Origin of the sequence: Ureibacillus endophyticus, from assembly GCF_024159215.1 — a bacterium.
GTDB lineage: Bacteria > Bacillota > Bacilli > Bacillales_A > Planococcaceae > Ureibacillus > Ureibacillus endophyticus.
Genome location: NZ_JAMYWW010000001.1, coordinates 1,530,760 through 1,646,102 on the forward strand (window position 1 = coordinate 1,530,760; position 115,343 = coordinate 1,646,102).

Annotated in this window: 101 protein-coding genes, 3 pseudogenes and 2 riboswitches (2 of these 106 only partly in view); of the genes and pseudogenes, 69 read left to right on the plus strand and 35 right to left on the minus strand. The window is 34.3% G+C overall.

The window, feature by feature from the left end:
- Both NKR20_RS07470 and NKR20_RS07475 read right to left on the minus strand, forming a co-directional pair.
- Positions 1–414: the 5' portion of an ABC transporter ATP-binding protein gene (locus NKR20_RS07470; protein ID WP_253424934.1), read on the minus strand. 261 nt of this gene lie to the left of the window's left edge; the window shows 414 of its 675 coding nt (coding positions 1–414); its start codon is at positions 412–414; its stop codon lies beyond the left edge, outside the window.
- Positions 415–1,536, minus strand: coding sequence for an ABC transporter permease (locus NKR20_RS07475; protein WP_253424937.1), 1,122 nt, complete (start codon positions 1,534–1,536; stop codon positions 415–417).
- Positions 1,537–1,739: 203 nt separating this feature from the next.
- Here NKR20_RS07475 and NKR20_RS07480 point away from each other — a divergent pair, with 203 nt between their 5' ends.
- Together NKR20_RS07480 and NKR20_RS07485 are read left to right on the plus strand one after the other, a co-directional pair.
- A complete protein-coding gene (locus tag NKR20_RS07480) occupies positions 1,740–2,408 on the plus strand; it encodes a response regulator transcription factor (RefSeq protein ID WP_253428086.1) in 669 nt (222 codons plus the stop codon).
- The gene (locus NKR20_RS07485) at positions 2,405–3,769 is read left to right on the plus strand and encodes a sensor histidine kinase (protein ID WP_253424940.1); all 1,365 of its coding nucleotides are present in this window, start codon (positions 2,405–2,407) and stop codon (positions 3,767–3,769) included. Before NKR20_RS07480 ends, NKR20_RS07485 begins: the two co-directional genes overlap by 4 nt.
- Positions 3,770–4,026: 257 nt before the next feature.
- Here NKR20_RS07485 and NKR20_RS07490 read toward each other — a convergent pair.
- Positions 4,027–5,384, minus strand: a protein-coding gene (locus NKR20_RS07490) for an IS3 family transposase (protein ID WP_253424943.1) whose coding sequence is annotated in 2 segments (ribosomal slippage) — positions 4,027–4,931 and positions 4,931–5,384 — 1,359 coding nt in all. Because the reading frame shifts where the segments join, the coding sequence is not laid out codon by codon here.
- A 73-nt stretch (positions 5,385–5,457) separates the two neighbouring features.
- Positions 5,458–6,099, minus strand: coding sequence for a PAQR family membrane homeostasis protein TrhA (trhA, locus tag NKR20_RS07495; RefSeq protein ID WP_253424946.1), 642 nt, complete (start codon positions 6,097–6,099; stop codon positions 5,458–5,460).
- Positions 6,100–6,260: 161 nt separating this feature from the next.
- On the opposite strand from trhA, the gene NKR20_RS07500 reads away from it, so the two are divergent.
- From NKR20_RS07500 to NKR20_RS07515, 4 genes are all read left to right on the plus strand, one after another.
- Complete coding sequence (locus NKR20_RS07500) at positions 6,261–7,103, plus strand: DegV family protein (protein WP_253424949.1); 843 nt, start codon at positions 6,261–6,263, stop codon at positions 7,101–7,103.
- Positions 7,104–8,378: 1,275 nt separating this feature from the next.
- Positions 8,379–10,838, plus strand: coding sequence for an AAA family ATPase (locus tag NKR20_RS07505; protein WP_121215391.1), 2,460 nt, complete (start codon positions 8,379–8,381; stop codon positions 10,836–10,838).
- The gene (locus tag NKR20_RS07510) at positions 10,813–11,868 is read left to right on the plus strand and encodes a 5-methylcytosine restriction system specificity protein McrC (RefSeq protein ID WP_121215390.1); all 1,056 of its coding nucleotides are present in this window, start codon (positions 10,813–10,815) and stop codon (positions 11,866–11,868) included. Before NKR20_RS07505 ends, NKR20_RS07510 begins: the two co-directional genes overlap by 26 nt.
- 245 nt (positions 11,869–12,113) lie before the next feature.
- Positions 12,114–12,929 carry a type II CAAX endopeptidase family protein gene (locus NKR20_RS07515; RefSeq protein WP_253424951.1) on the plus strand — a complete coding sequence of 272 codons (816 nt, stop codon included), beginning with the start codon at positions 12,114–12,116 and terminating at the stop codon, positions 12,927–12,929.
- Positions 12,930–12,969: 40 nt separating this feature from the next.
- Here NKR20_RS07515 and NKR20_RS07520 read toward each other — a convergent pair whose 3' ends face one another.
- The 3 genes from NKR20_RS07520 to NKR20_RS07530 form a co-directional block, all read right to left on the minus strand.
- A complete protein-coding gene (locus NKR20_RS07520; protein ID WP_253424954.1) occupies positions 12,970–13,515 on the minus strand; it encodes a glutathione peroxidase in 546 nt (181 codons plus the stop codon).
- Positions 13,516–13,657: 142 nt separating this feature from the next.
- Entirely contained in the window at positions 13,658–14,149 is a 492-nt protein-coding gene (locus NKR20_RS07525) for a ferritin (RefSeq protein WP_253428088.1), read from the minus strand.
- A gap of 135 nt (positions 14,150–14,284) precedes the next feature.
- Entirely contained in the window at positions 14,285–14,692 is a 408-nt protein-coding gene (locus NKR20_RS07530; RefSeq protein ID WP_253424957.1) for a hypothetical protein, read from the minus strand.
- Positions 14,693–15,153: 461 nt separating this feature from the next.
- On the opposite strand from NKR20_RS07530, the gene NKR20_RS07535 reads away from it, so the two are divergent.
- From NKR20_RS07535 to NKR20_RS07545, 3 genes are all read left to right on the plus strand, one after another.
- On the plus strand, positions 15,154–17,214 hold the full coding sequence (locus NKR20_RS07535; protein WP_253424960.1) for a methyl-accepting chemotaxis protein: 2,061 nt from the start codon (positions 15,154–15,156) through the stop codon (positions 17,212–17,214).
- 85 nt (positions 17,215–17,299) lie between these two features.
- Positions 17,300–18,286, plus strand: coding sequence for an alpha/beta hydrolase (locus NKR20_RS07540; protein WP_253424963.1), 987 nt, complete (start codon positions 17,300–17,302; stop codon positions 18,284–18,286).
- A 110-nt stretch (positions 18,287–18,396) separates the two neighbouring features.
- Complete coding sequence (locus NKR20_RS07545; RefSeq protein ID WP_253424966.1) at positions 18,397–19,245, plus strand: MBL fold metallo-hydrolase; 849 nt, start codon at positions 18,397–18,399, stop codon at positions 19,243–19,245.
- Positions 19,246–19,339: 94 nt separating this feature from the next.
- Here the strand turns inward: NKR20_RS07545 and NKR20_RS07550 are convergent.
- A pseudogene (locus NKR20_RS07550) lies at positions 19,340–20,218 on the minus strand (aminotransferase-like domain-containing protein); the annotation flags it as partial.
- A gap of 3 nt (positions 20,219–20,221) precedes the next feature.
- Here NKR20_RS07550 and NKR20_RS07555 point away from each other — a divergent pair.
- From NKR20_RS07555 to NKR20_RS07570, 4 genes are all read left to right on the plus strand, one after another.
- Entirely contained in the window at positions 20,222–20,815 is a 594-nt protein-coding gene (locus tag NKR20_RS07555) for a LysE/ArgO family amino acid transporter (RefSeq protein ID WP_253424969.1), read from the plus strand.
- A 410-nt stretch (positions 20,816–21,225) separates the two neighbouring features.
- A complete protein-coding gene (locus NKR20_RS07560; protein WP_253428089.1) occupies positions 21,226–22,365 on the plus strand; it encodes an IS110 family RNA-guided transposase in 1,140 nt (379 codons plus the stop codon).
- Between the two features lie 300 nt (positions 22,366–22,665).
- Positions 22,666–25,002: an RNA polymerase recycling motor HelD gene (helD, locus tag NKR20_RS07565; RefSeq protein WP_253424971.1), complete on the plus strand. Its 2,337-nt coding sequence runs from the start codon at positions 22,666–22,668 to the stop codon at positions 25,000–25,002.
- Positions 25,003–25,332: 330 nt separating this feature from the next.
- Positions 25,333–26,160 carry a GNAT family N-acetyltransferase gene (locus NKR20_RS07570; RefSeq protein ID WP_253424974.1) on the plus strand — a complete coding sequence of 276 codons (828 nt, stop codon included), beginning with the start codon at positions 25,333–25,335 and terminating at the stop codon, positions 26,158–26,160.
- 45 nt (positions 26,161–26,205) lie between these two features.
- On the opposite strand, the gene NKR20_RS07575 is transcribed toward NKR20_RS07570, so the two are convergent.
- Positions 26,206–27,150 (minus strand): magnesium transporter CorA family protein, encoded by a 945-nt coding sequence (locus tag NKR20_RS07575; protein WP_253424977.1) that lies wholly within the window; start codon positions 27,148–27,150, stop codon positions 26,206–26,208.
- Between the two features lie 297 nt (positions 27,151–27,447).
- A riboswitch (M-box (ykoK) riboswitch) is annotated at positions 27,448–27,614 on the minus strand.
- 188 nt (positions 27,615–27,802) lie between these two features.
- Here NKR20_RS07575 and NKR20_RS07580 point away from each other — a divergent pair.
- The 4 genes and pseudogenes from NKR20_RS07580 (at position 27,803) to NKR20_RS07595 (ending at position 31,197) form a co-directional block, all read left to right on the plus strand.
- Entirely contained in the window at positions 27,803–28,246 is a 444-nt protein-coding gene (locus tag NKR20_RS07580; protein ID WP_253424980.1) for a GNAT family N-acetyltransferase, read from the plus strand.
- Positions 28,247–28,322: 76 nt separating this feature from the next.
- A complete protein-coding gene (locus NKR20_RS07585; protein WP_253424984.1) occupies positions 28,323–28,790 on the plus strand; it encodes a GNAT family N-acetyltransferase in 468 nt (155 codons plus the stop codon).
- A gap of 875 nt (positions 28,791–29,665) precedes the next feature.
- Positions 29,666–30,528 (plus strand): annotated as a pseudogene (locus NKR20_RS07590) (AraC family transcriptional regulator).
- Between the two features lie 171 nt (positions 30,529–30,699).
- Entirely contained in the window at positions 30,700–31,197 is a 498-nt protein-coding gene (locus NKR20_RS07595; RefSeq protein ID WP_253424987.1) for a hypothetical protein, read from the plus strand.
- A gap of 134 nt (positions 31,198–31,331) precedes the next feature.
- Here NKR20_RS07595 and NKR20_RS07600 read toward each other — a convergent pair whose 3' ends face one another.
- Complete coding sequence (locus tag NKR20_RS07600; protein WP_253424990.1) at positions 31,332–31,844, minus strand: PCYCGC domain-containing protein; 513 nt, start codon at positions 31,842–31,844, stop codon at positions 31,332–31,334.
- A 220-nt stretch (positions 31,845–32,064) separates the two neighbouring features.
- Between NKR20_RS07600 and NKR20_RS07605 the strand changes: the two genes are divergently transcribed.
- Positions 32,065–32,511 carry a YkyB family protein gene (locus NKR20_RS07605; RefSeq protein ID WP_253424993.1) on the plus strand — a complete coding sequence of 149 codons (447 nt, stop codon included), beginning with the start codon at positions 32,065–32,067 and terminating at the stop codon, positions 32,509–32,511.
- A gap of 130 nt (positions 32,512–32,641) precedes the next feature.
- Here NKR20_RS07605 and NKR20_RS07610 read toward each other — a convergent pair whose 3' ends face one another.
- The 7 genes from NKR20_RS07610 to NKR20_RS07640 form a co-directional block, all read right to left on the minus strand.
- Complete coding sequence (locus tag NKR20_RS07610) at positions 32,642–33,811, minus strand: PAS domain S-box protein (protein ID WP_253424996.1); 1,170 nt, start codon at positions 33,809–33,811, stop codon at positions 32,642–32,644.
- A gap of 21 nt (positions 33,812–33,832) precedes the next feature.
- Complete coding sequence (locus NKR20_RS07615; protein ID WP_253424999.1) at positions 33,833–34,015, minus strand: hypothetical protein; 183 nt, start codon at positions 34,013–34,015, stop codon at positions 33,833–33,835.
- 115 nt (positions 34,016–34,130) lie between these two features.
- Positions 34,131–34,994 carry an IS3 family transposase gene (locus NKR20_RS07620; protein WP_121216063.1) on the minus strand — a complete coding sequence of 288 codons (864 nt, stop codon included), beginning with the start codon at positions 34,992–34,994 and terminating at the stop codon, positions 34,131–34,133.
- Positions 34,995–35,002: 8 nt separating this feature from the next.
- Positions 35,003–35,323, minus strand: a complete 321-nt coding sequence (locus tag NKR20_RS07625) for a helix-turn-helix domain-containing protein (RefSeq protein ID WP_121216062.1) — start codon at positions 35,321–35,323, stop codon at positions 35,003–35,005.
- Between the two features lie 416 nt (positions 35,324–35,739).
- Entirely contained in the window at positions 35,740–36,942 is a 1,203-nt protein-coding gene (locus NKR20_RS07630) for an MFS transporter (protein WP_253425002.1), read from the minus strand.
- Between the two features lie 432 nt (positions 36,943–37,374).
- The gene (locus tag NKR20_RS07635; protein WP_253428046.1) at positions 37,375–38,802 is read right to left on the minus strand and encodes a DDE-type integrase/transposase/recombinase; all 1,428 of its coding nucleotides are present in this window, start codon (positions 38,800–38,802) and stop codon (positions 37,375–37,377) included.
- The gene (locus NKR20_RS07640; RefSeq protein ID WP_253425005.1) at positions 38,771–39,778 is read right to left on the minus strand and encodes a DEAD/DEAH box helicase; all 1,008 of its coding nucleotides are present in this window, start codon (positions 39,776–39,778) and stop codon (positions 38,771–38,773) included. Before NKR20_RS07640 ends, NKR20_RS07635 begins: the two co-directional genes overlap by 32 nt.
- A gap of 335 nt (positions 39,779–40,113) precedes the next feature.
- On the opposite strand from NKR20_RS07640, the gene NKR20_RS07645 reads away from it, so the two are divergent.
- From NKR20_RS07645 to NKR20_RS07665, 5 genes and pseudogenes are all read left to right on the plus strand, one after another.
- Entirely contained in the window at positions 40,114–40,611 is a 498-nt protein-coding gene (locus tag NKR20_RS07645) for a hypothetical protein (RefSeq protein WP_121215968.1), read from the plus strand.
- A 102-nt stretch (positions 40,612–40,713) separates the two neighbouring features.
- On the plus strand, positions 40,714–41,274 hold the full coding sequence (locus NKR20_RS07650; protein ID WP_253425008.1) for a transposase: 561 nt from the start codon (positions 40,714–40,716) through the stop codon (positions 41,272–41,274).
- Positions 41,235–42,101 (plus strand): annotated as a pseudogene (locus tag NKR20_RS07655) (IS3 family transposase); the annotation flags it as partial. The gene NKR20_RS07650 and the pseudogene NKR20_RS07655, both read left to right, overlap by 40 nt.
- A 142-nt stretch (positions 42,102–42,243) precedes the next feature.
- Positions 42,244–42,768: an amino acid oxidase gene (locus NKR20_RS07660; protein WP_121215971.1), complete on the plus strand. Its 525-nt coding sequence runs from the start codon at positions 42,244–42,246 to the stop codon at positions 42,766–42,768.
- A 675-nt stretch (positions 42,769–43,443) separates the two neighbouring features.
- On the plus strand, positions 43,444–44,379 hold the full coding sequence (locus NKR20_RS07665) for a DUF2268 domain-containing putative Zn-dependent protease (protein WP_341943457.1): 936 nt from the start codon (positions 43,444–43,446) through the stop codon (positions 44,377–44,379).
- A 666-nt stretch (positions 44,380–45,045) separates the two neighbouring features.
- Here the strand turns inward: NKR20_RS07665 and NKR20_RS07670 are convergent.
- Positions 45,046–46,473 carry a DDE-type integrase/transposase/recombinase gene (locus NKR20_RS07670; RefSeq protein WP_253428046.1) on the minus strand — a complete coding sequence of 476 codons (1,428 nt, stop codon included), beginning with the start codon at positions 46,471–46,473 and terminating at the stop codon, positions 45,046–45,048.
- Positions 46,474–46,894: 421 nt separating this feature from the next.
- Positions 46,895–48,322: a DDE-type integrase/transposase/recombinase gene (locus tag NKR20_RS07675; protein WP_253428046.1), complete on the minus strand. Its 1,428-nt coding sequence runs from the start codon at positions 48,320–48,322 to the stop codon at positions 46,895–46,897.
- Positions 48,323–48,488: 166 nt separating this feature from the next.
- Here NKR20_RS07675 and NKR20_RS07680 point away from each other — a divergent pair, with 166 nt between their 5' ends.
- Positions 48,489–49,055 carry a hypothetical protein gene (locus NKR20_RS07680; RefSeq protein WP_253425014.1) on the plus strand — a complete coding sequence of 189 codons (567 nt, stop codon included), beginning with the start codon at positions 48,489–48,491 and terminating at the stop codon, positions 49,053–49,055.
- Positions 49,056–49,277: 222 nt separating this feature from the next.
- Positions 49,278–50,525: a hypothetical protein gene (locus NKR20_RS07685; RefSeq protein WP_253425017.1), complete on the plus strand. Its 1,248-nt coding sequence runs from the start codon at positions 49,278–49,280 to the stop codon at positions 50,523–50,525.
- Between the two features lie 43 nt (positions 50,526–50,568).
- Here NKR20_RS07685 and NKR20_RS07690 read toward each other — a convergent pair whose 3' ends face one another.
- On the minus strand, positions 50,569–50,979 hold the full coding sequence (locus NKR20_RS07690) for a PH domain-containing protein (RefSeq protein WP_253425020.1): 411 nt from the start codon (positions 50,977–50,979) through the stop codon (positions 50,569–50,571).
- 76 nt (positions 50,980–51,055) lie between these two features.
- On the opposite strand from NKR20_RS07690, the gene NKR20_RS07695 reads away from it, so the two are divergent.
- Positions 51,056–51,538 carry a hypothetical protein gene (locus tag NKR20_RS07695; RefSeq protein ID WP_253425023.1) on the plus strand — a complete coding sequence of 161 codons (483 nt, stop codon included), beginning with the start codon at positions 51,056–51,058 and terminating at the stop codon, positions 51,536–51,538.
- Between the two features lie 107 nt (positions 51,539–51,645).
- Here NKR20_RS07695 and NKR20_RS07700 read toward each other — a convergent pair whose 3' ends face one another.
- The gene (locus NKR20_RS07700; protein ID WP_253425027.1) at positions 51,646–52,092 is read right to left on the minus strand and encodes a staygreen family protein; all 447 of its coding nucleotides are present in this window, start codon (positions 52,090–52,092) and stop codon (positions 51,646–51,648) included.
- 171 nt (positions 52,093–52,263) lie between these two features.
- Complete coding sequence (locus NKR20_RS07705) at positions 52,264–54,273, minus strand: methyl-accepting chemotaxis protein (protein ID WP_170148393.1); 2,010 nt, start codon at positions 54,271–54,273, stop codon at positions 52,264–52,266.
- A 168-nt stretch (positions 54,274–54,441) separates the two neighbouring features.
- On the opposite strand from NKR20_RS07705, the gene NKR20_RS07710 reads away from it, so the two are divergent.
- The 8 genes from NKR20_RS07710 to istB all read left to right on the plus strand — a co-directional run bounded on the left by NKR20_RS07710 (position 54,442) and on the right by istB (position 61,547).
- Positions 54,442–54,636: a hypothetical protein gene (locus tag NKR20_RS07710; protein WP_121213866.1), complete on the plus strand. Its 195-nt coding sequence runs from the start codon at positions 54,442–54,444 to the stop codon at positions 54,634–54,636.
- Positions 54,637–54,649: 13 nt separating this feature from the next.
- Positions 54,650–55,039: an SLAP domain-containing protein gene (locus tag NKR20_RS07715; RefSeq protein WP_253425031.1), complete on the plus strand. Its 390-nt coding sequence runs from the start codon at positions 54,650–54,652 to the stop codon at positions 55,037–55,039.
- A gap of 94 nt (positions 55,040–55,133) precedes the next feature.
- The gene (locus NKR20_RS07720) at positions 55,134–55,871 is read left to right on the plus strand and encodes a DUF3885 domain-containing protein (RefSeq protein ID WP_253425034.1); all 738 of its coding nucleotides are present in this window, start codon (positions 55,134–55,136) and stop codon (positions 55,869–55,871) included.
- Between the two features lie 704 nt (positions 55,872–56,575).
- The gene (locus NKR20_RS07725; protein WP_253425037.1) at positions 56,576–56,713 is read left to right on the plus strand and encodes a hypothetical protein; all 138 of its coding nucleotides are present in this window, start codon (positions 56,576–56,578) and stop codon (positions 56,711–56,713) included.
- A 26-nt stretch (positions 56,714–56,739) separates the two neighbouring features.
- The gene (locus tag NKR20_RS07730) at positions 56,740–58,059 is read left to right on the plus strand and encodes a hypothetical protein (RefSeq protein ID WP_253425040.1); all 1,320 of its coding nucleotides are present in this window, start codon (positions 56,740–56,742) and stop codon (positions 58,057–58,059) included.
- Positions 58,060–58,486: 427 nt separating this feature from the next.
- Positions 58,487–59,152, plus strand: coding sequence for a BglII/BstYI family type II restriction endonuclease (locus NKR20_RS07735; RefSeq protein ID WP_253425044.1), 666 nt, complete (start codon positions 58,487–58,489; stop codon positions 59,150–59,152).
- A gap of 246 nt (positions 59,153–59,398) precedes the next feature.
- Positions 59,399–60,829: an IS21 family transposase gene (gene istA / locus NKR20_RS07740; protein WP_121216048.1), complete on the plus strand. Its 1,431-nt coding sequence runs from the start codon at positions 59,399–59,401 to the stop codon at positions 60,827–60,829.
- Positions 60,822–61,547 (plus strand): IS21-like element helper ATPase IstB, encoded by a 726-nt coding sequence (istB, locus tag NKR20_RS07745; RefSeq protein ID WP_036180664.1) that lies wholly within the window; start codon positions 60,822–60,824, stop codon positions 61,545–61,547. The genes istA and istB overlap by 8 nt, the downstream gene beginning before the upstream one ends.
- A gap of 289 nt (positions 61,548–61,836) precedes the next feature.
- On the opposite strand, the gene NKR20_RS07750 is transcribed toward istB, so the two are convergent.
- Entirely contained in the window at positions 61,837–63,228 is a 1,392-nt protein-coding gene (locus NKR20_RS07750; protein WP_253425047.1) for a Sau3AI family type II restriction endonuclease, read from the minus strand.
- A gap of 167 nt (positions 63,229–63,395) precedes the next feature.
- Between NKR20_RS07750 and dcm the strand changes: the two genes are divergently transcribed.
- Positions 63,396–64,691: a DNA (cytosine-5-)-methyltransferase gene (gene dcm, locus NKR20_RS07755; protein WP_253425050.1), complete on the plus strand. Its 1,296-nt coding sequence runs from the start codon at positions 63,396–63,398 to the stop codon at positions 64,689–64,691.
- A 328-nt stretch (positions 64,692–65,019) separates the two neighbouring features.
- Here dcm and NKR20_RS07760 read toward each other — a convergent pair whose 3' ends face one another.
- The gene (locus NKR20_RS07760; RefSeq protein WP_253423370.1) at positions 65,020–66,345 is read right to left on the minus strand and encodes an IS3 family transposase; all 1,326 of its coding nucleotides are present in this window, start codon (positions 66,343–66,345) and stop codon (positions 65,020–65,022) included.
- A gap of 60 nt (positions 66,346–66,405) precedes the next feature.
- On the opposite strand from NKR20_RS07760, the gene NKR20_RS07765 reads away from it, so the two are divergent.
- The 4 genes from NKR20_RS07765 (at position 66,406) to NKR20_RS07775 (ending at position 68,280) form a co-directional block, all read left to right on the plus strand.
- Positions 66,406–67,380, plus strand: coding sequence for a glycerophosphodiester phosphodiesterase family protein (locus NKR20_RS07765; RefSeq protein ID WP_253428090.1), 975 nt, complete (start codon positions 66,406–66,408; stop codon positions 67,378–67,380).
- Positions 67,381–67,457: 77 nt separating this feature from the next.
- Positions 67,458–67,583: a hypothetical protein gene (locus NKR20_RS19420; RefSeq protein ID WP_301285905.1), complete on the plus strand. Its 126-nt coding sequence runs from the start codon at positions 67,458–67,460 to the stop codon at positions 67,581–67,583.
- An 8-nt stretch (positions 67,584–67,591) separates the two neighbouring features.
- Entirely contained in the window at positions 67,592–67,843 is a 252-nt protein-coding gene (locus NKR20_RS07770; RefSeq protein ID WP_253425053.1) for a DUF1871 family protein, read from the plus strand.
- 212 nt (positions 67,844–68,055) lie between these two features.
- Complete coding sequence (locus NKR20_RS07775; RefSeq protein ID WP_253425056.1) at positions 68,056–68,280, plus strand: hypothetical protein; 225 nt, start codon at positions 68,056–68,058, stop codon at positions 68,278–68,280.
- A 29-nt stretch (positions 68,281–68,309) separates the two neighbouring features.
- Here NKR20_RS07775 and NKR20_RS07780 read toward each other — a convergent pair whose 3' ends face one another.
- The gene (locus NKR20_RS07780) at positions 68,310–69,089 is read right to left on the minus strand and encodes a PhzF family phenazine biosynthesis protein (protein WP_253425059.1); all 780 of its coding nucleotides are present in this window, start codon (positions 69,087–69,089) and stop codon (positions 68,310–68,312) included.
- Between the two features lie 89 nt (positions 69,090–69,178).
- Between NKR20_RS07780 and NKR20_RS07785 the strand changes: the two genes are divergently transcribed.
- Positions 69,179–69,724, plus strand: a complete 546-nt coding sequence (locus NKR20_RS07785; protein ID WP_253425062.1) for a hypothetical protein — start codon at positions 69,179–69,181, stop codon at positions 69,722–69,724.
- Positions 69,725–69,972: 248 nt separating this feature from the next.
- Here NKR20_RS07785 and NKR20_RS07790 read toward each other — a convergent pair whose 3' ends face one another.
- Complete coding sequence (locus tag NKR20_RS07790) at positions 69,973–71,253, minus strand: MFS transporter (RefSeq protein WP_121213853.1); 1,281 nt, start codon at positions 71,251–71,253, stop codon at positions 69,973–69,975.
- 149 nt (positions 71,254–71,402) lie between these two features.
- On the opposite strand from NKR20_RS07790, the gene NKR20_RS07795 reads away from it, so the two are divergent.
- Entirely contained in the window at positions 71,403–72,692 is a 1,290-nt protein-coding gene (locus NKR20_RS07795) for an arsenic transporter (protein WP_121213852.1), read from the plus strand.
- Between the two features lie 39 nt (positions 72,693–72,731).
- Here NKR20_RS07795 and NKR20_RS07800 read toward each other — a convergent pair whose 3' ends face one another.
- On the minus strand, positions 72,732–73,352 hold the full coding sequence (locus NKR20_RS07800) for a LysE family translocator (RefSeq protein WP_253425064.1): 621 nt from the start codon (positions 73,350–73,352) through the stop codon (positions 72,732–72,734).
- A 122-nt stretch (positions 73,353–73,474) separates the two neighbouring features.
- On the opposite strand from NKR20_RS07800, the gene NKR20_RS07805 reads away from it, so the two are divergent.
- A complete protein-coding gene (locus tag NKR20_RS07805; protein WP_253425068.1) occupies positions 73,475–73,987 on the plus strand; it encodes a DUF6141 family protein in 513 nt (170 codons plus the stop codon).
- Between the two features lie 87 nt (positions 73,988–74,074).
- Positions 74,075–76,225 carry an ATP-dependent helicase gene (locus NKR20_RS07810; RefSeq protein WP_253425071.1) on the plus strand — a complete coding sequence of 717 codons (2,151 nt, stop codon included), beginning with the start codon at positions 74,075–74,077 and terminating at the stop codon, positions 76,223–76,225.
- An 819-nt stretch (positions 76,226–77,044) separates the two neighbouring features.
- On the opposite strand, the gene NKR20_RS07815 is transcribed toward NKR20_RS07810, so the two are convergent.
- The gene (locus NKR20_RS07815) at positions 77,045–77,668 is read right to left on the minus strand and encodes a CPBP family intramembrane glutamic endopeptidase (protein WP_253425074.1); all 624 of its coding nucleotides are present in this window, start codon (positions 77,666–77,668) and stop codon (positions 77,045–77,047) included.
- 177 nt (positions 77,669–77,845) lie between these two features.
- Here NKR20_RS07815 and NKR20_RS07820 point away from each other — a divergent pair, with 177 nt between their 5' ends.
- The 4 genes from NKR20_RS07820 to msrB are packed head-to-tail and all read left to right on the plus strand — an operon-like array spanning position 77,846 to position 80,388.
- The gene (locus NKR20_RS07820; protein ID WP_253425077.1) at positions 77,846–78,796 is read left to right on the plus strand and encodes a GDSL-type esterase/lipase family protein; all 951 of its coding nucleotides are present in this window, start codon (positions 77,846–77,848) and stop codon (positions 78,794–78,796) included.
- Between the two features lie 48 nt (positions 78,797–78,844).
- Positions 78,845–79,423, plus strand: coding sequence for a YpmS family protein (locus tag NKR20_RS07825; RefSeq protein ID WP_253425080.1), 579 nt, complete (start codon positions 78,845–78,847; stop codon positions 79,421–79,423).
- A 10-nt stretch (positions 79,424–79,433) separates the two neighbouring features.
- The gene (msrA, locus tag NKR20_RS07830; protein ID WP_253425083.1) at positions 79,434–79,967 is read left to right on the plus strand and encodes a peptide-methionine (S)-S-oxide reductase MsrA; all 534 of its coding nucleotides are present in this window, start codon (positions 79,434–79,436) and stop codon (positions 79,965–79,967) included.
- Positions 79,960–80,388, plus strand: coding sequence for a peptide-methionine (R)-S-oxide reductase MsrB (gene msrB / locus NKR20_RS07835; protein WP_121213845.1), 429 nt, complete (start codon positions 79,960–79,962; stop codon positions 80,386–80,388). The genes msrA and msrB overlap by 8 nt, the downstream gene beginning before the upstream one ends.
- A 41-nt stretch (positions 80,389–80,429) precedes the next feature.
- Here the strand turns inward: msrB and NKR20_RS07840 are convergent, their stop codons facing one another.
- Genes NKR20_RS07840 through NKR20_RS07850 form a run of 3 tightly spaced genes read right to left on the minus strand, consistent with a single transcriptional unit; the run spans position 80,430 to position 84,309 of the window.
- The gene (locus NKR20_RS07840) at positions 80,430–81,587 is read right to left on the minus strand and encodes a Ger(x)C family spore germination protein (RefSeq protein ID WP_253425086.1); all 1,158 of its coding nucleotides are present in this window, start codon (positions 81,585–81,587) and stop codon (positions 80,430–80,432) included.
- The gene (locus tag NKR20_RS07845) at positions 81,565–83,052 is read right to left on the minus strand and encodes a spore germination protein (RefSeq protein WP_253425090.1); all 1,488 of its coding nucleotides are present in this window, start codon (positions 83,050–83,052) and stop codon (positions 81,565–81,567) included. The genes NKR20_RS07840 and NKR20_RS07845 overlap by 23 nt, the downstream gene beginning before the upstream one ends.
- Positions 83,053–83,055: 3 nt before the next feature.
- Complete coding sequence (locus NKR20_RS07850) at positions 83,056–84,309, minus strand: GerAB/ArcD/ProY family transporter (protein WP_253425093.1); 1,254 nt, start codon at positions 84,307–84,309, stop codon at positions 83,056–83,058.
- A gap of 301 nt (positions 84,310–84,610) precedes the next feature.
- On the opposite strand from NKR20_RS07850, the gene NKR20_RS07855 reads away from it, so the two are divergent.
- Complete coding sequence (locus NKR20_RS07855) at positions 84,611–84,766, plus strand: hypothetical protein (protein WP_253425096.1); 156 nt, start codon at positions 84,611–84,613, stop codon at positions 84,764–84,766.
- Between the two features lie 926 nt (positions 84,767–85,692).
- Here NKR20_RS07855 and NKR20_RS07860 read toward each other — a convergent pair.
- Positions 85,693–87,486 (minus strand): methyl-accepting chemotaxis protein, encoded by a 1,794-nt coding sequence (locus NKR20_RS07860; protein ID WP_253425099.1) that lies wholly within the window; start codon positions 87,484–87,486, stop codon positions 85,693–85,695.
- Positions 87,487–87,614: 128 nt separating this feature from the next.
- Here NKR20_RS07860 and NKR20_RS07865 point away from each other — a divergent pair, with 128 nt between their 5' ends.
- From NKR20_RS07865 to NKR20_RS07905, 9 genes are all read left to right on the plus strand, one after another.
- Entirely contained in the window at positions 87,615–87,830 is a 216-nt protein-coding gene (locus tag NKR20_RS07865; protein WP_253425102.1) for a YozE family protein, read from the plus strand.
- A 123-nt stretch (positions 87,831–87,953) separates the two neighbouring features.
- Positions 87,954–88,658, plus strand: coding sequence for a purine-nucleoside phosphorylase (gene deoD, locus NKR20_RS07870; protein WP_253425105.1), 705 nt, complete (start codon positions 87,954–87,956; stop codon positions 88,656–88,658).
- Positions 88,659–88,781: 123 nt separating this feature from the next.
- Positions 88,782–90,278: a lmo1851 family serine protease gene (locus tag NKR20_RS07875; protein ID WP_253425108.1), complete on the plus strand. Its 1,497-nt coding sequence runs from the start codon at positions 88,782–88,784 to the stop codon at positions 90,276–90,278.
- A gap of 75 nt (positions 90,279–90,353) precedes the next feature.
- Positions 90,354–91,250 carry a CobW family GTP-binding protein gene (locus NKR20_RS07880; protein ID WP_253425111.1) on the plus strand — a complete coding sequence of 299 codons (897 nt, stop codon included), beginning with the start codon at positions 90,354–90,356 and terminating at the stop codon, positions 91,248–91,250.
- A gap of 233 nt (positions 91,251–91,483) precedes the next feature.
- A complete protein-coding gene (locus NKR20_RS07885) occupies positions 91,484–92,317 on the plus strand; it encodes a CAP domain-containing protein (protein WP_253425113.1) in 834 nt (277 codons plus the stop codon).
- A gap of 378 nt (positions 92,318–92,695) precedes the next feature.
- Entirely contained in the window at positions 92,696–94,123 is a 1,428-nt protein-coding gene (locus NKR20_RS07890) for a spore germination protein (protein WP_253425115.1), read from the plus strand.
- Positions 94,120–95,160, plus strand: a complete 1,041-nt coding sequence (locus NKR20_RS07895; RefSeq protein WP_253425118.1) for a GerAB/ArcD/ProY family transporter — start codon at positions 94,120–94,122, stop codon at positions 95,158–95,160. Before NKR20_RS07890 ends, NKR20_RS07895 begins: the two co-directional genes overlap by 4 nt.
- Before the next feature lie 8 nt (positions 95,161–95,168).
- Positions 95,169–96,203: a Ger(x)C family spore germination protein gene (locus NKR20_RS07900; RefSeq protein ID WP_253425121.1), complete on the plus strand. Its 1,035-nt coding sequence runs from the start codon at positions 95,169–95,171 to the stop codon at positions 96,201–96,203.
- Between the two features lie 161 nt (positions 96,204–96,364).
- Entirely contained in the window at positions 96,365–97,441 is a 1,077-nt protein-coding gene (locus NKR20_RS07905) for an undecaprenyldiphospho-muramoylpentapeptide beta-N-acetylglucosaminyltransferase (RefSeq protein ID WP_253425124.1), read from the plus strand.
- A 519-nt stretch (positions 97,442–97,960) separates the two neighbouring features.
- On the opposite strand, the gene NKR20_RS07910 is transcribed toward NKR20_RS07905, so the two are convergent.
- Positions 97,961–98,509, minus strand: a complete 549-nt coding sequence (locus tag NKR20_RS07910; protein ID WP_121213832.1) for a GNAT family N-acetyltransferase — start codon at positions 98,507–98,509, stop codon at positions 97,961–97,963.
- Between the two features lie 346 nt (positions 98,510–98,855).
- On the opposite strand from NKR20_RS07910, the gene dapF reads away from it, so the two are divergent.
- From dapF to NKR20_RS07970, 12 genes are all read left to right on the plus strand, one after another.
- Positions 98,856–99,821 (plus strand): diaminopimelate epimerase, encoded by a 966-nt coding sequence (gene dapF, locus NKR20_RS07915; protein ID WP_253425127.1) that lies wholly within the window; start codon positions 98,856–98,858, stop codon positions 99,819–99,821.
- 21 nt (positions 99,822–99,842) lie between these two features.
- Positions 99,843–101,882, plus strand: a complete 2,040-nt coding sequence (locus NKR20_RS07920) for a PAS domain S-box protein (RefSeq protein ID WP_253425130.1) — start codon at positions 99,843–99,845, stop codon at positions 101,880–101,882.
- Positions 101,883–101,958: 76 nt separating this feature from the next.
- Entirely contained in the window at positions 101,959–102,639 is a 681-nt protein-coding gene (locus NKR20_RS07925) for a response regulator transcription factor (RefSeq protein ID WP_253425133.1), read from the plus strand.
- The gene (locus tag NKR20_RS07930) at positions 102,636–104,027 is read left to right on the plus strand and encodes a sensor histidine kinase (protein ID WP_253425136.1); all 1,392 of its coding nucleotides are present in this window, start codon (positions 102,636–102,638) and stop codon (positions 104,025–104,027) included. Before NKR20_RS07925 ends, NKR20_RS07930 begins: the two co-directional genes overlap by 4 nt.
- A 229-nt stretch (positions 104,028–104,256) precedes the next feature.
- The gene (locus tag NKR20_RS07935) at positions 104,257–107,067 is read left to right on the plus strand and encodes a 2-oxoglutarate dehydrogenase E1 component (RefSeq protein ID WP_121213827.1); all 2,811 of its coding nucleotides are present in this window, start codon (positions 104,257–104,259) and stop codon (positions 107,065–107,067) included.
- A gap of 99 nt (positions 107,068–107,166) precedes the next feature.
- Positions 107,167–108,426, plus strand: a complete 1,260-nt coding sequence (odhB, locus tag NKR20_RS07940; RefSeq protein ID WP_253425140.1) for a 2-oxoglutarate dehydrogenase complex dihydrolipoyllysine-residue succinyltransferase — start codon at positions 107,167–107,169, stop codon at positions 108,424–108,426.
- Positions 108,427–108,634: 208 nt separating this feature from the next.
- A riboswitch (Lysine riboswitch) is annotated at positions 108,635–108,819 on the plus strand.
- Positions 108,820–108,927: 108 nt separating this feature from the next.
- Positions 108,928–109,785: a transporter substrate-binding domain-containing protein gene (locus NKR20_RS07945; protein ID WP_253425143.1), complete on the plus strand. Its 858-nt coding sequence runs from the start codon at positions 108,928–108,930 to the stop codon at positions 109,783–109,785.
- A gap of 184 nt (positions 109,786–109,969) precedes the next feature.
- Complete coding sequence (locus NKR20_RS07950) at positions 109,970–110,701, plus strand: amino acid ABC transporter permease (RefSeq protein WP_121213824.1); 732 nt, start codon at positions 109,970–109,972, stop codon at positions 110,699–110,701.
- 20 nt (positions 110,702–110,721) lie between these two features.
- Positions 110,722–111,456 (plus strand): amino acid ABC transporter ATP-binding protein, encoded by a 735-nt coding sequence (locus NKR20_RS07955; protein WP_121213823.1) that lies wholly within the window; start codon positions 110,722–110,724, stop codon positions 111,454–111,456.
- Positions 111,457–111,598: 142 nt separating this feature from the next.
- Positions 111,599–112,090 (plus strand): RNA polymerase sigma factor, encoded by a 492-nt coding sequence (locus NKR20_RS07960; RefSeq protein ID WP_170148391.1) that lies wholly within the window; start codon positions 111,599–111,601, stop codon positions 112,088–112,090.
- Positions 112,083–113,003, plus strand: coding sequence for a hypothetical protein (locus NKR20_RS07965; RefSeq protein WP_253425146.1), 921 nt, complete (start codon positions 112,083–112,085; stop codon positions 113,001–113,003). The genes NKR20_RS07960 and NKR20_RS07965 overlap by 8 nt, the downstream gene beginning before the upstream one ends.
- 234 nt (positions 113,004–113,237) lie before the next feature.
- Entirely contained in the window at positions 113,238–113,435 is a 198-nt protein-coding gene (locus NKR20_RS07970) for a DUF6501 family protein (protein WP_121213820.1), read from the plus strand.
- A gap of 524 nt (positions 113,436–113,959) precedes the next feature.
- Here NKR20_RS07970 and NKR20_RS07975 read toward each other — a convergent pair.
- Complete coding sequence (locus NKR20_RS07975; RefSeq protein ID WP_253425148.1) at positions 113,960–115,054, minus strand: toxic anion resistance protein; 1,095 nt, start codon at positions 115,052–115,054, stop codon at positions 113,960–113,962.
- Positions 115,051–115,343, minus strand: partial view of a 5-bromo-4-chloroindolyl phosphate hydrolysis family protein gene (locus NKR20_RS07980; protein WP_121213818.1) — the 3' end only. It continues 361 nt past the right edge of the window; 293 of the gene's 654 nt are visible here — the last part of the coding sequence; its start codon lies off the right edge, out of view — the gene reads right to left on this strand; it ends in the stop codon at positions 115,051–115,053. Before NKR20_RS07980 ends, NKR20_RS07975 begins: the two co-directional genes overlap by 4 nt.

A 115,343-nucleotide genomic window follows, 5' to 3' on the forward strand; every position in this document is an offset into this window, starting at 1 on the left:
CTTGTTTAATTTTTCACCTAGACCTAAGCTCGTTAATAACGATTTTGCAAATTCTTTATCTTTCTCAGTTACTTTTGATTTCATTTTACGAACAAGTAATAACTGATCTAATACTGTTAAATAAGGAATTAAATTTGACGTTTGTAAAATGAACCCAACGTCTGTTAAACGAAAACTTGAAAGATCTTTTTCTTTCATTTTCCCGATATCCGTACCATTGACTAATACTTCACCTGAAGTTGGTTGAAGTAACGCTCCAGCAATGGAAAGTAATGTACTTTTCCCAGAACCAGATGGACCGATAATGGCGATAAAATCACCAGCATTTACAGTAAGGGATACATTTTTTAATGCATTTACTGTTGAATCGCCTTCTTTAAATGATTTGTTTACATTTTTAAGTACTAAGCTCATTTATTCCACTCTCCCAATTGCTGTTAAAGGATCAATTTTCGATACTCGACGTGCTGAGATGACAGAACCTAAAACAGATACAATTAATAAGACAACGGCATATAAAATCACCATTTTAAAGTCTAAACTAAATGGCATGCCTTCCGGGAATACTAGCGCTGTTAAATACGTTAATATGATCCCTGCAATAATGCTAACAAGTGATAACACAAATACTTGTGATATGATTGAGTTTTTAATAAAGCGGTCAGAAGCACCAATTGCTTTCATTACACCGAATTGCTGTGTTTTTTGTAAAATGAAAACGTAGAAGAACACGGCAATAATTACAGCTGAAATCGCGAATAAGAAGGCAAGCATCATATAAATTGTTCCACTTTCTTCTTTATAACCAGGCATTCCCATAATTGCTTCTGATTTCGTGAATGTTTCAATTAAATCATAGTTATCTTGAATTTTTTCGCCATCAATATTTTCACCTTGTAATGCAATCATGGAAACTGGATCTACTAAACCATTATCCGCACCAGGCGCTGCAAATGCATAAGATTGCCACGTTTCAACATGTCCAAAAATTGTAGGTAAATGGTTAAATGTCTCGCCTTTTGTATAACCGATTACTTTAAGTTCTAAATTTGAACTTGTCACAATAATCGTATCACCAATCTCATAACCTTTTTCATGTAGCGTTTCATCGATTAAAACACCAAATTGATCATTTGGATCTAATTGTTTACCTTCAACAACTGTAGGTTCGATAAATTTACCAGGTTCAATTCCGATAAATGTTACATCATTTTTTTCTTGTTCATCTGCTGATTTTTCATTACGTACAATAATTGTGGATTGTCCGAATTTTGCAGCTTCATCAACACCGTATTTTCCTTCAACATCGTCTGCAATGCTTCCACTTACTTTAGTTTTCATCATGGCAGCTGCAGAGCCTTCTTCATAAATAAATAAATCCCCATCAATATTTTTCATTGTTGCGGCAGCTAATGAGGATAACCCATTACCAAGACCAGATAAAATAAAAACAAGCCATGCAATTAACATAATAATTGCACCAATCATTGCAAAGCGTGTTTTCGAATGCTTCATTTCTTTAATTGCTAAAAACAATGTCTTTTCCTCCTGTGACATAGAAATTTGAAACTATTTGTCGAATTGAAGTATAGGTTATGAATATAAACTTTATATAAACTTTTGAAATTTAATTTAGGTTGACAGATAGAATGAAGCAATTTAAAGTCTAATTTTGAATATGTAAAAATAGATTTGGAACTGTTTGACGCAACGTATTTTATAGAAAGGCTGTGACGAATATGCGTATTTTAGTTGCAGATGATGATCCATTTATTCATAAACTCATTGGTATTCACCTTAAAAAAGAAGACTTTGAACCTGTATTTGCAAGCAACGGTCTTGAAGCACTTGAGGTCGTAACTGAGCACGAATTAGACTTAGCCATAGTAGATGTCATGATGCCGAAGATGGACGGGATTGCATTAACGGAACGATTAGCAACGGAAGGTATTCCAGTATTGATGCTAACGGCAAAAATGTCCCTAGAAGATAAAGAAAAGGGTTTCTTAGCTGGAGCAGATGATTATATGGTAAAACCCTTTGAGCCGAAAGAGTTGCTGTTTCGTGTACGAGCCATTTTACGACGCTCTGAGAAGCTTGAACGAAATCATATTCGACTTGGCAATATGCTAATTAATCGCCAAACCTTTGAGGTAAGAGTAGGGGAACAAGTATTGCTATTACCTTTGAAGGAATTTGAGCTATTAAGCATTATGTGTAGCAAACCCGATATGGTCTTTTCCCGTGATCAATTAATGGAACAAGTATGGGGCTATGATTACGATGGAGATGATTTTACACTGACAACTCATATAAAACGGTTACGCTCCCGTTTAGAGGAAGTTCATGCTAATGTAAAAATTCTAACGGTGCGGGGAATTGGCTATAAGGTTGAGGAAATCCAATGAAAACATTATATAAACAATATATTGTTGTGACATTATTAGTCATCATTGCGAGTCTTGTGATATCAATGCTTTTACTTGGACAACTTTATAATAATAAAATTAGGGTTGATACAGATAAGGAACATTTAGAAATTGCACAAGAAGTAGTTGACATAGTAAAAACAATGCCTGTTGAAAGCTTGGATAACTATTTTCAATCGGTTGCGAAATTAGGTTATCAGCTTGTAATCGTTGACGAAAGCAAAAAGGTAACAAGTTATGGTGCTAAATTTGCTGATATGACAATAAATGAAGAGATGACGTCTCTTATCGGTTCAAATGATATTTATCACGGCATCCGTAATTATAAGCAAAATTTTTCCATTTTTAATCATTACGCAAATGATGTACAAAATACAATCGGTGTCCCATTTCAAGTTGAAAATAAAAATTACGCCATGTTTATTCGCATGGACAATGCATCGATGTTTACGGAAATGCATTATTTGATTGTTGGATTCTTAATAATTTGTGCCATTATTATTTTTATCGCAATGGTTTTATTGGCGCGCCAACTCGTTCAGCCATTAAAGAAATTACAACAAGCAACGGAACAAATTGCCCAGGAAAACTATGATATACAATTAGACATTTATCGGGAGGATGAACTGGGTCAGCTCGCTTTTCAATTTCAAAAAATGGCCCAGCGTTTGAAGGAAAATGACCAGTTAAAAAAGGATTTTATCAATAATGTATCCCATGATTTTCAATCGCCGCTACTGAATATCCAAGGCTATGCAAGTGTATTAAAAGATGCGGAAAATACAGAAGAAGAGCGTATACAATATTTGGAAATCATTGAGCAAGAAACGAAACGGTTGTCAGCACTGACAAAGCAGTTACTGTTACTCAGCTCACTGGATCAAAAGAATTTACCGATTGAGAAAAAGAGATATTACCTCGATCAGCAGCTGAAGGAACTGTTATTTACGAAGCGATGGATACTCGATGATCAGCAAATGGAACTGATTTATGAACTTGAGCCCATTGAAATTTATGCAGACCAACATTTGATGGAGCAAGTTTGGGATAACCTGTTGTCTAATGCCATTCGCTATAGTGAGCCAAAAGGGAAAATTGTAGTGACGTGTTATCGGGATAATAATACAGTGGTTGTTTCGATTCAGGATGAAGGCATTGGAATTTCAAAAGATGATCTTGAAAGAGTCAAGGAACGATTCTACCGAGTGGATGCATCCCGCACGAATCAAAGTAGTGGATTAGGCCTTGCTATTGTAACGGAAATCGTTGCGCGGCATAACGGAGAATTTTTGATTGAAAGTGAATTAGGAAAAGGGACAACCGTGACAGTGAGGTTGTAGGAATTGGGGTAGGGAGGTGAGAATTCATTTTCCCTACTTTTTCTTTGATTTCTATTAAGTGTTTGGAAATTTCTATAATTCGTTTGAGATTTTCTATTATCCGATTCAATTCTTCTATTAATTAGGTGATATTTTCTATTATTCAAATTGATTTTTCTATAAACTTTTCGATGGAGAAGTTAATCGAAACATCAAAAAAGCAGGCACACGTCCAAGGAAATGAAGTGACCCCTAAAAGTTAGACACGGTTATTTCATTTAGGCAGCGGTTTGGGCATGAGTTCGATATTGAATCGGACTCATGCCTTTCAATTTTGCCTTAATACGTTTCGTGTTGTAATACGTTATATAGTTTTCAAGTTCCACTTTAAACTGCTCGACACTTTCAAATTCTTTTAAGTAAAGAAATTCAGATTTCATGATTCCGAAGAAATTTTCCATCACCGAGTTGTCATAACAGTTTCCTTTACGTGACATACTTTGCACAATCCCTCTCGATTCTAGGGTGTGGCGATATTGTTTCATTTGATAATGCCAGCCTTGATCCGAATGCATGAGTAGCTGATGTTCTGCAGGCAGTCTTTCTAAAGCCTTTTCTAACATTTCGGCAACCAATGAATACGTAGGTCTAGAGCCAATCGTATAGGTAATAATCTCTCCGTTAAACAAGTCTAAAACAGGTGATAAATATAGCTTCTCGCCAAACAACTTAAACTCCGTAATATCCGTTACCCACTTCTCGTTCGGTACTTCTGCTGTAAAATTGCGGTCTAAACTATTAGGTGCGATTTTGCCAACCGCCCCTTTATAAGACTTATATTTTTTCATTCGCACGACGCATTTTAAACCAAGTTCTTTCATAATACGTTGAACCTTTTTATGATTCACTTTCTGACTACGATTCGCCAACTCATCTCGAATGCGACGATACCCATAACGGCCCTCGTGTTCGTTATAGATTGCTTGAATTTCAGCTTTCAACTCGGCATCTGGATCTGCTCGATTCATCTTCTTTACTAAATCATAGTACGTGCTACGTGGAATTTGTGCGAATGCCACAAGCGCCTTCACCGAGTATTTATGCCTTAATTCATAGATGACCTTTACTTTGTCTTCTTTGGTGATTTTTCCTTGGCTTGAACTAAGGCGTTCAACTTTTTTAAATACTCGTTTTCCATATGTAGACGATTGATTTCTGCTTGAAGTGCTTCAGGTGAACCTTCTACTGGTGTTTGTTTTGGTTGTTTACTTGTTTCATTTTTCATGGATGGACGCCCCTTTGATTTTGGCTCAAGGGCATCTAAGCCACCGTACTCCATTTGTCTTTGCCAATTATACACCATCGTATAACTAGGAATTTTAAAAAGAGCTGCTGTATCCATTAGTGATGCACCAGATTGAACCATGTAATTAAGTACATCTAGTTTAAATGGTACGGGATAATTTGTATAGAAATTCTTAAACGCTTCTTCACCATGCAATTCATATAACTTCAACCAAAATTGAAATTGTGCTCTTGTAACACCCATCTGTGACGCATATTCTTTTTGTGAAATCATATGTGGATTAAACCCCTGAACTATAGCTAACTTGATATCACTAGTAAATTTAGTCATAAAAAAACTACACCTCCAATTGTTAGATTGTGTCTAACAATTGGGGTGCAGTTCAGAATGTCCTGCTTTTACTTTATAAATATATCGCCACACAAGCTACCATACATGCACAGCCTGCGATGACAAATAGATGCCAAATTGCATGGTTATACGGTAGTTTTCTCCATGCGTAGAAGATGGCGCCGAACGTAAATAATAATCCTCCAGCAAGTAACACCGTAAACCCATCAAATTGTAAAAATTCATATAACGGCTTAATGGCAAAAATAATTAACCATCCCATGGCAATGTATAAAATTAATGAGAAAGTTTCAAAACGGTCGATAAAGAAACATTTAAATAAAATTCCACATAGGGCAATGCCCCAAATAATACAAAGTAATACGATACCTAACACGCCATCAATGGCAATCATTAAAAATGGGGTATAGGTTCCAGCAATTAATACGTAAATCGATGAGTGATCCAATATAGCGAAAAAGCGTTTATATTTTTCTGGCATACTATGCAATAAAGTTGACATTAAAAACAGTAGTACAAGGGATGCTCCAAAAATTGAATATGATACGATTTCAGTTGCATTTCCTGAGTGCACACCAATAAGTATAAGGATGATGCACGTAGGGATACTTAATAATAATCCGATGCCATGAGTGATGGCATTCCAAAGTTCTTCTTTCCAATTTTTATAGTCAAATGCTTGTTCATTTTTCATCGCTCTCACTCCTAATGCATTCATTATATCGGAAAAATAATATGGAAAACACTATCATTTGTCACATTTTAACCGTTTTATTTGTAAGATTACATTTGTCATGTTTACACCGAGTAAACGGTTACATATAATTATCTTAAGATATTAAAGGATGTGTCAACTTGGGACGAATTCATATTGTTACAGATTCAACTTGTGATTTATCAACAGAAGAAATAATGGAATATGACATAAAAGTCGTACCATTAACGATTCAAATTGATGATAAAACATATGTAGACGGGCAAGATTTACAACCCGATTCATTTTTACAGTTAATGAAAAATTCAAAAGAATTACCAAAAAGTTCTCAACCTGCACCAGGAAAGTTCAAAGAATTATTTGATGAGCTAGGAAAAAATGGCGATCAAATCATCTCTATTCATATGACAGGCTCCATGAGTGGTACTTACGATTCTGCTAGACAAGCTGCGGAAATGACGGACTCAGATGTAACCGTAATAGATTCAAGATATATTGCCATTGCATTAGCTTTCCAACTACGTGAAGCCATTAAACTTCGTGATCAAGGGGCAACTGTGGAGCAAATTGTTGCAAGATTAAATGAAGTGAGAAAAAATACACGTTTATTTGTAGTGGTGGATACACTCGAAAACCTCATTAAAGGTGGTCGTATTGGGAAAGGCAAAGGGATGATTGGTTCATTGTTAAATATCAAACCAATCGCAACGTTAGACGACGGTTCTTATACGCCAGTTTCAAAAGCTCGAAGCCATAAACAGGTCGTCAAATATTTATTTGAACAATTTTTAGAAGATACAAAAGGGAAAACCGTAAAAGCAGTCGGCATCTCCCACGCGGACGGACTCGCAACGATGGGCAACCTGCTAAAGGAATTAATCGAATCAACAGGCTTCAATGGTGTCGAAATCAAATTCACTTCTCCAATTATCAGCACCCACACAGGTCCAGGGGCAATTGGATTTATGTATTTTGCGGAGTAAATAATAAATATTAAAGAAAAGTGTCAATGCCTTCCTCCAACTTAGTCGGTTCGCACACAACATAATTCACCCGTCGAACAACTAAGTTGGTTCATAGGCGCGATAGTTGCGCGGAAAAATAACTGAATAATTTCTAAGCTCTAAGCGCTAAACCCTTGATACTACTCAGGGTTTGGCGCTTTTTTCTATCCTCTTACGAACGTACTTTGTTGTAGACGATTTTTGAAGGTATGAGAAATATGTGGTAATATTTAGAGAAAAAAGAGCGGTTTGGCGGGCGAACTTAGTTGTACACGGAGTAAGGTTAAGATTTTAGAGCAAAGTTGCTTAAGCTTACTCTGGAAAGGGTTTAGAGGGGTTTTGGTGGGGTGATGGGTGACGGGTGGACTTAGTTGTGGTTACACAGTCAATTCTGTATAGGGATTGGCGCTTTTTTGTTATTAATGTAGGTAGTAAAAATTATCACTGAATTTTCAACATTATAGTTGTGTAGTATTGTGAATTAAAATTTGACAAAGGTTGCTCAAATTATATTCCTCTCTAGCTCTACCATATTTAGCAAATGGCTGCCCTTAAATAAAATCGAGAAAATTACCAATCATTCTTCCTGTGCCTCTTAATAACCATAAAATTAATCTAAATGGCCACAAAATTATTTCTGGGATGATAAAAAGTACATCTAGAACTAGATCAAAAAATGTATAATTGCCATTACTATATTTGTATTTTCTCTTTCGATTCCGCCATTTCTTCATACGGCTCAACCCTTTCTCAAAATAACTATAGACGATTTTAATTTACTTAATTTTACGATTAGGAATTTGTTTGGTTTCATTTTTTGGAAGAAAAATTGAAGAAGTTGTAAAAAATTTTTTACTATAAAAACTTGTCAAGGAACAAACATGCCTAGAAAGAGTGAAAGTATTAAAGAAAATGGTTAGGAATGAACTATTACCTTTGCAACCTGGACACATAGAATGGATATAAGAATGAATAGGCTAATTGTAGAGAAAATTGCAGAAAAATTTTTTTATTAAATCAAGTAATCGAGTAATTCATGCATGTAAAAATGAATTTAAACTATTAAAACCATGAGATGTATTTCTCGTGGTTTTTAAATTGACAACAGAATTATCAGTATTTGCTTGATATCTTATTCCACTAAAGGGCACTTCCAGGAGATGATTGTGCATTGTATGAATTTTCAATTAAACATTCTATAATTAAATATGATGATATTAGAAGTAATATAGCAGTTTACAAGGAGGTCCAACAATGGCAAATTGGATATTTCAAGGTAACCCTAAGCAATTTGATGTAGATACATATTTAAAAGAAAATAAAGTAGTCACTTGGGGTATTCGTCAAAAGCAATTTAAGGATGAAATGCAGCGAGGAGATCGTGTATTCATTTGGCGTTCCGATGGGGGCGAGCGTAATACAGGTGGAGTGGTAGCTAGTGGAAAGATTACTTCTGCGCCTTTTATTGATGAGGATGATGGCTTTAGTATCGAAGTGGAAATAACTGATTTTCGCCTAACACCCGACTCTGGAATGCTTCTTCGACACGAATTGAAAGAAATCCCAGATACGATGAACCTTCAAATCTTTAAAATAAGTCAATTGACCAATTATCGATTAACGGACGAAGAATTTAATCGACTTTATAAATATTGGCAAAATCCACAAATGGTTAAAGAAATATTAGAGCTTCCGACAATCGAAAAATATCTGTATGCCTTTAGAGAAGTTGCAGATGAATGGTTTAAGGAAAATACTAAATACATTGAAGTTGGCTATCATTTTTTTGACCGGTTTAAACAACGTGACCATCTACAACAAATGGAATGGGAAGATGTTCAAGAAATCGGTAACCATATTAATGCCTTTCGTATGGCTCTATCAAAGAAACGGGCACTTGGTAAAATGAATGCGCCAATCGAAAAATATCGAAAAAGCTTTGAGTATTTGTTTTATGGACAAGAACCAATTGAAAACCGAATTGATAATTTTATTTCAAATGAGGAATATAAATTATTTGGCTTTGGCATGAGTGTTGTGAGTGAAATCGTTGGAAATGTATTTGCTGATGACTATTGTTTTTACAATCAACGTGATAAAGTAGCTGTCGAAAATATACTTCAATTAACCCCTGATTATTCTAGAGGAGATTCAGAGGGAAGAAAGTTTATTAAATTTCAAAATTGCCTAAAAGAAAATCAAATCATTGAAAAATACTTAGAAATCATTGGAAAACGAACAAATTTACCAATCTATTATGAAGTGGACCAATTCTTCAGTTTCTTATTTGAAAACTATGGTAAAAAAGGGAAAGACATTACCGATGTCCAAGATGATTTGCCACAATACTGGCTTCTTGCAGCAGGAGAGAACGCTGTAATGTGGGATGATTTCTACCAAAATGGTCTTATCGCCATTGGATGGGAAGAAATCGGTGATCTAAAAAAATACAATAGTAAACGCGAAATTGCAGATGTATTAAAAGAAGTATTTCAACTAGAAAATAATCCAACAAATGATGCACTAGCGAATTATCAATTTGCCTATGAAATGAAGATTGGGGACTATGTGTTTATTAAAAGAGGGACAAAACAGATCATTGGTTTTGGAAAAATTGTTTCTGACTATCAACATGACCCTACCCGGGAAACATATCACTCAGTACGTAAAGTAGATTGGATATCGACAGGGGAATGGAATGTTGATAAAGAACCAATTCATATGAAAACATTAACGAATATTACTCGCTATGAAGACTATGTGGAACGACTACTTGATAAGGTTGGAAAAGGCAATTCTAGTACAACTCCACCAGAAGGAAACAAAAAAAATGAAGAACTTGCTCCGTATACAGTTGAGCAAATCAATTCAGAAGTTTTCATGACAAATGAGCAAATCGAGGAAATTCTTGAAACCTTGGATTATAAGAAGAACATAATTTTACAAGGACCCCCTGGCGTAGGGAAAACTTTTGTAGCAAAACGTCTTGCATATCTGCATATGGGTGTTAAAGATGATAGTAAAATTGAATTTTTACAGTTCCATCAATCATATTCCTATGAAGATTTTATCCGTGGGTATAAACCGAATTTAGAAGGAAACTTCATTTTGAAAGACGGTTTATTTTATACGTTTTGCAAAAAAGCCGTTGATGATCCAGAAAACAATTACTACATGATTATCGATGAAATTAATCGAGGAAATTTATCAAAAATCTTTGGTGAGTTAATGATGTTAATAGAAGCAGATAAACGGGGGAAAAAATTTGCAGTTAAATTAGCCTATAGTTTAGGGGAGGAAACGTTCTATATTCCATCTAACCTTTATTTAATTGGTACAATGAATACTGCTGACCGTTCCTTAGCTCTTGTAGATTACGCATTACGTAGACGTTTTTCGTTTATTAATGTCGAACCAGCATTTCATACAGATGGGTTTAAAGATTATTTGATTTCAAAAGGCATCAGTCAAGGATTTATTGAGAAACTAATCCACTCAATTGATGAGGTAAATCAGGAAATTGTGAGTGATAAAATTAATCTCGGAAAAGGGTATGAAATTGGCCACAGTTATTTCTGTCCAACCGTTGAAAATGTGGATGATGAACAAAAATGGTATGAACGAATTATTCGTTTAGAGATTGCGCCATTATTAAAGGAATATTGGTTTGATCGGGAGGATAAAGTCAATGACATCCTTAACCGACTCCAATAAAATCCCGATAAAAAATCTCTATTTTATGCTTTGTTATGCTTGGCAACATTTAGATGAACGAGAGTTTGTTTCGATTTCTCGTGAAGATGAAAAAGATATAAAGCATCTGCTTACCAGAATACTCCTTGTCAAATTGCGTTCACTTATCAAACGTGGATTTTATAAGGAGTATCAACTGGCCAGGGAAGAGACATCCACTTTAAGAGGTCGAATTTTATTTAAAGAGTCGATACAAAACTTCTCGTATAAACGTGCAAAAATGCATGTGGAATTCGAAGAGATGAGCTATGACATTCTTCATAATCAGATTATTAAAGCCACTCTTTATCAACTGTTACAGACATCGATTTTTAATAAGCAGTTAAAAGAGGAGATTCATCAGTTGTATCCATATTTTGCTCAAATAAACTTAATCAAATTGGATAGTCGTTTATTTCAAACGATTCGGTTACATCGAAGCAATCAGCATTATCGTTTTGTATTAGACATTTGTCAATTTCTTTATGAATCCTTGTTATTAAATGAAGAAAATTCAGATTCAAAATTTGCAGATTTTGAACGCAATCCAAAAGCCATGGCATGTTTATTTGAAGACTTTGTTCGTAATTTTTATATTAAAGAAACACCGCATTTTAAAGTGGGAAGAGAAAATATATATTGGGATGCGATTGGGGAGAATACGACATATTTGCCAATTATGCAAACCGATATTTCTTTGGAAGACAGGGACCGAAAGATTATTATGGATACGAAATATTACCAAAACGCCTTAACCGAAAATCGTGGTTCCGAAAAATTAATTAGTGGCAATCTTTATCAATTGTTTGCCTATCTTAACAATCATAAAAATACGAGCAAAAAGCTGTCAGGGATTTTACTCTATCCAAAAACGGGTAAGGAACTGAATCTTTCGTACGAAATAAAAGGATTTCCAATAAAAGTTTTTACAGTGGATTTAAATCGTAGTTGGAATATCATTCATAGTAGGTTGTTGGAAATTGTTAATAGCACACCCGAAAAGTTGGTCTAAAACTTTTCGGGTGTTTTTTATATTGGGGAAAATACCGAACTCATTATTTTCTAAAAGAATGAACGGTAGGGTGAACCATAAAGTGAGGAAGCTATTTTACAAAATGACCTTCTACCAAAAATGTGACTTTATGGCACTGTGGACTATGACTTTTAAAGACTAAACTAAAAATGCTCTTGAATCACTACATCTTATTTATTAATACAATAAATTTTTTAAATAGAAAAGAAGAATAGGAGAGTATTATGTTTACGAATTTATCTGATTTACAGAAGTCTGGATTTTTCATAGCGTTAGTTCTCATGATTGCGTCTTTGTTTGGTGTGTTAAAAATTACCCCAGAAGTCTACATGTTTGCACCTATGATTGCCTTAGTGAGTATGTTTTTTGTCATCACTCGTGATGGCTATCGAAAGAAAGAGTGGAGTACGTTGGGTCTGCACCGAACAGGTAAAGGGCTATGGTTATTTTGTATATTAGTCCCATTTATTTGTTTGGGCTGTGCATATTTCATTACATGGTTAACACATTATGCTTCGCCATTTGTTCCAGAAGAAGCAGGATCAATTTGGACCGTTGTAATGAAAGTTATTATTCTTTTTATTTTCCATACGGTAACAAGTTCTCTTGGTGAGGAGCTAGGATGGAGAGGCTATCTTCTACCAAAGTTAATAACGCTCGGGTGGAAAAAAGCTGTACTATTGACGGGCTTTATTCATGCGATTTTCCATATTCCACTAATGTTGGCAGGATTATATCATTCAGAGGGGAATCCAATGATTATTTATCCATTAATGATTATTCAAACAATCATTGGGGGCGTTCTTTTTGGTTATGTTAGATTGAAAACAAACAGTGTTTGGCCAGCTGCAATTCTGCATAGTGCACACAATGTAACCTGGGCATTATGTCGTGAATTTACTCAAGTTCAATCTGATTTAGCTTACTATATCGGCGGAGAAAATGGTCTAATTATGATTGTTTTATATGGAACTATAGCATGTTGGATATTACAGATGGCAAATATTAATCAACTTCCAAAAAAACAATTAAATATGTAATAAAAAAAGAAACCAATTGTGCAAATTGGTTTCTTTTAGTTTATAGCAAACCTTGAATGGCTTGTTCAATATCAAGAATCGAATCATCCGGCTCAAAACGAGCAACAACTTTCCCCTTACGATCTACTAAGAATTTTGTAAAGTTCCAACGAATATTATTGCCAATTAAATAATCTGGATAATGATCCTCAATCGTACTATATAACAGCTTTGATTGCATTGTATCTCTTTTGAATTCTGCTGGTTCAACTTCATGTTTTAAATAGTTAAATAGGGGATGGGTGCTTTCACCATTCACATGAATTTTATCAAAAATCGGATACGTTACACCAAATTGACCTTTACATTGAGCCACTGTTTGTAAGCCATCTTCCGGATTTTGATTGCCAAACTGATCACATGGGAAAGAAAGTACGACAAATCCATCTTTATTGTATTTTTCATATAACTTTTGTAAATCTTCATATTGATATGTAAATTGACATTGACTTGCTGTATTGCAAATGAGCATAACTTGATCCTTGTAAGTTTGCATCGAGAGAATCTCTCCGTTAGGCTTTGTTACTAAATAGTTATATATACTCATATTCATAACCTCCATTTGATAGTTTAGTATATAAGAATAATTCCCTATAATCCAGAAGTTTGCTTATGAGTAAAATACTACAAACTAAAAATATAAAAAGGCAACCCCTTACAAAATGTAAGAGGTCACCTAATTATAAGGATTATTCCGTTTCTTCTTTACCAATTTTCATATCATAAACGAAAAGTGCGCCTTCATCATCTTTAATACGTCTTAATTTTTGAACAACTGATTCAAATAAAGACTCTTCTTCCACTTGCTCTGTTAAGAACCATTTTAAGAATGTAGTTGTTGTATATTCTTTTTCACTGTCAGCAATTTCAGAAAGATTATAAAATCTGCTTGTTACGACTTTTTCATGCTCTAATGCTTGTTCGCAAGCGTCTAGTACAGATTCATACACGTTATTTGGATTTTCAAAGCCTGTAAAAATCGCTTGTTCTCCACGATCTTGTAGATATTGATAAATCTTCATTCCGTGTTCTCTTTCTTCATCTGCATGGCCAAAGAAAAATTTAGCGAACCCATCATAGTCTTGGCTTTCACAATAAGATGCCATTGCAAGGTAAACATGTGAAGAGTAAAATTCAAAATTCATTTGTTCATTTAAAGCTTCTACTAATGTAGGGGACATACTAGTGCTAGCAATTTTTTCTAATTTTGACATATAAAAAACGCCCTTTCTAATAGAAATTTAATAATGAAACGAATGTAGCTAATGCTATAAGGTTCAAACTATTAATAATGGGGTAGCAATTTTGAAAAAGACTTATGATTCAATAAGTACTTTTCCACTTAATCGCTCATATAGAAAGGCTAATTCATTTCTTAGTGCAGAAAATTTTAAAAATTCTTCTTTATTTCTGCTAACTAAAGATTGATCTAAATAATATGATATACTAGAAATTTTTAACATACAATCAATTTCATCCATAATTTGTTCATTATTGAGTGTTTCTTCCAATTCCTCGACAAACACAAATTCTTCTATATTATTGTTTGTTTGGATTAAAATAAACCAACCAACATTGACGATATATTTTTTTCTGTTTGTTATAGTTAAGAGTTCCCCTTGCTTTAAAAATAATGAGTGACATACAAGGTTTTCTTTTTTATACCCATGACTTAAACATTGAAATTGAATTCCTTTTTGATCCGCAACAATTAAATTACCCATTATTTATAACCTCCATACAGCCTTTTACCATTCAGTCATTATTAAATACTATTCTCAACAAATATCGAAATCTAGTTAACAACGATAATGATAATCTTTATCATTGATAAAATCAAGTGGATTTTTTACTAGATTCTGAATTTTCGTATTAGAAATGTATTTTATAGGAGAGATTCGTTTGAATGGGGTATAAAAGGGGAGGTTTTTTTGTTCGTAAGGTTATTTTACGAAAAGTTTTATATTAAATAATATTTATTCTTTTTAAAATTACATATTGAATAATAAATCATTTCACAAAATATCAAGAATTTCTAAATAGTTAGGTAAAAGATTATGAAAAAATTCAATTATTTTGAAAAATAATAAAACTATCGTGCCGATAATTAACTTATAATGGAAAAGAATCATATTTATGGTTCTCACTATTATAAATAGCCGAATGTTAGAAAGGGAAGAACTAAGTGAAAAGTATTAAAACTAAAATCATGTTTGCAATCATCTTATGTTCCGTCATAGCAGTATTATTTGTAAGTACAGTTAGTATTTATGTTAGTAATAGTATTATAAGAAAATATTCTACAAATGATGCCCAGTTACTTGCAGAAAGTAATGCCAATACATTAAATATTACGATTGGAAAAATTGAAACCTCAGTTAACGATCTTTCCATAACAGTGTTATCAATGTTAGACGATGTAGAAAAATTAAAATCAGACCCTCAATACGTACAACAATTTCAGGAGAAAGTAAGACCAATTGCAGAAGAATTTGCAACAAATACAAATGGAGCAATGGCATTTTATTTACGATTTAATCCCGAGTTTTCAGAACCGACATCGGGGTTATTTCATGCAGATAGTGATGGCGATGGGAATATCGAGCAACTAATTCCTACTGATTTTAGTCAATACGACCCGTCTGATGTAGGTAATGTCGGATGGTATTATATCCCAATTAATACTGGTAAACCAATGTGGTTAGATCCTTATCACAATGAGAATATCGGTGTGGACATGATTAGCTATGTAGTTCCACTATTTAAAGATGGTGAAACAATCGGTGTTGTTGGGATGGATATTAATTTTGCTGTTTTTACAGAGATTATTAACAATATTAAGCCGTATAAAAATAGTTATGGGGCATTACTAAACTCTAGCCAACAATTTTTAATTCACCCTGAATTGACAATCAATGATAATTTAGTTGACATGAATAAAGACTTTTCAGAGGATCTAGCGGCAAACGATTCTGGAGTGAAAGATATTGCGCTAAACAATGAAGATAGTATTATTTCGTACTCAAAACTGTCTAATGGACAGACCTTATTGATCTCATCAACTAAAAACGATATTTTTCATGACGTACACCAATTAACGAATAATATTATCATTTTACTAATAGTAATCATCATTGTCTCAATTATCGTAGCCTTACTATTAGGTAATAGATTCACAAAACCTCTCAAAGCACTAATCGAGGATATGAGAAAAGTAAAGGAAGGTGACTTTACGATTCAGGTTGCTATCAAGAGTAAAGATGAAATTGGTGAAATCGGGAAGAATTTTAATAGTATGGTTGAAGAATTAGGAAACCTTACAAAAAATATTAGTATCGTTTCTGAGCGAGTAAACGCATCGTCCCTTGCTTTAACAACTGCATCCCACGATATGACAGCAGCATCAGAAGAAGTCACTGCTTCAGTGGAGGAGATTGCAGCTGGTAATAAAATGCAGTCTATTTCGATTGAAAATTGTTCTGAAATTTCATCTGATTTTTCCATAAAATGTAGCGAGCTCCAGTTAAATACGAATGAGGTTCTCTCTAGTATGAAAGAAATGAATTTAAATATTAAAGATGGGCTAGTATTAAATGCAGGATTAAATGAAATCAACGCAGAGAATAAAAAAGCGACAGAAATGATTGAAAAAGTGACATTAGATTTAAATAGTAATATAAAAAATATTAGTATGATTATAGAAAAGATAAGTGAAATTAGTGAGCAAACAAATCTTTTGGCCTTAAATGCTTCGATTGAATCTGCTAGAGCAGGTGAAGCGGGTAAAGGTTTCGCGGTTGTAGCAGAGGAAATACGAAAGCTAGCAGAACAATCAAAAAGATCAACGGAAGATATTCGCAATATCATTTCAGCGGTACAGGAAGATTCTAAGAATACGGTTGATGCGATGCAGAATGTGAAAGAAAGAGCAACGGAACAATCAGAGGCTGTTCAAAAAGTAAATCATTCCTTTGATCTTATCTCAAACTCCATTCAAAATATCAATGAAAAGCTCACAATGAATGGTAGCTATATTACGAAATTAGCAGACAATGCAGAACAACTGGCGAAAGAAATAGTAGGAATCTCCTCCATCTCGGAAGAAAGTGCAGCATCTTCTGAACAGGTTGCTGCCACAATGCAATCACAAGCAAGAGATTTTGAAAAAGTGGTACTTGCAGTGGATGACTTAAAAGAATTAGTTGTATCATTAAATAATTTAATTAAGAAATTTAAGGTTGAGTAAATATTAGTCTTGTAAGTAAGGCGTTTTTGTGGGAAATTATGATTATTATTGAAATGAATTCAAGAAGAGATGAGTGCATTCGAAAATGATGATTATACTTGGAACCTTTTTAGCGTTATGTTTACTTATTGTACTATTATTCATAATTTCTCCAAAGCCAACTGCAATACTCGTTCGTCGATTATTTGAAGGTGGAGTGGCAGTAAAGCCTCCTAACTACGATGAAATTGAAAAAATGGTTTATATAGAAAAGGATATTTCCTACAAATCACAATATAAAGAAGGCCATTTAGATATTATTAAACCCATGGAATTTGAAGGATATTTGCCGGTGATATTTTGGGTACACGGAGGAGCGTTTTTAGGTGGTGACAAGTCCGATATTACGGAATATGCAGTTCAAATTGCTAGTAAAGGATATATCGTAGTTAATATTAATTATGAATTAGCACCGAGTTCCAAATACCCAAATCCCTTATATCAAGTAAAAGAAGCTTATCAATTTATAGAACAAAATGCTGAAGATTATGGCATTGATATGAATCGTTTATACTTTGCTGGGGATTCAGCAGGTGCACAGATTATTAGTCAATTTGTTAATATTCAAGTAGATGAAGGTTATGCCAATTTGTTAGGAATAGAAGGCGTTGTTTCACCTGGTAAAATTAAAGGGGTACTGTTATTTTGCGGACCATATGATGTTTCAAGGCTTTCCAATAATAGTGATAGCTTCTTAATTAATTTCATATTTAAGCGGGTTGGCTGGGCTTATATAGGTGATAGAAAATGGACAAATACAGAAAAAGTAAAACAAGCTTCGATTCTTCAACATGTTTCTAGCAATTTTCCTCCTACGTTCATAACAGATGGAAATGTAGGATCATTTGAAGATCAAGGTAAAGATCTGGCAAATAAATTGAAATACAATGGTGTAGAAGTTTCACAAATCTTTTATTCAACAGAAGAAGCTAAATTAGGACATGAGTATCAATTTATGATGAACACAACACAAGCGGAAAATACATTTAATAAGTTGATAGAGTTTTTAAATCAAACGAGTAATAAACAATAAACCGCAAAACGAAGGCTGTGCAGAGAAAAAAGATTTTCTGCATAGCCTTATTTTCATGTAAAGAAATCAGATTTGAATTACAATAAAAAGATAGAAAAGGGGCGATGTGAATGCACTCGATACATAAAATAGGAAAAAGTTTTTGGTACATGACGCCAATCTCATTAACGGATAGACCAGTTTTAGCAATGGTGGTAGGGGAAAACAAGACCCTTATGATTGATGCAGGGAATTCGGAAGATCACGCAAACTATTTTCTAAATGAAATGAAAAAAAGAGAAATCTCTAATCCTGAGATCGTTATACTAACCCATTGGCATTGGGATCATATTTTCGGTCTTTCTGCTTTAACGAATGCAGTTTCCATTGCTTCTAGTGAAACAAAAAGTGAAATGGAGAAGCTACTGCCATTTTCATGGACAGATGAGGCGATTGATGAACGGGTTAAAGAAGGGATAGAAATTGAATTTTGCGCAAAAGCCATTAAGGAAGAATTCAAAAAACACCGAGATATTAAGATTACTTTGCCTGATATGACAATTGAAAAGAGGGCAGAAATTGATCTTGGTGGTGTGTCATGTATTGTGCAACATGTTGGTGGGGACCATGCTGCAGATTCTGTCATTGTCTATATTAAAGAAGAAAAAATCCTCTTCCTTGCTGATTGTATTTATGCCAAAATGTATGCCCCAAAAGTACATTATACAGTTCAGGAAACACTACGATTATTAGATGTATTAGAATCTTTTGCGGCAGAAACCTACATCCTATCTCATCAAGGACCTATCTCAAAAGAGGAATATGATAAAGAAGTGGCGATGCTAAGAACTATTGCAAAATTAACGGATCTTTGTGAAGGGAATGAGCAGAAAATCACGAAGGAATATGAACACCAAGTAAATAGGGAACTTACCGAAGATGAAATTGAGACCATCACTTATTTTGTGAATGGGTATTAAAGTAGGCGTCTGAAAAGATTTCTAAGAGAAATTTACCAACTAGGAGAGTGTGTCCAAGGAGTTTTGACTTTTTGGACACCCCCCATAAAAAAGCTCAATCAAAAGCAGATTTTTTAATAAGTTGTGATAAATGAATTAAACCTTTTTCTAGTTGTTCGATTGAAGCATAAGAATAAGATAAACGAAGATGTTGATTATCGTTTTTATCATAGACACTTCCTGGATTTATTAAAATACCTTCTCGAAGGGCTAAGTCAAAAAGTTTTCGAGTGGAAATTTCTGATTGTAATTTAAGCCAAATATAAAATCCGCCTTTTGGAACACTCCAAGTGGCTATGTCAGAGAAAAATTTCTCTAAAATTTTTATAGTGAAGTCTCTTCTAACTTGTAATTCATCTTTTATATTCTTCAAGAAATCTTCATACCAACCACTAGAAATCCATTTTTCTACAGCATATTGCGATAACGAGCTTGAACCATAATCAGTTTGCATTTTTATATCTGCCAGCCGTTCAATGACGGGCTCTGGTCCAACAATCCATCCAATTCGTAAGCCAGGGCTTAATGATTTAGACACACTTCCTATATACAGGACATTTCCCTGTGTGTCATTGCATTTCAAAGGTTTTGGTGGAGGACCTTCACACCATAAGTCACCATAAACATCATCCTCAATAATAGGAATGGATTCTTTTTGACAAATTTTAAGTAACTCAGTTCTTCTTCTATTAGACATTAAAGATCCAGTTGGATTATGAAAATTAGGTATCGTATAGAGTAAAGCTGCATCATGTTGTCGTTTCAAACGTTCAATCGAATCATATCGCATACCTTCTTCATCTAAAGGAATACCTAATAAATGCATACCAGCCGATTGAAATACGTGTACTGAATTTAAGTATGAGGGTGTTTCATGAAGGATAGTTGAATTCCTTCTTAAAAGCCCAATTGAGATTAACTGCAACGCCTGTAGTCATTGGCCTTTGGTTTAATTTTGCCTTTAGGCGTTCAAAATGTGTTTGTATTTAACCAAGGAGCGACACATAAAAAATTTACAAATGCATTACCAGCTGTAGTAACAGCTGGAATTTGCGATACGTTATTAATTTACATGGCAGTTGCAGGGGTATCGGTAATTGTTTTTAGTTTTGAATGGTTAAAAATTTTATTGTTCGGAGTAGGGCTCTTTTTCCTCGCTTATATGGGTTGGATTATATGGAAAGATCGTCCTGAAGTAAATGGTAATACAGAGGGAAATCGATTTTCAACACGACGTCAAATAACATTTGCAGCATCAGTATCATTACTTAATCCACATGCGATTTTAGATACAATTGGTGTCATCGGGACAAGTTCATTGACTTATTCAGGGTATGACAAATGGGTATTTATGATTGGTTGTATAGTAGTTTCATGGATTTGGTTCATTTCTTTAGCAGTTGTCGGAAGAAAGATTGGTCAATTTAACGGAACGGGTAATTTCTTAAAACGTATTAATCAAATCTCAGCCATTATTATTTGGATTATGGCAATTTATATGGGGTATCAGGTGTACTTATTATTAATCTAATAAGACTTCTATAGAAATTTAGAGAAGATTAACATAAGTAAAGCGAAATTGTTTGTGAGATATAGAAGAACTGAATTGAATGGAGGAACTGAAAAAGAACCACCTAATTCGGAAAAATAACGAATTAGGTGGTTCTTCAAAATTTCTCTCAACATAAAAAACCTTCATGAGTTTTTTACACCCAACCCAAGCATGAAAATAAGTACCTTCGGTTCATAATGGTAATGACACAAACAGATGTAAGACGTGGTCTTTTTTGGTGGCTTTGACCCTGTATAAAAAACTGTTTGAGTGAATTTGGTGTTCAACCCTTTGTTAGCTCCACTTGATAGTAGGATGACTACGTACAGAAAAATGCTTATCTTCAAATTCACTCACTGTTTGTGATCATTTTAATTTGGAGTGATTTAATGGAAGTATTTATTGAGAAGTGTGCAGGTTTAGATGTACATTCTGAAACGATTGTAGCTTGTGTTATTAAAGGAACTCGTGAGGACGAATTGTATACGGAGACTGAAACATTTCCAACACTCACAAAAGATTTGTTTCGATTATTAAAATGGTTAGAGACTCATGAGGTTACACACATTGCAATGGAAAGTACGGGCGTGTATTGGAAACCTGTTTTTAATATCTTAGAAGATTTCTTTGACATTACATTAGCGAATGCTCAACGAATTAAAAATGTACCTGGAAGAAAAACAGATGTTTCAGATGCAGAATGGATTGCGAAGTTGCTACGACATGGTTTAATTGAGAAAAGCTTTGTACCACCTGTAAACATTCGTGAACTTAGGGATTTAACAAGACTTCGTAAGAAGTGGATTGGTCATTTAACTTCCGAAAAAAATCGAATTCAAAAGGTATTAGAAAGTTCAAATGTAAAACTAAGTACTGTTATTTCTGATGTATTTGGCGTTTCGGGACGGAGACTATTGAATCGATTAATCGAACAAGGTTATGTTGATGAAGATGATGTAGAAAAAGACATTCATGGGAAGTTGGCTCCGAAAAAGCAAAGGATTACCGATTCATTATTTGGCACAATTAATGAGCATCAAATCTTTCTCATTCGTCAATCCTGGCAACACATTCAATATTTAGAAACCTTGATTTCAGAAATCGATGAACGTGTAGATCAATTACTACAAAATTATCAAGAAGAACTACAATTGTTAATCACAATACCGGGAATAAGTAAAGATACTGCCGCAGTAATTATTGCAGAAATCGGAGTAGACATGGGACAGTTCCCGACATCTCAACATCTTGCATCATGGGCAGGCGTTTCACCGGGTAATCACGAAAGTGCTGGTAAAAGAAAGAGTACACGTACTGTGAAAGGAAATCCTCATATTAAATCAGCTATGTGTGAAGCAGCGTGGGCTGTTTCAAGAAGTCGAAACCGATGGCTAGCAAACAAATATTGGTCACTCGCTGCACGAAGAGGAAAGAAAAAAGCACTCGTTGCGATCTCACATCGAATGCTTCGGGTTATATACTCCATGTTGTTAAACAAGGAGGCTTATAAAGAACCCCAAATAATATAGGTTAACCAAAACCAAAAAGTTTTATACAAAGTTACCCCACAACAGGTAGCTCTGCTTTCTTATTGGCTTTTTTCGGTCAATTTAAGAATAAACATATCTGATCAATAATATTCAAAGACCGAAGGGATTATTTATTTTCACAGAAAAACACCTGCCAAAATACATTGTAAAATAGGCAGATTTGTGGTAAATTTATATAGATATACACAAAAGAAAATGCAGTGTGTATTATCCCTATTTTAATTATATCTAATATTTCCTCATTAGTCAACTCAAAAATATCTTCAAGGAGTGAATTTTATGAACCCACATTCCCAACAAGAACAAGAACGTTTAAATAATGTCATGAACGTCATTAATGACCAAATTCAACAACTAGAATCGGACACGTTAAAGCTCCGAAATGAAGTAATCAATACCCGCAAACATTTTTGGGATGAAGTCAAAGTGAATATGGATACCTTTGATGATTACCTAGAAACGATTATTAATTTAAGACAAGAAGCTCAAGCCTTATCCGTTGGGGAAAGTACGCATAATCATGCAGCAAAACGACTAGCTACTTTACAACGTATGAAATCAGTACCTTATTTCGGGCGCATTGATTTTCTTGAAGATGGACTTACAGAACAGGAACAAATCTATATTGGTATCTCGTCTTTAATGGATTCAAGTGGAGAAGACTTTCTAATCTATGACTGGAGGGCACCGGTTTCAAGCGTCTATTATGATTACGAGCCCGGCCCAGCACAATATATAACACCCGGGGGCAAGGTAAACGGGGAACTTAAGAAAAAGTGGCAATATGTAATTCGTAATGGGAAACTCGAATCCCTGTTTGACACGAGTCTCACAATTGGGGATGAGATTTTGCAGAAGGTGCTAGGTAAAGGCGCGGATAAGTATATGCAAAGTATTGTAGCGACTATCCAAAAAGACCAAAATCGAATTATTCGCCATGATCAGGGACGCATGCTAATTGTACATGGTGCAGCAGGCAGTGGTAAAACATCTGCAGCACTTCAGAGAATTGCGTTTTTATTGTACAAATATCGTGATTTTATAAAAGCAGATCAAATTATATTATTTTCTCCCAATAATATGTTTAATAGCTATGTTTCAAATGTTCTTCCAGAGCTCGGAGAAGAAAATATGCAGCAGGATACATTCCAGGAATATTTGGATCATCGTTTAAGTAAGGAGTTCCAGCTAGAAACTCCATTTGATCAATTGGAATATGTGTTAACAGCAGCAGATAGTCCTTCATATCGTGCAAGAATTAAAGGGATTCAATTTAAAGCATCCTATCAGTTTTTTGAAGCGATTAAATTATACAGGGAAACATTAGAAAAATCAGGATTGTTATTTAAAGATATCAAGTTCAGAGGAAAAACCATCATTTCGGCACAACAATTATCGGAGAAATTTTATGGTGAACATCTTTCTTTGAGTTTCCCAAGCAGACTAGAAAAGCTACAAATTTGGCTAATGAACAAAATAAAAGAAGCAGAAAAAATAGAACGTTCTGAGCCTTGGGTAGAGGAAGAAATCGAGTTACTTAGCAATGATGCCTATCATAAAATTCATAAATATTTAGCGAAAAAACATGGCTTTGAACGAGAGGAACAAGCCGATTATGAGATGGAACCTAATGAACTGAAACAAGTTATTATTCGCCTTAAAATGAAAGCTGTAAGACAACAAATCAAAGAGCTAGAGTTTATTGATTTAGAAGGCGTTTATAAACAACTGTTTACTGATCCATTAATTTTAAAAGTTGCAGTACCTGATGAGTGGAAAGAGATTTGCCAAGAGACAGTTCAAATGCTCGATGAAGGGAAGTTGCATTATGAAGACGCAACACCATTCCTATTCTTGCAGGAATTGATTCAAGGCTTTCAGACAAATCGTTCCATCAAGCATATTCTCATTGATGAAGCACAAGACTATTCACCATTTCAATTTGAGTTTCTCAAGCGTTTATTCCCATCTGCCAAAATGACCGTGCTAGGAGATTTTAATCAAGCCATTTTTGCCCATGCGCGGGAAGTTGCCGATTTCCAAATGCTTACCAATCTTTATGGAGAGGAACAAACAGAAGTTATCAACATGACCCGTAGTTATCGTTCAACAAAGCCAATTATCGAATTTACACGGAGTCTTATTGCAAATGGAGAAAACATTATCCCCTTTGACCGTGATGGTGATCTGCCTGTGTTGGCACAAGTGGGTAATAAATCAGAATTACACATGAGCATTATGTTTAAAGTATTAAAATTACAAAGTAAAGGTTATGAAAATATCGCAATTATTTGTAAATCAGCAGAGGAAAGTAAGCAAGCATTTGAAGAGTTATCTAAAATTGAAGGCATTAAACTAATAAAAACTGGAACAGCTGAATTCGAACAAGGGGTTGTCGTCATCCCATCCTACTTAGCGAAGGGGATTGAATTTGAAGCAGTCATTATCTACGATGCATCCGAACAAGTATATGGAGATGAAAGTTTACGACGAATTTTTTACACGGCTTGCACAAGGGCGATGCATGAACTACATTTGTATAGTGTAGGAAAACCAAGTCATTTTATTGAAAAGGCGTTGGAGAATAATCTTCTTACTCTCGAGCCGAATTCTTAATTTCTACTGTAGTAATCAAAACATCATGTTTTGATGAGTTATTTTGTTTACATTTAGTCTTGTATAATGATTTTATATAATTTTTGGTTTTCTCGTTGCTTTGGGTATGAACAGTTTTAATTCTCTACCAATCACCAAAACAAATAATGAATGTAATTGCAATTGGCATGATCCTGTACTTTCTTACATCTCAAACTAATTTATTTTTTTGGAATGTTGTAAGTACCATTTAAAATTCAAGAGGAAATATTTTCCCATACTTATAAAGGATTTAAAGATATTGTTGTGGAATTTATTGGTGACAGATTATGAAAAAATGAGGGGTACTTAATGAAAATAAAAACGGTTGATAGTTGTTCACTTGTAGATGTTATGACGGTTTGGAATGAAGGATTTTCGGATTATTTTGTACCAGTAAATATGGATATTGATAGTTTCTTAAACCGTATGGAGAAAGAGGATATTGATGCTTCCTCATCTTTTGTTGTGGAAGAAGACGGAGAACTACAAGGAATTTTGCTCAATGCTTTTTATGAAAATAATGGGGAAATGCTTGCATGGAACGGGGGAACAGCCGTACATCCAACTGCCAGAAGAAAAGGTATTGGACGATTGCTTCTACAAAGAACGATAGAAGAATATCAAGCGCGCGGTGTGAAACGTGCTAGCCTTGAAGCAATTAAAGAAAACACAGGTGCAATACGATTATATGAGGAATTTGGCTACAAAATAATAGACGAACTGATTTCCTTCAAAGGGCATGTGGATAAGAAGGGAACGATTGATGTGGAGTTTATTCAACCAGAGTCTCTTTCTAACTTAGTTATCTATGATGGATATGTTCCGTGGCAATGTCGTATAGAAAGTAATATTTCTGCACAGGCAGCTATATTTTATGATCAATCCCAAAATCCAATCGGGTATACACTTTTTAAGCAAATCGGGGATGAGGCGAAAAAAATAAATATTTTCCAACTAGAAATTACCGATTCAGTAACGCAAGACGAATTTCTCGCAATGCTTTCTAGCATTACTGATGGGGGAAGTTTTAATACAGTCAATATGCCAAGTAGTTCGAACGCAGCGAAATATTTACTTGAACTAAAAACAGATGAAGTGATTCGTCAAGTTTGGATGGTAAAAAATATGGTGGAATAACAAAAAGAGACTGTCGATTAGCATAAACTAATCAACAGTCTCTTTTTAATCATTAAACGTACCACGTCTTCCTAAAACAAAACTAATCCATAAAATTGAGAGCAGTGCGATGATGATGATATAGAGATAAGATTTTGGATCTGTATCAGAAATAGGCAGTATGACATTCATGCCGAAAAAACTAAACACTAGTGTTGGTAATGTTAGAAATACTGTAATTAACGTAAGAGTCTTCATCGTTTTATTTAATCGATTGGATATTAAGGATGAATAGGATCCAGTAATACTATTTAAAATTCTAGTATATAACTCAGATGTCCCAATGGCTTGATTATTCTCAATACGTACGTCTTCAAGTAACGATTTATCTTCCTCGTATAATTTAATGGAACTTGTACGGAATAAGCGATTAATGACTTCCGCATTGGCAGTTAAGGAAGTTAAAAAGTATACTAAACTTTTTTCAATTTCCATTAGGTCATATAACTGCTTGTTCGTTAAGGAATTTCGTAAATTACTTTCAATTTTAAGACGTTGTTTATTCAGTAATTTTAATTTTGCAATGAATTGACTTGAAATATAGAATAGTATTTCTAATGCCATTCTTGTCTTCATGGACGTATTAATATTTCTTTTGATTAACTGTTCCTCAAAGTGAAGGGACTGACTACCGATTGTTACGATATAATCTTTACCGATTACAATACCAACTGGAATTGTAATATAGGATTCAAATTGTTTATTATTTACATCAATGATTGGAAAGTCATTAATAATTAGCGTACAATCTGTTTCCGCATCATATTCAACACGTGCATTTTCTTCTAAATCTAATGGGTCTTCTAAAAATTCAATCGGAATATTGTAGTGTGATGAGATTTCATTTAATGTTTCTCTAGAAGGTGCCGTAATACTTAACCAGCAACCTTTCTCCATTGTATCAATTTCTATTGTTTTTCCATTTACATCCGTTTTATAAATTTTCAACATAGTTTCACAACCTTTCTATTTATGACGATTGCTTCTATATTGAATAATTTCTCGAAAACGGAGAGCATATCTAAATCGAAAATACTATGTTCAAAATCAGTATTTTTAATTATTGGTCCACTAAAATAGGGGAACCTATGGAGAAAGAATTAGTTTCTCTCCGAATCGAACATTTATGCAATATAGAATTTTTATTCCTTTCGCTACAACTGTCCAAAATAGAATGTTCCCCCTTTCAAAATGAAAAACCCTCTAGAAAAATTACTAGAGGGTTCAATACGCATAATAAAAAGCATATAGTCTCCCCCATGTCGAGCTTTGGCACTATACAACGTAAAGGTTAAACCTTAGCTACCTTATGAAAAGCCTTAAGCCGGCAATTCCTGTTCTACCCATTGGCATCTTTCGATGTTTCCGGGCAGTAGCCTATGTTTGTATAGGAGCCTCACCTAACGAGGACTTATTGTCATCTATCATATCGTACACTTGTACATGATGTTCGTCAATAACATATGTATTCTACAAACAATTTAGAATGTTATTAGAAATGTTAAACTGGATTATTTAAGTAATATAGGTGGGAAATTGATAGGAATAGATTATGAAAAATTAAAGTATGATTCTATAATTTATGAAAGTAAGGAGTGGTTAGATGTCAGAAAAATTCAAACCATTTACAGAAGATTATTTAGATCAATGCATCGAACTTTACATGAAGGTATTCAACAGTGGGCCATGGAATGAAACTTGGTCCTACGATACGGCAAAGGAAAGATTGGTAGATTTATTAAATACACCTAAATTTCTTGGATTTTTATTATTTGATCAGGATAATTTAATAGGTTTTATAGCAGGAAATAGTAAAAGAACCTATTCGGGAGGCACTTTTTATATAGCCGAACTTTGTGTCAATAATAAAACGCAAGGAAAAGGATATGGCTCCAAGTTACTTCGTTATTTGGAAGAGGAATTAGTCAAAAGTAAGATTCAAAGCGTTTATTTATTAACAGCACCTGGTGGGCAAGCTGAAGCGTTTTATCGCAAAAATAAATATAGTATTAACGACAATAGAGTAGTAATAAAAAAGAATATATGATTTCCTATTTCTGTTGAATGTATTATAATTCGTTAATGGTTATATTTATACATTCAACTGGATAGGAAGTGCTTTTTTGAAGATACAAACGGATATTAAAGCCTCGGATGCAATTACTGTCATACACCAAGCATTTAAACGTTATGAAACAGATCCACAACCATCGAGTGCATTAAATGAAACTGAGCAAACCATTCAAAATGAAATGAATCGTGGGACAAAATTATTTGGCGTTTATGATAATGAGGTACTAATTGCAGTTGTAAAATGTGTGTTAAAAGAAGAATATATTTATTTCTCAAGATTATCAGTTTTGCCTGAAAATCAAGGGAAAGGAGTAGCTACTAAATTAATAAACTTTGTTGAAGACTACTCCTTGGAAAATAATCGATTTGTTTCTACATGCAAAGTTCGAAAAAGTGAAGAAGGAAATATAGCACTTTATTCAAAATTAGGGTATGAAATCGTTAATGAAGAAATCATTGTAAATGCAAATGGTGATGAAATTCCTACCTTAAATATGAGTAAAAATCTAAAATCATAAAACTAAGAGTAGTAGCTACATGCTGCTACTTTTTTTGTTCCGAAAACAATATGCCCATTTTTTATACACGATTTTGTACCTTCAAATTAATTAAAGTAAAATAGAGAGTAAAAAAATAATTCGGCGTAATGGCGTTAGTAATGCCATTGAGGGATCACCATTGAATAGCGTTCAGTTAGGATTATTCGAAAGAGCTCGTCACAATATTTAATAGATCCACTAAAAAGTAAAAGACACCAAAGGGAGAACTATGTTTAACTATGAGGTAGTTTGTTGTAGTTGCAGACATAAATTCAATTGGATGAAGGGATCCTTAAATATAAATTCTATAAGGAAAGAACGAATAAGATTTTTCGTTGCGAAGAGTGTGAAAGTAAACTACGCATGGATGCAATAAAAAATTTCTTTTATAAATATTGAGAATTACTGAAAAAATAACCCTATAAGATAGATCTCTTCAGAGTCTATTTTATAGGGTTTTCATATGACTTTTATTTCTTTCTAAACAGTGTATCTGCAAGAGGAATTCCAAACACAACAACCAGAACCGTTAACACGATTAGCGCTTCTAAAATAATAACCGCAGTTTGATCGAACATATTATCGCTCCTTTTTCTGTCGCTTTATTCTTTAGTTTACTTCAGTATGAGTGTAAGTATTCGGAGGTTTGATTAATCACTTCTGATTTGTCTACCCAGTATAGACTAGGAGTAGTCTATAACTCAGTTGGAATTAGGGGTATAATAGAAGTAGAGATACAAATCCTCATTCTCCTCTGATATCCCCAACAACCTAGTCCGATATTTCCCGTATAGATATAATCAAGTACATAAAAAAATTTATTGATATGATTCATTTGTGAGGAGGGAAATGAATTGATACAACAATTTAATCACTTGATGGACTACATTGAATCCCATTTGACTGAGGACATTTCTGGAGAAGAAATTTCGAAAATCGTGGGGCTTTCCGATTACCATTTTAGACGAATGTTTTCTTATTTGGCTGGTATGCCGTTGAATGAGTATATCAAAAACAGAAGACTATCTAGTGCCAATGAGGAATTAATTAATGGTGCAAAATGACCGATGTTGCTTATAAATATCGATATCAATCAGTAGAAGGGTTTTCAAGAGCCTTCCGTGATTGGAGCGGTTATTTACCATCAGAAGTTGTGAAGAACAAAATTCAAAAATCATTTCCCAAATTCTCATTTTTTATAGATATCAGAGGAGGGAAATCCATGGAATTTAAAATTGAGAGGAAAGAAAAATTTAATATAGTCGGTGTATCGAAAAGAGTACCTATTCAATTTGAAGGTGTGAATAATGCCATTGTAGAATTGGCTCAATCAATTACAGAGCAACAAAGAAAGGAAATGCATGAATTGGCTGATTTATACCCGCATCATGTGTTGAATGTTTCTTATAACTTTGACGAAGGGTATTTAGAAGAAAAAGGGAGCTTAACGCATATGATAGGGTTTGCTACGACAGAGGAAAATCCCTATGAAGATTTAGAGCAAATTACAGTCGATGAAAGCCTATGGGCAATCTTCCCAAATGAAGGTCCATTTCCAAAAACCCTGCAAGATACAATGGCAAGAATCTATTCTGAATGGCTGCCATCTTCAGATTATGAATTAGTCAACTTACCTGGAATTTCGTTTTCAAAGCACAATGGACAATTTGAAAATGTTTATAGTGAAGTGTGGGTTGCGGTGAAGAAAAAAGATTAATAACTTTAGTATATATATTGACGTTTTTTGCAGAATTAGTCCTTTCACTAATTCTGCTTTTATTTTTTATATATTTGGTATCATAAGCTATAAGTTTCAAAATGCTTTGGAAATTTTGCTAAAATTAAACAAAAGAATTCAATTTTGAAGAACGTAAATACGTGGGGGAAAATGAGAAAAATATTATTGTTGTTATTCAGTATATTGATTTTTGCTTTGAGTGCTTGTCAAGAGAGTGACGAAGCAGAAGTAAAAAAAGAAGTGTCTGAAACAGAAGTGAAGGATTTTATTATGGAATATAAAATGATTACTCATAATGTTCCTGTTCCAGAAGAGGCATACGAAGTAAATGTGCTAGAAAAAGTAAAACCATATCTGAATGATGATTGGTATGAACGGAATGAAAAAGATAAACGAGTAATGTTCCCACGAACTTATGTAAGTGTTAGTGGCTTAGGAATGACCCTGAATGATGTTACAATTGATCGTCTAGAAGACAATCCTGATGGAGAAGGATATGCTGTTGCATATACATTGAATTTAACGATAGGTAAAGAAGTAGTAGAGAAAAAAGGGGACATGAAAATCATAGAGGATGAGCCAAATGGTTTCGTCATCACCTATGATTGGGAAAAAGAAATTATCCGAAACGGTGTTCGATTCAAATAAAGCATGAACAGGCTGGGACAAAAGTGATATTCGAAAAAATTAGGTAAATTATAAACTTTGAATATCAACAAAAACACCATTTTCGCTCGAGAAAATGGTGTTGTAATATTTTTGTCCTTGCTACTGTCATATGATTAAGCTGGCATTTCAGTTGGAGTAGGTGTAGCATAACCATCTTCATATTTTGTATCAATGATGTTGCGAATTTCTTTTAATGATTTGCCTTCTTGGTAAAGTTGAATGGATTCAACGGCAATTTCTAAACATACTAGACAACGTGTACCGTGATCATCCCAAACGATTGACCCATCTTCACGTGTTTCGGCAATAAAGCAGTTTAAGTTACTACGATGACCTGCTGATTCGCCACACCCACAATAGCAAGGCATCCATTCTAAAATTTCCGTTGCTTTTCCTGCTGCTGCGTACACTAAACGAATGTCTTCGTGTTGGGAATCTAAAAACTTTGGTAATTCAGAAGCAGAAGAAGTTAATTCTTGAAGATCCCCTGACAAATGATTGTGTGAAGTGTGTTCCTCGGATGCATGACTCTCTTCATGCTTTTCTGCATCATGGCTCTCTTCTTTCGAACTACAAGCAGATAGTATAAGAAATACTGTAGCTAAGGGGACGAATAGTTTTTTCATGTTGAAGCCTCCAGAAATTATTATCTTAAGCGAACATATCAAAAAGTTCATATTAAAACAATTGGAAAGGTAAAAATTTATAAAGTTGCCACTTTTTAAACTCGGAAAAGAGGGAAAAAGTGGATTTTTATCGTATTAATTTTTTAGTAGGATAAAAAATAGCACAATAAAAATATAAAAAAGTGATACACTATCATTGTTAGTTGAAGGAGATGAATGAATGAACTCTAACAAATTTACAGTAGAAAATTTATCAAAAGCTTTATTTGTTGTAAATAAACACGCAAAAACTGCTATTGATCCTAAATTTTTATATGAATTAAAGAAAAAAACAATTGAAAAACTATTAGCAGAAGGGAAAGCACAAAAGATTGGCTTGCATTTCTCGAAAAACCCTAAACTTTCAAAACAAACTTCAACGGTTTTAATTGAATGTGGAGACTACTTGTTCCATCAACTTCCTTCAAAAGAAGACTTTCAAAATTTACCTCACCTAGGTGACCTGGATGATCAACATAGAAACCCGAAAGCGCAAGTTTCTTTAAAACAAGCAAAGTCGCTATTAGTTGCATATACAGGATTAAAGCCACCTCAACCAAAAAATCCATATGTCCAAACAAACACACATTATATGTCACCATTTGCTAAACGTTTTGGGGAACGATGAATCCTTGGCAAAATAAAATTTCGTCTGAAAGAAATAAAAACAAGAAGAACAAGTGATTGGAATATCAACTTGTTCTTCTTCTTTGAGCAATAAGGTTAATTTTAAATTTCCACATATCTGAATTTACAGATTATTTAATAGGCAGTATTACACTAACAGAAGTTCCTTTGTTCACTTTACTTCTTATTTCAATGTTTCCACCATGCTCCTGAACAATTTTATGACTGATCATTAAGCCTAATCCCGTTCCTTTTTCTTTATAACAGTAGAAAGGTTCACCGATTTTTTTTAGTCGCTCATCACTAATACCAGTTCCACTGTCGATGATCTTAATCTTGATGTATTCTTCTTTATAATTACATACTTGAACTTTGATATTCCCACCATTAGGCATTGCTTCTATTGCATTTTGAAGTAGTTGAAGGAGTACATGTTTCATTTGATTTTCATCACAATATATATCTGAAAGGTTTTGATCGTATACTTCTATAATCTTGATATTTTGTTGTTTACTATGGGTAGAGACTAATGTTAATACTTGACTAATAAGCAATTTTGCATCGATTCTCTCCATTGTAGATATTTGTGGTTGAGCAAAACGTAAAAACTCTTGAATAACCTCTTCAATTCGATAGATTTCCTCTAATGTCGTTTCAATAAAAAGAGGGTTTTTTACTTCATTTTGAAGAAGTTGGACAAAACCTTTAATTGAAGTTAATGGGTTTCTAATTTCATGAGCAATACTTTGAGCTAATTGACCAACGATGGATAGTTTTTCAGATCTTCGTAATAATTCTTCCGCTCTTTTTCGCTCAGTAATATCCCTTCCGACCAAAATGAAACATTCAATTTTTCCATACTGATCAAAAACAGGCGAAATTTTTTCCTCAACATAAATCCAGCTACCATTGACATGTCGATACCGTAATTCGATGAGACTAGGAGCTTTTGTTTCAATCATGGAATTATATTGTTCTTTTACTAGTGAAATATCTTCGGGATGGATGTATTCTAGTATGTTATTACCTATAATACTATCAGTTCGATACCCTAATATTTTTTCGTAGGAAGATGAGTTATAAAGGATTTCACCGTCGTAACTTAACAATGCAACTAAGTCTTGTATACCATCTGAGATGATTTCATATTTAATGTTTCTTATTTTCAGTTCTTCTTCAAAACGTTTTTGTTCTGTAATTTCCACACATGATCCAATGACGGATACGACTTTGCCGTCTTTTCGAATAGGGGATAGGGAAGCGATATAATAAATATCATTAACTTTACCTATATAAGTCACATTCTCTTCACCTTCCCAAGCTCAGTGATAGAATTTACCCTTTTGCTCGGCATAGTCTAGTGGGAAAATATCTTTTAGCGCCTTACCAATTACTGTTTTCGGTGTTAATCCAATTCGATGAACTAATTTTCCCTCGCAAAACGTATGGATAAATTGACCATTTTCTTTTTTAAAATTAAAGATCATCCCTTGTTGTTGCTTCATGATTTCAAGAATTTCGTGTCGTGTATTTTCAATTTCTGCTCGTATCAATTCAAAAAGGGGCTGTTCGATTGAATACTTGGACTTACCCCAGTCAAGTAGACAGCTTTAAAAGAGACTAAGCAGCCATCTGGTGTCGATATTCTATCGGTGCCAGGTGGTTGAGTCGTTTTTGGAAGCGTTGGTAGTTATAAAAGTAAATGTATTCCTCCACAGCCTGTCTCACTTCATCTGCTGAATGATCATGTAATAAATACAAACACTCACTTTTAAAGTGCGAGAAGAATGACTCGATACATGCGTTATCATGGCAGTTTCCCTTGCGAGAATGACTACCAATCATGCCAAGTTGTTCAACTGTCTGATGATATTTAATGGATGTGTATTGGAAGCCTTGATCTGAGTGAATAATGCTTCGATACACATTTCTTTTTGCCGTCAATTCCTGTAGCGTATCCATCACTAATTCTAAATCGTTACGTTCGCTAATCTTCCAAGCGACAATTTCGTTGTTATATAAATCTTGCACAGCCGATAAGTAGAGGAATCCACTTTTCGTTGGTAAATATGTGATATCAGTGACGAATACTTCATTTTCTGTTCGCTCGTTAAATTGGCGCTTTAGTACATTATCAAATACACGTGACATCTGATTTTTCCATACACGACGCTTTTTACGGATAATCGAGTGAATGCCGAGTTCACACATTAATCGATAAACTTTCTTATGATTCACATGGAATCCTTTCTCCCGTAAAGCAATTTTCATGCGTGGATAACCATACATTTTATATTTCTGATGAATCGATAAAATGTGTTCCTTTAACACGATATCAGCTTGTTTACGGGATGATGTCTTACCGTTTTTAATCCACTTATAATAGCCTGAACGTTCTACTTTTGCCATTTCAGTCAGCCACGTAATAGGATAGCGATCTTTCATTTCCTCTATAATTTGATAACGATCTGGATAAGTTGGCATTCCTCCATTTACAGATTTGGATACTGCTTTTTTAAATATTCAACCTGAGCTTTATAGTAATCACGTTCTTCTTCTACACTATTAAAGTGAACACGTTTTCCTTTTAAGGGATTCTTCACACCTTTTGCGCCAGATCCTGAAGAAGGTAGGCGGTTAAAAGCTTCAATCGAACCTACTTCTTTATATTTTTGAACCCATCTTTCCACCTGAGTTTTACTTCGGAGGTTAAACTTTTTTGCAGTTGTTACATAGCTATCTTCACTATTTAAGTAAGATAAAACAACTTGTAATTTGAAATCATTTGAATAAGTATTGTTTTTTCTGGACATAGAAAAATCCCCTCTAAATAGACTGTTAGCTACAGATTACCGTAGCCTTTTTTACATTGTCTACTTAAAGGGGATAATATCATACTCTCTATTAGGGCTAACGTTTTTTATATATTCCACAATTTTCTTCACGCTCCTAAGTATATGATTCTATTTTCGTAAAGTATTAGATTAATTTAGTATATCAATTATCTCATTTTTTATGGTTATTTGATCTTTTATCTTTAATAAGTAGGATAAAAATATAAACTACCGATATATTACCGAATATAAAGCAATACTCAATAGTATTCTACAATTATTTAAACTTGTGTCAAAATAAGTTACTATTTAACTATTTTAAATTGAGTCGGATTCTGCTGCATACTAAACAAAAATAAGCTAGTCATCTGTGTAATGACTAGCTTTAAATTGTATTAAATTTTCAGAATTGTTTTTGTACCGGGTACACTAAATAAAACAGCCAAAGTAGCAATCACCATTACTCCACTCAAAATAATAAAACAAATAATAATCAGACTTGCAGAGATCATTTTCGTAAATAAAGCTATGACAATGATTCTAAAGAGTAATCCAGCTGTTCTTAACATTCCGTCCACCCGTCCCATGATTTCATTCGGTATTTCATCCATCATGAAGGAATTTCTCGCCACCCTTGTACCGCTATTACCTAGGGCAAGGAAAAAAGAGAGGGTTAAAAATACGGGTAGTGGAACGAAAACTATAATGGATATAGCGATACAATACAATGCCACTCCAGCAATAACCGTAAATTCATTGCTGATTTTTTTAGCGATGATCGGGATAGTCATACCAGCAGTAATTGCCCCAATAGCATAAATCATATTTTCTAAAGCATAAATGTCCCCAGTCGTATTCATCACATCTGATAAATAAACAGGAAATAAATAGTTTGAAATTAATACACCAAGGAACGGCATAGTAGAGAAAAATAGAAAAACGAACAATTTCGGATTTTCTTTCAGGTACTGGAGGCTCGACCAATCATCCTGATGATTTGACACATCCTTAACGCGTTTGTTATTTATATACGGTAATCGTAAATAAAAATAAGTTGCCGCTGCGTAGGAAATGACATTTAGTAATAATATGGATTGTAGCTCCCAATGTACGAGTAAATAGCTAGCCAATGCACCTGCAATCATACTAGAGAGCTGACCTTGTACTTCCATCGTACCATTCAAAGACTTATATTGGTCCTTCTTAAAGATTTCCTGATTCAGTGCAAACATCGTTGGATAAAAAATCGTGTAATAGAGATTTCCAATGATATAAATCACTGTATAATGCCAAATCGAATACGTGTGACCAGTAAATCCGTATAAGGCAAATAATAATATTACAAGTAAACAAAAAATCTCACTAAAGATTAGTAGTCTTTTTCGCGATACCAGATCAATCAATTTCCCAACATATGGGGTAATGAAAAAATTGATTAACGTCACCCCGAGCGTAATATACCCATACAAAACATTCCCGCTATCACTCGTCACTAAAAGCCATGGAATCGCAATCATCGTAATCCCAGAACCAATAGAAGAAGCAATATTTGCAAGTAAAATTAAACGGAAACGTGAATCACGAACAATTTCTTTCATATATTATAGTCCTTTACCAAAGTTTAGTTTTCTGACAACATTTTAACGATTCCAAGGGGGGAAGAACACCGCCAGAAGACTGAATATCTTGTTAAAGTTTCCTACTACAATATAATTTGGAAAAAAGTGAGGCCAAAATAGGTATTCATTCGTAAATAACAGGTAGTGTCAAAACTTCTATGAAAAATTGAAAAACACAAGGTATTGGGCGATAAGTACTCTCCGAACGAGGGGACAATCGCTCTTGACAAACATTCCGAAAAGGTTGCGCCCATATTTTTGAGGGCGAAGGGGAAAAAGTAGGCACACCAAATAACCCTCGCCAAATACCAATTTTAACCTTTTCTCCATTCGGTTTGTCAAGAGTTCGCTACGCCGATTGTCATTCGTATGTAGTTATTTGAGGGCTCTGCTAAAAAAAGTAGGCTGCGGTTATTTCGTTAACTCCAATTGGGCCAGTTCAATCAGTTTTGTCCAACGTGCTGGCATATGTGGCATCTGGTCCAACTCTGGAATCATGACCGGCACACGCTTTTCCAGCTTTGCATGCGGTCGAAGGAAATTAAAATAGGCCACAAACATCGTCACAAACGATACCGAGCCAGCTTCGGAACCAAAGCCTGTTGTCGCACGGTAATGCCCTTTAAATGTCCGGTTTAGACGTTCGATAATTTGTTTCAACCAACGATATTCGGCTGACACTGGATCTTCGTTCGTTAAGCCTATCACTTGTGTCACATCAAACCAAATGTCATGTTGTGCGAAAAAGTGTTGTGCTAATAAGTAAATGGGGTTGCCATCCACGATTAAATTCAGGTTTTCGGGAATCTCCTTGAACTTTTGTAAAACATCATCGATTGCTTTAATGGCAGACAATGTATCGCGATTAGGCGAAACACGGTAAGAGAGAATAACTTTTTTCGCCGCATCAAAGAAAAAGAATAAGTAATGCCATTTCCCATTAACCCGAATATACGTTTCGTCGCCACAAAATTGATCGGACAGTTCATAAGGATAACCATCAACGAAGGGCTTCATCAAGATGGAGACACTGTTCACGTAATTTAATATCGTTTGATGTGAAATGGAAACATTATGTATGTCTTGCATAATCGCTGCTGTTTTCCGTGCTGAAATACCGTAATTCACATGGTATGTCAAAATCAATCCAAGTGTATGGGATGACGTATGAATCCGTGATAAATCTACACGTGGTTTTACTGGTGATGCTGGAGATAAAGGTTGATAATCAAACAAAAATTCACGATAAATATAACGCACTTTAAACGCCTGTGGATCTTGTTTAAATCGGGTCTTTTCTTCCTTACTCATTCGACCTATATTGGATAAATAATAGGAACACTGATTACTTTTACACTTCCAAATGTGAAAATCTTTTCGCTCTTTAATTTTCTCTAAGGTCTTCATACAGTGGGGGCAACGAAGAATAGCCTCTTTCTGATAGCGACTTTTTTGATTAAATAAGCAATCACATACCTTACATTGATATTGTCCTTTTGCACCATTATTCGCATACAAATACGAGGAAGGTGCACCACACTTAGGACAACAGAGGTTTTCAGGTACTTTTGATTTGGACTTGGCGTGTCGTCTTACAGGCTTTAATTCTTTGCCATGTTCATGGAAGTAGGCGATTAGTAAATCCTGAAAGGATGCTTTTTCAGGTTGATACAGAATGGGTAACTTATCAACTTGTAACTTGCGGTATTCTTTATTAATTGGCTGTTCAGGACGCACACTTCCAACAGCCTTACCAAATATTATCACCATTAATATTTTAATTATTTTTTCTTGGTACTTGATAAATTCAATTAAATACGCTAATAATTGAGGGTACAAACTTGTCACTTCCTTTTTGGGTAGTTTTGTGTGTGGTAACCTCAACTAACACCAAAATCCAGGGGGTGGCAAGTTTTTTTGCGTAAAAGACTATAAAACCAACGATTATTAGCGATTTATATATATAAGTTTTGACAATACGTATTAAATGAACGGGGGGTAAAAATGGGGTAATCTCAATTGAATTAGATGTCAAAAAGACTGCACATAAATCGACATTATCGCGAAGATGCTCCCATGCATATTTTGTAGAGTTTGAAGTTGGTACACCTTCAGCTATCATAACTTCAATAATTTTTTTATTTATATCTTCCCAAATAAAAGTAGGGACAAATAAAACAGTAGGATCCAATTTCTGACTAACGACTTGCTCAAATAGTTGAATTGAGTGAGTAGCTTCGTAATATCCTCTGATTGTATTTACAAGTGTTGAATATGTTTGTGGGAAATTAGCATCATCCAGATGCAAGGAAAAATGATCTCGAATAATATGAGACGCAACGTGTGAGTCATCAAAGACTAATCCAGCGATTTCTTCTTTAGCGAATCTGCTAAACCCATTAAATAAAGCTTGGTAGGTGGTTATACAAAGGATTTCTCCTTTATTAAAGTCGACTTCATTTTCAAATTGTCGATTATAATAAGTAGCCACCTTTAACGGCATAAGGGAGGCTACTTCAGCGGTTTGTTTAATGAGTTGGATAGACCCACAAAGATAAAATACTCTACCACCTGTTTCATTAACTAGTGCCTGGCCTTGTATTAATCCAATAACAGTTTTCCCGCCGCCAGTGTTTAAACTAACAACAAGGTCATTGTCTTTTCGTACCTTTTCCCATTCTTCTAAAGCTAAATATTGTCCTCTCCATAAGTCATTTAATCGGCCACTTCTTGAAAGACCATCATAAATCTTAATTGGGTGGGTTTCGCGTTGCGAATCCTCTCTTTTTTTAAATCTTCCAAAATCAATAGGCATAATAAAACCTCCATATGAACTAATTACCAATACAATATCATATTTGGTAAATCTAAGTAAATTTTTGTAACGCTACTTAGTTTTGTGGGAAAAATGAATAGCCCACGGACATGGAATGTTAAAAGCCTTTCTTTTGTAGTTTTATATATAAGATTAAACATTTAAAACAAAGTTCAATTATTTAAAACAAAGATCGAACATTAATCTAGTTTGATAAAAAAATTCTCTGGTGCAGGATTATACTATTCCACAATCGGGCCAGATTGTTGAATAAAAGATGGTTGAGATTTACACTAAATACATTAAATAGGATACATAAAAGAGGGTTATTTTATATGAGTGCGATAATATGGAGGAAAATTATATCAGCATCTATATCTGGATCACTTTTTGCTATATTGCTCGCTTTAATTGTTCCAAATGCATTTGGAGAAAGTATAAGTTCCATTACTGATTACATATTCACTTTTATATTAGCTACACCTGTTTATTTGATGTACAGCTTCCCAGTTATATTAATCTATGGGGTTTTAACCTCCATAGTTAGTGATATAATAAGCAATTTAATAACTAGAAAAAATAATAATAAGAAAATTGAAGTAATACTTACAGTTATTTTTCATGTTTTTTTTGGTCTTATCTTACTTCCGTTTAGTTTGGGTGCAGCAATCTTGTTCTTAATTACAGATAAATTAATACAAAAAAGTAACTATAAATTCAATTGGGTACATTCAGTTAAAAGTCTAGCAATTCCTTGTGCTGTTTGGTTATTATTTATGGGAATGATTTATTTGGAACATATATTTTCTAATTTAAAAGAGGTTTTAGTTTAACAAATAAGCAGTAACCACTATCTTGAACCTTAACAATCGGGCGCTTTTCGGTACTGCACCCCAAAAGTTAGAGTGAAAAACTAACTTTTGAGGTGATTTTTTATGACTAAATATAATGAAGAATTTAAATTAATGGTGGTTCAAGAATATTTAAGTGGCTCTCTAGGATATCGAGCGATAGCGAAGAAATATGGTATAGGTGATTCTCCATTAAGGAGATGGGTACGTGCTTTTAAAGAGTTTGGGCATAGTGGCTTATCCGTTAAGAAAACGAAGCAGTTTTATTCTGTTCAATTTAAATTAGATGTATTAAACTTTATGAAACGAACAAGTGCTTCCTATCAAGATACTGCGATTCACTTTAACTTGAATGATCCAACTTTAATTACTAGTTGGAATCGTCGATTCTTAAAAAAAGGGATAGAGGGCCTGCAAAAAAAATTAAAGGGGCGCCCGTCTATGTCTAAGAAACAAAAATCAACAGCGAATAACCAAGAAAAAACAATGTCACGTGAGGAGCAGCTAGAACGCGAAAATGAGCTTCTTCGTTTAGAGGTGGCGTATTTAAAAAAGTTGAAGGCTTTTCGAGAGAATCCAAATACCTTCCTCGAAAAGCACAAGCAGCCATCGCCTTCGAACTTAAACAAGAAGGATTTCGATTAAAAGATGTCTTAAAACAAGTGGGTATTCCAGAAGCGACATATCATTATCAGATGAAACAAATGAAACAAGCAAATTCGAATGGAAAATGGGAAACTTTGATTTTAGAGACCTTTGAAAAGCATGAAGGTCGATATGGCTACCGTCGTATTCATGCGGAATTAAGAGCGCAAGGGTACACAATTAATCATAAAAAAGTACAACGAATTATGAAAAAGCTAGGATTGATATGTGTAAAATTTGTACGTAAATCACGCTATAAATCCTACAAAGGAACGGTTGGAAAAGTCGCTAAAAACCTTTCGAATCGTAGATTCAGCACACCGTATGCCCTTCAAAAATTGGTGACTGATGTAACCGAATTTAAATGTACAGATGATGAGAAATTATATTTAAGCCCGATCATGGACTTATATAACGGTGAGATTATTGGGTTTAGTATGTCAAAACGGCCGAGCCTAGATTTTGTGTTAGATTCACTTAAGCAATCACTTCCAATTATTCAGAAACGTGCTGAATATCGGGCAACGATTCACTCCGATCAAGGATGGCACTATCAACACAATACGTGGGTAAAAACATTAAGGCAGAACAAGATTTTCCAAAGCATGTCTCGTAAAGCGACATGCGCAGATAATGCGGCCATGGAGAACTTCTTCAGCATACTAAAACAGGAAATGTATTATGGGGAACAATTAATCTCTTACGAAGTACTGCAAAAGAAAATAGAGAAGTATATCAATTATTATAATAACGATCGCATTAAACAAAAACTGGCCGGCATGAGTCAGGTAAATTACCGAATACACGCCAGCCAATTAGCTGCATAATAAAAACTCTAACTTTAAGGGGTCACTACCTTCTTTAATAAGGAATGCGTCTATTTTCATTAAAGGTTCAAATAACGGAGTAGTTTAATAAGAGAATTGAAATTGTTATAATATGGGAGTAGATTGTTGCAAGGGGGATTAAATGAAACGTTTAATTATAGGTGTAGTGGTCATAGGCTTGATTTTAGTAGCCATGGTGTTTTTACTTTCAGTGTCTATCAATAAAGTGAAATATGATGGAGCTCCATTAAACATTGCAGTAATTGGTAATATTCCTGAATTGAAAAATGAAAAAATTCATTTTGAATCATTATCATTAGAAAAAGTAAATGAGGATATATCAAAGCTTCCAACAAATCTTGATGCAATTATGTTAACACCCAATGTATTTGAAGCAGCGTCGGATGATAAATATATAGAAGTATATAAAGGTTTAGAGCTCCCAATCATATTCTTTGATTCGAATAAAAGACACTATCCATTCGTGAATGAAGGTCTAACTTATGAAACTGCTAATTTCGATGTTTTAGACAACGGCTCACATACTACCATTTATTTACATAACATTAATGCGAATAAGTTTGAAACTTGGTATTTTTATTTAAATGATAAAAAGGACATAAATGCTCTTTATACAGAGGTTTTTGAAAAAATTGAGGAGTTATAGTGTACATAAGTTAGAAGGGGAACTTATAGATTCTTTTAATATAAAGTTATTCAACAATCGAGCGCTTTCCAAATAAGGAAGGAGCTTTTTTCATTAAAGGGCTAAAGATTGTTGAATAACGTTTAGAAAGAAATCTGGGAAGATTATGTGCTGGCTATAATAAATGTCAATAGGCAAATTAATAAATTTATTAAAATAGACCCATTAAAAGGGTTATTAAGTAGTTGAATGGATTCAGTTTCCTTCCATAAGGTATTTTTGACACAATTGATATGGTACAATTATCCAAAAATAACAACTAGTAGAATGTGAGCGATTTATTGGAGGGTTGTACATATGAATGAAAAGAGGAAAGGTAAGTTCCAAATATTCTTAATATTTTTAATAATGCTACTAATAGTTTCAGCATTTGTATTACTTTTTTTAGGCCATTACAAAGTGACTTTTGTTTTATTTGGTATTTTAATGTTGCTTATGAGCTTTATAAGTAATTGGACAGGTACCGATACTGAAGTTTACCTCTATAAAAAGATTCATAAGAATAATAAAAGATGGTAACGATGCTTATCAGCTAAATCAGTTTTCTAATTATCCGTGAAAATTTAAAAAATAAGCAGTGAATTACTATATTAAATTGATTAAAATTTTAAAGTTTCTTTATATAGGGGGATTAAATTGAAATACACTCGAAAAAAATGCACAACTATAATTCTATTTCTAATGCTTTTAATGCTCACTTCCTGTGCACAAAATGAAACAAGTAAAGAACTATCGTTTAAATTTGAGGACCCGGATACCAAACAGCAGTTTGAAATTATTCAAGTAAGTCCATTATTTAACAACTATATTGAAAAAGTTAAGAGCGATCCAAGCAAAGCTACTTTAGAAGTTTATGAAGAGGAAGTCATTGATCCTATTTACAACAAATGTTTCAAGAAGGGTGAGTTCCTCTATATGGCGGATGAACTTCTCAACTCGGCACCTGATAGTTTAGCAGAATTAGAAATAATAAATGAAGAACTAGAAACACGTAAAGATGAGATGAATGCTCTCATTCAAGAATCCCTTTTGAAATCCGCAGCATTACTACCCACTAAAAAAGATACAACCGTGTGTGTATTTCCTTCTAGCCGTTCAAATATGCCGTTGCTTACGGTGGGGGCTGGGAAGATCGTTATCCCATATACTGGATATTACAAAGACGATATTATCAAAGTCGGTGTTTCACATGAATATCATCACAGTGTTTGGGCAGAAAAGAATTTAAATAATTTTTCAGGAACTGTTTTAGATAATCTAATTTTTGAAGGAAAAGCAGTCATGTTCGAGAAAACCGTATATCCTAATCTTGAAAGCACCCCAGTGTATTTGGATTACGACAAAGAATTATGGTCTAAAATTGAACCTGATCTAAACAAAAAAGACTCCAAACGTGCGATAGAAATTACAGTGGGCGGAAAGGATTTGCCGAGGTCTTATGGTTATAGTGAGGGATATAAGATGATTAAATCCTATCTTGAACTCAATCCCAACATAACACCAGAAGAGTGGACAGGCATAAGTCCAAAAGAAATCATCGAAAAAGGAAAATACTTCGAAAACTATAAATAGCTACAAACTATTAAATGTATTAGTTTGTTTAGTTTGCATGTAATTTAATTATGAAGAGAAAATATATGAATATAATAAATGTGTTGAAATGGTTTAGATAATCTTTATTTAAGTATAAGAAATAATGTTAACTGATAAACAATTTAATAGCATCCCCAAATATAGACAAGTATCTAAAATTTGGAGATGCTTTTTATTTTATAGCATGAGACTTACATTTTCTATTTGGTCCGAGGTTTATAAATATAATCTAATAGAGCTAAAAATTACTTCGGTTTCTAAAACTTTTACACTATAATCTAATGAAAAATAATTTCTGTATATTTAAAATAATGAGATAGTACTATATTCAAAATATTTACATTAATGGAAATTATATGTAATATATCTACTTGGGTAGTGTCAAAACTTCTATGAAAAATTGAAAAACACAAGGTATTGGGCGATAAGTACTCTCCGAACGAGGGGACAATCGCTCTTGACAAACATTCCGAAAAGGTTGCGCCCATATTTTTGAGGGCGAAGGGGAAAAAGTAGGCACACCAAATAACCCTCGCCAAATACCAATTTTAACCTTTTCTCCATTCGGTTTGTCAAGAGTTCGCTACGCCGATTGTCATTCGTATGTAGTTATTTGAGGACTCTGCTAAAAAAAGTAGGCTGCGGTTATTTCGTTAACTCCAATTGGGCCAGTTCAATCAGTTTTGTCCAACGTGCTGGCATATGTGGCATCTGGTCCAACTCTGGAATCATGACCGGCACACGCTTTTCCAGCTTTGCATGCGGTCGAAGGAAATTAAAATAGGCCACAAACATCGTCACAAACGATACCGAGCCAGCTTCGGAACCAAAGCCTGTTGTCGCACGGTAATGCCCTTTAAATGTCCGGTTTAGACGTTCGATAATTTGTTTCAACCAACGATATTCGGCTGACACTGGATCTTCGTTCGTTAAGCCTATCACTTGTGTCACATCAAACCAAATGTCATGTTGTGCGAAAAAGTGTTGTGCTAATAAGTAAATGGGGTTGCCATCCACGATTAAATTCAGGTTTTCGGGAATCTCCTTGAACTTTTGTAAAACATCATCGATTGCTTTAATGGCAGACAATGTATCGCGATTAGGCGAAACACGGTAAGAGAGAATAACTTTTTTCGCCGCATCAAAGAAAAAGAATAAGTAATGCCATTTCCCATTAACCCGAATATACGTTTCGTCGCCACAAAATTGATCGGACAGTTCATAAGGATAACCATCAACGAAGGGCTTCATCAAGATGGAGACACTGTTCACGTAATTTAATATCGTTTGATGTGAAATGGAAACATTATGTATGTCTTGCATAATCGCTGCTGTTTTCCGTGCTGAAATACCGTAATTCACATGGTATGTCAAAATCAATCCAAGTGTATGGGATGACGTATGAATCCGTGATAAATCTACACGTGGTTTTACTGGTGATGCTGGAGATAAAGGTTGATAATCAAACAAAAATTCACGATAAATATAACGCACTTTAAACGCCTGTGGATCTTGTTTAAATCGGGTCTTTTCTTCCTTACTCATTCGACCTATATTGGATAAATAATAGGAACACTGATTACTTTTACACTTCCAAATGTGAAAATCTTTTCGCTCTTTAATTTTCTCTAAGGTCTTCATACAGTGGGGGCAACGAAGAATAGCCTCTTTCTGATAGCGACTTTTTTGATTAAATAAGCAATCACATACCTTACATTGATATTGTCCTTTTGCACCATTATTCGCATACAAATACGAGGAAGGTGCACCACACTTAGGACAACAGAGGTTTTCAGGTACTTTTGATTTGGACTTGGCGTGTCGTCTTACAGGCTTTAATTCTTTGCCATGTTCATGGAAGTAGGCGATTAGTAAATCCTGAAAGGATGCTTTTTCAGGTTGATACAGAATGGGTAACTTATCAACTTGTAACTTGCGGTATTCTTTATTAATTGGCTGTTCAGGACGCACACTTCCAACAGCCTTACCAAATATTATCACCATTAATATTTTAATTATTTTTTCTTGGTACTTGATAAATTCAATTAAATACGCTAATAATTGAGGGTACAAACTTGTCACTTCCTTTTTGGGTAGTTTTGTGTGTGGTAACCTCAACTAACACCAAAATCCAGGGGGTGGCAAGTTTTTTTGCGTAAAAGACTATAAAACCAACGATTATTAGCGATTTATATATATAAGTTTTGACAATACGAAATAACAGGTAGTGTCAAAACTTCTATGAAAAATTGAAAAACACAAGGTATTGGGCGATAAGTACTCTCCGAACGAGGGGACAATCGCTCTTGACAAACATTCCGAAAAGGTTGCGCCCATATTTTTGAGGGCGAAGGGGAAAAAGTAGGCACACCAAATAACCCTCGCCAAATACCAATTTTAACCTTTTCTCCATTCGGTTTGTCAAGAGTTCGCTACGCCGATTGTCATTCGTATGTAGTTATTTGAGGGCTCTGCTAAAAAAAGTAGGCTGCGGTTATTTCGTTAACTCCAATTGGGCCAGTTCAATCAGTTTTGTCCAACGTGCTGGCATATGTGGCATCTGGTCCAACTCTGGAATCATGACCGGCACACGCTTTTCCAGCTTTGCATGCGGTCGAAGGAAATTAAAATAGGCCACAAACATCGTCACAAACGATACCGAGCCAGCTTCGGAACCAAAGCCTGTTGTCGCACGGTAATGCCCTTTAAATGTCCGGTTTAGACGTTCGATAATTTGTTTCAACCAACGATATTCGGCTGACACTGGATCTTCGTTCGTTAAGCCTATCACTTGTGTCACATCAAACCAAATGTCATGTTGTGCGAAAAAGTGTTGTGCTAATAAGTAAATGGGGTTGCCATCCACGATTAAATTCAGGTTTTCGGGAATCTCCTTGAACTTTTGTAAAACATCATCGATTGCTTTAATGGCAGACAATGTATCGCGATTAGGCGAAACACGGTAAGAGAGAATAACTTTTTTCGCCGCATCAAAGAAAAAGAATAAGTAATGCCATTTCCCATTAACCCGAATATACGTTTCGTCGCCACAAAATTGATCGGACAGTTCATAAGGATAACCATCAACGAAGGGCTTCATCAAGATGGAGACACTGTTCACGTAATTTAATATCGTTTGATGTGAAATGGAAACATTATGTATGTCTTGCATAATCGCTGCTGTTTTCCGTGCTGAAATACCGTAATTCACATGGTATGTCAAAATCAATCCAAGTGTATGGGATGACGTATGAATCCGTGATAAATCTACACGTGGTTTTACTGGTGATGCTGGAGATAAAGGTTGATAATCAAACAAAAATTCACGATAAATATAACGCACTTTAAACGCCTGTGGATCTTGTTTAAATCGGGTCTTTTCTTCCTTACTCATTCGACCTATATTGGATAAATAATAGGAACACTGATTACTTTTACACTTCCAAATGTGAAAATCTTTTCGCTCTTTAATTTTCTCTAAGGTCTTCATACAGTGGGGGCAACGAAGAATAGCCTCTTTCTGATAGCGACTTTTTTGATTAAATAAGCAATCACATACCTTACATTGATATTGTCCTTTTGCACCATTATTCGCATACAAATACGAGGAAGGTGCACCACACTTAGGACAACAGAGGTTTTCAGGTACTTTTGATTTGGACTTGGCGTGTCGTCTTACAGGCTTTAATTCTTTGCCATGTTCATGGAAGTAGGCGATTAGTAAATCCTGAAAGGATGCTTTTTCAGGTTGATACAGAATGGGTAACTTATCAACTTGTAACTTGCGGTATTCTTTATTAATTGGCTGTTCAGGACGCACACTTCCAACAGCCTTACCAAATATTATCACCATTAATATTTTAATTATTTTTTCTTGGTACTTGATAAATTCAATTAAATACGCTAATAATTGAGGGTACAAACTTGTCACTTCCTTTTTGGGTAGTTGTGTGGTGTGGTAACCTCAACTAACACCAAAATCCAGGGGGTGGCAAGTTTTTTTGCGTAAAAGACTATAAAACCAACGATTATTAGCGATTTATATATATAAGTTTTGACAATACGAAATAACATTAGGAGGGGAGAAAATGAAAACAGCTGAATTAAGAAGGATGCGAAGAAACCAGTTTGCAGTTTTAAATGGATTGTTAATAATTGGTCTATTTCTTTTCTTTATCATTATGAACATGTATACAATATCAATTGCCCATTTCTTTTTATTTTTAGGAATTTTTGTGCTGTCACAAGGAATTTTTGGGTTAATGAAGGGTGACAGTACAAAATCAATTATTCCTATCGTTGAAAAAGTAGCAATCTATGAAAAACAAAAAATGGGAAAGGAATGGTACAAACACCGAAAAGTAAGCTATGGTTATAACATCGTGTTAAGCGGTATTCTTTTTTGGCAATCTTATTTAAATTGGGGTTATGAAGACAACAACTTTCAGGTCGATATGTTGTTTATGGTTACCATGTTCTGTTTTCTTTTACTACTCTCAAATATTAGTTTAATCATCCACAATCGAAAAGTGGATCGAGCTGCCTCAGAAGTAGAGTTTAAGGGCTATACTTGGAAGGTGAATCTCCTTGCAATCATATTGGGAATAGTCTTTGCCATGATGTTATTAATTGCTATTTTAATACTCGTTTTGTAAAGGGGGTAGAAGTTGTTAAAGGAAAGTATTCAATTTCCACTAATAAATTTTTGGGTAGTAACTTTATATCAATTTGTTATGAATAATGAAATCAGGTGGATGGATAATTTCGGGGTAGGGTTTGTTACGTTCCTCATTATGCTTCTCTACAACTAGTCAAAAGTGCCATACAAATGGAAAAAGGAAAAAGAGGTTGAGTAAAAGAAAAGTGAGGTTGAATCATTGGATACTAGAGTACAAGAATTAGTGGAGTATACAATAAATAAATTTGGTTTAAATCAATACTACCTACAAAACTATTATTTCAATCGCACGGTTAATTCCTTCAATGAGACAGTTTATACACTTGCAATGGAGTTTTTTCCAAATCATGCTGAAAAAGATGATGACGATTTAAATCCAGACGGCACAGCTTGTATTGAGATTAATATTGAAAATCGAAAGTTTACTAGTGTAATTTTTGTTATGGGCAAGTCTTATACAGAAAATGGGTTTGTATTTAATGGTGAGATGGAAGAAGTCATAGAATGGGTGGAAAATGAAACGGGTTTAACTTATGGGAAACATTTTCAAATACATAAAGAAGAAAAAGGGGAAGTTTATTTTAAGGCATGCATTAATAGTATCTCCGTATCCCCTTCAGGATGGATTAATATCAAGTTTAACGAAGAAGGCAAGCTAACGTTATTTTCTGTATTTGGTGAGTTTCCTTCAATAGAGGTAGCAGAAGAGTTTTCACTGAATTTCGATAAAATAGACCATTTGAAAAAAGAACAAATCAAACTAATTAATTTTCCATCTTATGAAGAGAAAAAATTATACTCGATTTATGCAGTAGAAGAGATTTATATAACAAATGATGGTACAAGAACAATTCCATTTGAGATTTTTAAGGACGAGAAAGTGGACCATATAATCTATTGGGAAGAGCCCTTGAATAAGTCCTTTGAACGAAAATACATTAATTGGATGGGGGAGATATCAGCAGAACAAGCCTTTGCAAGTGAACCTTCTCCTGATATATTCCCAATTACAGAGCTTGAACAAGAAAAGTGCATCTCAGCTGTGAGGGATTTTTTACGTCAAGAATATCCAAACGATTCAGGAAAATGGGTGCTAAAATCGCTAAGTCGTGAAAAAGGATATATTCACGCAACATTAAAAGCCAATTCACAAGATAATTATGTGTTTCAAAGGAAAATGAAAGTTTGGATTGATCCAGAGCATTTTAAAGTAGACAATTACATGGATAATGATGTTATGTTGGAAACCTTTAATGAATTCCAACCATCAGACAAAGGTACGATTACAAAAGAAGACGCATATGAAATGTTGGAAGAGTATTTCGAGCTAATACCAACCTTTGTTTATGATGAAAAACAACAACAATATGTCTTATGCGGAAAGCTAGATTGCCGTTACGGTGTAAATGCAGCAAGTGGTGAAGTAGTATTGTTGGATGAAATTTAGATTCTCTGGAGAAAAAAAGAACCCTCAATAATGAGGTTGGGTGCTAGATATCTAGTTGAATGTTGGGGTTCTTTTCTTTTAATTCATTTACAAATACATCTTTATCCTTAGGCGAAATTTGAACAGTTTGAAATTTCCCGTAATTAACTTCGATGCGTTGCGCGGAAAGGGAAGGGGCAACAAATGGGTTTGTTGTATACCGAATAGAGCGTATTTCGTTTATATGTATCGCCTTTTTCAGAGGTCCATATGTAATGTGAAGGACATCATCTTCAATTATATAGTGAGTACTAAACCAGACTGCTGCTAATAAAGTGACAAGTGCAAGCAGAAGCATTGAACCGAACGCATTTTTTTGAATGAAAGCAGTTTGATAGAAAAGCCAACTAAATGCACCAATCAAAATCCAAATAACAATCCCCATCCAAATATCCTTTATTGACGAAAACATCATAGTATCACCTCATTTTTTCATACGTTCGATGCATTAGATTGGTTTCAAAAATTATCAAAGAAAGTAGACTAGTAAAATGAAAAAAGTTTATTTCGCTATTCTCCTATTATTAATATTTGGTGGGGGTCTAGCCTTCATAAAATTTAACCCACCCATAGAAATCGGTACTCTTGGCTATAGTGAAGATAACAAATCCGTTGTCGTCGGTATCGGGAATAATGGTTTTCGTAATTTGAAAATAGTAGAGGTTGTTGTTAATCAGCATGAAAAAGCTTCAGATGTTAAAATCCAAAAGAGTAATGCATTACAAGGATTTATCGTGACGGACGACTTCAGAAATGTAGAAGCGAAAGAATATGTTTTTACGGATATGAAACAGGTTTCAATCAAATCTGGCACTTCACCATCTGCTAATTTTGAAAAATTAGATGAGGGAATGGCTTCTGAAAATGATGAAATATATGGTATCAGCGTAATTCATCCTAATGCTATCCATACGGTTCATATCAAATACAAATACTTTGGCATGTCATTTAATGAAACAGTGGAAATATTATAAACGGGGCGGTTGCGAACAGCAATCGCTTTTTTGTGGCAAGTATAGCAGATTATCCGACACTTATAATACAAATTAAAAAGGATTAAAACATACTACTAAAGCATATTTCAATCCTTAAAATTATGAAATGTACCCCAGTTCTCTTGTCGAGCTAGTTGAGGATAAGAAGATATAAAGTGAACGATGATAAAAGCAGAATCGAGATTTGGAAATTGGTTGAATAAGTATCGATCACCATAACGGATTGCCGTCAATGCTAGCGGTAATTCCCGTTTGAAAATCTCATTTCGTCTCATTGCTGTGGCGAAATCATGCTCTCCTTGATCGAGATAAACATAAACATCGTAATACCCATTACTATTCCAATTACCTAATACTTCATCTCTCGTCGTCTGATTGACTTTATCCCAAGCATATTGAGTGCCAATTGTTAAAAATAGTTCACCCGTGGAATCAGAGTGAGTGAGGGTATATTTTCTTTGAAGTATTGGATTTCTTGCTGTTACGCCATCTCTGTATTCAACAGAAAGTTTTTCAGCATTGAACTTACTCAAATAATCACCTCAAAACGGTTTTTTTAACAATATGCTTTTAAAACAAATCCGATTGGGTAAAAGTCACTGAAACATAGAAATGAAAAAGCTAAGTACTTGAGGGGAGTGCAATCCCAAATACTTAGCTTTAAATTGTATTAAATTTTCAGAATTGTTTGTGTACCGGGTACGTTAAATTTTAAACTTGTTCACAACATCTCTTAATTCTTCCGCCAGATTAGCAAGGGAGTTAGCAGAAGAGTTGATTTCTTCCATGGATGCTAATTGCTCTTCTGTGGATGCAGCTACTTCCTCGGAACTTGCTGCATTTTCCTGTCCTAATTCTGTAAGAAGTTTAGCGTTTGCCACAACATCCTTCACACTTTCCTGGATGTTTTCCATCGTAACCGTAATTTCTTCAATCTGTGGCGTAATATTGCGAGAGTTTTCGATGATATGCATAAATTTCTCAGCAGATGCTTCAGTAACAGTTACACCTTGATTTGCATTGCGGAGTACTTCACCCATCATTTTCACCGACATTTCTGTGTCCTTTTGGATGCTCGTAATAATTTCACCTATTAACTTAGTAGAAGTTTGTGATTGTTCTGCAAGTTTTCTCACTTCATCGGCTACTACTGCAAATCCTTTTCCGTGCTCACCAGCTCTTGCCGCTTCAATTGCCGCGTTTAGTGCAAGTAAGTTCGTTTGGTCTGCAATATCATTGATCACTTGCAAAATCTCTCCAATTTCTTTAGAACGATGAGATAAAGATTGAATGACTTCATTTGACTTGCTTACAGATTCATTGATAAATTTCATTTGCTCAAGATTCGCTTCAACGGATTGTTTTCCATCTTCCGCTTCTTTTGAGGATTTTCTCGCAAGTTCTGCAACTTCTTCAGATTGCTCTGAAATTCTTAAAATCGATTCCAATGTATTAACTAAGGATTTTTCATTTTCTTCAAGTTTTTCAGTTGATTTTTCTACACCACTAGCGATTTCCTGAATAGCTGAAGCTACTTGTTCCGTTGCAGATGATGTCTGAGTAGAACTAGCGGTAAGTTGTTCTGATGAAGAAGCCAAATGATCAATCGTTTGTTTTAAGTTTACGATAATACCATTTAAGGTGTTCACCATACTATTAAAACTATTGCCGAGCTTCCCAATTTCATCGTTTGAACGAAGAGTAATTTTTTCAGTAAAATCACCTTCTGCAATTTTTTCAGCTGCACGATTCAACGAATGAATTGGATTAGTGATTGAACGAATAATTAAAATAATGACAATGCCACCAATAATTACACTCGCAACAATGACAATAATCGTATTGATTAAAATAGGTAACGCATTTTCATCAATTTCTTTTGAATACATTGTTCCAGCTAATTTCCAGCCAGTAATTTCGTTCGTTGTAAAAAACATTTCCTTTTCGTCTTTGCCTTCATGTACATAATGGAATGTTCCATTTTCACTTTTATACAGGTTTTCAGATTCTTCATTTTCCGGCGCATGAGACCCGATTTCTTGTTGCGGATGGTAAACATATTTACGATCTGCGTCTAAAATATAAGCATAACCATTATTTCCTATCGTAATGGATTCTGTTAATTTTGCGATTTCTTCCAGATTAACATTGATTGCTATTACCCCTTGTCCATCTTTTGTTGATTTCGCAATCGTCACAACTAATTGTCCAGTAGCGCTCGATATATAAGGTGATGTAATAATCGCTTCACTTTTATTGGCCATTGCTTGTTGATACCAGTCTTGTTTTCTTGGGTCAAAATTAAGAGGATTGACAACCGTTGATGGAGCATTCATATAAACGCCTTGTTCGGTTCCAATCGAAGTAAGTTCTAATTCTGAATGAATGGCTTTATATGTTTTTAATTGATTTTCGACAGTTGTACTATAACCAAGATTCGATTTCGCTTTTACTTTCACTTCCGAAGCATTAATCGTCTCAGCAAGATATTCAATATCTTTAATTTTTGGTTCGAAAAACTCTTTAATATTTTCATTTAGATAATCAACAGATTGTGAAGCAGATTTCATCATATCGTCTTTTACAACAGATTTTGCAAATGAAAATGCAAATCCCCCTACCAAAATACTCGGGACAATAAGAATGATTATAAAAGATAGCCACAACTTTTTTCTTACTGTCATACTAGATTTTCTTCTTGCTTGTTTGTTCATGATGCATCCCCCCTCGTTACAATAACTATACAATAATAGCATAATTTTACTATTTATATAAGGTAGAAATCTACTATTAGCGAGTTTGAAAATTAGATTTTTTTACTGGTTGGGAATAAAATTATCTGGGAATATTATTCTATGACAAAACAGATGAGGAGCAGAATCGTGAAAAAACTAGGATTTTTATTCATGTTTATAGGAATCGTATTAATTGCTATATTTATGTTTACTGACATACAAATAACATTTAACTCATGGCTAATTGGTTTTATCATCAGTTTACTTGTTTCTTTTGCAGGCATGGTATTATTAATTTTACATTTAGCAAAGGAAATTAAAGAGGAAAAACGGCTGAAATAAAAGGGGATTTGACATGCAGCAATTACAGTTTGAAGCATCTTGGGAAAAAGCTTTGTCTACTCAAGACAGAATGAATATTCAAGAAATATTTAATCAATCAAAACATTTTAATAGTTTGGAGATTACTTGTACGACTGTACGAGTGGCTATCAATCATCAAGAAGCATTACTAGTAACAGCATTAGTTCATAACTTTTCGAATACTATTCTTACATTTAAGGATACGAAAGTGAGTTATACGATTGAAGGGGAACTCATTGCGGAGAATCTTTTCACTCTACCAGCACTTGAAATCCCGGCAAAAGTAAGTATGCCATGGACATTTATATTTCCAAAAGGAAGCTACATCACGAAGACTTCCTATGAAAATGGGCAGATGGAGATTCATCCTATGTATACATAAGTTGTAGATTTGCCCGAACGAATGTCAATTGGAGAAATAAGCTATAGGTGCTCAATTCTTTCTAGAATGGGCACTTTTTTAGTGGGATAATTTAATGAAGGAGCGTCTGTTTTCATATTATCCGACAATTGTAGATTGGAGAGTATATATGCAATTAAGTGAGTATCTAGATAAGAAATTCCCTGGGCTTGTGTTAAGGCCAAGTCTTTATTATCAATGGAAGAATAGTATTCATTTTGAATTAGCAAAAGGTCTTTATCAAATAAAAAGTAACTCAGATGAACTCAACCCACATTATTTCAACACAGTTTATTACCAAGCAACAACATTGTTTAATGAACTGTTCTCAGATGGTGATCAACTTTATTTGGTTACGAATATTTATCAGTATAAGAACGATTACAAGACAAGTAGAAAGAAAATGAAAGTTTATCATCATTACGTTAAAAATAAAAATCTGCGTTATCGACTAAAACAAACAAGGCTTCCATATATGTTTGATGATGAAGAAGACGCTATGGAAAAATGTACATCCCAATTCTCTTTGTACTGTCAAAAACAAGATCTTCGCTATGAACTTTTAATTAAGGCAATTTGTAACCAAGATTTTCACGAATTACAACCAAGATTACACAACCCATTTGGTTTATACGAGCCAGATATCTTTTTCATCAACACAACGAAGGATATCATTTTTTACATTTATGATGACAGAGGATGTGAAGTCATCGCAAAGGATATTGAAACAATTCGGCCGTTATATGAAAAATATATTGATTGGGTTGATGAGTATTGCTTTGGAGAGATAAGTGTACTATTTAAAAAGTTATGATATTAGTATTAATTTCGTACCGTAGATGAGCAGATTATCCGACACTTATTTATATATTTTAAAAAAACGTATTTAGTTAGTAAAAAAGGAAAGAGTATGCTCCAATTTGGAACTTTTTACAATATATACCGTCTAATAATGCAGTTGAGCATTTGAACTGTATACATTTCGATGAATTCCAGTAAATGGAAAATTGTCTTCTCGATGAATTCTAGTAAATGGAAAACTGTCTTCATCCAATCAATGATTACTAAAATCACATGCAAAATTAGTCTTCATACCCCAGATGAATGTAAAAAAATTTTAGAGAAATCGAGTAAAAAACGCATTCATAAGACAAATGAATACAAAAATGCCAAGAAAACTTATAAAAAATGGTCTTCATACATCAGATGAATGCAAAAATCCTGGGGAAATTGAATAAAAAACGCATTCATAATGCCAATGAATACAAAAAAGCGAAGAAAACTTATAAAAAATGGTCTTCATTCCCCAGATGAATGCAAAAATCTCGGAGAAATCGAGTAAAAAACGCATTCATAAGGCATATGAATACGAAAATACCAAGAAAATTTAGAAAAAAACGTCTTCATACATCAGATGAATGCAAAAATCTTGGGGAAATTGAATAAAAAACGCATTCATAAGGCCAATGAATACGAAAATGCCAAGAAAATTTAGAAAAAAACGTCTTCATACTCCGGATGAATGCAAAAATCTCAGAGAAATGGAATAAAAACAGTCTTCATATAATCGGTGAATACAATAATGGTACTGAAAATCAGAAAAATCAGTCTTCATTGCAAGCTGATAGTGTGAATTCGGCACAGTTGTTAGATTAACAGTGCCTAAAGAGGGAAGTGAGCGTATGAAAAACAAAAAATCATTTATTAGTTTAATCTTTATTACATTCCTTTTACTTGCAGGGTCAATTGCGTTAAGCCTGTTGCGGGATGATAATCCATACCGATATTTCACAGGGATGGGCGAATCCTTCGATTTATCACCCGATGATGATCAATATCTGTTTTCTTATTATTTAGATGGAAAAGAAGATATTTATCGTTCGACCATCGATGGAAAGCAAGTAGAAAAATTAACAAAATCGGAATCTGCCAATTTTCATAGTCCGAGATTTTCAAAGGATGGAACGAAAATTCTTTATTTAGCGCAAAATGCAGAAAAGATTAACACACTATATATTGCGAATAAAAATGGCGATGAGGAAGAGAAATTAACAGATGATAAAACCCACGTATCTGAAGCTGTTTTTTCAAACACTGGGGAAGAAATTTATTTTATTGCAACTCCGGCAGAAGATTATTTGAAGGTTGAAGGGGAAACTACTGAAGGCTTTGATTTATTTGTTTTGAATCTTGCAACAAAAGAAATACAACAACTGACAAACCAAGACCATTTTATGATGGAAAATTTGGCTCTGTCTCAAGATGGAAAAACAATCTATTACACTTTGTTCGAAATGAATAGAGAAGTTGTAACTGCTTTTTCCCTTGAAGAAGGTTCTGAAAAAGATGCACCAGGCTCTAATAAGTTACCGGAAGAAAGCTATTATATCAGCTATTCACCAGATGAAAGCAAATTAGCTTATACGACGATTTCAGAAGAGTCATTTGATAGTTCGCTCTTTAAATACGAGCTATTTTTACTTGATATTGAAAGTGGCAAAAGTAAAAGGCTGACTAATCTTGAATCATCAGTAGTATCACCGAAATTCTTCATGAGCGAAAATAAAATCGCCTTTTTAGAAAATACAAATTGGCCACTTGATCCTAAAAAGCATACACTTCACGTAATGGATTTAGGAAAGGAAGAAATCCAAACAGTCGATATCACGATAAATCTTGAAAAGTCGAGCCATTTCTTATCAAAAATAATTGATACTTTTGCCAATGGAGTGACTGTCGCGATTTTGTATGTCATTTTGTTATGTTTAATTAGCACATATTTAGCAAGCTATCATTATAAAAACAGATATTACCCAGCCATTTTTAGCGTTATTTTATCCATCCTAGTATTGATTAGTAGCTTTATTGTTGCAGCTACCATTGATCCTTGGTACGGCATTGGGCTTGGTATGATAGCGGCTGCGTTATTTGGTTGTACGCTGGTGGTCTTACTCTATTCCTTTGCTTTAAGATTTATCGTGAAAAGAGGAACGGTTGCGTAAAAAATTTTGATATTTATAGAAGAAAAGCATTAATGAATAGTTGTACAGTTATGAAATAAGCCTTTAAAGTTCTACTTTTTAGTAGAACTTTTTTTATGAATTATTTATGAGTTATGACCTCATGCAAAAGTTTTAAACTCCTTCATTATAGGCATTTAAGCGTATATAGTAGGAAACAATCTCCAGTAAGGGTATAGTCTGATGAAAGGGTGCGAAAATTTGCACTCAAATTTTTAATAAGTGTTATAACCCTTTTAAGAGAAATATATTATTAAATAATTCAAATTTGATTTATCTATATATACCCTACTATTTCCATCTCTCTAAACTACCAAATTTGTAATCATATATTAATAATTATAGTACAATACTGTTGAAAGTTAATAGATTTGGATAGAAAAATATTAATATTGTGGGGTTATTAAAAGTGGAAGTTAAAACATTTTCATATAGATTTGCTGAGGAAATATTACAACATCCGAAATTTATTATGATATATGAAGAGTTAATAGAAGTTTGTAAAGATTGTCCAGTTCCATTATACGTAGGAAAATCAAAGAAACAAAAACAGCTTGAGGTAATACAACAATTAATGAATACATACTTCCTATTACGTTTTAAAAGTCTAGGTTGGGAGTCTGAACCATTTGCTACACCAGATACTTCAGAAGATGCTTTACGATCAGATTTTAGAAAATCTTTCGTAGATCCACAAACAGGTGAAGTATTACTTACAATTCAAATAGAAGTTGAATTCGGTAATGTTGCTTCTAGTTATAGAAATTACTTCAAGTTCCAACTTAGCTTTGCAAATGCCCTAACGGATATATGCGTATTAATCTTACCTTCCAGTTCACTCAGTAAAAGGATAGATAGCGGCGTTTCAAATTTTGAAAAAACAAAAAGAGAAATACCTTCAGCAAAATTATCCATTACTGTTCCTACTCTTGTACTTGGGCTTTTTGATGATTGTTCAACGATATGGAATGTGAAAAATATTACAGAAGATTTAAAAGTGTTAAAGGGTGATTCACGAGCTACTTATTTTAGACATTGTGAGATTGTTCGAGAATATATCGATTCTTTAGAGTAATAATTTATGTAGTGATATAAAATAATTATCAAAGAAATGTCAAAAAAAGACTCAAAAGTTTGAGCTAACAACGTTTTGAGTTTATTAAAATATTATTTGGTGTGTATTGCATAATAAAAGTGCAGACTAGTGCAACGAATTTGTACAGAGTCTAGCACTTTTTTAGTGCAAAAAAATAGACTTGCCAGCCACCCCAAGTCACTCTACTGTTAAAGTGTCGAATTTTACCAGTGGAGGTTTGAAAGGATGCTAGCAATGTCTGAAATTAATTGTATCAAAACTTTAAGAAATGAAAAAGGATTGTCTATTTCTAAAATTGCAGAAACTATGAATGTAAATTGGCGTACCGCCAAAAAGTATGGTGATGGCGATCAGTTACCTCAAGAAAAAAAGCATATTAAAAAAGGGATGATGTACGAAGAAAAATGGGGAGAAATCGTTATAGACTGGCTTGAAGAAGATCTCAAACTAAAGAAAAAACTACGTCGAACAAATAAAAAAATAGTTGCGGATTTAAAAAGGATGGGGTTTAAAGGATCGTATCGAACGGTCTGTAACTTTATTCAAGAATGGCGTGCGACAGAAGATGATGAAGTAAGTAAAGGGCATGAGCGATTACAACATCCAGAAGGTGAAGCGCAACTAGATTTTGGCGTAATGGAGGCTGTTCAAGACGGAGAGATTGTCGATGTTCATGTTTTAGTTATGACGTTCCCAGCTAGTAATACTGGTTTTGCGATACCGATGCCTGGAGAAAATTTGGAGTGTTTCCTAGGTGGGTTACAAGAGCTGTTTAAGCAAGCTGGTGGAGTGCCAATTAGTATTCGAATTGACAATTTAACACCTGCGGTCAAAAAAGTACGCAAAGGTGATACAGAAGCTGAATTAACAGAAGCATTTCGCCATTTCCAAAACTATTATGGCTTTAAAGTGCAAGTGTGCAATCCATCCAGAGGTAATGAAAAAGGAAATGTGGAAAATAAAGTAGGCTATGTACGATATAACTTCTTTAGCTTACCACCAGTCATAAAAGACTTTGAAGATTTAACGGAACAATTAAAGCAACAACTGAAGGAAGATCGTGACCGACCACATTATGAAAAAGAAGAACTCATTGAGGATTTATGGCAGCAAGAGCAAAAGCAATTAATAAAATTACCAGAAGATCCGTATCCAGTATTTAAGCAGTTTCCGATTAAGTTTAATAAGTATAATGAGTTTAAGTTAGACAAGCATTTTATTCATGTGCCTAGAGCGCGTAACTATGTGCAGTTATATTGCATTACGTATTGGGATTCATTCAAAGTGATTACAAATGAGGGAGAAATTTTATTATCAGATGCAAGACCTTATATGAAGAAACGACGTTTCATTCCATGGAAAGATATTTTAAAAGATTGGTTAAAAAAGCCTCGTGTTATTGGTCATTCACGTTATACCCCTTATTTACCGACTCGTATAAAGGAGTATTTAACAGTTCCATCCTTGGCATTAAGGAAACAGCGTCTAAATGAATTACTCACTCTTTTAGTGACTCATGATATGAAAGAAATTGACCAGTATTTTTATGAACTTATTGGAAAAAATAGCGATGATCAAGAACATCCTTACGGTGTAAAATGGACTGATTATGATGCGCTATCTCCTAAAGGAATGGAGGCTTCAAGTCATGAATAATGCCATTTTACAATTGTGTAAGCAATTGCGGTTAGCTCATATCGCTGAAGCAATACATGATGTTCCATTTACAACACCTGAAGAATATATTTACCAACTTTTATTAAAAGAACAAGATGGTCGGGAACAAGCAAGGATCGCAAGAAACTTAAAGAATGCCCGATTTATCGATACGAAAACATTAGAGGGCTACGAATGGCACAAAGATATTTGTTTACCTAGTCATCTATCGAAAGAAGAACTAGTGCAGCTCGATTTTATTCGAAGAAAAGAGAATGTAATTCTAGTAGGGGCGCCTGGAACTGGTAAAACACATTTAGCTTCAGCACTGGGTAGAAAAGCTTGTGAGCAAGGTTTTGAAGTACGTTTTTATCGAGTTTCGCATTTAGTAGAAGAATTGGAACAGGCTTTACATGTGGGGAAATTAAAGCAATTTCGAAATAAATTAGAGAAAATTGATTTAATGATATTGGATGAAATGGGTTATCTTCCATTTGGTAAAGAAGGAGCGGAGTTACTTTTTCAAATCATTTCTGAATTTTACGAACAGAAGAGTTTGATTATCACGTCAAATTTAGAATTTAGTCAGTGGAATCGTATTTTTTCAGATTCACGTTTAACGGCAGCTCTGGTGGATCGTTTGATTCACCATGCCCATATTATTTCTTATACGGGACAGAGCTTCCGTTTAGCCAATGCGTTGTCGAGAAAACAGTAAAAATATTGGGTGGCAACACTCTGTATTTTTCATTGCAATTCTCTGCATTTTTATCTTGCAAAATACATTTGGTCTAATGTATTATTTTTTTGGACGAAGATATTCACAAAATAATTTTTAATTTGGGATGAATATTAATACTTATGTAAGTATTATAGAGTGAATTACTGAACTTAGCACTTTGGAAATAAAAAAGTAGAGAGTTCACTCTACTTTTCACTTTTACGGATAAATAACAATGTTTAATTCAAATCAAAATTTAAACTAGATTATTGTATTAAAGTATAGGCTAACTTAATATTAATTCTCTTAAATATTCCTTATTCAAAAACAAACACTGCTTCTTAAACTTCCTACCATCAGGCAATGTTGTAAACTCAGATCCTTTATTACCTTTAGGGCGTATTTGAAAATAAGGTACAAATCCTTTTCCAGGTAAGTTGTTTTTCCAAACTTCTTTACCCTTAGAATCTGTAGTGATTTCGACTTCTATAACATCGTTGTGTAATTGCCATTTAATATGATTATATAGTTTTTTTAGAGCTTCCAACATATCTGGAGGGGCATTCCATAAGATGTGATTTCTTAGGAATGTTCCTTCATCTGTATCTTCAAACACTACAAATAAATATTTTGTCTCAGCAAACCATTCGTACCATGTTGAATCTTCAAAATCTACATTATATATCTCATCAAAATTGATATTTGGCCAAGACATATCTTGATTGTCGCTTGCCTTTTGTCTTAAACGAATTGTTTTAAATTTAACGTTTCCCTTTTGAAATTGTTCGATGTTTTCGAGATTAGTGCCTGCAATTCCGAATATTTTAGATACCAATTTTGGTAAGTAGGATTTGTCTTCGGTAATTCCTTTTGTGGGTTTATAGTTTAGTTTTTCTTCTATTTCTTTTGTAGTTAAATTAGTAAAAGGCAACAAAATATTGTTAATATAAGCACTAAATGAAACCTCTACAGGCATATTCAATTTTTCTAAAGTTTGAGTATTAAACACAGCATTGAAATACACTGACATATATTTCTGTTTGAATGAAAACGCACGTTGTCTAGCAAGTTCCTTTGAAAAGGGTTGTTTTCTTTCATCTTTTCCATGACCAGCCCCTTTTGTACATGCAGCTAAGTAAGTAGTATCGCTTTCAGAGATTTGATGGGCTTTCCCTTCTTTTATTTTATTGATAATTGTATAATAATCTTCACGAATAGTAGGGAGATCTTCTTTTGGAATCGTAAATTTTACGGCTTTTAATATTTTATAATCAAAAACATCAACATCTTCTTCGTGTAAATAAAAAATCAAGAGCATATGTTGTGATTTTTTCATTAAGGGACTTTCTTCAAATTCATAAATAAAATCTGTTTCGTAATTAATCATATTTAAAACTAATCTTTCTTTTGAAGAGTAAGTTTTATTTTTATTTCTTTTAATTGGTGTAACTTTGAGCTCTAGATTATGATAGTTAAAGTCCGCTTCTTTAACAGAGTTTGCAGGAATTCCAAAATAGACAACTTGAATTGCATTTCCAATTGCACCTTTATTTTTACTTTTAGAGAGCCACTTGTTAACTTCATTAAAGTCTCCAATGTCTCTCAATTTTTTACCTTCTAATTGTGCCGCATATATAAGTAAATCTTCTTCTGAAATATCTTTGTTATATACAAACATTAAATTCACCTCCTAAGACACTATATACATCATACACATATTTCCATTTATTTGTATGATAAATAATTATATACTTAGTCAGTATGTAGATAATTTTAAAAACTATTTACTTGATCATTTCAAGAATTTTTATTATAATAGAGAAAAAAGGGAAAGGATGTTCGCTTATGAGTAAAACTCTGAATGTAGTCGAGTTATTTGCGGGCGTAGGCGGATTTCGATTAGGTTTAGAAAAAGCGAACTCAGACGTTTTTAAAACTGTTTGGGCAAACCAATGGGAGCCGTCACGAAAAGTACAACATGCTTATGAATGTTATACTAGCCATTTTAAGACAGGCGTTGATGAATATAGTAATAAAGATATTGCCACGGTTCCAAATGAACATTTTGCTAAATTGGATATAGATTTACTGGTAGGGGGGTTCCCCTGTCAAGACTATTCCGTAGCAAGATCACTTTCAGGAGAAAAAGGTCTTGAAGGTAAAAAGGGCGTATTGTTCTGGGAGATTAAACGTGTACTTGAAAACTCATATCCGAAGTATGTGTTATTAGAAAATGTTGATCGCTTATTAAAATCACCTTCTAAACAACGTGGACGAGATTTTGCGGTAATGCTTGCAACTTTCCGAGATTTAAACTACATCGTTGAATGGCGTGTCATTAATGCTGCAGAATATGGTGGTGTTCAGAAGCGCCGGAGAGTATTTATTTTTGCTTATAGAGATGATACGGTCTTTGCAAAAAGCCAAACAAAATTTGAAAAGGATGAGATTGTTTACAAAGAAGGGTTTTTTGCAAGTACATTTCCAGTAAAGTTAGAACCATATAAAGGTAGAGAAAGTGAAGATGATTTACCGGATGATATCTTAGAAATATCAAATAACTTTAAATTTGGATTCCATACGGCGGGTGTTATGATTGATGGTAAATTTTTTACTGCCCACACTGAGGTGTTGATTGAAGATTTTAAACCGTTAAAAGATATTATCATATTCGATGAAACTAAAGTAGATAACAAGTATTTCTTAACTGATGCACAAATAGAAAAATTCGCATATTTACGTGGACCTAAGAAGATAGAAAGAACTTCAGCAAACGGTCATAAATATATATTCTCAGAAGGCGGTATGTCTCCAACCGATGAGTTAGATGGACCTGGCCGTACTATGTTAACAAGTGAAGGGACTGTTAATAGAAGTACGCATATTATTGAAGTAAATGGTCGCAAGCGTTTCTTAACACCATTAGAATGTGAGCGTATGAATAGCTTTGATGATAACTGGACAGAAGGTTTGCCTGATAGAATGCGTTACTTCACTATGGGAAATGCACTTGTAGTAGATCTTGTTACTAAAATGGGACAAACAATCATGAAATTGGACAATAATGAACCAATCAATGATACTGTATATCTAAATGACCCAGTGTTAGATACTTCAAAACAACTCGAATTAACTTTTTAACAGAAATTAATTAATTTTACAAAACCACTAGCATTTTTGCTGGTGGTTTTTTACTTAGCCTATGGGATTGAAAAATGTTAAATTAAAAATGGATATCCATGGGAGTCAGAGAAACACGTTTGGAGGATGTAAAGTATGAGTAATTTCGAACTATGGCTTAGAGAACAAAAATTATCAGACTCAACAAAAAACAATTACATAAGGGCGATATATTTTTTTAAAAGATAAAAAAATTTGGAGGAGTATATGAAGAAAATTTTAAAAAGGGCATTTGTATTTTTACTGATTTAATGTGGTACCCAAGTCAAGGACAAACTAAAAAAAGAGTTTAAGCTATTAAGAGATGGTTTCTGTATTGTACAGGAGCCATCTTTTTTAGATTCCATTGATAACGATAATTGTTGTAGTAAACCATGTAGTGATCGATTTTAGCGCGTAACTCATCCAGTGTTTTGACCATGCTGAAATCAACTTCGTCTTTTAAGTGTCCGAAAAAGGATTCCTGTGGTGCGTTATCCCAACAGTTGCCTCGACGTGACATCGATTGACCAAGTTTATAGTGCTTTAAAAGCTTTTGGAATTTTGGACTTGTATAATGAACACCTTGATCTGAATGGATGAAGGCTTCTGGATGGAGCTTTACACGTTTATTGCGGAATAGTTTCTCAACAGTTTTTGTTGCGAGGTCCAGCGTAATACGATCTGATACATGATAAGCTAAAATTTCATTGGTAGACCCGTCTTTAATGGTCGACAAATAAGCCATTGTTCCGTTATAGGGAATATAGCTAATGTCTGTTAATAGGACTTTGCCTGGTACACCTTGCTTAAATTGGCGCTCTAGCTTATTTGGCACAACACGATGTTCTTTTGTTGCTTTCGCTATTTGTTTATACGGATTGGCTTTGCGGTGAGGGCAGACAATTCCATACTTTCGCATAATACGTTGGATTTTCTTGCGATTCATCACGATGCCAAAGTCGTGTTCAAGTGTCATTTTAATTGAACGTGACCCCTTCTTATAACCACGGCGATTGAAGGCTTTTAAGATCAAATCACGTGCTTCTCTATCCTTCAACTCTTTCGTTGCACGTGTCTCACTTGTCTTTAAATAGTTGTAATAACCAGAACGTGAGACGTTTAAAAGTGCGCAAAAATAAGTCACCATTCGTTTAAATGGAAACTGCTCTAGTGTATCGGAAATCAGTTGGAATACCTTATTTGTGCTTAATTTTTGACTGGTGTTTAGCAGCCTCCTTTCTGTCACTTCGAGCTTTTTTAGCATCTCTACTTGCCCTTCTAGTAGTTCAATACGTGCTGCTTGTCTTCCGAGAACTTCTGCCATCGTTAATTCACGCTTTATAGGTCTTCCGGAACTCGTTTTACGTGTATCGGTTAGCCCAATTAAACCATTTTTCTCATACGCTTTTCTCCAACGAGAGGAGGCTTGTTCAACACGTTTCATGCCTATTACTTCAATATCAAAACCGTATTCCTCAAAAATTCGCCGAGGTGTTTTGCCTGCTAAATATTCATCTATAAATTTACTTTTAAATGCATCTGCGTAAGTAATGGTACGTTCGCTTACCTTTAATACATGTGGATTCTTTTGTAGTTGTTCAATCTGTTCTGGTGAAAATAATTGTTTACTCATCGCTGTCTTCTGTCCGTCCTTATTCCTCTTGAAAGTCTAGTATATAAAAAATACCTGTGAATAGCACACTCTTTTTCAAGTGTCCTATCCACAGGTACCATATTAATTTTTGTAGCTTTTATTTTCTTAAATAACACATCCCTCTTCACAAAAGCTCCAAACACTGAACCATTTTTGTTAGCTCATCGTGGGTTGGCTCAGACGTTCACCATGGAGGGCATTACAGGGGAAACGTGTACGGCGGAAAGAATTTATGAACCGGAACACCCTTATTTAGAAAACACCACCTCTTCAATGGAAGCGGCTTTTGAAGCAGGGGCAGATGTCGTTGAATTTGATATTCAGTTGACTAAGGATGGAGATTTTGCTGTTTTTCATGATTGGACGTTAGAGTGTAGAACAGATGGTACAGGTCAAGTGAAGGATTATACAATGGATGAATTGAAAACTTTCGATATTGGCTATGGTTATACAGCAGATAATGGAAAAACCTATCCTTTTCGTGGGAAAGGGGAAGGGTTAATGCCTTCCATCGATGAAGTGTTGTCCCATTTTCCTGAACAATCCTTTTTAATTCATATTAAAAGCAATGACCCAATTGAAGGAGAGCAATTAGCTAAATATCTTGCTCTATTTCCTGAAAGTAGATTAAAACAACTTGCCGTTTACGGTGGCGATTTGCCTATTGAAAGCTTGAAAGAAATAATGCCAAATGTAAGAGTGATGTCTAAGGAAACGCTCAAAAGTTGTCTTCTTTCATATATGGCAGTAGGTTGGACAGGGTATGTTCCTGCATCATGCAAAAACACTCAATTGCATATTCCTGAAAAATACACACCGCTCATGTGGGGATACCCGAGTAAGTTCCTAAAACGGATGGAGAAAGTGGATACGCGCGTAATTTTGGTAGCGGGTAAGGGGAATTGGTCAGAAGGCTTTGATCAAGAACAAGACTTAGAACGTATTCCACAAAAATATACTGGTGGCATTTGGACAAATCGGATTGACCTCATTGCGCCAGCAATAAAAAAGTAGGGAACTTCAGCCATATGGAACCTTTTACCATTACGGTCGTTAATCTTTTTAAATACGAAATTTGAGAGGCCACTACAATGAGTGTATTAGATCGAACGTTTATGTTTGTATGCTACCTTCTTTTACTGTGGTTTGGTTTTGTTTTTATTAAAGTTGGTGGCTATCTCTTTTTATTATTTATAAGTGAGCTTCAAAATATTTAGGAGGAAGTATGGCGAAAAAACCTTTTAAGATTGTCAAAAAAATTGTGGATGAATGGGATCCAATGAAACTACTAGCTATGGAGTGTCCTAATGATGAGTATCATCCAGAAATCGAAAAAATTACGGCAATTCTCCCTGAAGTGAAAAATGTAGAAGAGCTTGCAGATAAAATTAATCAAATTTTTACGTTTGCATTTGATGAAAAGATGATCCATGAAGAATGTATGAAAGTAGCTGAGCGAATCTTAAAATCATTATAGGGATATAATTCTGAAGAAAAATTTAATTTACTGCATGAAGTCATCATCCCATCTACGTAATATGAAATTATCAATTTTTAGTATATTCAGCGCATTTGTCATCGATTTATTTAATGTTACAATTGGGACAATTCTTGGTAAAACCATTATAAAAAGTGTAAAACGGTAGTTACCTCGATAGAGTATATTAATATTTCATAAGAGGTGATGTCGTGGATTTTCTATTCAATAGTAATGTTGGTATAATACTTGTTGTGATTGCTGCTATTTTTGGATATATATTACTTACAAAAGTAATTTCGAAAATATACAACTGGATAAAGTGGCAACGAATGAATCCAACTGAACGTAAATACGAAAAAATTAGACAACAAAGAAAACGTAATCATAATGCAAGTAGTAAAAAATCAAATGATTCTTCCCCTTATATTCCTTAGACGAAAGAATAGCTTGGAAAATCACCAAGCTATTCTATATTTATATCTCCGATTAAATAAAGAGCTGCTTTTCCAGCCATTTTTACCCGCGTGTCTTCATATGTACAGTAAAGTGTTCCGCCTCTATTTGAAACTTGTCTTGCAATCAATTCATTTTTCTTTAGTTTTTCAGCCCAGTAAGGAACTAAACCGCAGTGGGCAGAACCACATACAGGATCTTCAGTAATCTTTAATTTTGGGAAAAATGCTCTTGAAACAAAATCAAATTCTGTTCCTTTAGCAGTGACAATGACACCAAGCCCCTCAGGTAATTCAGTTAGTTTTGCAAAATCAGGACTTAAGTTTTTTACTGTTTCTTCTGAATCGAATACAAATAATAAATCACGATTTAAGTAAGCTTCAATGGGAGTTTCACCTAAAGCATCTATCATTTGTTTTGTGATAGAGATTTCATTTAAAGGAGCTGCTGGAAAATTTAACTCATACAAATCTTCTTTTCTCACAACTGTTAGAAGTCCACTCAATGTATCAAAATGAATCGTTGTTAATTGGGTTTCAACATAGTTCATAATGACAAAAGCTGTTGCTAATGTGGCATGTCCACAGAGGTTAATTTCTCCACCAGGTGTGAACCATCTTAACTTATAATGTTTACTTTCTTTTACGGCAAAGGCTGTTTCAGAAAGATTATTTTCAATTGCAATCTTTTGCATTACGTCTTCGGAAATCCATTCAGACAAGATACAAACTCCAGCAGGATTCCCTTCAAACACTTTATCTGCAAAGGCGTCTACCACATAGTATTTCATTTTTTCCTCCTCGAGTTCTATTATTAATGTAAGTCATTACCTGTAAAATTAGATATAATTGGATTATAGCATGTGGGGTGATTAGAAAAATGAGAAAATTCAGTGTAGTTATTTTAATTTTCATGATGATTTTTGGATTTTATTTTTATATTGAAGGATACCGATTTACACCTGAAGCAGCAGCTAATGCTAATGGATTTGTGACAAATGATGATGAACTAATAGGAAAGTATCAAGATGATTCCATTTTCTACTTATATAAAAATGACGAAAAACAGGAATATCGCACTGTCCATGTCAGAAAAAATCAGTATACATACCATAGCTATGCATCAACTTTTATTGCCTACTCGCAAGATCCCCTACAAACTATAGGGGGAATGAGCGTCCGCTATGATGATGAAAAAGCAACGATATTCGTATTGCTGTCAAAAGATCCAGCAATTGATTCAATCGTTGTTCATACGGAATTTGGTGATGAAAAGAAAAAAATAATGAAAGATCTGCCTATTTATTTTCAATTTCCATATGCTCAGCAAATCGATCAAATCAAAGCGACTGCCTATGATAAAAACGGCAATGCCCTCTATACCTATGGGGGAGAGAGTGAATCTATAAAATGGCATGAAATCTAGGAGGGTATGTATGAAAATAATAGAGAAGGATGATAAAGTAATAATTGATGACATGCAATTCTATGGGCATGTCGATCGAAATCAATCGTGCAATGAATGTAAGCTTCATTTAGTCTATCACGAAAAATTTGATGCGTATTTTTGTCCACAATGTAACAGTTGGATAGAAAAATCATGCAGTGATCCAAATTGTAAGTACTGCTCAAATCGACCAGAAAAGCCATTGCCATAATGAAAAAGTGCAAATACTATTTTACTAGTTTTGCACTTTTGTTTATCTTAAACGACCAAATCAGAATAGCAATTAATATTAAAGCTAAAACACCACCAATAATGGATAATGTAGCATAATTGAAATAACCTACGATGACTCCAGATAATGCTCCTCCACTAGCTCCAAATAGCGCTAACAACACGTCTACAGAGCCTTGAGTTTTTGCCCGTGTTGAAGGGTGAGTCGAATCGATGATAAGGGTTGTGCCACTAATTAAACCAAAATTCCATCCAATTCCTAGAAGAATTAAAGCAAAAATTAAAAATAGTAATGAATCTCCCGGTGCAAATGCGGCAACACATGCAGATAGTATAAGTGTCCCTCCAGCGGCAATCGCCATTACATTTCGTCCAACTTTATCAATTAACGGGCCTGTTACAAGGGAAGGTAAATACATCGCCCCAATATGAAATCCAATCACTAATCCAACCTCTCGTAATCCATGACCATGATGCTCCATATGAATAGGTGTCATCGTCATAATGGATACCATGACAAATTGAGTGAGTACCATTACACTTGCTCCTAAGGCAACACCTTTTTTATTATTTGAAGGATTTTCAACTTTATTTGATTGTTTTTGTTCCTGGGCAATAGCTATGGCTGAAGCCACAATCAATGGGTCAGGACGCAGGAACACTAACAAAACGACACCCGCCAAAATAAACGCTGCTGCACCTAAAATAAATGGACCAGCTAATGTTGGGATACCAATGGATGTTGCAAAATTACCCATCACATCAACTAAATTTGGACCAGCAACAGCCCCTAAAGTCGTAAATACCATTGCCATACTAATGGCTGTTCCGCGCTGCTTTGGAGAGGCTAAGTCCGTACCAGCATATCGAGCCTGTAAATTGGTAGCAGTACCTGAACCATATAAAAATAAAGACAAAAATAATAAAAGGATGCTATTGAATAATGTAGCCAATATGACACCACTTGCACCTAAGCCTCCCGTTAGAAAACCTGCTGCAAGTCCAAATCTTCGACCGAATCGTTGTGATAGACGACCGACAAGAAGAGCTGCTCCTGCCGACCCTAATGTAAGAAGGGCTACTGGAATACCCCCTACACTTTCGGTTCCAAGCATATCCTGTGCAATAAGTGCGCCGACCGTAATGCCTGCCGCTAGTCCCGCCCCTCCGAAAATTTGAGACAGAATAACAATGAATAGTGTCTTTTTATAAAGCTGTTGTTGTTTTTCAGGGGAATCAATATACTCCTGTATCCATAACGGTTGCTTTTGATCCATTACAATCCTCCTTTTCTAATATCGTCATATTCTAACAGATTAATAGAACCTTGGAAACGAACAAATTTAGATTGAAATTAGTAAAAAAGAAGAATAATATAAAACAGAATTTATATAAGAGCTTACGGGAGATAGAAAGGATTTATAAAATGGCAATATTAGCAACATTAATTTTTATTGTTACTTTGATTTTTGTCATATGGCAGCCAAGGGGACTGAATATCGGTTGGTCTGCTTGTGGTGGTGCAATATTGGCATTAATCTTAGGAGTTGTTGATTTTCATGATGTTTCTGAAGTAGTTGGCATCACATGGAACGCAACATTAACGTTTATCGCGATCATTATCATTTCATTAATCTTAGATGAAATTGGATTATTTGATTGGGCTGCACTACACATGGCCAGAGCTGCAAAAGGCGATGGCATTATTATGTTTATTTATGTTTCCGTTTTAGGGGCAGTGGTTTCAGCACTTTTTGCCAATGATGGAGCAGCATTAATTTTAACACCGATTGTTTTAGCGATGGTTCGTAATTTAGATTTTAAAGAAGTAATGATTTTTCCATTTATCATGGCAAGTGGATTCATTGCCGATACAACATCATTACCATTCATTATTAGTAACTTAGTGAACATTGTTTCTGCCGACTACTTTGACATTGGCTTTGTGGAATATGCATCGAGAATGATTATTCCAAACATCTTTTCATTAATCGCAACGATATCGGTTTTATTAATTTATTTTAGAAACAGTATCCCAAAAAGATATGATTTATCTAAATTAAAAAATCCAAAAGAAGCCATTAAAGATTTAAAAATGTTCCACCTTTCATGGTATGTCCTTGCCCTATTATTAATTGGTTATTTTACAAGTGAATTTATACATACGCCTGTATCCTTTATTGCGGGGATTATCGCAATCTTCTTTTTATTAATGGCAAGAAGAAGTAGTGTAGTTAATACGAAGTCCGTAATTAAAGGGGCACCGTGGAATATTGTATTTTTCTCTATCGGAATGTATCTTGTGGTTTATGGTGTGGGGAATGCGTGGTTTACAAATTCATTATCTAGCTTGATAGAAGCCTTTGCTAATAAAGGATTGTTCATTGCAACAATGGGAATGGGCTTTGTCGCAGCATTCTTATCTTCGGTTATGAACAATTTGCCAACTGTCATGATTGATGCCCTTGCAATTGCGGAAACAAATACTACTGGTCTTGTAAAAGAAGCATTGATATATGCGAATGTAATTGGTTCGGATTTAGGTCCAAAAATTACTCCAATTGGTTCCTTAGCAACATTAGTTTGGCTTCACGTACTACTCAAAAAAGACCTTAAAATCTCCTGGGGTACCTATTTTAAAACGGGGATTGTTTTAACAATTCCAATTCTATTTATTACATTGTTAGGGTTGTATATAACACTAGTAACCTTCTGATGAAAAAATGAGATTGCATCGAGCAATCTCATTTTTATTTTAATGCCGCGAATCCATAGCCAACTTTATTCCAAACCCGATTAACACAAGTCCTGTTGCTTTTTCCATTACTCTTTGTACTTTTGGAGACATCAACCATTCTCTTAAATAATTGATGAAAAATACATAAATGAAAAACCATGAAATCGAAAGAAGGGTATAGATAACGCCCATAATTACAAGTTGTTTTGTTGCATTTTCTCCAACTTTCACAAACTGCGGTAAAAAAGTTAAGAAAAACATCGCAACTTTTGGATTTAACACATTGGATAAAAGTCCTTGTTTAAAGGCCGATTTTTTTATTTCGTCAAGATTTTCTTCCTCATCATTTACCGCTTTCTTCTTTCTAGTAATAAAAGATGATACACCAAGATAAATTAAGTAAATGGCTCCGACATATTTAACAATTTCAAAGGCAACCGCCGATTTCATTAAAATTGCTGAAAGACCGAATGCTGCAGCAAACGTATGCACCAAAGAACCTGTAGTAATTCCAAGTGCCATTTGATAGCCATCTTTTCTTCCATCAGAAATCGTTCGTTTCGTTATAAGGGCAGTGTCAATGCCAGGACTCATCACAACAAATAACGATAATAGCAGAAAAGTAAAAAATTCATTCATGATCACCACTCCTTACACTAAAGGAAGATTTTTCAAATCCAGTGTAACAAAAGAGTACTAGCTTGTTAAGGGGTCTTACATACTAGTTATGTTAAACTACAATCAAAAGGGGGGCTTAGGTAATGAATGAACAAGTTATTTTCCGAGAAGTTCAATGGCCAAGGCAAATTTGGATTTGGGTGTTGATTTTATTCATCGCGGCAATAAATTGGTTTGGTTTTATCCAACAAATCCTTTTAGGAATTCCATTTGGTAATAAACCAGCTCCTGACTTTCTTTTGATTATTTTTTGGCTTGTTTTTGGAATAATCTTTCCACTTTGCTTGTGTTTCTTCATGAAGCTCATAACAGAGGTGCGTTATGATGGGCTTTATATACTTTATATGCCATTTCACTTTAATTATAAAAGGATTCCATTCAATGAAATCGAAAATTACACTGTCATAACCTACAAACTAATCGCACAATTTGGCGGAACTGGTATCCGTGTAAACATACATGGCGAGACGGGTTATATTATGAGTGGGAATAAAGGAATAAAATTAAAACTAACGAATAAAAAGGTCATCGTTCTAGGATCTCAAAATCCCAATGAGTTGATAAAGGCTTTAGATGTGGGAAAAATGAATATGTAAAACAAAAATCGATTGCCTAATATGGAGCAATCGATTTTATATGTTATCCTTAATATCATAGTTATTCTAGCAAGGGGTTTATATGAAATGCAGTACATAGATTTTTTCACGAAAAAGAAAAATGAATTAGGCGTAATACTCAATGACGTACAAAAAGAAGCGGTATTAACGAATGATGGGCCTCTTTTATTACTTGCTTCACCTGGGTCTGGAAAAACAACAACGATTATTATGAAAATAGGGTATTTAATAGAGGTACTCGGTGTTGATCCTTCAAGAATTAAAGCCGTTACGTTTAGTAGAGCGTCTGCAAAGGATATGGAAGAGCGCTTTCAACGGTTTTTCCCGAACCTACCGCTAGTCGACTTTTCGACAATCCATAGCCTTGCCTATCGAGTGGTTCGGGAATACTTCGCGAAACAACGAATTGATTATCAACTCATCGAAGGAACGAATGAAGGCTTAAATAAAAAAATGATTTTGCGGGATTTATACAAAGCCATTAACAATGAACCTATTACAGAGGATCAGTTAGAGGAATTAATCACCTTTATTAGCTATATCAAAAATAAATTAATTCCTGAAAATGAATGGGGTTCTGTAGGAATTAAAATTCCGAAAAAAGAAGAAATTATCAAACGTTACGAGACTTTTAAAAATAGTGGCACACCAAAATTGCTACTCGATTTTGATGATATGCTTATCATCGCCAACCAAGTCTTAGAAAACAATCAGGACATTTTAAGTAGATACCAACAGAGATACGATTACGTCCTGACAGATGAAAGTCAAGATACATCATTGGTGCAGCATTACATCATTGAAAAATTAGTAAACAAACATCAAAACTTATGTGTTGTTGCAGATGAAGACCAGTCCATTTACAGTTGGCGAGGAGCAGAACCTGAGTATTTATTGGACTTTAAACAAATTTACCCGAATGCCAAGATATTAATGATGGTTCAAAATTACCGATCTACAAAAGACATTGTGGAAGTGGCAAACAAGTTTATTCAACAAAATAAAAAACGTTATAACAAAAACATGTTTACCAACAACCTGCCCCATAAACCGATTAAAATAAAAACTTTGCAAGATTACAAACTTCAATCTAATTATTTAATTAAGCAAATTTCAAAGATGGATAACCTTCAAGATGTTGCGATTTTATATCGAAATAATAGTTCCGCCATTTTGTTACTGGACGCATTTGAAAAAGCTAATATTCCTTTTTACATGAAAGATGTGGACAATCGTTTCTTTCACCATTGGGTAGTGGAAGATATAAAAAATTTCATGCGCCTTTCTTATAATACGAGTCGTGTCGATGTGTTTGAGAGAATCTATTCAAAATTTAATGGCTATCTCAAGTTATCCCAAATGGAAGAATTAAAAAGAGTACGAAATAACGAATCGGTTTTTGATAATCTCTTATCCTTCGTCAAGCTAGAAGAGTATCAAAAAAAGAAAATTCAACACTTTAAGAAGACATATGAGCGAATGCATGATGCAACACCAAAACGTATTCTTCAAATGATTCGGGATGATTTAGGGTTTGAACGTGTCCTTGAATTTCGAAGTGAGAAGTTCGGCTATAATTTGAACAATCTAGTAGAGATTTTAAATACACTTGAACAAATTGCGGACTCCACTGAAACAATGGTAGATTTTGTAAACCGTCTAAATCATTTGGATGCTTTAACGAAAACATCAAAATTCAATAAAGGTGAAAATGCTGTTACTTTTTCAACGTTACATAGCTCAAAAGGTTTGGAATTCCAAACTGTTTATATGATAGATTTAATCGATGGTATTATCCCTTCCAAATCAAAAGAGGAAGATGAAGGGGCAGAGGAAGAAAGGGAAGAAGAGGTGCGCCTATTTTATGTGGGCATGACAAGAGCCATTGCTCATTTAGAATTAATCTCTTATGAAAGAAAATTCCATGCTCCCGTAAAAAAATCAGAATTCATCGACCAAGTTTACAAAATTATACATCCAAACGAACAAAAGAAACCGAGCAAACAAGAGAAAAAGGTAAAAGAAAAACCTATTAATCCAAATGGCATTAAAGAAAGATCGATATTAAAAATTGGTCTTCAAGTAAAGCATATTGTATTTGGTTCAGGTGAAATTGTTTTTATTGATGATGGAATGGTAGAAATTCGTTTTGAACAATCCCATAAGAAATTTCTAATCTCAACTTGTTTAAAGCAAGGGTTCTTAGAAATAGATTAAAGGTGTCAATCTTCTAGGTTGGCACCTTTTAATATGTCATATGTTCAAAACTATTAACATAAGGATAATAATAGAGTTTCCAGTATTTTGGGAAAAATTTTACGAAGAAGGGTTGTATCTTTTATAAATAATCCATATAGAAGGATCCATACTTTTATAAAAGAGCAAATTCTAAAAGGATTTCAAATCTATAAAATTGATGCTGGTGGGGAAATGTATAAAGAAGATTTTCCATTTTATCGAAGGAAAGGACTTTAATTTCGAAAAGTTCTTACAGCTAAGAATTCACTTTCAATAGGAATTGATCAATTTTGGGGTTATTTTAAAAAAGGTCAATTCTAACAGTTCATGAAATGGAAAAATAATACCCAAAGCCATGTTTCACTTTTCTTTCATTTATAAGGGAGAGACAGCGCAATCAACAATACTTTGTTAGAAAATTTATCCTCTTATGTACCTCTGTGGGAACTTGAGTTAGTGCGGTATTCTATATCATTTACCTCGACGGCGTCAGCTCTTAAATTACTACATATGTAAAGTAACAACAATCGATTCTGACAAGTATATTTATAAGCTAAATATATAGAAGAATAAGCAATAAATAAAATATTTGAAATAATGGTAGAAAGTTAAGTAAAAATGAAGTTTTTTTGATATGCTTAATAATAGAAAGATTAGAATAAACAAAAAAATTGGTCATGATACCCATTAAATGAATTCGATATGTAGTACTTATTTAAGGGCCACTACAATGGTCCTTTTTTCCATCTAAATAACACGAGGTGATTGTATGATGACAACCACCCCTTTTCCTAGGAATTAAAACAATAATATCATCATATAAGCAAACAAATTCGCAATAAAATGAGAAATGGCACTAATCCATACGTTATTTGTTTTGTAAAAAACAATTCCATAAAAAATACTATTTATAAAAATAAAGAAAAGATCATAACTCACAATTTCAAATGATCCTACAGCAAAGTGCCCGATGGAGAACAGAATCGAAGTAACGATAATTGATGGTATAACTGGCAATACTTTTAATAAATTTCTTTGAAAGAAGCCACGCCAAGCAACTTCTTCACCATAGGCAAATAGGCCAAGTTGAAAAATGAGTAACAAGATTTTATCCGGTGTTAAGGCAAACTGTGTTCTATCGTATGTATGGTCAATAAATTCTGGTAAAAATAAGATTGCAAGAGCCAAACAAAGTATGTTCATCACAAAGGGCATGAAAATCCATAACCAAATACGTTTATTTTTAAGGTTTTTTCCAATTAACTTAAATCCATCTAAGGACTCTCTTCTAATAAAGTAAACGATGATCCCGATGATGACTGCTAATCCAGCAATATTTAACCCAAAAAAATTAGCGAAAGATATTAACACCATAACAATCATTGCAATTAATGTTAACTGATTTATGTTGTTCACCTCCATTTTGGATGTATTTTACCATTTATTTGAAATGTAAACAATTCCAATTCGTGACAACTTATGTGTTTAACTTGAAAATTATTATCATTTAGTGTGAAAAAAATGAGAACAAACTATCAAACTCTCATATAATAGATATAGGAACTTAGTAGCTGAAGTTATTGCATAAGGAGGGATTTCATGAGACTACTAGCCATCGTTCTATTAAGTTGTTGTATGTTATATGGGTGTGTCGAAGTTGTAGAACCGATTGAAATTGATGAATTACAATCCTTAACGACAGAAGATAAAGAAGAGGCACAAGAAAGTTTGCCAAAGGAAAATAAAAGCATCATCACCCAAAATGAAACAACAGTCCAATCACAACCTTCAGAAGAAACGCTTCAAACGATTGAACAGTATTTTTTAAATGGTAGTCCTATCGTTGAAGAATTTAACTTCGATAAGAAAAAAATATATTATCTTGCTTTAGGAGATTCATTAACTCGTGGAGTGGGGGATGAAGAGAAGAAAAATGGGTATACTGAAAGATTAGCGGAGAAAATTGAAGAGTATATTTTGAACTCCGAAGTAATTTTAGATAATCGAGGGAAGCGTGGCAGAAGAAGCGATCAACTCCTGTCACTTATTAAGAAAGGCCACTATAACTCAGAGCTAGAAAATTCCGATTTTATCACCATTACAATTGGTGGGAATGATATTATGAAAATTGTAAAAAAGGATTTATTTAACTTAAAAAGGGAAGCCTTTGATCAAGAACTAGTTGAATTTGAAGACCGCTACAATCAAATAATGCAAGAAATTCGCTTCAGAAATCCTGATGCACCTATCATATTAATTGGATTATATAACCCATTTTCGATTATTACTGAAGAAATCACAGAATTTGAAGCAATTATTTCAGAATGGAACGGAACAATTGAAGGTATTTCGAAAAAATATGATAATGCGTGTTTTGTAGATGTAGAAGATTTATTTGATGAAAATGCTAATTTAGTCTATCATACAGACTTCTTCCATCCAAATGGCTATGGCTATACAATTATGACAGAACGTATTATGTCGATTATGAAGTCATGCGATATTGAAGAAGATTCTGACGGATTAATCTTATTTTCTAACAATTCATAAGGTTAATCCTTTTGTACATAACTGACCAAAGATTGTAGGTGTGAATTTATGAATAAATGGAAAGTCGCCTTTTTTGCAATAACCGGACTCTTCATCATTTTAATAACCGTAATAGTTGTTTGGGCGACTTCACCAGTTGAAGAGGATCCAATTCCAGCCCCAGATAATAATGTTGCACAAACTGATAGTATTCTTCTTGTCGAAACCACTGCTGATGATTTTGAAAAGTTAGCGATGAAATATTTAGCAGATTCATTAAATAAATCTACTCTCCCTGTAGATTTTGTAATTGGTGAGAATATTGTATTGGAAAGTGAACTAACTGTTTTTGGAGTGACCGTTCCGTTTTCAATGGAGTTTGATCCAATCGTAAATGAAGACGGCAATATCCGAATGAAGCAAACTTCGATGAATGTTGGTAAACTAAATATACCGCCAATTACGGTATTAAAATTATTGAGTGATTCGGTGGAATTTCCTTCTTGGGTCATCGTTCGACCAAATGAAGAAGAAATTTTCGTGGATTTATCGAGACTAAGACTATATTCTGGTTCAAAAGTTCGCGCGAAGGAAATTGATTTAAAAAATGATCGTATTTTATTAGAAATTATCGTGCCTAATAAATAGGAGGGATAGTATGACGAATCAAGTTGCCACATTTGCTGGAGGCTGTTTCTGGTGTATGGTTAAGCCTTTTGACGAACAAGAGGGAATTGTAAGTGTAATTTCCGGTTATACAGGTGGACATGTTGTAAACCCAACCTATGAACAAGTATGTTCAGAAACGACAGGTCACTTAGAAGCTGTTCAAATCACCTTTGATCCAGAAATTTATCCTTATGAAAAACTGGTTGAGACATATTGGACGTTAATTGACCCAACTGATCCAGGTGGCCAATTTTTTGACCGTGGAGAATCTTATACAACAGCGATTTTTTATCACGATGAAGAGCAAAAACGTATTGCAGAAGAATCCAAATTAAAATTAGAGCAATCCGGTAAGTTTAACAAACCAATTGCTGTCAAAATCTTACCTGCAAAGCCATTTTATCCGGCTGAAGATTATCATCAACACTATTATAAGAAAAATCCAATGCATTATAATCGCTATCATATCGGCTCTGGAAGGGCAGCATTTATCGAATCGCACTGGGGGAAGAAACATGAATAAAGAAGAACGTCTAAAACAATTAACGCAAATGCAATATTATGTAACGCAACAAAAAGGAACAGAACCACCATACCAAAATGAATATGATCAACATTTTGAAGAAGGCATTTACGTGGATATTGTATCTGGTAAACCGTTATTTAGTTCAAAAGATAAATTTGATGCGGGTTGTGGTTGGCCAAGCTTCGCAAAGCCGATTGAAACTCAAGAAATTACAGAGCATTTTGATACGTCCCATGGTATGCGAAGAGTAGAAGTGCGTAGTAAAACAGCAGATTCTCATTTAGGACATGTATTCCCAGATGGACCACGTGAACTTGGGGGATTACGATACTGTATTAACTCAGCGGCACTACGCTTCATCCCGAAAGATCAATTAGAAGAAGAAGGATATGGAGAGTATTTAAAGATATTTGAATAAAAAACAAGGGCTGTGCCATATTTTGTGCACAGCCCTTTACTTTATTCAACAGTATTTTCAAAAGATTTTCTTCCTGACTCCATTCTCTCTACAATGATATCAACATTACGTATGGAATCCTCTGTTAATGGAATCATCCCATCTGTATGAATTTTTTTCCATACTTTCACATTATTTCGATATAATACTTCTGAAAGGCGGAAAATATCTATGTCTTTGTCTAATGCAGCATGATAACTCGTTAAAATCTCTTCTTTTACCTTATCTCTAATAATTTCTTTTAATTCATCACTCTTGATATTTTCTTTAAAATCATATAAATAACCGGATACGCTAACATGAATATCAAATTCAACATTTTCACCATTCACAATAGGCGTAATTTTGGGTTTGATATGCTGAATAACGATGGTTATTTTATGATTTTCTTTTGATTCTGATGTAATTTGCCCACGAAAAGCTTTTTTCGTAACCCATTGTATTCCATGGGCTTCATCCCCTTTAAGAAATCCTTTAAATCTTTCCTTAGAAAGGACCCCATAACCTTCAAATTTAATTGATTCACTTGGTCCTTTTTCATTTTTCCAATCATCATTTAACGTTACAGCAGGAATTTTCGCTTCACTACTAGGTTCATTTAAATCGATGATTAGTTCTCTTAAAGAGATAGGTCTCACAAAGGAAGATTGTTCGTAGGAATTTAATGGATCGGCCATCTTCGTTAACGTAATCGAACGTTCTAACAAAGGAGAAACTAGTAAAAATTCCTCTACTGGATCACTTGTACAATAAACCCATGTTTCATATCTTGTATCCCTAAACCGTGTAATCAAATTAATAACTTCGTCAATGCGGTTTTCTTTCAATGCTTCTTCACCGAATACAATAACTTGTAAATGCCCCACGTAAACCACTTCATCGATTGCATGGTATAACTCAAAAATGGCTTCATCAGGTGTTTTACCTTTAGCCGTTGCAACTTCAGCTTGAATTGCTTCCTGGTTTATTTGCTCCGTTTTTGCTACATTGGCAAAATTAATAATTTGCATTGTTATTTCGAACATACCATCTTTATAATCAACACCGAGCCCATGGATATAGTACATTCGTTCTATTTCCCTTAAGTCCCAACAACCAGAAAGAATTGTACATAGCCAAAATAATAAAATGATTTTTTTAACTGTTCTCATTTTTTTCATTATTATTTGTCCCTCTGTTATTGTTAGTGTTCATTCTATCTGAATCTTGAGGATCTAGGTCATTAGGTCGTTCTCCATATTTATCATTTTTAACTCGAAACAGTGATTTTTTTATTTTATCCCAACTTAAATCAGCTGTAATATCAAAATAAGGCGTACCATAAACACGAGTTGTTGCCAAAAAAAATACGGTTGCATAAATACAAATGAAAAATCCAAATAAACCTAAAAACGAAGTAATGATGATGAAAAAGATACGAGCGATACTAATAATCGTCACTAGGGATTGGTTTACCATTGTAAATGAAGCGATGGTTGATAATGCAATGATAACAACCATCGCGGGGCTAGTAATACCAGAACGAATGGCTGCATCCCCAATAATAATACCTCCTACTATACTAATTGTTCCACCAATTTTCGTTGGAAGTCTCATACCCGCTTCACGAAGTAATTCGAACATGATTAATAAAATCAGCATTTCAAGTACTGCGGGGAAGGGTAAACCCCTATTCATGAGAACCACTGTTGCCAATAATTGAAGTGGTAATTGATTTTGGTGGAATAGCGTTAATGCAATCCAAAAAGCTGGTAGAGCAACACCAATGACTATTCCAATAATCCGTAATAATCTCTCAAAAGAAGTAAACGCAATGGGATATTCAAAATCCTCTGCGGTCTTGATCAATTGAAAGAAATTAATTGGTGTAATGACAGCGAAGGAACTACCATCCACCATCACTAAAAATCTTCCTGAAGACAATGATTGAATGGCAAAGTCCGGACGAGCTGTTACGTTGGTTACAGGTAAGAACCAATTCTTTTTATTGACGATTTCCATGACGATGGATGGACTTATAATAATATCTGTTTTAATTTCAGTTATTTGTTTTTTTAGTTCTGTCAATATGTCTTTGTTGGCGATATCGTCAAAATATAAAATGGCAACTTGTGTTTGAGACCTTGTGCCGAGTGTAAATTTTTCAACACATAATGAGTTTGTCGGAAGCCTCTTTCGAATCAGGGCGATATTTGTAGAAAGATCTTCAATAAAATTATCCCTTGGCCCTTTAACCACAACTTCCAAAGACGTCTCATCAGGTGTTCGGTTCGGTTTTCTAGGTATGTTAGTAGAATAGAGCAGTTGATTATCTGGAATATAAAATAAGACTTTACCGCCATATACGGATTTTATAGCTTCTTCTTTATCAGTAATTTTTGTCAATTCAGGTAAAGGTAATTTTCCAATGGTATTTTCATCAATAGGTTGATTGCTGTTAAATAACTCTTCGACATTCGGTATAACAACGGTAAAAAGCATTTGTTCATCGACCATCGAATCACATTTTATAAAGAATACGGAAGATTGACCAAATGGAAATTCCCGAAATAGGACATCTCCAGATTTGTTAAAAAGCTCTTTTAACGTAGAAATAGTGAAGGTTGGTTGTCCGCCTGTGTCCATCTATTATTCACTACTTTCTGATTGATTTTTACTACTACTATTTTCTGATTGATTGTTTTCAGGTTGATTATTGCTTTTGTTGTCATTTGACTGTTTGTTATATTGGATGTTATCAGATTGATTATTGTTTTTGTTGTTATTTGATTGGTTATTACTCTGATTACTAGTTGATTGATTTTTATTTTTTTTATCTGGTAACAAAGCAATTAAACTAAAAAGAATTGATAATAAGAAAAAGAATGAGAATGTCGCAATAAGCATTTCATTGCCATTTAGATGTAAAAACAGACTATCATCAAGCATAAAGACAACTAAGTTAATAATGACAAAAGGGGGAATCATGTAGTTCCATATTTTTTTTCGGTTACCTGTAAAATTAAGTATATCTGCAGCAATAAATAATAAGAATGATACTCGTATATATGTTCCTGTTAACCATTGATAAATGGATAAAAAGTCCATTTGTTCAATAAAGCGTCCAATTGAAACTAAAGCCCACTCCTCAAAGGCGGGGTATCGTTGTTTAGCTGCTTCCTCAGGCCCAAATTCTACAATTGCCCCTAAAAGAGGTCCCATTGTTAATCCCATTAAGATAAAAAGCATTATTAACAAATGATACCATTTCAATTTTGTTTTAAAGTGTTGTTGGATAAACACTAGTAAAAATAACTCTATGAACCCGGAAGCAGGATAGACTAATCCCCGTAAAACGGGTCCAAAACCATGCTCGAAAAATGGTCGGATTAAACCGTAGTCCTTCACTTGTAGATTAACAGTGGCCACGTAAAAGCCAAAAACCACGACAAACATTAGTACAAAAGTATTCACAATCACAAAGGTTTGCATATTCGTAGAAGCTAATAAGACACATAAAGTAATATAAACCGCTAATAAAAGAATTTTAGGAGTATACGGAAGAAACGTGGAAGAAATCCATAGAATCGTTTCTCGTAAAGTGAATGCAGCCATAAGATAAATGAATATGACAACGCAATATAAAATAATATTGGTAGCGACTTTTCCAATTTTAGATTTCAACCAAGTTTTGATGGATTGATTTTTTGACTTATTTTGAATAAAAAGGATTAAAAATAACCAAGGAATTGTCAAAAAGGTAGCTAACAAAACCGCCGCCCATCCATCCCGTTTCACATGCTCCAAAACCGGTGGAAGTATCGTTACGTGGTTTTTTAACCCAATAAAAGTCATTATTAAAAAAATAACGTGCAATAAACCAATTTGCCCAATTTTCACCATATTTATGACCTCTATCAGTAATTGTTAATTTAAAGCATTGACATATAAACCAAAAACTATAAGGTATATAGGGCAAAACTTTCGGATGAGTGGATTTTGTGAGTGGAAAGTTTTTTTGCGTAGGTAAGGGGAGTGGGGGAGAAGAACTGAATTTGTTTTGACGAATATTTCGGGAATTATATTTGAAAATGACTTCGTAGCTCCATTGAATACAAAAATTTCGTGTCTAAAAACATTTTCATAACCAAGATGAATATAAAAAGTACTGGAAAATCATTTAAAAATTGTTTTCATAGCGATAATGAAAACAAAAATTTGTGGACATTGTATTGAAAATGTATTCAAATCGTTGATGAAAACAATAATTCGAGGAAACCGTGTCAAAAAACGTCTTCATAGACCTGATGAATACAAAAAAGTAAGGAAAAATCATCTGAAAATGTATTTAAATCGTTGATGAATACAAAAAGTACGAGAAAAATCATCTGAAATTGCATTCATAGCGCCGATGAAAGCAAAATTTCGAGGAAATCGTGTCAAAAAACGTCTTCATAGCCCTGATGAATACAAAAATTCATTGTAATTTCATGCAAAATTGACTTCATATCACCGATGAAAACTAAAAATCACAGAAACTCCATCCAAAACTGACTTCATAAGCCAGATGAAGGACAAATGAAAGCGAAAATGCAGCCGAAAAGGTCTTCATAAGCCAGATGAAGGACAAATGAAAGCGAAAATGCAGCCGAAAAGGTCTTCATAAGCCAGATGAAGGACAAATGAAAGCGAAAATGCAGCCGAAAAGGTCTTCATAAGCAGGATGAAGGACAAATGAAAGTGAAAATGCAGCTGAAAAGGTCTTCATAAGCCCGATGAAGGACAAATGAAAGCGAAAATGCAGCCGAAAAGGTCTTCATAAGCCAGATGAAGGACAAATGAAAGTGAAAATGCAGCTGAAAAGGTCTTCATAAGCCCGATGAAGGACAAATGAAAGTGAAAATGCAGCTAAAAAGGTCTTCATAAGCCCGATGAAGGACAAATGAAAGCGAAAATGCAGCCGAAAAGGTCTTCATAAGCCCGATGAAGGACAAATGAAAGCGAAAATGCAGCCGAAAAGGTCTTCATAAGCCCGATGAAGGACAAATGAAAGCGAAAATGCAGCCGAAAAGGTCTTCATAAGCCAGATGAAGGACAAATGAAAGTGAAAATGCAGCTGAAAAGGATTTCATAACTCTGTTAAAGAACAAACCAAATCAAACTCCAACCGAAAAGTCTTCATAAGTTGAACACCAGTGAATTTAATCCAAAAACAAAAAACTCCACAACTAAAAAAGCCATTTCAACCTTCTCCAAAAGAGAAAGTTAAAATGACTCTAAAACAAATTAAATCTTAAATTCACTTACCACACTGCGTAAGTCGTCTGCTTGTTTTGCAAGTTCTGTGGCAGCAGCGTTTATTTCTTGCATAGATGCGGAACCTTGTAATGCTGCAGAGGCAGATCGTTCTGTATGAAGTGCGGTATTTTCCGCAATGGTGCTTACCTCTATGAAGGAAGCGGCTACTTCTTGACTTGTCTCCAACGTCATGGAAATCTTACCAACCATCGATGCAATAATATCTGTTGTGCGGTTTGTCTGCTCTAAAATATTTTCAAGCACTTGATTCGTTTCATTTGATACTTCTACACCGCGAATTACGGATTTTACACCATCGTGGTTTTGTCCAATAATTGATTTAATTTCGCCTTGAATGGACGTTACAATTTCTGTAACTTCTTTTGCCGCTTGTTCCGATTGTTCTGCTAATTTTCGAACTTCATCGGCTACGACTGCAAAGCCCTTACCATGCTCTCCAGCACGCGCAGCTTCGATAGCGGCATTAAGTGCTAATAAATTTGTTTGGCCTGCAATCGAAGTGATTGTTTCAATAATGGATGTAATTTCACCGGATTTCTTACCCAACGCTTCCACAGTAGTAGACGTATTTGCAATTGTCTCTTCAATGGACATCATCACTTCAGATGATTGTGAAACAGAACGACTTCCATTAAATGCGGCATTTTTCATTTCTTGAGCAGCTTGTTCAACTTCTTCTGCTTCAGTATTTAATTCACGCATCAATTGATCAAGAACTTGCATTCGTTCAATTACTGCTTTTGTTTGGGATTGTGTTAAATCACTATCAGCTGCGATATCTTGAGTATTGTTTGCAATTTCATCGATGGTTTTTGCGTTTTCTTCTGCAAGTGCCATCAATTCTTGGGAACTCCCAGAAACATGTTCAGCTAAGTTTGAAACTCGTTTAACTAAACCAGAAATAGATTCTATTAAGATATTAGTAGAATTAGCGATTTGAGCAAATTCATCCTTCGTTTTTACATTCACTCTTCTTGTTAAATCTCCACCAGCTTGTGCAATATCTAAGATGGATTGATTAATTTTAAAAGTATTTCGGCGAATATTTCTAAATAAGATAATTCCAAAAGAAATTGTTAATACGGTTGCAATGATGGATAAGATGATGAATCCGATCTTAGTGTAATATGCAAATTGTTCTAATTCTTTTATTTTTTCTGAATTTTTATTATCTAGTAATTCAATAAATCGATCACTTGCGTCATTTATATATGAACGAATGTTCTCACCGTCATTTTGTTCCATCAGTCTTTGTGCATTTTGAAAGCCAAATTGGTCTCTTGTATCAATAATTCTTGAAGAGCTATTTAAATAAATCAGAAAATACTGGTTAATCGCTGCTAATATTTCTGTTTCTTCTGGACGATTTTCAAATAAACTTTGTAAGTCTTTTATTTTATTAGTAATCGATTCTTTCGTTTCCTGATAATTTTTTAACGAATCTTCTCTTCCGTGAATGATATATACTTGTTCATAATTTGAAAGCTTTAACATATCACTGGCTAAAGTGTTTACCTCCACTTGTTCTTGAAGGTTGTTCTCTGCAAATTCTTTTAAATTTTGTTGAAGTTTTGAAATGCTAATGAGTGATAAAGCTTGCATCCCTATAATAATTGCAAGTAAAATGCTGAAGATGAGTATAACTCGTCCACGAATGAGATGGTAAAAACGAGATTTAACAGAACGATTTTTCTTTAAATCTTTTTTTTGTTTGGAAGATGATTTTTTCTTTGCTTCGTCTGACACATTCTTTTTATCCATTGTTGTCACCATCCTTCTTAAACTTTCGGTGTATTCAAAAATTTTACAATATATCCAATGTTTTTTCCATTATTTAGACAGAAAAAAGTCCTAATAATTATTAATTTAAGCTAGTAAGGAGTATCTATATGAAGGAAAGTTTCTATTTATTTGTCCTAACCTTTCGAGGAGGAGATTGGGAGGATCCAAAAACGAGATTTGCAGAGAGTGCATTTTTAGACCATAGTTTTCCGAAAACAAGTACATCTTTTGATGAATTATCAAGTTATATTGAAACGATAGTTCATGAGCATATGACAACCAATGCCTTTGACGAGTTGTGGGAAATTTATGAATCCAAGTGACTCGAGAATAGTGCATTAAATGTATAGAAAGGTAAATAATTGCACATTCATAGAAAAGCAAGTATATTTTAACTTGAACGAAATTTTGACTATAGAAATGAATTTTAGAAAGAGGGATTGCGAATGAGTATTCATATTAATGCAAAACAAGGAGACATCGCAGAAATTATCTTATTACCCGGAGATCCTTTACGTGCAAAATATATTGCTGAAACTTTCTTAGAAGATGTTACTTGTTACAATGAAGTACGTAATATGTTCGGATACACTGGTACATATAAAGGAAAACGTATTTCTGTACAAGGAACAGGTATGGGTGTACCATCCATTTCAATTTATGCTACAGAGTTAATGCAAGAATATAACGTACAAAAATTAATCCGTGTAGGGACTTGTGGCGCAATCCAAAAAGATGTAAAAGTTCGTGATGTGATTTTAGCGCAAGGTGCATCAACAGATTCTAAAATGAATGAAATTATTTTTAATGGACTTGATTATGCACCAATTGCAGATTTTGATTTACTATTAAAGGCATATAACGCTGGTGTAGCTGCTGGCTTAAACTTAAAAGTAGGAAATATCTTTACAGCAGATATGTTCTATTCAGAAGAAAGCCAAAACGAAAAATTAGCACGTTATGGTGTATTAGCAGTAGAAATGGAATCTGCTGCGCTTTATACTCTTGCTGCTAAATTTGGCCGTAAAGCATTATCTGTATTAACAGTATCGGATCATATTATCACTGGTGAAGTAACAACATCAGAAGAACGTCAAACGACTTTCAACGATATGATCGTGGTTGCATTAGAAGCTGCAATTCAAGAGTAAAAAAGAAATTCTTTTGGCAAGGCTGTCTATTTGACAGTCTTTTCTTTTCGGATTGAACTGAAACTGGTAATATGGTAATGACGTCTAATTAGTTAGTAAGTGTAAATGAGAGTGGTGAAAGAAATGGATGATCAAAACCAACAAAGTAATGAGCAAACAGAACCGAAAGAACAAGAAGAGCAAATAAAACCAGCCAAAAAATATTTGCGTATTAGTCCTTTCGCGTTCATCATGTTAATGGTTCTAACAATTCTATTAACTTCTGGTATTACAATCTTTGCTCTAACATTTGGAGATCAGAAAGTGGTAGAAGTAAATGTACCTGTTGAAAGAAAAGAGTTTACAAAATTTTATGATGCCTTCGATGAACTAAAAGAAAGATATTATGTAGAAATAGATGATGAAAAAGTAATCTCAGGTGCCATTAATGGAATGTTTGATGCACTTGAAGACCCATATTCTGATTTTATGGACGAGGTAGAAGCAGAACAATTCAACTCAGATCTTTCTTCTAGCTTCCAAGGAATTGGGGCAGAAATTCAAGAGCGCAATGGCAATATTGTTGTCGTTTCACCAATAAAAAATTCTCCAGCAGAAAAAGCTGGTATCTTACCTGAGGATGTTATTTTAACTGTCGATGGTGAGAGTATTCAAGGAATGAGTGCTTCTGAAGCGGTATTATTAATCCGTGGTGAAAAAGGAACACCTGTTACATTAACAATTCAACGTGGTAGCACTGAAGAATTACACGAAATAACAATTATTCGTGATGATATTCCAATTGAAACTGTATACGGTGATATGGGCGATGATAAAATCGCGCACATTCAAATTACATCCTTTAGTGAAAAAACGTATGATGAATTAGTTGCGATATTAGAACAATACGAAAAAGACGGCATGAAGAGTATAATATTAGACGTTCGCCAAAATCCAGGTGGTTATTTAACTTCTGCTATTGATATTGCAAATCTATTCTTAGATGAAGGTAAACCAATCGTTCAAGTACAAGAACGTGAAGGTGAACCTCAAATCATGTATGCAGAAGGTGGAAAAAAATATAAACAACCAATTATCGTATTAATCGATAACGGTAGTGCATCTGCTTCAGAAATTTTAGCAGGCGCTTTAGGAGAATCTGCTGGTGCAAAAATTGTTGGACTAAAATCCTTTGGTAAAGGGACAGTTCAAACCGTTACTTCTTTACAAGATGGTTCAAACTTAAAATATACAACAGGTAAATGGTTAACTCCAAACGGTAACTGGATTAATGAAAAAGGAATTAAACCAGATGTTGAGGTTAAATATCCTGATTATGCGACATTAACGTATATTGATCCTGAAACAGAATTAAAAGAGGGTAATGTTTCTGCAGCAGTAAATTCAGCAGAACGTATGCTAGAGGCGTTAGGATATGATGTTGGTAAGGTTGATGATGAATTCGATAATGATACAAAAAATGCAGTTGTAAAATTCCAAGCAGATAAGGAACTAAAACAAACTGGTTCCATCGCTGGAGAAACAACATATGCTTTAATGGATGCATTAAGAGAAAAAATCGATCAAGATGATCCGCATGTAGAAAAAGCGAAACAATTACTTTCTGGTGAAAAAGAATAACTAATCATAAGAGCTGCTTTTGTTCAATATGGACAACTGTCAGCTCTTTCTACTATATAAAGGGAAGTGTAAAAGATGAAAGATGTTTATTTATTTAGTGGTTTTTTAGGTAGTGGGAAAACGTCGATGTTAACGGATGTATTACGACAGTTAAAAGAAAAGGGAATCAAACCAGCTGTAATTATGAACGAGCTGGGGAAACTGCCCTTTGATTCGCAAGCGGTAGGGGAAGACGTACCATTAAAAGAGATGTTAGAAGGATGTATTTGCTGTTCTGGTGCGGAAAAAACAGAAGCCCAAATTCAAACTTTGCTGGCAGGAGAAGAATTTGATGTGTTAATTATCGAAACAACAGGGGCTGCTCATCCAGTTGAGGCGTTAGATGCGGTGTATTCTCCTTTATTTGCAGAGCAACTCAATATAAAAGGAATCGTGACAGTAGCAGACAGTAAACTTTGGCTTGAACGAACAACTCTTACACCACAAGTTCGTACGTTATTTTTAGAACAAATTCGCCATGCTCATCTACTTCTTGCTAATAAAATGGATTTACTCACAGAATCCGAACAAGCAAAAGTAGTATTTGAAATGCAAGGTCTAAATCCTGATGCATTTATTTTACAAACAACAAATGGACGAGTGCCTCTTCATTTATTAGAAAACTTGCAAGCAACTACAATAAATAAAGAAGTGAACCAAACACAAATTGGCAAGCATCTTCATTTAAGTTCGCGATTAATTGAATTTAACACAAGTTTTACGCAAGAAGCCTTTGAAGAGTGGGTAAAGTCATTACCTAGCAGCGTTTATCGTATGAAAGGCTATGTGCCAATAGAAGGTGTAAGAAATCCATTTATGTTCCAATATGCTTACGGCTTAGTTCAATGGCTTCCTGAATATATCAAAATGCCAGCTAAGCTTGTAATGATTGGTGAAAACATTCAAGATATCCATGTCATCGGTGAGGAATAAACGTAATAAGAATGTTACAAACGAAAAGGTAATGTATTATAAAGTTTTTCTGAAAAATTGTCAATAGGTTTTGAATGGTAATTAATTATGCTAAAGGAAAATATTATGAATAAAATAAATTGATAAATTCATAGTTTTCAACGTTTTCCAGTATTGTTGGACTTGTTACCAAGATATGGACCATATATTTCAAAAATCCTCCGTTATGATAGATTGCGAGAGGAGATGACAAAATGAAAAAATGGTTTATGACATTTTGTGCTTTAGGTTTATTAGCAACTCAAGTTTCAACAGCAGATGCTGCATCTAACAAAGAGGAGGTTAAAAACGACTCAATTCCATCTTACGTAAAAGTAATTAAATTAGATCAACAGGACGTGTTTAATGCACTTTCAGATAAAGAAGATTTAAAAGATTTATCTATTAAATTACTAAAATCAAATGTAAATATTGAGCAACTATTAGCTTCTTACAATATAAAAGTAGATAAACAGCAATATACAAAATTAGTTGAAGCTAAAAAAGAAGCAAAACAAGATAATAGTAAAGTGGTAAAGGAAACAGCTGCAACACCAGCAAAACAAACAACAACAACCGTTTCAAAACCAACAACAAACAACAATAATACAACACAAAACACAACTCAACAAGCAGCACAACCAACTACGAGCGCACCTGTGAGCACTTCAGCTTCAGAGTTTGAAAAACAAGTTGTAGAGTTAACAAATGCGGAACGTACAAAAGCAGGTCTTGCACCACTTCAAATTGATAATGCGGTAATGGCTTCTGCACATGCAAAATCAGCAGATATGGCGAAAAATAACTATTTCTCACATACAAGCCCAACATACGGTAGCCCATTCGATCAAATGAAAGCTGCAGGTATCTCTTACCGTTCAGCAGGTGAAAACATTGCGCAAGGTCAACAAACACCTGAACAAGTAGTACAAGCTTGGATGAATTCAGAAGGTCACCGCGCAAACATTTTAAACTCTAGCTTCACTCATATTGGTGTTGGCTATGTAGCAGACGGTAACTACTGGACACAACAATTTATTCAAAAATAATATTTTCATAGTTTGATAGAAACCGAGTTAAGACTAGTTCTTGCTCGGTTTTTTTGTTGTTTATTTTAATTGGATTGGACTGATGAAGGACAAAACAATTGAAAAAATGGAATGAAATGTCCTTCATTCAAAAATATGAATACACTAAAACAGTTTTATCCAAACAAAAACGCGCTTCATCCCGCCACTGAAAACAAAAGAAGAAACTAAAGCAAAACAGTCTTGCTACTTTCTAGAAACATTCATATCCCATCCCACAAACCAAAATCATCCCTCATCCATTTTTATGCTCAAACTAAGAAGTATTTACCCAATTTAATGATTAAAAAACAGTAATAAATGGAAATACTGAAATGTACGAAAAGAGGAGGGGTGACTATGACTGAAGAGCAGAATCCAGAACAAGTGATTTTAACCAAACTGAAAGATAGTTTTTACAATTCTGCTGATTTTGTCGCGAAGCCCATCAGTTGGTGGGATAATGAAGTCGCCATTTTATGTTTTTACTCCTCTATAGTTAATAAAGCTGATGTCGAACGTATTATGTATTTTTTTAAAGAACATTTACGAGACGATAATATGTATTGGGGAGAATCTATTTATACATCGGTGATCCCACTAGATGAAAAACAATTAGCGAAATTTCTTTGTGATGGGGAAACGATTATTGTTCGCTTGAAAACGAGGGAAATGATTCGCATTAATCTTCCTGAAATGGCTTATCGACAAACAGATGAACCAGCAAGTGAACATGTATTACAAGGTTCTAGGGAAGGGCTAGTTGAAAATTTTGATGTTAATATTTCATTAATTCGAAAACGAGTAAAAAGTCATCGATTAGTTGTGAAGCAAAAAACAATTGGATATGAAACAAATACAACTGTTTACTATTTATACATGGAACAGCTTGTGGACGAAGAAGCACTTCAACTGGTTGAAGAACGGCTAGACAAAATAAAGGTAGATCTATTTTATAGTACAGGTCAATTAACAGATTATATGGAGGATAGTGTTTGGTCGCCCTTTCCACAACTATTAAAAACAGAAAGACCCGATCGAATTATTGCCAGTTTACATGAGGGGAAGATTGCGATTCTTTCTGACTTATCAACAACCGCAATAATCGGACCAACCTCATTTTTTTCATTTTATCAAACACCGGATGATTTTAATGGAAGAGCTGTAACGGGGTCCTTTTATCGTATACTTCGAATCTTTAGCTTCATTATAGCTATCTTTTTACCTGCGTTTTATATTGCCATTGTAAGTTTTCACTTTGAAATCTTACCATTGGAACTTTCAAATCAAATTAAAAGCGATATTGAAAACATTCCATACAGACCGATTTTAGAAGCAGTCATATTAGAGATGACGATCGAATTAATTCGAGAAGCAAGTATTCGACTACCTACTTCGGTTGGACAAACAATTGGTATTGTAGGAGGGCTTGTAATTGGTGATGCCATTGTTAGTGCGGGATTAGTCTCAAACATGATGATCATCATTGTTGCCTTTACAGCGATATCAAGTTATGTAGTTCCATCAACAGAGATGAATTCATCGATACGATTTTTACGATTTCCCTTCATGATTTTAGCGGCTTTTTTCGGTTTTATCGGAATCGCATTTGGTGCAATCATTCTTTTAATCCATTTATTGAACTTAACATCGTTAAAAAGACCGTATTTGACACCAATCATTCCTTTTAATCCAAAGGCGATTTTTAAAATATTTATCAGAATGCCTTTTTTCAAACCATCTAAACATCCAAAAAGTTTCTCGCCAAATAAGGATGGGAAATCATGAATATTCAACTTACTAGAATTCAATTTTTCATCATCATTTTTACATTGTTTACTGGTTTTGTTTATATATCTATCCAAACGCCAATTATCTCCCATGGAAAACGTTCGGCATGGTTAATTTTTATCGCATCATCGATTTTCATCTATCTACTTTTAGTTTTTTATGAAAAAACCTATAAATATTTTATTTTAGGTAAAGTAACCACGATGATTTACCATTTATACTGGTTATTCCATTTATCCTTCGCTGTTGCTTATTCAATGTATATCGTGTCGACTTGGATTAGCCCATATACACCAAAAATTGCTTTGTTATTTTTATTTTTATTACCAAGTCTATACGCCAGTCTAAGTAGAGCAGAAACTGCCGTAAATGTTGGTATAGTTTTTGGTATTTTTATTTTATTCTTCATTTTCTTTGTGCTAAATGCATACAAAGATTTTGAATTTAGGAACTTATTACCTATTGGTGAAAGCGGATGGAAGGATTGGATGTGGGGTTCACTATATAGTTTAAATGCCTATCGAAATGCAGAATGTTACCTTATTTTAAGAAAATTTGTAATGAAAGATGAGAAGATTTCGGGGATGCCATTATTTGTATTTATATTTTCCCTTTTTGCCATGTTTCTCTTCTCAATTCTATCGGTTATGCTCTATTTCAGTATGGAAGAATTTAACCTAATATCAGAACCCATTTTATATCTTTTACATGCTCAAGAAGTAACCTTTGTAAAGAGACTAGATTTAATATTTGTCTTTATATGGGTATTCATCACGATTATTACGTTAATTAATTATATTTTAGTTGTGAGACTAGTCCATTTTCAGAAGGTGCGAAAATTTGCTAAGTCCCGAATCGTCATTTATCACCTACTTATTTTTGTAATTGCTTACTTTATTGCTAAATTCGAATCGATACAAATGATTCGTCAATATTATTGGATTCCATTTCTAGTATTTGGATTGTTATTGCCAATTTTGATTATTTCTTGGAATAAAATAAGGGGGCGAACAATATTCGATTCATCCAAATAGTCATCATTGTGTTGTTGCTTGCAGGTTGTTGGGATGAACGTTTATATAAGGATCATACGGTCGTATCCCTTGTAGGAATAGAAGGGACATTTGGAGAGATGAAAAGCTATTTTGCATATCCTGAGTTGCAATCTGGTAATTCCGAGATAACAATTATTGAAGCGGATGGTGTCGATGTACGTGATACCCGTTTGAATGCTGATTTAAAAGTTGAACAAGCCATGGATTTGTCCATGATGAGTACTTTGTTAATAAGTGAAACTACAGCAAAAGACGGATTGAATAAATACCTAGATGTTTTTTACCGAGATCCTACTAACTCCATTACGGCATTTTTAGTGTTAGTTGATGGGAATTTGAAAGATTATATGGAGGCAAGTAAATCTTGGACAACGGAGGCTGGCGAATATTTTGCACGATTTATTCGAAGTAAAGAAGAAGTATCAATTGTACCAAATCGGACGATTCAAACAGCATCGGCTATCCTTTATTCTGATGGAATGGATTTAGTATTACCATATATGGTATTAAAGGAGAATGAAAAACGTCCAGAACTTGGTGGTGTCGGGTTGTTTTCTAAAGGGAAGTATACAGGAAGAGTTTTAAAACCAGAACAATCTAGGTTTTTAGGATTATTACTTCAAGAGAGAGGTCGTAAAATAAAATATTCAACAACTTATAAAGACCTACCTTTATCATTTACAATATTAGATGTGAATAGAAAATGGAAGTTTGAATCTCCTAATACAATGAAAATGGATTATGAGCTAGAAGTTGAACTTGAAGAATTTTCAGATGCAGGATTGAGAAATGTAACCAAAATAAGTGAACTGGAGAATTTTATTAATAAAAAGATAACTGAGGAAGTAAATGAAGTTATTGAAATTTTACAAGATGAAAAATGCGATGCGTTAGGATTAGGAAATTTTTTTCGCGTAAAAAATCCACAAATGTTTGATGATAATTGGCATGAAACCTTCGCAAATCTAGAAATTCAAGTAGAAATTAAGTCAGAAATCTTAAAAACAGGGCTTATTCATTAATCAGTCATTATTGGCTGATTTTTTCTGTTATGCCTGTAGAGACGTCGTTTATCTACATGAATTATGGTACAATAGAGAGTGATTAGTAAAATGATTTTTCATTTATAATTCATGTGAATCATATATACGAATTAAAGGTTGATTTAGATAGGAGTTTTTGTGTGAAACAAAAATCAATTATTTTAACAGGTGGGGGAACGGCAGGACACGTGTCGTTAAACCAAGCAATCATCCCCACATTAATTGAAGAAGGTTATAATGTTCATTATATTGGCTCTCATGATGGGATTGAGAAAGAGTTAATTACTCAAGCTTTTCCTGATGTGCCGTATCATAGTATATCGAGTGGGAAATTAAGAAGATATTTTTCAATGAAAAATTTTACGGATCCATTTAAAGTGCTAGCAGGAATTGGGCAAGCTTTTGCCATTGTTCGAAAAGTGAAGCCTTCAGTTATTTTTTCGAAAGGCGGTTTTGTTTCAGTACCTGTTGTAATGGCTGCAAGATTAGCGAATGTTCCAGTCGTTATACATGAATCCGATGTGACGCCAGGACTTGCTAATAAATTAGCACTTCCGTTTGCATCCCATATGTTTACAATTTTTGAACAAACATTAAAATACTTACCAAATGACAAGGCAACTTGCACAGGTTCGATTGTACGGGAACAATTATTCCAAGGCGATAAAGATCGCGGCATGAAACTATGCGGGTTTGAAGAAAATAAAAAAACATTGCTTGTAATGGGTGGTAGTTTAGGCTCTGTTGTATTGAACGATGCACTTAGAAGTAATCTACCTGAACTTTTAATGGAATTTAATATTATACATTTATGTGGGAAAGGTAATGTTGACCACTCGTTAGATTCCTTAAAAGGTTATAAGCAGTTTGATTATGTAACTACGGAATTACCTGATCTTTTATACACTGCAGATTTTATCGTCTCACGCGCGGGGTCCAACTCAATTTTTGAGTTTTTAGCATTAAAAAAACCAATGCTACTAATTCCATTATCAGCAACAAAAAGCCGTGGAGATCAAATCTTAAATGCAGGAATTTTTGAAAAACAAGGTTTTGCCTTAACTTTGGAGGAAGAATTGTTATCAAAAAATACATTCATGAAATCCATTCAGAACCTAGTGAAGAAAAAAGACGAAATCATAGACGCAATGATTAAAGCAGAAAGCCCAAAAACACCAAGCGAAATGGTGCAGTTAATTCTGCAATATGAAAAATAATAGATTGTAATAAAATTCTAGCTAAAAAAAACGGGCACATGTGTATAACATGGTGCCTGTTTTTTGATATTATTCTCCATTCCGCCAACACTTTTTATGGCAACACTTCAGTTAATTTATGTGACGGAAGGTATAAGAAATCGCGGCCAACCACTGTAAGCCGCGCAATAAATTAGAAGATTAAGTAGGAAAAATAAAAAGTTAGCGGACATTAACACAAGCAGATGACAAAAACGCTGTTGTACAAAGTATTGCTCCTGCGGTGGTTAACACCATCCTCGTCGCAAAAGGGGCATCTCAAAATAATTTTCAGATGCCTCTTTTGTCACCATGACCAACATCGTGTTGGCCCCAAAGACAAGTCGTAAAGACAACTACAAGTAGGCTTTGCGGCATGTGTGCTTAGTCCGCTCACAAAATTATTACTAAATTAGAATTTTTATCTAAGCTTCTAAATATTTACCTCAAAACTGAGTAGCTAAAAAGAGGCAGGACATGCTTGCGTCCTTGCCTCTTTTATTACATCGCTTGTTCTTCTTCTTTTGTAGATTCGTTGGCTGTTACGATATAGAATAAATCTTTCGGAATTTTATATAAGTCAAATTTCGTCTCCCCCATATTAATTTCTTCAAATAATGCAGGGTGTGACTCTTTTGCGCAAACGACATATTGTAATTTTAAACTTGCTCTTTTCGATTTTTCATTTTCACTTCGAATTCTCAAAAACACCGTATGAAAATCCTTTTCAAAAAACAACTCTGATAAGAAGTGATGTTTTGCCATTTGGTTATAGCCCATACCTTGATAAGGTACACCTATCCAAGTACCGAGGAAACCAGCTCCATCCTGTATATCAAAGAGACTTATTGTACCGATTGGTTGCCCGAAGTCTCCTATAATTGTCCTTGAAATTGTCTTACCAAGTTGTTCTTCTTCCAATAATTGTTTAGTCATAAATAAATACTCTTCAGCTGAGGAAGCTTTCTGACGGACAAACGGAAAAACGGAAGGGTGACTCATTAATTGGTACAGTTCGTTAGTTTCTGAAAGGTCTCTATGTTTTAACATGATGAAACGCCTCCTTTATAGGATAGTTGCAAAGCCAAAATTAAACCAAAATAATTGGCCGACAAGACAAAATATTAAACCCAAAGGAACAAGACGTCAAACAATTTTTTTTTGTAATATTAATTTACCCAAAAATGGCAGAGAAATAACTATATTACAAAATATTTTATGATAATATCATATTATAAAAAGTCAATTTTATACAAACATTTACATATAAAAATAGGATATTTTTTTTCGGAAAAATTGTAATATATATTTAATGTTTATTCATTAATAGATTGGTTGCTTAACAATTCTTTTACACTTATGATAGAAATAAATGAATATATAGGGGAGATAGCCTATGATCCACGCATTCTTAAAAGTACATGGTTCTGGAAATACATTTTATTTATATAATACTAACGATGAAAATGAGTTAGATTGGATTCATTTAACAAAGTGGTTATGTGATAAAAATAACGAAGGAGGGGCAGACGGGTTATTACTAGTCTTACCATCAAAAACTGCTGATGCAAAAATGCGCGTCATTAATGCGGATGGTTCAGAAGCTTCTATGTGTGGCAACGGGTTACGCTGTGTAGCAAGATATGTGTGTGAGAAACTTGGTAAAACACACGCAAATATTGAGACGATGAAAGCAACTCTACACGTAAAAGAAGAGGCACAAATTTTTGAATCGATTCCTACATATGCGGTAGAAATTTCACCTGTTTCCTTTGACTTGAGCACGTTACCAATGGTTTACAAAAACCAAACAGAAATAAAACATCAAATTATTGAGGAATTTTCACCATCGATTAAATTTACTGCGGTTTCAGTTCCAAACCCTCATTTAATCGGTATTTTAGAAGATCGCAACATTTCAGATTTTACGCATCAAGAACAACTTGCACAGTTTTTAAATAGCGAAAACGATTATTGTGTAGACGGGATAAATGTAAGTTATGTTTACCCATTAAAAAATGACACAATATTTGTTCGAACATTTGAAAGAGGTGTGGGTTTTACAAATGCATGTGGTACCGCAATGACAGCATCTGCACTAGTATCGAATTTAAATGGTGCAGTTGATGCAGAAGTGGTGACGGTTTATAACCCGGGTGGATTTGTAAAATGTGAAGTTAAACAACAAAATGACGATTTCCAACTAACTTTAATTGGCAACGCAACGTTTACAGCGGAGTACGAAATTGACATTAAACAGTTGGACTATTCAATAATTGAAATAAAAGAGACAAAAGAACAGGAGCAATATGAAAAGTGCATCAACTTTGTAAATAAAGAACTGACTGCACTCACTTCTTAATCCGCACAAGGGGGTGCGCATATGATTCAACAAATTCTTCCGAAAGTACAATTTGACTTATTATTTGGTAATAGCAATGATTTGGTTTTTTACATGGAAAAAGTAGGAGATGACTATAAATACATTTATTTAAACGCTCCCTCTATACAACTTCTTTCGGAAGATGCCATTGGTAAAAATATATCTGATATTATGGATGAAAAATATTATCAGGTTATTCTTGAAAATTATAATCTGGCAGTTGAACGTAAGAAACAAGTTTGCTATGAAGACTATCAATATAGATCTTCAGAAGTAAAAAAATATGAAACTTCTGTTATTCCAATATTTGTTGAAGATAAAACATTTATACTAGCAATCACAAAAGAAATTACTTTCGAACGTGATTTACAAGATAAATATTTATTTATGAGATCGGTGTTCTTTAATACCTTTTTATCTACCGTTTTAGTTTCAAGTGATGGACGCTTACTAGAAGCAAACCCTCAATTTTTACAAGATTTTAATTTGAATATTGAAGATGTACGTTGGCAACATTTTTCTGATTTATCCATTTTTACTCCTAAAAATGCGAAACAATTTAAAAGGTATTTAGATGAGGCTTGCAAAGGGAAGAACCTATCATCGAAATTTTTATCCTTCGTTGATAAAGACGGTATGATACGAAGCTTCACAGCAACCTTTTCGCCGATTTTCCAAAATAATGAAGAGTCCTTCGTTGTGGGTGTTTTTGTAATTTTACAAGAAATCACAGAAATTATTAAAAAAGAAAAAGAATTAAAGAGTACTGCCACAGGGCTTTGGAATTTAAAATATGCCATAGATAACGCTGCAGATATGTCCATTACTGATTTGAATGGAATTATTATAGATGTGAATGATCGTTTTATCGAACAAACAGGTTACAGTAAAGAAGAATTGTTAGGAGCTACCCACCAAATTGTAAATTCCGGTTTTCATTCGAAGGAATTTTTCCAAAAGCTTTGGGAAACAATCCAATCTGGTACAGTTTGGAGAGGGGAACTGTGTAACCGAACAAAATTTGGCAGTATTTATTGGGTAGATACGACAATTATTCCGTTACTCGATGAGAAAGGGAATATTCAACAATTTATGTCAGTGCATTATAACATCACTCAAAAGAAACGTATGATTACTGAGTTACGTAATATTGAGCGTATGTTTAAGATGATCAATGACAATACAAATGATTTAATTGTCATTACAAATGAAGATGGAATAATTTTATATGCTTCAAGTGCATACACCCGTAAACTTGGATATCATCCAGATGAACTTATAGGACAGTGTTATTCTAAAGTATTATCGGGTGATTGTAAGGAATTATGGAAAGAAGAATTGTTAAATATTGATCATAATGTGAATTCAAAATTAGAACTAATTCACACAACCAAAAACGGTGAAGCTCTATGGACTGAATGTAATTATACCGTTGTAAATGACTATTCTCGGAAACACGGATTCCAAATTATTATGGTTGCTAGAGAAATAACAGAAAGGAAAAAAATTGAGAATCAATTACTATTCCTTGCATTTCATGATTCCCTTACACAGTTACCAAATCGACGTTATATCCAGCAAGAGTTCCCAAACATAATAGAGGAAGCAAAGGCAAGAAATACCTCAATTGCCGTACTTTATGTGGATGGAGACAACTTTAAAGATATTAATGATCGTTATGGCCATGAAGTAGGGGATGCATTTCTAAATCATTTTGGTCGTGCGTTACAATCCAGTGTTCGTTCAAATGACCTTGTTGTTCGCATAGGTGGAGATGAATTCGCCATTGTTTTAACAGGGCTTGTTAAAAACAAACAAAAACGAGATAAACAAGTAAAGCAAATTATCGACAGAATAAAAGAATCGTTACAAAACGGTTGGGTCATTTCCAATCAGCAATTTTCACCTACAAGTTCGATTGGTGTATCTTTCTATCCAGATCACGGGACTAAACTAGAAGAATTGCTTCATTTGGCTGACCGTGCGTTATACGATGTAAAAACCATTTCAAAAAATAATTATAAAATTTATCAAAGTTAGTATTACACCTCGTTTTAAGGTACCCTTAGAACGAGGCTTTTTGCATATAAAATAATTGATATATTAGGTGAAGACGATGAATAAAAAAATATTAATTGTTGAAGATGAAAAAAACATCGCCCGTTTTATTGAGCTTGAATTAAAGCATGAACAGTTTAGTGTGTCAGTTACCCATGATGGGAGGGAGGGTTTAACGAAGGCTTTAGAAGAGCAGTATGATTGTATACTCCTCGATGTTATGTTACCTAGTTTAAATGGGATTGAAGTCTGTCGGCGAATACGGGCTCAATCAAATGTTCCCATTATATTAATTACCGCCCGGGATGCTGTCATGGATCGCGTAGCCGGGTTAGATGCTGGAGCGGACGATTATGTAGTAAAACCATTTGCCATTGAAGAATTACTCGCAAGAATCCGCTCTATTTTTAGAAGGGTGGAATCTACTGAAACAGAAAAGATAGAAGATAAAATCAAAGTCCGTGAAATTGTCATTAATCCTTCATCCTACGAAGTGTATTTCGAAGGAGAAAAATTAGAATTAACTAAAACGGAATACGATTTATTAAAATTGCTATGTGAAAATAAAAATAGAGTTTGTGAAAGGGAACGTATCCTTCAAACGATATGGGGATATGACAGTGAAGTAGAAACAAATGTAGTAGATGTTTATATACGACACTTGCGCTCTAAATTAAAAACCGATAAAGAACCGTATATCGAAACTGTCCGTGGTGTTGGTTATGTGGTGAGAGAATGAAAAAATTGGACAAGTTGTTTGTTAATCAATCGCTTAAAACAAAATGGACGTTGTCAACAGCCATCGTAATCTTCATCAGCTATGCTGCAATCTGCATTGTGATTTACCTTGCCCTCTATTCTTGGCTTCTTCAAAATGAGGAAAATAATGCGATACGTACTGCTGATGACCTAACTGGATTCTTACAATCACAAAAAGGTTCAATTACAATTCAAGAAATACAAAGTAACACCGGCTTGTTAAAAGCGATTGTCAATCAAAATCAAACTGTACGAATTTTCAACTTTGATGGGTATGAAGTATTACGAATTAACGATATCTCCCCAATTGCAAAAATTGACTTGTCGGATGATAGTTTTTTAACTACAATCGTAACGGAGGATGAACTAAAAGAGGATGTATTTGTTATCAATAGATTAGTGCAAATTGGGTCCTTTAAAGGAATTCTTCAACTTATTCATCCATTATCAACTTTTCAATCTATGATGCAATATGTATTAACAGCGATGTTGATTGCGGGAATTGGTGCAGTATTTTTAGCTGGCTCCATCAGTTATTATTTAGCCAATCTCTTAATTAAGCCTTTAAAAGACTTGCGCGATTCAATGGACTCGGTACGAGACAAAGGTTTTGAAGAACAAATTAAATTCTCTTATAATGCAGATGATGAAATAGGGGACTTGTTGACAATCTATCGGAATATGATGGCTGAGCTTCAACAATCTTTTATCAAGCAACAGCAATTTGTCTCTGATGCCTCCCATGAGTTACGGACACCTATTCAAGCGATTGAAGGCCATTTATCTTTAATCAAGCGATGGGGTAAGAACGATCCGCAAGTTTTAGAAGAATCAATTGATACTTCCTTGAGTGAAGTAGCGCGGATGAAAAAAATGATTGAAGAATTATTAGATTTGGCTAGAAATGAAAAGAAAGATACTAATGCTTCTGCTAATATAGAAATCGTCTTAGATTCAATTAAAAGTGAAATGCAACTAATCTATCCAGATGCAGATATAGAAATTGAATCAAGTGGAAAGCAAAAACAAGTAAAGATTACAGAAAATGCTTTAGAGCAAATCATACGAAATATCATTGAAAATGGGATTAGATATAACGATAAGAAACCTCTAATTAACATTAATGTAAATTATTATGATGATAAAATTATTCTAGTTATTGCCGATAATGGAATAGGGATAGCAAAAGAACATTTGCCACATATCTATGATCGCTTTTATCGGGTTGATGCTTCTAGGGAAAATAATGGGGGAACAGGTTTAGGTTTAAGTATAACGAAAATGTTAATAGAGAAATATAGTATAGATGTGGATGTAAAAAGTAGCATTGGAATAGGTACGCAATTTAGTCTAACATTTAAAATATAAATGATACCCCAAAATTCAGACCTTAAAATCATAACTGACCAAAAAAATTTGCTTATTTTGTGAAAAATAGTTGTATTTTTTGTGAAGAGTAGTAAGATTGATATGGAAAAAAACGTTCTTCGATAATAATATTTCACAAGTTTTTTTATTGTCGAAGAATGGTAAAATATGAAATAATATTTCAAGTACACAATGGACTGCCTAATGGCAATATTTGGAGGTTTTTCTCATGTCGAACAATGTATTATTTGCTGGTTCCCCTTGGTCAGCATTTTCTGGTCCTAACTTAGGATATGTAATGGAACAATATGACTTGTACTTACAAAATCCAGAAGATGTAGAGCCTGAACTAGTTGCCCTTTTCCAACAATTTGGTTCCCCATTTGTAGAAGGTGCAGTAGAAACGGTTTCAGAAGGTACAGCAAACGTACAAACTGGTAATATTAAAAAAATATTTGCAGCAGTACAATTAGCTGATGCGATTCGTTCATTTGGACACTTAGCTGCAGATGTATATCCATTAAAAGACCGTAAATTAGATACTTCTCGTATTGAACTTGCAACTTACGGTTTAACAGATGCAGATTTAGTATCTATGCCAGCAACATTATTCTTTAATAACGTTCCTGCAAGCGTTACCAATGGTAAACAAGCAGTAGATTACTTACGTACATTATATACTGGTAAAATCGCTTATGAGTATTCTCATATTGCTGATGGTGAGCGCCAATGGATTCAAGACAGAATTGAATCTGGTGCTTATAAAGTGAATTTAACTCCAGAACAGAAAAAAGAATTATTAGAAAGATTAACTCGTGTTGAAGACTTTGAGAAATTTATTCATAAAACATTCGTTGGTCAAAAACGCTTCTCTATCGAAGGTTTAGATACATTAGTTGTTTTACTTGATGAACTTGTAAAAGCAGCAGATGACAAAAAAATGAAAGAACTACAAATCGGTATGGCTCACCGTGGACGTTTAAACGTTTTAACTCATGTTGTGAACAAACCATACGATATGATGTTCTCTGACTTTGCTCACGTACCAAATGAATATTTCTTCCCAGCTGATGGCTCTTTAGAAATTACTAAAGGTTGGACTGGCGACGTGAAATACCACATGGGTGCAGCTCATACGAAAAAATCTGGGATGAAAGTAAAACTTGCTTATAACCCATCTCACTTAGAAGTTGTAAGCCCAGTAATTACTGGTTCTACACGTGCTGCACAAGAAGATACTTCAAAACCAGGTACACCAGAACATGATCCAAGTAAAGCATTAGCAGTACTTGTACATGGTGATGCTGCCTTTGCAGGTGAAGGTATCGTACAAGAAGTATTCAACTATGCACGAACTAAAGGTTTCTCTACTGGTGGTTCAATCCATATCATTTCAAACAACATGATTGGATTCACAACTGAACATTATGATTCACGTTCAACTTTATATTCTTCAGACGTTGCAAAAGGATACGACATTCCAGTTATCCACGTGAACGCTGATGAACCAGAAGCAGTAGTAGAAGTAGCTCACTTAGCATTCGAATACCGCCAAATCTTTGGCAAAGATATTTTAATAGACTTAATTGGTTACCGTCGTTTCGGTCATAATGAAACAGATGACCCAACAGTAACAAACCCATTAACATACTTAATCGTTTCAAAACATCCAACAGTACGTGCGCTATACGGACAAAAATTAGTTCAAGAAGGCATCGTAACTGAAGATGAAGTGAAAAAACTTGATACAGAAATTTATGCAGAAATGCAAAAATCTTATGACCATGTAAAAGAAGTTGGTGCTGAAAAAGGTCACCATGCACACGTTGAAATGCCTGAAGCTGTGAAAAACGGTTACCCTGAATTAGAAACAGGAGTGGCAAAAGAAGAATTAAAACAAATCAATGATGAACTTCTTGCATGGCCAGCAGACTTCGAACCACAAAACAAATTAGCAAAAATCTTAAAGAAACGTGTAGAAGCATTAGAAACGGATAAAATCGATTGGGGTCATGCTGAAACTTTAGCATTTGCTACAATCTTACGTGAAGGTAACCCTATCCGTATGACAGGTCAAGATGCGCAACGTGGTACATTCTCACAACGCCATTTAGTTCTACATGATAAAAACAATGGTGCAGAATATACACCACTTCACCATATTTCTGGTTCAAATGCGTCATTCTCAGTGTTTAACTCACCATTAACAGAAGCTGCTATCGTAGGCTATGAATATGGTTACAACTTAGAAAATGACAAAGCCTTAACTATTTGGGAAGCACAATTCGGTGACTTTGCAAACATGGCTCAAATTATGTTCGACAACTTCATCTCTTCTGCTCGCTCAAAATGGGGACAAAAATCAGGTTTAGTTCTATTATTACCAAATGGTATGGAAGGACAGGGACCAGAACACTCTTCAGCACGTATTGAACGTTACTTACAATTATGCGCTGAAAATAACTGGACTGTAGCAAACTGCTCAAATGCAGGAAACTACTACCACTTATTACGCCGTCAAGCAAAAATGCTTGGTACAGAAGGTGTTCGTCCATTAGTAGTAACTTCACCAAAATCATTACTTCGTCATCCATTAGCTGCTGCATCATTAGAACAACTTGCAACAGGTAAATTTGAAGAAGTAATTGAACAACCAGGTTTAGGTAATAACCCAGAAAAAGTAGAACGCATTTTACTTGCATCTGGTAAAGTAACAATTGATTTAGCTGATCGTGTACAAAATGGAGAAGGATATGATAACCTTCATATTGTTCGTGTAGAACAACTTTATCCATTCCCAGCACAAAAATTATCTGATATCATTGCGAAATTCCCTAACGCAAAAGAAATCGTTTGGGTACAAGAAGAACCGAAAAACCAAGGTCCATGGAAATATGTACTAGAATATTTATTAGACCTTGCAGAAGGTAAAAAAGTGAAATATGTTGGACGTCCAGAAATGTCTTCTACTTCTGAGGGAGATATGGATTCACATAAAGAAGCTCAAGCAAAAGTTATTGACGAAGCTCTTGCAAAATAATTTATTACACATTTCAATCATTTATAGAGGATAACTACCTAAAGGGTAGTAAGGTCATGTGGGAGTATTCCCACATGATAACTAAAGGAGGATATTAAAGTGGCTGAAATTAAAGTCCCTGAACTAGCAGAATCGATTACAGAAGGTACAATTGCACAGTGGGTTAAAAAAGTTGGAGACCGTGTTGAGAAAGGTGAATTTATCGTTGAATTAGAAACAGATAAAGTAAACGCTGAAATCATTTCAGAAGAAGCAGGCGTATTAACACAAATTCTAGCTGAAGAAGGCGATACTGTACTAGTTGGCCAAGTAATCGCAGTGGTAGAAGCTGGGGAAGGAGCAGCACCAGCGCCAGCAGCACCTGCAGCTGAACCAAAAGCAGAAGCAGCTCCGGCACCTGCTGCAGCTCAAACTACTCCTGCACCAGCAGTTGAAGAAGAAACTTCAAATGAACGCGTTGTAGCATCTCCTGCAGCTCGTAAATTAGCTCGTGAAAAAGGAATCGACCTTAGCGCAATCTCTCCAGTAGATCCACAAGGTCGTGTGCGTGTACAAGACGTGGCAGCGCATGGTACAGCACCAGCTGTAGCTCCAGTAGCAGCACCTACACCAGTTGCGACTACAGGTGGCCCAGTTGTATTCACACCAGCAGCTAATTCTGACCGTGTAACAATTGAAAAAATGAGCCGTCGTCGTCAAACAATTGCAAAACGTTTATTAGAAGTTAAACAATCAACTGCAATGTTAACTACATTCAACGAAATTGACATGACTAACATCATGGCACTTCGTAAACGTAAACAAGAAGAGTTCGTGAAAGCTAACGACATCAAACTTGGTTTCATGTCATTCTTCACAAAAGCTGTTGTGGCGGCACTTAAAAAATATCCATACGTTAACGCTCAAATCGTTGGCGATGAAATTCACTTAAATAACTTCTTTGATATCGGTATCGCTGTATCAACTGAAGAAGGTTTAGTAGTACCAGTTGTACGTGATGCAAACAGCAAAAACTTCGCTGAAATCGAAAAAGATATCGCGAACTTAGCGAAAAAAGCTCGTGAGAAAAAATTAGGCTTAAATGACATGGCTGGTGGATCATTCACAATCACAAACGGTGGTGTATTCGGTTCATTAATGTCAACACCAATCATGAACGGTACTCAAGCTGGTATTTTAGGTATGCACTCAATTGTTAACCGCCCAGTTGCTGTAAATGGTGAAGTTCAAATCCGTCCAATGATGTACGTAGCACTTTCTTACGATCACCGTATCATCGACGGAAAAGATTCAGTAGGATTCTTAAAAACAGTTAAAGAATTAATCGAAAATCCAGAAGATTTATTATTAAATTCTTAATATAACATTTACTAGCGGATTGTATTATCCGCTAGTTTTTTACTGTACCTTAAGAAATATAAATATTCAGATAAAAATAGTTGGGAAGTATTATTTAATTAACACCATTTAGATAGTAATTTCCTATTATCAGAAAAATGAATATTGACATTATAATATTCATATAGTAACATTTTAATAGAAATTTAATATTAAAACCTCACGTTACATGTGGGGTAGAGGCGCGATATTTATTAGTTCCTTTTGGAGTGTAGAGCAACGATGAATAGAGGAAGAAGGAAATATTGCCGAAGTATGTCAGTAGGCTCACTACTTTCATACTGGGTCTGCAGTGAATAACTGCAGGACTGTCTCAGCTGGTCTCCCAACCAACTGAGGGGTGCTATCTCAATCGGGACGTTTAGAGGATTTAGGCTATTAGAGAAATAGACGACCTGAGTTCATCTTAGGTCGTTTTTTATTCTTTAAATGCCCAAAAAAGTATGTAAAGGAGAGAGAACGATGTCTAGAAAATTCAAACTACTATTTGTATCATTGTTTGCAATTATGGTTTTAGCTGCTTGTGGTTCCTCTGACAAAGAAGACAACGCAACATCTTCTACTGATTCTGGATCTACTGAAGAAAAAGGAGTATTTAAAGTTGGTTTAGAAGCAGGTTACCCTCCATTTAACTGGACACAAAAAGATGATTCAAATGGTGCTGTAAAAATTGATGGTTCTGAAGAATATGCTGGCGGTTACGATGTAGAAATCGCTAAACGTGTTGCAGACGCTTTAGGAAAAGAATTAGTTATTGTTAAAACAGAATGGGACGGCTTATTACCAGCCCTTCAATCTAACGTTATCGATGCAATCATTGCAGGTATGAGTCCAACTGAAGAACGTAAAGCTGCAATCGATTTCACAGAAAACTACTATACAAGTGATTTTGTAATTGTAGTTAAAGCTGATGGAAAATATAAAGATGCTAAAACATTAGCAGACTTTGCTGGAGCAAAAATTACATCTCAATTAAACACTACTAACTATGCAGTTATTGACCAAATTCCTGATGTGAAAAAAGAAACTGCAATGGAAAGTTTCGCTCACATGCGTGTAGCTTTAGAATCTGGTGTAATTGATGGTTATGTTGCAGAACGTCCAGAAGCAATCTCTTCTACTTCAGCAAATTCGAACTTTGCTTTTGTTGAGTTAGAAGAAGGATTTGAAACAAAACCAGAAGATGTTTCTGTAGCAATCGGTCTTCGTAAAGGTGACGAAAACCTAGCTAAAATTAACGAAGCTTTATCAGAAATTTCTGAAGAAGAACGTCAAGAAATTATGGATAAAGCAATTTCAAACCAACCAGCTGCTAACTAATGCAGTTTGGGCTATCACTGGTCTACTACAGGCCAGTGATAACTTTTTACTGAGCAAGATACATATTTATAAGTTCAATCGTGTCTAGCTACAGGCGCTTGTCTTTGAGGCGAACGAGGAAAATGCTTTCGTTTTTGCCACGCAAACAAGAACGCCTTTTGCTTATCTAACTAGGAGGATATTTATGAGTTTTGATATAATACTCTCAATACTACAAGAGAATTGGCCAAGCTATTTACGCGGCGCCTATATGACGCTTCTAATTGCAGTAATTAGTACAATTATTGGTGCATTAATCGGATTATTTATCGGGGTAATGCATACGATTCCTCTTCGTAAGAAATCTGTTAAGTCCATTTTCTTAAAAATTATCAACTTCATCCTAACAGTTTACGTAGAAATCTTCCGTGGTACACCAATGATTGTACAGGCAATGGTAGTATTCTATGGTATTGCTGCTTATGGTTATGAAATGGATCGTTTTGTTGCAGCGGTTGTCGTTGTAGGATTAAATACAGGTGCTTATATGGCGGAATATGTACGTGGTGGTATTGTTTCGATTGATAAGGGACAATACGAAGCTGCTGAAGCAATCGGTATGGGTCATTTCCAAACAATGATTCACATTATTTTACCTCAAGTTTTCCGTAATATTTTACCAGCAACAGGGAACCAATTAATTATGAACATTAAAGACTCTGCTGTATTAAGTGTAATTAGTGTAACTGAATTATTCTTTACTACAAAATCAATCGCAGGTGCGAACTTCCGATTTGCAGAATCTTATTTAATCACATGTATCATGTACTTAATCATGACTTTTGTCGCTTCACGTATTTTACGTTACGTTGAAAAAAGAATGGACGGCCAAAATGCTTATCAAGTAGAACAACGTCGAGAAGAGCAAATGTACTAATCGCGTAAGGAGATCAAAAGATGGAAAAAGTTATTGAAATCAAACATCTGAATAAATCATTTGGCAACCATGAAGTGCTGCGCGATGTAAATTTCACAGTAAATAAAGGTGAAGTGGTTTGCTTAATTGGTTCTTCAGGATCAGGAAAATCAACGCTTTTACGTTGTATCAACCTATTGGAAACGCCAACTGGTGGAGAAATCATTTATAATGGTGAAAATATTTTAAACGACAAACATGACGTTAGAAAATACCGTACACACTTAGGAATGGTATTCCAACAATTTAACTTGTTCAACAATCATAATGTATTGAAAAATTGTATGGTTGGTCAATTAAAAGTGTTAAAACGTTCAAAAGAAGCAGCGAAGCAAAATGCTTTAAAATATTTAAAAACAGTTGGTATGGACAAATACGTCAATGCTAAGCCAAAGCAATTATCCGGTGGTCAAAAACAACGCGTTGCAATTGCACGTGCCCTTGCAATGGATCCAGAAGTAATGCTGTTCGATGAGCCAACTTCAGCGCTAGATCCAGAAATGGTTGGGGAAGTATTAAAAGTAATGCGCCAATTAGCTGATGAAGGGAATACAATGCTAATTGTTACCCATGAAATGGAATTTGCCCGTGAAGTATCAGATCGAATCGTATTTATGGATAAAGGTGTAATAGTTGAAGAAGGACCTCCTGAGCAAGTCCTTGTCAATCCACAACAAGAACGTACAAAAGAGTTTTTAAAGCGTACATTAAAATAATGGTATGGAGGGCATCCAAAGTGTAATAACTCTTTGGATGCCCTTTCTCTTTGGTACGTCTCAAAGTAATTTAAGACGTATCTTTTTTATTACACTTTTCTGAGACTTGTTCGTCTATAGGAGTAGGAAAGGGGGCAACATAGTGGATCAGTTATACCGAGAACATAATAGAACGATATTTAAATACATATTTTATTTAGTTCAAAATGAATCCGTTGCAGAGGATTTATTACAAGATACTTTTTTAAAAGCCTATAAAAACTATAACCAGTTTAGAAATGATGCTAGCGAACTAACATGGCTTAGAAAAATTGCTAGAAATGTTGTTTATGACTATTTTAGAAGAAAAAAGCTTATAGAGTTTATACCATTTCTTAAAAGCCATGAACAAACCGTAAAATCTGATGCCATTGAATTTATTTTAGAAAATGAAGAGAGAAAAGAACTGTTTGATGCATTATCGAAACTTAAAGTGAATCATCGAGAAGTTCTCATTTTGAGGAAAATTGAACAGCTTTCCATTGAAGAAACAGCTCAAATATTAGGATGGAATACGGAAAAAGTGAAAAATACACAACGACAAGCCATTAATGCTTTACGAAAGATTTGGAAAGGGGTGGAGGATGATGAATAAGAAAAAAACAATTTGGGATGATCTAAATGAATTACCACGAAATGAAGTAGCGGAAAAAGAAACATGGCAAAAAATTGAGAAGAACTTATCAAAACCTAAATATTTCATCAACGTTTTAACTGGATTTGTCACAATTGCAATTGTATTTCTTATCTTTGCCCTTTTAACGACCACAAATAAAAATGAAATGGCAATTCAGCAAGCTTCTGAACAATCGTTGGAAAGTGTATTTTTTCTGAATGATTCAGTATTTGATCAATTCGATGTCAAACCATCTTCTTGGTATACTTTTGTACAGAAAAACACTGATGAACAACAATTAAAAGAATTTCACAGTTTATTGACCGCAAATAAAAAAGTAGATACACCAAAACCAAGTATTGAGTATTTAAATGGAGCTTATGTAGATATCGTTTTAAAATATAAAAATAACGTGTTAAAAAGATATAAAGTTCTATTAACAAAACCAGGCTATATTTATGATTTGGATACGAAAGAGTGGTTTTATAATGACCATCCAAACTTTGAAAATTCCGTCTATAAATTAACTAGGGAAGAATATACAAGTTGGTTACCAATTTTTATTATTTTTAATTTTATATTTACAACATTAGTTGAGAAATTTTTAAAAAGAAAATATAAGGTAGAAAAAATAAAATTCGGTGGAGAAAATACTGTAGCTAAGTATACGATTTATGGAAATATTTTCCTAATAGGGTTCTTTTTATTGTTAATGATTTTTAGACAGTTTGTGATCCATATTTTCTGGATATTATTATTCTTTTCGATCCTATTAACAATCAATATTATGATTGAATCGAAATATGGAAAAAATAAAGCAGGCATTTATATGTTAATTAGTTCAACTATTGGTTTACTTCTTTTCATCCTATTTTTCAGCTTGAATATATAAATTAACTGCGAGAATTCCATTCAGAAATAATGACAAAGACAATAGCGAAAACAATTGCGATAATAAAAAACCATTGAGGGACTCCGCCAAATGAAAACATGTTGAACTCACTCCTTTCTATTATAGTACCAAATTTTCTATACAAAGATGTTCTAAAAATGATTTAATTTCCACAAAAAGCAGGTTATCGGTTATAATTATAGGATGGAACAAAGATAAAGTGAGGTAATTTTGATGTTAAACTTAAAATGGAAAGACGCACCAACAATTCGTAAAGTAAAATGTGTAAACACAAACGCAGAAAAATACTTAGTATCAAACGTATTAACAGTTGGTAAAGAATACGAAGTAAAAAATGAAACAGAAGAATTCATCTTCATCATTGACAACACAGGTAACGTAGGCGGATACTACAAAACATACTTTGAATAATTAACTAAAATTACTATTAAGCCGTAAATTCAACGAAAAGTTGGATTTACGGCTTTTGTGTTATAGAGAAATGGCAAATACAATTCTAACAAAAGCAATATTGTGAAAAAACTAACCAAATAAGAAACCGCGGCCTACAACTGTAAGCCGCTCAATAAATAAGTAGTATTAGTAAGCTAAAATAAAAGTGAGCGGACCTTAACACAAGCATGAAGACAAGCCGTAAAGACAACAACAAGTTGTCTTTACGGCTTGAGTGCTAAGTCCGCTCACAAAATCTTACTTATTAGTATTGAAATTCAAAAAAGTAACCGGAAAAGAAACGGTGGCTAATTGCTGTAAAATAAGAAACCGCGGCCTACCACTGTATGCCGCGCAATAAATAAGAAGTATAAGAAGCTAAAATAAAAGTGAGCGGACCTTAACACAAGCATGAAGACAAGCCGTAAAGACAACAACAAGTTGTCTTTACGGCTTGTGTGCTAAGTCCGCTCACATAAATATTACTTGCTTTAGTATTTTTATTATTTAAGCTTATCAATAGCTACCTCAATAGTAGCATGCTGTTTATTACTCTCAGCTTGTACCCGCAACGTTTCTTCAATAGACTCAATTAACTGCAACTGAGTAGCCTTAAACCTATCAATCTCTTCATGACTAATCCCTTTATTCCGCTTAGAATCCTTCGCCGTCTCCTCGATCATCCGAGCATTCTTTTGAATCATTTTATCGGACGTCTCCATTAATCGTTGACTGGCAATATTTGCCCTTCGTTGATTATTCATATTCACCAAAATCGAAATTTGGGACTGCCATAAAGGAATAGTTGACATCACAGAAGCCTGAATTTTTTCAACTAACATCTGATTCGTTTGCTGAATCATTCGAATCTGTGGAGCCGTTTGGATAGCAACCTCACGAGAAATTTGCAAATCATAAATCCGTTTATCTAACCATTCTATTGAGTTTTTTAAATCAACTATCTTTTGTTTATCCATTGGGTTCGTTGATATAGCCAACGATTGTTCTAATGCTGGTAATGTATGATTGATTAAATCACGTTTTTTTAATTCACCAGCTGCAATGAATAGCGTTAAGTTTTTAAAATAATCTTCATTTAATCGATATAATTCATTTAACATATTCATATCAGCTAAAAGCCCTTTTTGAGCATGTTGTAATTGAATGCTTAACCGATCAATCTGTTTACTCAATCGATTATATTGAGACACCACTTCTTGAATTGAAGATTTGGAACGTTTAAATAGTTTACTAAAAAATCCTTTTTCATTTTCAATTAAATCATCTGGATTAATTTTTTCAAGATGCTCCATTAATTTATGTAGAACTTCACGGATTGGCGATGTATCATTTCGTTGTACACGTAATAACATGTTATGGGTGAAGTTTTTGAGTGATTGTTGAACATCTGCACCAAATTGAAGGACATTTTCATAAACAGAAACGTCAAGCTTACTAGCTAATAAGAGGGCGTGGGATTTTTCTTCTTCGTTTAATGTTTGGAAAGTAGAAATCGATGTTTCCGTCACATCAAAAAAAGAGCTCCCATTAATTGATAGTGCATCTAATGGATTATGTGAGCTCTTATTTTCTGTCATTGATTGTCACCTCGAAATTCAATCTGTTGACGTTTCTTTTCATTTTGAAGTTTTACAAAGTCCAATTCCATTCTTAAACTTTCTAAGTCTGATTCAAGGGCTGATTTTAAATCTTGTTCCATTGTACCATGTAATTCTTTTAATGTTTTGCGAGTATCCTCAAGGGCTAGATGAATTTCTGAATCTTTAATTTGTTGTTGCGTTAACATCGTATATGTTTGAATTAACTGTACAGCAGACGGTAAATGGGAGTAGAAGAAATCTTCTACAGAATAAAACTTTTGTGGAT

Coding starts and splice junctions, on each gene's coding strand:
- NKR20_RS07480 (WP_253428086.1), top strand. CDS start 1,740: ATGCGTATTTTAGTTGCAGATGATGATCCATTTATTCATAAACTCATT.
- NKR20_RS07485 (WP_253424940.1), top strand. CDS start 2,405: ATGAAAACATTATATAAACAATATATTGTTGTGACATTATTAGTCATC.
- trhA (WP_253424946.1), bottom strand. CDS start 6,099: ATGAAAAATGAACAAGCATTTGACTATAAAAATTGGAAAGAAGAACTT.
- NKR20_RS07505 (WP_121215391.1), top strand. CDS start 8,379: ATGGCAAATTGGATATTTCAAGGTAACCCTAAGCAATTTGATGTAGAT.
- NKR20_RS07510 (WP_121215390.1), top strand. CDS start 10,813: ATGACATCCTTAACCGACTCCAATAAAATCCCGATAAAAAATCTCTAT.
- NKR20_RS07515 (WP_253424951.1), top strand. CDS start 12,114: ATGTTTACGAATTTATCTGATTTACAGAAGTCTGGATTTTTCATAGCG.
- NKR20_RS07520 (WP_253424954.1), bottom strand. CDS start 13,515: ATGAGTATATATAACTATTTAGTAACAAAGCCTAACGGAGAGATTCTC.
- NKR20_RS07525 (WP_253428088.1), bottom strand. CDS start 14,149: ATGTCCCCTACATTAGTAGAAGCTTTAAATGAACAAATGAATTTTGAA.
- NKR20_RS07530 (WP_253424957.1), bottom strand. CDS start 14,692: ATGGGTAATTTAATTGTTGCGGATCAAAAAGGAATTCAATTTCAATGT.
- NKR20_RS07540 (WP_253424963.1), top strand. CDS start 17,300: ATGATGATTATACTTGGAACCTTTTTAGCGTTATGTTTACTTATTGTA.
- NKR20_RS07545 (WP_253424966.1), top strand. CDS start 18,397: ATGCACTCGATACATAAAATAGGAAAAAGTTTTTGGTACATGACGCCA.
- NKR20_RS07560 (WP_253428089.1), top strand. CDS start 21,226: ATGGAAGTATTTATTGAGAAGTGTGCAGGTTTAGATGTACATTCTGAA.
- helD (WP_253424971.1), top strand. CDS start 22,666: ATGAACCCACATTCCCAACAAGAACAAGAACGTTTAAATAATGTCATG.
- NKR20_RS07570 (WP_253424974.1), top strand. CDS start 25,333: ATGAAAATAAAAACGGTTGATAGTTGTTCACTTGTAGATGTTATGACG.
- NKR20_RS07575 (WP_253424977.1), bottom strand. CDS start 27,150: ATGTTGAAAATTTATAAAACGGATGTAAATGGAAAAACAATAGAAATT.
- NKR20_RS07580 (WP_253424980.1), top strand. CDS start 27,803: ATGTCAGAAAAATTCAAACCATTTACAGAAGATTATTTAGATCAATGC.
- NKR20_RS07595 (WP_253424987.1), top strand. CDS start 30,700: ATGAGAAAAATATTATTGTTGTTATTCAGTATATTGATTTTTGCTTTG.
- NKR20_RS07600 (WP_253424990.1), bottom strand. CDS start 31,844: ATGAAAAAACTATTCGTCCCCTTAGCTACAGTATTTCTTATACTATCT.
- NKR20_RS07605 (WP_253424993.1), top strand. CDS start 32,065: ATGAACTCTAACAAATTTACAGTAGAAAATTTATCAAAAGCTTTATTT.
- NKR20_RS07615 (WP_253424999.1), bottom strand. CDS start 34,015: ATGAAGCAACAACAAGGGATGATCTTTAATTTTAAAAAAGAAAATGGT.
- NKR20_RS07620 (WP_121216063.1), bottom strand. CDS start 34,994: ATGCCAACTTATCCAGATCGTTATCAAATTATAGAGGAAATGAAAGAT.
- NKR20_RS07625 (WP_121216062.1), bottom strand. CDS start 35,323: ATGTCCAGAAAAAACAATACTTATTCAAATGATTTCAAATTACAAGTT.
- NKR20_RS07630 (WP_253425002.1), bottom strand. CDS start 36,942: ATGAAAGAAATTGTTCGTGATTCACGTTTCCGTTTAATTTTACTTGCA.
- NKR20_RS07640 (WP_253425005.1), bottom strand. CDS start 39,778: ATGCCTATTGATTTTGGAAGATTTAAAAAAAGAGAGGATTCGCAACGC.
- NKR20_RS07645 (WP_121215968.1), top strand. CDS start 40,114: ATGAGTGCGATAATATGGAGGAAAATTATATCAGCATCTATATCTGGA.
- NKR20_RS07650 (WP_253425008.1), top strand. CDS start 40,714: ATGACTAAATATAATGAAGAATTTAAATTAATGGTGGTTCAAGAATAT.
- NKR20_RS07660 (WP_121215971.1), top strand. CDS start 42,244: ATGAAACGTTTAATTATAGGTGTAGTGGTCATAGGCTTGATTTTAGTA.
- NKR20_RS07680 (WP_253425014.1), top strand. CDS start 48,489: ATGAAAACAGCTGAATTAAGAAGGATGCGAAGAAACCAGTTTGCAGTT.
- NKR20_RS07690 (WP_253425020.1), bottom strand. CDS start 50,979: ATGATGTTTTCGTCAATAAAGGATATTTGGATGGGGATTGTTATTTGG.
- NKR20_RS07695 (WP_253425023.1), top strand. CDS start 51,056: ATGAAAAAAGTTTATTTCGCTATTCTCCTATTATTAATATTTGGTGGG.
- NKR20_RS07705 (WP_170148393.1), bottom strand. CDS start 54,273: ATGAACAAACAAGCAAGAAGAAAATCTAGTATGACAGTAAGAAAAAAG.
- NKR20_RS07715 (WP_253425031.1), top strand. CDS start 54,650: ATGCAGCAATTACAGTTTGAAGCATCTTGGGAAAAAGCTTTGTCTACT.
- NKR20_RS07720 (WP_253425034.1), top strand. CDS start 55,134: ATGAAGGAGCGTCTGTTTTCATATTATCCGACAATTGTAGATTGGAGA.
- NKR20_RS07725 (WP_253425037.1), top strand. CDS start 56,576: ATGAATGCAAAAATCTCAGAGAAATGGAATAAAAACAGTCTTCATATA.
- NKR20_RS07730 (WP_253425040.1), top strand. CDS start 56,740: ATGAAAAACAAAAAATCATTTATTAGTTTAATCTTTATTACATTCCTT.
- istA (WP_121216048.1), top strand. CDS start 59,399: ATGCTAGCAATGTCTGAAATTAATTGTATCAAAACTTTAAGAAATGAA.
- istB (WP_036180664.1), top strand. CDS start 60,822: ATGAATAATGCCATTTTACAATTGTGTAAGCAATTGCGGTTAGCTCAT.
- NKR20_RS07750 (WP_253425047.1), bottom strand. CDS start 63,228: ATGTTTGTATATAACAAAGATATTTCAGAAGAAGATTTACTTATATAT.
- dcm (WP_253425050.1), top strand. CDS start 63,396: ATGAGTAAAACTCTGAATGTAGTCGAGTTATTTGCGGGCGTAGGCGGA.
- NKR20_RS07760 (WP_253423370.1), bottom strand. CDS start 66,345: ATGAGTAAACAATTATTTTCACCAGAACAGATTGAACAACTACAAAAG.
- NKR20_RS19420 (WP_301285905.1), top strand. CDS start 67,458: ATGAGTGTATTAGATCGAACGTTTATGTTTGTATGCTACCTTCTTTTA.
- NKR20_RS07770 (WP_253425053.1), top strand. CDS start 67,592: ATGGCGAAAAAACCTTTTAAGATTGTCAAAAAAATTGTGGATGAATGG.
- NKR20_RS07780 (WP_253425059.1), bottom strand. CDS start 69,089: ATGAAATACTATGTGGTAGACGCCTTTGCAGATAAAGTGTTTGAAGGG.
- NKR20_RS07785 (WP_253425062.1), top strand. CDS start 69,179: ATGAGAAAATTCAGTGTAGTTATTTTAATTTTCATGATGATTTTTGGA.
- NKR20_RS07790 (WP_121213853.1), bottom strand. CDS start 71,253: ATGGATCAAAAGCAACCGTTATGGATACAGGAGTATATTGATTCCCCT.
- NKR20_RS07795 (WP_121213852.1), top strand. CDS start 71,403: ATGGCAATATTAGCAACATTAATTTTTATTGTTACTTTGATTTTTGTC.
- NKR20_RS07800 (WP_253425064.1), bottom strand. CDS start 73,352: ATGAATGAATTTTTTACTTTTCTGCTATTATCGTTATTTGTTGTGATG.
- NKR20_RS07805 (WP_253425068.1), top strand. CDS start 73,475: ATGAATGAACAAGTTATTTTCCGAGAAGTTCAATGGCCAAGGCAAATT.
- NKR20_RS07810 (WP_253425071.1), top strand. CDS start 74,075: ATGCAGTACATAGATTTTTTCACGAAAAAGAAAAATGAATTAGGCGTA.
- NKR20_RS07815 (WP_253425074.1), bottom strand. CDS start 77,668: ATGGAGGTGAACAACATAAATCAGTTAACATTAATTGCAATGATTGTT.
- NKR20_RS07820 (WP_253425077.1), top strand. CDS start 77,846: ATGAGACTACTAGCCATCGTTCTATTAAGTTGTTGTATGTTATATGGG.
- NKR20_RS07825 (WP_253425080.1), top strand. CDS start 78,845: ATGAATAAATGGAAAGTCGCCTTTTTTGCAATAACCGGACTCTTCATC.
- msrA (WP_253425083.1), top strand. CDS start 79,434: ATGACGAATCAAGTTGCCACATTTGCTGGAGGCTGTTTCTGGTGTATG.
- msrB (WP_121213845.1), top strand. CDS start 79,960: ATGAATAAAGAAGAACGTCTAAAACAATTAACGCAAATGCAATATTAT.
- NKR20_RS07840 (WP_253425086.1), bottom strand. CDS start 81,587: ATGAAAAAAATGAGAACAGTTAAAAAAATCATTTTATTATTTTGGCTA.
- NKR20_RS07845 (WP_253425090.1), bottom strand. CDS start 83,052: ATGGACACAGGCGGACAACCAACCTTCACTATTTCTACGTTAAAAGAG.
- NKR20_RS07850 (WP_253425093.1), bottom strand. CDS start 84,309: ATGGTGAAAATTGGGCAAATTGGTTTATTGCACGTTATTTTTTTAATA.
- NKR20_RS07855 (WP_253425096.1), top strand. CDS start 84,611: ATGAAAACAAAAATTTGTGGACATTGTATTGAAAATGTATTCAAATCG.
- NKR20_RS07860 (WP_253425099.1), bottom strand. CDS start 87,486: ATGGATAAAAAGAATGTGTCAGACGAAGCAAAGAAAAAATCATCTTCC.
- NKR20_RS07865 (WP_253425102.1), top strand. CDS start 87,615: ATGAAGGAAAGTTTCTATTTATTTGTCCTAACCTTTCGAGGAGGAGAT.
- deoD (WP_253425105.1), top strand. CDS start 87,954: ATGAGTATTCATATTAATGCAAAACAAGGAGACATCGCAGAAATTATC.
- NKR20_RS07875 (WP_253425108.1), top strand. CDS start 88,782: ATGGATGATCAAAACCAACAAAGTAATGAGCAAACAGAACCGAAAGAA.
- NKR20_RS07880 (WP_253425111.1), top strand. CDS start 90,354: ATGAAAGATGTTTATTTATTTAGTGGTTTTTTAGGTAGTGGGAAAACG.
- NKR20_RS07885 (WP_253425113.1), top strand. CDS start 91,484: ATGAAAAAATGGTTTATGACATTTTGTGCTTTAGGTTTATTAGCAACT.
- NKR20_RS07890 (WP_253425115.1), top strand. CDS start 92,696: ATGACTGAAGAGCAGAATCCAGAACAAGTGATTTTAACCAAACTGAAA.
- NKR20_RS07895 (WP_253425118.1), top strand. CDS start 94,120: ATGAATATTCAACTTACTAGAATTCAATTTTTCATCATCATTTTTACA.
- NKR20_RS07910 (WP_121213832.1), bottom strand. CDS start 98,509: ATGTTAAAACATAGAGACCTTTCAGAAACTAACGAACTGTACCAATTA.
- dapF (WP_253425127.1), top strand. CDS start 98,856: ATGATCCACGCATTCTTAAAAGTACATGGTTCTGGAAATACATTTTAT.
- NKR20_RS07920 (WP_253425130.1), top strand. CDS start 99,843: ATGATTCAACAAATTCTTCCGAAAGTACAATTTGACTTATTATTTGGT.
- NKR20_RS07925 (WP_253425133.1), top strand. CDS start 101,959: ATGAATAAAAAAATATTAATTGTTGAAGATGAAAAAAACATCGCCCGT.
- NKR20_RS07930 (WP_253425136.1), top strand. CDS start 102,636: ATGAAAAAATTGGACAAGTTGTTTGTTAATCAATCGCTTAAAACAAAA.
- NKR20_RS07935 (WP_121213827.1), top strand. CDS start 104,257: ATGTCGAACAATGTATTATTTGCTGGTTCCCCTTGGTCAGCATTTTCT.
- NKR20_RS07945 (WP_253425143.1), top strand. CDS start 108,928: ATGTCTAGAAAATTCAAACTACTATTTGTATCATTGTTTGCAATTATG.
- NKR20_RS07950 (WP_121213824.1), top strand. CDS start 109,970: ATGAGTTTTGATATAATACTCTCAATACTACAAGAGAATTGGCCAAGC.
- NKR20_RS07955 (WP_121213823.1), top strand. CDS start 110,722: ATGGAAAAAGTTATTGAAATCAAACATCTGAATAAATCATTTGGCAAC.
- NKR20_RS07965 (WP_253425146.1), top strand. CDS start 112,083: ATGAATAAGAAAAAAACAATTTGGGATGATCTAAATGAATTACCACGA.
- NKR20_RS07970 (WP_121213820.1), top strand. CDS start 113,238: ATGTTAAACTTAAAATGGAAAGACGCACCAACAATTCGTAAAGTAAAA.
- NKR20_RS07975 (WP_253425148.1), bottom strand. CDS start 115,054: ATGACAGAAAATAAGAGCTCACATAATCCATTAGATGCACTATCAATT.